This window comes from Pseudomonas sp. 29 (assembly GCF_002754355.1).
In the GTDB taxonomy this organism is placed as follows: Bacteria; Pseudomonadota; Gammaproteobacteria; order Pseudomonadales; family Pseudomonadaceae; genus Aquipseudomonas; species Aquipseudomonas neuropathica.
In genome coordinates this window covers 739,434-847,500 of sequence record NZ_PEEY01000001.1, presented here as the reverse complement: position 1 = coordinate 847,500, position 108,067 = coordinate 739,434, and the positions used below count along the sequence as shown (strand labels likewise).

The following is a 108,067-nucleotide window of genomic DNA, read 5'->3' as shown; positions in this document are numbered from 1 at the left end:
GGGCTCAAACCATACACCGAAGCTACGGGTATCATCTTCGGATGATGCGGTAGAGGAGCGTTCTGTAAGCCTGTGAAGGTGAGTTGAGAAGCTTGCTGGAGGTATCAGAAGTGCGAATGCTGACATGAGTAACGACAATGGGTGTGAAAAACACCCACGCCGAAAGACCAAGGTTTCCTGCGCAACGTTAATCGACGCAGGGTTAGTCGGTCCCTAAGGCGAGGCTGAAAAGCGTAGTCGATGGAAAACAGGTTAATATTCCTGTACTTCTGGTTATTGCGATGGAGGGACGGAGAAGGCTAGGCCAGCTTGGCGTTGGTTGTCCAAGTTTAAGGTGGTAGGCTGAGATCTTAGGTAAATCCGGGATCTTAAGGCCGAGAGCTGATGACGAGTGTTCTTTTAGAACACGAAGTGGTTGATGCCATGCTTCCAAGAAAAGCTTCTAAGCTTCAGGTAACCAGGAACCGTACCCCAAACCGACACAGGTGGTTGGGTAGAGAATACCAAGGCGCTTGAGAGAACTCGGGTGAAGGAACTAGGCAAAATGGCACCGTAACTTCGGGAGAAGGTGCGCCGGTGAGGGTGAAGGACTTGCTCCGTAAGCTCATGCCGGTCGAAGATACCAGGCCGCTGCGACTGTTTATTAAAAACACAGCACTCTGCAAACACGAAAGTGGACGTATAGGGTGTGACGCCTGCCCGGTGCCGGAAGGTTAATTGATGGGGTTAGCTAACGCGAAGCTCTTGATCGAAGCCCCGGTAAACGGCGGCCGTAACTATAACGGTCCTAAGGTAGCGAAATTCCTTGTCGGGTAAGTTCCGACCTGCACGAATGGCGTAACGATGGCGGCGCTGTCTCCACCCGAGACTCAGTGAAATTGAAATCGCTGTGAAGATGCAGTGTATCCGCGGCTAGACGGAAAGACCCCGTGAACCTTTACTATAGCTTTGCACTGGACTTTGAATTTGCTTGTGTAGGATAGGTGGGAGGCTTTGAAGCGTGGACGCCAGTTCGCGTGGAGCCATCCTTGAAATACCACCCTGGCAACTTTGAGGTTCTAACTCAGGTCCGTTATCCGGATCGAGGACAGTGTATGGTGGGTAGTTTGACTGGGGCGGTCTCCTCCTAAAGAGTAACGGAGGAGTACGAAGGTGCGCTCAGACCGGTCGGAAATCGGTCGTAGAGTATAAAGGCAAAAGCGCGCTTGACTGCGAGACAGACACGTCGAGCAGGTACGAAAGTAGGTCTTAGTGATCCGGTGGTTCTGTATGGAAGGGCCATCGCTCAACGGATAAAAGGTACTCCGGGGATAACAGGCTGATACCGCCCAAGAGTTCATATCGACGGCGGTGTTTGGCACCTCGATGTCGGCTCATCACATCCTGGGGCTGAAGCCGGTCCCAAGGGTATGGCTGTTCGCCATTTAAAGTGGTACGCGAGCTGGGTTTAGAACGTCGTGAGACAGTTCGGTCCCTATCTGCCGTGGACGTTTGAGATTTGAGAGGGGCTGCTCCTAGTACGAGAGGACCGGAGTGGACGAACCTCTGGTGTTCCGGTTGTCACGCCAGTGGCATTGCCGGGTAGCTATGTTCGGGAAAGATAACCGCTGAAAGCATCTAAGCGGGAAACTTGCCTCAAGATGAGATCTCACTGGAACCTTGAGTTCCCTGAAGGGCCGTCGAAGACTACGACGTTGATAGGTTGGGTGTGTAAGCGCTGTGAGGCGTTGAGCTAACCAATACTAATTGCCCGTGAGGCTTGACCATATAACACCCAAGCAATTTGCGTCGAAGAGACCAGATTGCGGTGTGTGAAGACGAAACGAACCGAAAGTTCGATGTTCACAAAACACCGAAAGCTGTCACATACCCAATTTGCTGAAGCGAGACCACAAGGTCACGAGTCAGTACCCGAATTTCTTGACGACCATAGAGCGTTGGAACCACCTGATCCCATCCCGAACTCAGCAGTGAAACGATGCATCGCCGATGGTAGTGTGGGGTTTCCCCATGTGAGAGTAGGTCATCGTCAAGATTAAATTCCGAAACCCCAATTGCGAAAGCAGTTGGGGTTTTGTTTTGCCCGCAGGAAAGTTTTCACAAGACAACGCTGTCCCAGCCGTCGCAAGAAATGGCCATTGGGGAAATTCCTTCTGAAATGACCGGGCAGTTTTTGGTATGGTGCAGCTCGTTTTTTTTAACGGACTGATGTCATGCCCACGGATCGGTACTCATTTATGTCGAAGAGTTGCTGTAGAAATGCCTGAACCGATCCCGATCAAAGACCACGAAAAAGAGACGCGCCTGGTCAACAAACGTTTGATCGCCTGCGCCTTGTTCGTTTTCGCCATCAGCTGCGCCCTTGTCGTGCGCCTGTACATCCTCCAGGTGGTGGAGTTCGACTACCACTCCACGATCTCCGAAAACAACCGCGTCCACGTATTGCCGATCCCGCCGACACGCGGCTTGATCTACGACCGCAACGGCGTCTTGCTCGCCGATAACCGCCCCAGTTTCAACCTGACTATCACCCGCGAGCGCGCCACCGACGTCAATCAAGAACTGGACGAGGTCATCAACCTCCTGCACTTGCCTGCAGAAGATCGTACAGTCTTCGATAAAGCCATGAAGCAGTCCCGTCACCCGTTTACGCCGGTCACGCTGTTCTATGAGCTGACGGAAGAGCAAATTGCTGTATTGGCCGTCAATGAGTTCCGCCTCCCGGGCCTCGATGTCGAACCCCAGTTCGTCCGGCATTACCCGCTCGGCGCGCATTTCGCCCACTCGATCGGCTATGTCGGGCGGATCAATGAAAAAGAGTCGAAGAGCCTCGACTCGGTCGAATATCGCGGTACGCAATCCATCGGCAAAACCGGCATCGAACGCTTCTACGAGGCGCAACTACACGGCCACGTCGGTTACGAAGAAGTGGAGACCAACGCTCAAGGTCGCGTACTGCGTGTGCTCAAACATACCGACCCGGTCCCGGGCCAGAACATCGTCCTGAGCCTCGACATCAAACTGCAGGAAGCCGCCGAAGCCGCGCTGGGTGATCGTCGTGGTTCAGTGGTAGCGCTCGATCCGTCGACGGGCGAGGTATTGGCCATGGTCAGCAATCCGAGCTTCGATCCGAATCTGTTCGTCACCGGTATCAGCTCCAAGGAATACTCGGCACTGCGAGATTCGATCGACAGGCCGCTGTTCAACCGTGTGCTGCGCGGGCTCTACGCTCCGGGCTCGACGATCAAGCCAGAAGTGGCAATCGCCGGCCTCGACGCCGGCGTCGTGACACCGCAGACGCGCGTCTTCGACCCCGGTTATTACCAACTCCCGGACTTCGATCACAAGTACCGCAACTGGAACCACAGTGGCGACGGCTGGGTGGACATGGACGCGGCGATCATGCGTTCCAATGACACCTATTTCTACGACCTTGCGCATAAGCTCGGCATCGATCGCCTGCACGATTACATGGCAATGTTCGGCTTGGGTGAGAAGGTCTCGCTGGACATGTTTGAAGAGTCGCCCGGCCTGATGCCATCGCAAGCGTGGAAGCGCGCGACCCGCCGTCAAGCCTGGTTCCCGGGCGAAACGGTCATCCTTGGCATCGGCCAGGGCTATATGCAGGTCACACCGCTGCAACTGGCTCAGGCCACGGCATTGATCGCCAACAAAGGTGTCTGGAACCGGCCGCACCTGGCCAAGACCGTCGACGGTGTCGCTCCTGTCGACGAACATCCGATGCCGAACATCCTGCTCAAGGATCCGCGAGACTGGGAGCAGGTCAATCACGGCATGCAGATGGTCATGCACGATGCGCGAGGCATTGCTCGTGCGGCCGCGGCCGGTGCGCAATATCGCATCGCTGGCAAGAGTGGTACCGCGCAAGTGGTGGCGATCAAGCAGGGCGAGCGCTACAACCGCGAGAAAACCCTGGAGCGCCACCGCGATAACGCCTTGTTCGTTGGCTTTGCGCCGGCCGAGCATCCGAAGATTGCGATTTCGGTGATGATCGAGAACGGCGAGGCCGGTGGTCGTGTTGCCGGCCCTGTGGTGCGGCAGATCATGGACGCCTGGCTGCTTGATCAGGACGGTCATCTCAAGCCGCAATACGCCGCGCCGACGAAAGCGCCGGGTGACCCGCACGTTTAACCTTCAACAGTTCACAATAGCGGCTCATGCAAGCTGAGCCGTTACTGTGATCTGTCTTGCAAAGCCTATTTGCAGCGGTAACCCTCGGGCATCGTGACGGTGTAGTTGCGCTGCACGCGATCCTCGAAGTTCAGGTTCTGCAAGCCCTGTTCTACCAGAAAGGCTTCAACCTTGGTGGATTGGCAGTCTTCGTTATAGGACGACGCGCGAAGCAGGTAGACCGGGCGCTTGCTGACTTCGTCGCGGGCAGTGGCAACGAAGGTGCTGAGCGTGGTGTAACCGGTGCGCTCCGAGGTCCCTACCGGTCCATAGGTGGTGTTCGGTTTACTTGTACAGGTCAGTCGGTCGTCTTTTTTCTTGCTGGTCTTGCACACGGTAGAGGTGCTGGTCGGCACTTGCCCATAGTCGGTGGCGGTATAGCGGTAAGTCACCTGTCGACTGCCAATATCGAGGCTGACAGTCATTTTTATCGGCGCGTGGTTCTTTGGCAGACTGGCGTCGGTATAGACCTCCTGGAAACCCCTGTCTTTCAGCGCGTTAACCATGTCGCGAAGATAATAGCGGGCATTAAGAGCGTTTTCGTCGCTGCCACTCGCAGACGTCACCAGCACAGTCGCCTTTCGGTCAAAATGATAGTCCGGATCGGGTGTGGCATTTAGCGCGACGTCCATTTGCGTGGCGCAGCCGCTGATCAACGCTGTCAGTAAAAACAGCGCGCAAAGTAAAAACCGGGTCATGAGAAAGCCGCCTTACAAACTAAGGATTGAATAAGAGTTAAACGGTGTGGACTGGCGACAATTAACTTGCACGCCTGCGCAAGGCTCAGTCTTTCTGGTATTCCAGCAAATCGCCTGGCTGGCAATCGAGTGCTGCGCAGAGCTTGTCCAGGGTGGCCATCTTCACGCCCTTGACCTTGCCATTCTTCAGTAATGACAGATTGGCCTCGGTGATGCCCAGCAGGCTGGCCAACTCTTTCGAGCGAATTTTTTGCGTGGCCATGACAACGTCAAGGCGGACGATAATGGTCATTGTATTGTTCTATATGTATTGGCTTTGCTCATCGCTGAGTACTTTTGCATCGCGCATGATAATTGAAAACAAACAGAGCAATACGCCTTTGACAATCTCGTAGGCAGAAGTGGAAGACAGGCCGATCGAGAACTGAAAAATACGATCCCCTGGCGGCAGATCAATAGACAGGGCCAAACCTTGCAAGGTCTCTATCAGGGGGTAGGCGGCCGGAGAAATGATGCACAGAATCCCCACTCGCCATAACACCTTGATGTTGCGCTCGGTCCAGGTTTCGCCGCGGGACAAGCGCAGGAAAAACAACCCTGTCAGCCAGAGCACGTAGGTCGAAAGCAGGACGGGCAGGAAATCCAAAACGACGAGCAGCGCAGTGACCAGTGGCGAGAGCCATGTATCGGGGGCAAGCAGGGCACCTTCGACAAACGGGTCAAGTAATTGCGGCGAGTTTTCGGCGAAGGCGTAGAGCAGAGCCGCGAGCATTTCATCCGTTTGGAAGAACCAGATCGAAGCGTTGCCACCGACCTCGGTCACCGCTAAGACCCAGACAAGAATCGCTGCCAGTAATCCCACCCAATGCATGCGCTGCAGTGCCAATCCGTTGTTACGAGTACTCATGAAAAATCCTTGCGGTGTCATTGGGAATGACTAATTCTCGATGTTAAATTATCGAATGGCAATAATAAATTGTTCTTGTTTTGTGAAGGGCGTTGTTGGCATCGGACGCAGTGGTCATAGAGTGAACCTCAGTTCAATCGATTTGCGGGGATTTCTATGTCGATAGATTTTCGAGTTCGAAGCAAGTCGAGAGCAGGGGAGGGCCGCGACCTACGCGGTGGCCGCTGATATCGATGACGGGTTCTGCGAATGATTGGAGCGGGGGGCATGCGCCACAAGCATGCTTCAGTCCCCGCTCTAACCGGTCTTACTTGATCTCGGTAATGAAGTTTTCCCGCGAGCGCCGAACCTTTTTCAAGTTGACCAACCACTCTCCCTCAGTGGCTCTATGCCCTAGCGGCAGAATCACTACACTGCACAAGTTGCGGGCCGTGAGTCCGAGGATTTCATCGATGGCTGCCGGGTCGAAACCTTAGGTCTGATCAGTGTGCTCGTCATCAAATTCCGTAAAGGTGAAAGATGTTCTCCGCCCCCACATTTGAAATGCATTCCAATGTGGGAGCGAGCCTGCTCGCGAAGGATCCTCAAAGCCGCCGCAAAAAAATCAGGCCCCAGGCACCGGGCAGCTCATGTCACCTTCTTCACACTTCAAATACTGTTTCAGCGACTCAACCCGCAGCTTGGTCACCCCCGTCAGACAACTGCTGTAAACCCACGGATAAACGCTCCCGCCAGTAACTCCCGACGATGAAAACTTGCACTCGGCATCCCGAAACCCGAGCCACGCCCGCTGCGCGCTGACCAACAGCTTCTTGCCATCCGGGTTGTCCTTCAATCGCCCGATGATCTGTTGATACACGGTGTTCAACTCTTTGTCCGCCGCTTTGAAATCCTGCCCGGCGCACTGATTCATCGTCGCCTGATCGCTGGCATTGGCGCAGTCGACGGCGGCGTGGGCGAGGGGAGTGAACAGAAAGGGGGTGAGGGCCAGAAGCAGGCGTGGGGACATGGTCAAGTCTCGCTGTATCGAAGATAAGTGCCGAGCAGTGTAGCGGCTGCTTCGCACTTATTCAGGCAGGCGCATTCGGGAGGCGTCGAGCAAACGGTCGGCGATGGCCGCAATCTCTTCACCATCGTGCAGCCTTTCCAGCCAATGTGCAGGAATGCCCCGCACGCCGTAATAGGCGCCGGCCAACTGACCGGTGATCGCGGCGGTGGTATCGGCGTCATCACCCAGGTTGGCCGCTCGCAAAATGGCCGCTTCGAAGCTGTCCGTCTGGTGAAAGCACCACAGCGCCGCTTCCAGGGACTGCACGCTGTAGCCATTGCCTTTGATATCCGTCTCGGACTGAACGAGGTATTCGCCACGCGCAATGGCGGCAACCTTGGATTGCGAGAAGCTGGCGGAAGGCAACTGACGCAGTTCTGCTTTGCTTGCGCCTTCAAGCGCTCTGGCAATCAACCCGGCCAACAATTGGCAGCATTCGATGGCTTCAGGTGCTGCGTGGGTGGTTCGCGAACTGTCGGCGGCAAAGCTCTGGATTTTCCGGGCATCGGGAAAGTAGAACAGCGCCACCGGCACCAGACGCATCAGCGAACCGTTGCCGGCGCTGTACGGGTCGGTCGAGCCGGCGAAGGGATCAGCGGTTTGTTGATACTGCGCGAGCGCCTGGCTGACGGTCATGCCGACATCGAAACATTCACCGGTCGAACTGAGGTAACCCCATTGCCACCAGTTGAGGTAGCGGCCCATCTGATCGGCAGCGTTGAATCCATTCTTGTTCAGCAGGCTTTCTGCCAGACAGAGGGCCATGGAAGTGTCATCGGTCCACTGCCCTGGCTTGAGGTGGAACGGGCCACCGCCGACCATATCGGTCAATTGTGGGAATGATCCCCGTGGTTTGAACTCAACCGTAGTACCGACAGCGTCGCCGCACGCAAGACCGAGCAGGGCTCCGCGGTAACGTTCAGCGAGGGATGGCGGCATGATTCGTCCTTGTAGATTCAAATTCGCTGGAGAAGGTAACAGTTTCGTTGGGCGGAGGGTGCCTGGATCCATCACAGCAACGGTCAAAAAGTGCAGCTTGATGTGTCTTTGCTGATGAATGACTGCACCGCCTTGATACAACTTCACATTGGACATGTGGTCATACAGGCCTAGTGTTCAAAACAGGAGGTGACGTATGAAACCAGTACCCAATAGTTTCGAACGCAAAATCACGCTCAAGGCGCCGCGTTCGCATGTCTGGCGTGCATTGGTCGATGCCGAGGCGTTTGGCCAGTGGTTTGGGGTGGCGCTGGAGGGCAGGCGTTTTATTGCCGGTGAATGGACGCAAGGGCAGGTCACGTATCCGGGTTATGAACACGTGTTGTGGAACGTGCTGATCGAGCGGGTCGAGCCGCAGCAGTTGTTTTCGTTTCGCTGGCATCCGTATGCGGTCAATCCGAAGATCGACTACTCCCAGGAGCCGACTACGTTGGTCAGGTTCGAGCTGGAAGACTTCGAGAGCGGTACGTTGCTGAAAGTGTCCGAATCCGGCTTCGCGCACATTCCTGACATTCGCCAGAAAGAGGCGTATTACATGGACAGCCGTGGCTGGGAGGAGCAGTTGAGCCGGCTCGAACAGTTTCTTGCCGAGAGCGCCAAGGCCCGCGAGCGTGACGGTGGCTGAGACCTTCGAATCTTGCCTGAACGACAGCGACAGCCGGCCATGTGCACGGTGGTGCTGGAAACAGGCCTAGGACAGCTGAACGTCGCGTAGATCGTGGCTTCCATGCTTGCTGCCTGACACGGCTAGGGGTTTTCGGAAGGGTTGCTATGGCGAATGTCCTACACGCGCTGGTAGCTTTTACGACTATTGGCGATTGGATCCACCGCGTAATCTACACACATCAACTGAGACACAGGGAGTGTTTCAGGATCAAGGATGATCGACCATTTGCAAGGATCGCTGCCGACAGGGAGTCGATAATGGTCTTGGGAAAAACCCGCTTCGGCGGGTTTTTTTTCGCCTGTATGTAGGAGCTCCGCAGGCTGCGATCTTTTGACTTTGGCTTTTAAAAGCAAGATCAAAAGATCGCAGCCTGCGGCAACTCCTACTTTGGTTTGTGCGTTACGAGGCGATCAATTGGCGCAGGACGTAATGCAGAATCCCGCCCGACTTGAAGTACTCCACCTCATTCAACGTATCGATCCGGCACAACACCTCGATCTTCTCCTGGCGCCCGTCCTCACGGGTGATCAGCAGCGGCAGATTCATTCGCGGTGTCAGCTCGACGTCGGTCAGACCCTGGATTTCAAAGGTTTCCTTGCCGGTCAGGTTGAGGCTCTTGCGGTTCTGATCAAGCTTGAACTGCAGCGGCAGCACACCCATGCCCACTAGATTGGAACGGTGAATTCGCTCGAAGCTTTCCGCGATCACCGCTTTGACCCCCAGCAGATTGGTGCCCTTGGCTGCCCAGTCACGGCTGGACCCGGTGCCATATTCTTGCCCGGCAACCACCACCAGCGGCGTGCCCGAAGCCTGATACTTCATCGCCGCGTCGTAGATCGCCAGTTTTTCGCCGGTCGGAATGTAGATCGTGTTGCCACCTTCTTCACCGCCGAGCATTTCGTTGCGAATACGGATGTTGGCGAAGGTGCCGCGCATCATCACTTCATGGTTGCCGCGCCGTGAACCGTAAGAATTGAAGTCCCGCGGCTCCACGCCTTTTTCGCGCAAATAATGCCCGGCCGGGCTGTCGGCCTTGATGTTGCCGGCGGGGGAGATATGGTCGGTGGTCACCGAATCACCCAGCAGGGCCAGCACTCGTGCACCTTTGACATCCTTGATTTCAGGCAACGGGCCGGAAATGTCGTCGAAAAATGGCGGATGCTGGATGTAAGTCGAATCGTCTTGCCACACATACGTCGCCGCTTGCGGCACCTCAATGGCTTGCCACTGTTCATCACCGGCGAACACTTCGGCGTATTCCTTATGGAACATTGCCGTACTGACCTGATTGACCGCGTCGGCGATCTCTTTGCTGGTCGGCCAGATATCGCGCAGGTACACCGGATTGCCTTGCTGATCTTCGCCCAGCGGTTCGCTGCTGATGTCGCTGCGCACGCTGCCGGCCAGGGCATAGGCGACCACCAGCGGCGGTGAGGCCAGCCAGTTGGTTTTCACCAATGGATGCACGCGGCCTTCGAAGTTGCGGTTGCCGGAGAGCACGGAGGCGACGGTGAGGTCAGCTTTCTGGATGGCTTTCTCGATCGGCTCCGGCAGTGGCCCGGAGTTGCCGATGCAAGTGGTGCAGCCATAGCCGACCAGGGAAAAGCCGAGCTGATCGAGGTATTGCGTCAACCCCGCAGCCTTGTAGTAGTCGGTGACCACTTTCGAACCCGGTGCCAGCGAACTCTTCACCCAAGGTTTGCGGGTCAGACCTTTTTCCACCGCTTTTTTCGCCAGCAGGCCGGCGGCCATCATCACGCTCGGGTTCGAGGTGTTGGTGCAGGACGTGATCGCGGCGATGACCACGGCGCCGTTTTTCAGGCGATAAGTGTGGCCTTCATATTCATATTCGGTTTCGCCGACCAGATCGGCATTGCCCACCGCGACACCGCCACCGCCTTCACTTTCCAGACGTCCTTCTTCTTTACTGGTGGGTTTGAATTGCAGATCCATGAAGTCGCTGAACGCTTGTGCGACATTCGGCAGCGAAACGCGATCCTGCGGGCGTTTTGGCCCTGCGAGGCTTGCTTCGACGCTGCCCATGTCCAACGCCAGGCTGTCGGTGAACACCGGCTCTTGACCGGGCAGACGCCACAGGCCTTGAGCCTTGGTGTACGCCTCGACCAGTTTCACCACTTCCGGTGGCCGCCCGGACAGGCGCAGGTATTCCAGCGTTACGTCGTCAACGGGGAAGAAACCGCACGTCGCGCCATATTCCGGGGCCATGTTGGCGATGGTCGCGCGGTCGGCCAGCGGCAGGTCGGCGAGGCCGTCACCGTAGAACTCGACGAACTTGCCGACCACACCTTTCTTGCGCAGCATTTGCGTGACGGTCAGCACCAGGTCGGTGGCCGTGATGCCTTCCTTGAGCTTGCCGGTCAGTTTGAAACCGATCACTTCCGGAATCAGCATCGACACCGGTTGCCCGAGCATCGCCGCTTCGGCTTCGATCCCGCCGACGCCCCAGCCGAGTACGCCGAGACCATTGATCATGGTGGTGTGCGAGTCGGTGCCGACCAACGTGTCGGGGAACGCGTAGGTGCGGCCGTCCTCATCCTTGGTCCACACGGTGCGGCCGAGGTATTCGAGGTTGACCTGGTGACAGATACCGGTACCCGGCGGCACCACGCTGAAATTGTCGAAAGCGCTCTGGCCCCAACGCAGGAAGGCGTAACGTTCGCCATTGCGCTGCATTTCGATGTCAACGTTCTGCTCGAACGCGCTGGCGGTGGCGAACTTGTCGACCATCACCGAGTGGTCGATCACCAGATCCACCGGCGACAACGGATTGATTCGCTGCGGATCGCCACCGGCCTTGGCCATCGCCGCACGCATGGCGGCAAGGTCGACCACGGCGGGCACGCCGGTAAAGTCCTGCATCAACACCCGGGCAGGGCGGTATTGAATCTCGCGGTCGGAGCGGCGCTCCTTGAGCCAGGCGGCAATCGCCTTGAGGTCGGCGCCGGTGACCGTTTTTTCATCTTCCCAGCGCAGCAGGTTTTCCAGCAGGACTTTCAGCGACATGGGCAGCTTGTCGAGGTCGCCCAGGCTTTTGGCGGCATCCGGCAAACTGAAATAGTGGTAGGTCTTGTCATCGATTTGCAGGGTTTTGAGCGTTTTCAGACTATCGAGGGACGGCATTACGATCACTCCTTTGAATCCGCACGGCTACGGATTGAGGGGACGAATAGAGCTTTAAACCTAGCCCTGTTTTAGGTAGCTGGCTAATAACTGGACTCTATGAGCGGAACCAAGGTTCCGACATCGGCTATCATGCGCCGGTTTTCGTGACAGGCTTTGCTTCAACGCAAGGCCTGAGCATCGCGCGGCGGCCGAATGATCGCCCGCTGCCCAGGAGTAAGAATGAACACCCTATTCATGCATTGCCGGCCAGGCTTCGAAGGCGAAGTCTGTTCGGAGATTTCCGACCTCGCCGCGCAACTCAACGTGGCCGGCTACGCCAAGGCCAAAGCGGCTACCGCCTGCGCCGAGTTTGTCTGCACCGAAGAAGACGGCGCCGAGCGCCTGATGCGCGGTCAGCGTTTCGCTGAATTGATCTTCCCGCGCCAGTGGGCGCGCGGGGTTTTCATCGATTTGCCGGAAACCGACCGCATCAGCGTGATCCTCGCGCACATGGCCGGATTCCCGGTGTGCGGCAGCCTGTGGCTGGAAGTCGTCGACACCAACGACGGCAAGGAACTGTCGAATTTCTGCAAGAAATTCGAAGGCCCGCTGCGCAAGGCCCTGACCGGCGCCGGCAAACTGGTGGATGACGCCAGCAAACCGCGTCTGCTGCTGACCTTCAAGAGCGGTCGTGAAGTGTTTCTCGGCATGGCCGATTCCGGCAATTCGGCGATGTGGCCGATGGGCATTCCGCGGCTGAAGTTCCCGCGTGAAGCACCGAGCCGTTCGACGCTGAAGCTGGAGGAGGCATGGCACCACTTTATCCCGCGTGATCAGTGGGAGGATCGTCTGCACAGCGACATGACCGGCGTTGACCTCGGCGCCGCGCCGGGCGGCTGGACCTGGCAACTGGTCAATCGCGGCATGCTGGTGACCGCGATCGACAACGGCCCGATGGCTGAAAGTCTGATGGATACCGGACTGGTTCAGCATTTGATGGCAGACGGTTTCACCTTCAAGCCCAAGCAACCGGTGGACTGGATGGTCTGCGACATCGTCGAGAAACCGGCGCGCAATGCCGCCATGCTGGAAGAGTGGATCGGCGAAGGGCATTGCCGCGAGGCAGTGGTCAACCTGAAGTTGCCGATGAAGCAGCGTTACGCCGAAGTGAAGCGCTTGCTCGAACGCATTGCCGATGGTTTCAAGGCACGCGGGATCAAGGTCGATATCGGCTGCAAACAGCTGTATCACGACCGCGAAGAAGTGACCTGCCATTTGCGCCGTCACGACACCAAGAAAGCCAAATCCCGCTGACACAACACATAACCCTGTAGGAGTGAGCCTGCTCGCGAAAGCGCTGGGTCATTCAGCATTGATGTTGGCTGACACTACGCCATCGCGAGCAGGCTCACTCCTACAGGGGTGTGGCGTAACGCCACAGATGACCGAATACCCGGCAATGCGCGACAATGCCGGCCAGTTTCAGGAGTGAATCATGAGTGAAATGATCGATACCCCGGTCGACGGCACCCTCGACGCCACCGGCCTCAATTGCCCGGAGCCGGTGATGATGCTGCATCAACACATTCGTGATCTGGCGCCCGGCGGCCTGCTCAAAGTGATCGCCACCGACCCGTCGACCAAACGCGATATCCCCAAGTTCTGCGTGTTTCTCGACCATGAACTGGTGAGCCAGCACGAAGAGGCCGGTACTTATCTGTACTGGATCCGCAAAAAGTCCTGATCAAAGGCAAAAAAAAGACCTGCATCTGCAGGTCTTTTTTTATGGGCGATCAACCCGCCGAGCGACTGATCCGAATACGCTTGCGCGCACTGCGCGTCAGGCGAATCGACAGCATCAACGCCGCACAGCTCAAGCCCACGATCAAACCCTGCCACAAACCACTCGGGCCGCGTGGCTCGCCGAGCCAGTCGGTCAGACCAAGGGCGTAACCCACCGGCAAACCAATGCCCCAGTAGGCGAACAGGGTCAGGATCATGGTCACGCGCGTGTCCTGATAGCCACGCAGCGCGCCGGCGGCGGTGACCTGGATCGCGTCGGAAAACTGGAACAGCGCCGAATACACAATCAGCATCGCCGCGATGTGAATCACCGTCGGGTCAGCGGTGTAGATTGCCGCAATCGGCTCGCGCAGCAACAGCATCATGCTCGCCGACAGGCAGGCGTAAGCCAGCGCGGTGCCCATGCCGACACCAGCGGCAAAACGCGCTTCGCGTGGCTCTTCGCGGCCCAGTGCCTGACCGACGCGCACGGTCACCGCCATGCCCAGCGAATACGGAATCATGAACACCAGCGAACTGACATTGAGGGCAATCTGGTGCCCGGCCACCACGGTGGCGCCAAGACTGCCGATCAGCAGGGCGATCACGGCAAAAATGCTCGACTCGGCAAACACGGCGATACCGATTGGCAGACCAATCGCCAGCAGACGCTTGATCACTGTCCATTGTGGCCAGTCGAAACGGCTGAAGATTTCGCTCGAACGATAGGCCGGTGCCCAGCGCTCATAACCGGCCAGCCCCAGCGCCATCACCCACATCACGATGGCCGTGGCCCAACCGCAACCGACGCCGCCCATCGCCGGCACACCGAAATGGCCATAGATGAAGATGTAGTTCAGCGGAATGTTCAGCGCCAGACCGCACAGGCCCAGCACCATGGCAGGACGCGTACGGCCGATGCCGTCACTGGTGCAGCGCAGTACGTGATAGAAAGCCACCGCCGGCAGACCACTGGCGATGCCGTGCAGGTATTGCATGCACGGGCCGATCAACTCGGGATCGACCTTCATCAGGTGCAGCACCGGCTCGGCGGCCACCAGCATGGCGGTGGCGATCAGTCCGACCACCAGCGCCAGCCACAACGCCTGACGGACGATAGGGCCGATTTCGCTGTGGGTACCGGCGCCGAAGCGCTGAGCGACTTTCGGCGTGGTTGCCAGCAGAGTGCCGGTCATCAGCAGAAACACCGGCACCCAGATCGAGTTGCCCAGCGCCACCGCTGCCAGATCCTTTGGCCCGACGCGGCCAGCCATCACCGCGTCGACGAAGCCCATGGCCGTAGTCGCCAGTTGCGCGATGATGATCGGCAATGCCAGGGCGAGCAGGTTCTTGAACTCCAGGCGAATCCGCGCGGGGCGAGTGAGGGAGACGGCGACAGGTTGATCAGTTACAGAATTCACGGGAAAAACGTCCACAGCTGTTGATGCGCAAGGCGCCGCATTCTACGCCGCTGACGCCTTGGTCAGGAAAAATCCTCTGTTGCGGATTTGTAAGCGCAAAGCCCGCTGGCCCGGCGAACGATCTGCACCTAAACTGCCGATCCGCCTAAGGAGCCCGCCATGCTGATTGTTGCCGACGAAAATATCCCGCTGCTCGATGCCTTTTTTGCCGGTTTCGGCGAGATCCGCCGGGTGCCGGGCCGTTCCATCGACCGTGCGACGGTCGCGCAGGCCGACGTGTTACTCGTGCGCTCGGTGACCAACGTCAACCGCACGTTGCTTGAGGGCAGCAAGGTGCGCTTTGTCGGCACCTGCACGATCGGCACCGATCATCTGGATCTCGACTACTTCAATGAGGCCGGCATCACCTGGTCGAGTGCACCCGGCTGCAATGCCCGAGGCGTGGTCGATTATGTGCTGGGCAGTCTGATGACCCTCGCCGAAATCGAAGGTGTCGATCTCACTCAGCGGACTTATGGTGTCGTCGGCGCCGGTGAGGTGGGAGGGCGCCTGATCAAGGTGCTGAAAGAGTTGGGCTGGAATGTCAAAGTCTGCGATCCGCCGCGCCAGTCTGCCGAGGGCGGCGATTACGTGAGCCTTGAGCAAATCATCGAGCAGTGTGACGTAATCAGTCTGCACACACCGCTGACACGCAGCGGCGTTGGTGCGACCTGGCATCTGTTCGATCAGCAGCGTCTGCAGCAGCTCAAACCCGGTACATGGCTGATCAACGCGGCGCGTGGTCCGGTGGTGGATAACGCCGCGCTGCGCGAAGTGCTGCTGGAGCGTGAAGACCTGCAAGCCGTTCTCGATGTCTGGGAGGCCGAGCCTGAGGTTGATGTTACATTGGCCGAGCTTTGCGTACTGGCCACTCCGCACATTGCCGGTTACAGCCTTGATGGCAAACAGCGCGGAACGGCGCAGATCTATCAGGCTTACTGCCAATTCATCGGCCAGCCAGCAAGCATTCAACTCAGTGAGCTGCTACCGGCGCCGTGGTTGTCGCAAGTGACCTTGCATGGCGACAGCGAGCCGGCCTGGGCGCTGGCGATGTTGTGCCGAGGCGTGTACGACCCGCGCCGTGATGATGCGGATTTTCGCCGCAGCCTTGTAGGTAATGTCGGCGAGCAGCGGGCGGCGTTCGATGTGTTGCGTAAACAGTATCCGGTGCGGCGCGAGATTGAAGGGCTGAAGGTGCGGATTGAAGGGGATTCGCCGGCGTTGGCGAAGATCGTCGCGGCGCTGGGGGCGGTGACGGTCTAGAAACCGGGTCGGCCCTTTCGCGAGCAGGCTCGCTCCCACATGGATCTCGCACTCACTGACGATCTCCTGTGGGAGCGAGCCTGCTCGCGAAGGTCGCGCCAAAAGTCCCCGGATCTGCAGGCAGAAAAAACCCGGCCAAAGGGGCCGGGTCAGGAAGACGGTGGCTATATCACTTTTGTTTGGCAGGCTTGACCAATCGCTTGTCCAGTTCGCGGCACGCGTCCTGGATCATGTCTTCGGTGATCGGTACTTCACGCCCATCCTTATCGATAATCGAGCAACCCAGAGGTTGGCCGGGCTTGGTGCGGATCACTTCAATCTTGTCATCGCTGCTGTGTTGCAAGGACATGGCCTGTCTCCTCATCAGGTTGTTTACCCAGATTAAAACCGCCACGTGACCAGGCTGTGACAGCGCCTTTCGATCCGTCATGAGCGGCCATTCCAGTCCAACAGAAATGACCGTTCGTCTCAACCTTGACGTTAGACCGATAGCAACTATGGCCTAGTCTTTGGGGGCATATTTAACCTGACTCATTGTGATTTACAGAGTTCCACCCCAAAGAAGGTTTACGCTAGCCCTTTCATCAACACGGATGTACACCTGAATGACCCCGAAGCTTTCTTCACGACACCGTCGCGCGCTGCGTCTGACCAGTCGATTTCTGGCCCCTTACCGCTGGCAGGTCATCGCTGCGCTGCTGGCGTTGATCGTTACGGCCGCCGTCACTTTGTCGATGGGGCAGGGGATCAAACTGTTGGTCGACCGGGGCTTCATGACTCAGTCGCCGCACCAGCTCAACCAGAGCATCGGCATCTTCATGTTGATGGTGCTGGGTCTGGCGGTGGGCACGTTTGCCCGGTTCTACTGGGTGTCGTGGATCGGCGAGCGCTGCGTGGCCGACATCCGCCGCGAGGTGTTCAACCATCTGGTCTATCTGCACCCCGGGTTCTACGAGAACAACCGCAGTTCCGAGATCCAGTCGCGGCTGACGGCCGACACGACGCTGTTGCAATCGGTGATCGGCTCGTCGTTGTCGATGTTCCTGCGCAACCTGTTGATGGTTATCGGTGGCGTCATCCTGCTGTTCGTGACCAATGCGAAACTCACCAGCATTGTGGTGATTGCCTTGCCGTTCGTGGTTGCGCCAATCCTGATTTTCGGCCGGCGCGTGCGCAATCTGTCGCGGCTGAGCCAGGACCGGGTCGCCGATATCGGCAGCTATGTGTCGGAAACCCTCGGCCAGATCAAAACCGTGCAGGCCTACAACCACCAGGTCCAGGATGAGCGGCGTTTCGCGACGACGGTCGAGGACGCATTTGACACCGCGCGAAAACGCATCTTTCAGCGTTCGTGGATGATCACCATGGTAATCGTGCTGGTGCTCGGCGCCGTGGCGGTGATGTTGTGGGTCGGAGGCATGGACGTGATCGCCGGGCGCATCACCGGGGGCGAACTGGCGGCGTTTGTCTTTTACAGCCTGATCGTCGGCAGTGCGATTGGCACGTTGAGTGAGGTGATCGGCGAACTGCAGCGCGCGGCGGGGGCCGCCGAACGTATCGCTGAACTGCTGGGTTCGGAAAACATAATCCAGCCGCCCGTCAGCGGGCTGGTGACCTTGCCGGAGCGCGTGCGGGGTGAATTGCAATTGCAGGACGTGCGTTTTTCCTACCCTTCGCGTCCGGAAAGCTACGCCGTCAACGGTTTGAATCTGACCATTCGCGCTGGCGAGACGTTGGCGCTGGTGGGGCCGTCTGGCGCTGGCAAGTCCACCGTGTACGACTTGCTGTTGCGTTTTTATGATCCGCTGGAAGGGCAGATCCTGATTGATGGCGTGCCGTTGACCAGCCTCGATCCGCTGGACCTGCGCCGTCACTTCGCTCTGGTATCACAATCGCCGGCGCTGTTTTTCGGCAGTGTTGAAGAGAATATTCGTTACGGCAATCCCGGGGCGACGCTGGAGCAGGTCAAGGACGCGGCAAAAATTGCTCACGCCCACGACTTTATCGAGAAAATGCCCAACGGTTACCAGACCCATCTCGGCGATGGTGGCCTCGGCCTGTCCGGCGGCCAACGTCAGCGCTTGGCGATCGCCCGGGCGTTGCTGGTCGACGCACCGATCCTGCTGCTGGACGAAGCCACCAGCGCCCTTGATGCGCAGAGCGAACACCTGATTCAGGAAGCCCTGCCGAGCCTGATGCAAAACCGCACCACGCTGGTGATCGCGCATCGACTGGCCACGGTGAAAAACGCTGACCGGATTGCGGTAATGGATCAGGGCAAGCTTGTGGCCATTGGCACCCATCAGGAACTGATTGCCAGCAATCCACTGTATGCGCGGTTGGCGGCTTTGCAGTTCAATGATGGCAAGAGTGCTTCAACGAATCCTGTCACCGATCCTGCCATTCACTAAATAGCCGCTCAGGTTGTGCCCATAAAAAATGCCCGTATCTCGCGATATGGGCATTTTTCTTTAGTCGGCGTCAGTCGGGTGATCACTGATCGTCGAAGTAGCGCTCATGCCAGTCCACCAGCGGCTGCGGCGAGTTGAGCTTCTGGCCGTAGATCACCGAGTACGACAGCACGTTCTGCACATACTGACGGGTTTCGTCGAACGGAATGCTTTCCACCCACACGTCGAAGCTCAGGTGATCGGCGCCGCGCAGCCATTGGCGTACGCGACCAGGACCTGCGTTGTAGGCGGCGGAGGCGAGGACGCGGTTGCCGTTGAACTGGCTGTGGACCTGACTCAGATACGCGGCGCCGAGCTGGATGTTCTTGTCCGGGTCCAGCACTTGCTGCGGCGAGGCCAGCGGAATGCTGAATTTGCGCGCGGTTTCTTTTGCAGTGCCGGGCATCAATTGCATCAGGCCACTGGCGCCGACGCCGGAGCGGGCGTCGTCCATGAAAGCGCTTTCCTGGCGGGTGATGGCAAACACCCAGCTCGAATGCAGGCCACGTGCCTTGGCTTCACGCACGAGCGTTTCGCGGTGGGCCATCGGGAAGCGGATATCCAGATCGTCCCAGTACTGCGCCTGACTGATGGTGCGGATCGCCGGGAAATACCATTTCAAGTCGTAAGCGAGTTTCGCCTGGGCAACCATTTCATCGCGATTGAAATGGCGGCTGACGTGATACCACTCGCGACGACCGTCGACGATTTGCCCACGGGCATGGAATTCCAGCGCGCGGCGTACACCCGGCGTGTTGCGCACCTTGTTGATCAGCGCCTGGCTGAGGACCAATGGCTTGTTGTTCAGCGAGTACGGCGATTGCGAGCGGTCGGCGGCGAGGAAACCGTAGAAGTCACGTTCGCGCGCAAGGTTTTTGTACAGGGTCTGCGCTTCCGGGTTTTGCGGCTGGGCCAGTTCCAGACTACGCGCCTGCCAGTAGCGCCAGCGGTTGGTGGTGGCCAGATCCTGCGGCAGACGGCGGGTCAACTGATAGGCGTCGTCCCAGCGGGCCAGACGCAGCAACAGGCGCAAGCGCCATTCCGAGACGGTGTTGTCGCGCAGCTCCGGGTCGTATTTGGTCATCACGTCCAGCGCGCGGCTGTCGAAACGCCGAGCGAGGGTCAGGCCGATCTCCCGGGCGATCGCAACTTTTTCATCGCGGGAGAAATGCATGCTGCTGGCGTAACCGTCGAGCAACGCCATGGCCTTGTCCGGATCCTGACGGGCCAGTCGGCGCAAGCCGAGGCTGACCACATCGGACATCGGTTCATCGGCCGGGGTAAAGCGCGAAGGCTGATTGAGCAGTTCGGGTTTCTGCGCAACATCGACCAGCAAGCGACCGCGCGGGGCGAGGGTGGTCAAGCCGTTGACCAGGCTGTTGGCCAATGGATAGTTGCGGGCCTGAGCGGCAAGTTTGGTGCGCTCCCAGCGTTTCTGTTCAGTGAGCTGGCCATCGGCTGCCCAGATGCCGAATAGAGCGTCACACGCGGCGGGTTGGGATTTACCGGTCAGCCAAAGCTTGTCGGCGTTGGCGTAACCTTCGGCCTTATGGTTGCTGCTGATCTGGTACTGCGCATTCAGGCAGTCCAGTTCAGTGAAGTTGAGTTTCGGGTCGTAATACTTGACGAAGGTCGCCCAGTCGCCACGGTCGGCGAGCCAGCGCAACCAGCGCAGTTTCATCCAGTTGGCCTGGGGCAGGTCACCGTGTTCGGCGAGGAACTTCTCGATTTCCGCGTTGCTCGCGGTTTTCAGCCGCGCGGTCAGTTCGTCGTAGGCCAGATACGGTTCCAGCGGGTAATCGGCCAGCGCCTGGCTGTAACGGAAATACGGGCCGGTATCACCCTTGGCCAGGGCGCGCTTGGCTTCATCGTAATACTGGCGTTGGGTGGACAGGTCCACCGCCTGGGCGGATTGAGCGGCAGCGGCGGTAAGTAGCAAACAGGACAAGACACTGAAAAGGCGACTGCGCATGAGACATCCGGGCAGAGAAATCATGACAAGTGCCGACCTCGGTCAGCACTGAATTGTCTGTAGCTTAGCCTTTTGCCAGCAAGCGGCGAAAGCTTTGCCGGCCTCGCAGCACAAGTTCGCAACAAATGTTGTGCAGAGTGCTTCGACAGACAAATTGCCGGCCTGTTGAAGCCCTAACTCAGGTAGAATGCGCGCCCGGTTTTTGGAGAAGCTCATGACCCTGCTCAAATTCAGCGATGTGTCCCTTGCGTTCGGCGCTATGCCGTTGTTGGACAAGGTGTCCTGGCAGATCGCCCGTGGTGAGCGGGTGTGCATCATCGGCCGCAACGGCACTGGCAAGTCCAGCATGATGAAACTGGTCAAGGGCGACCAGAAGCCCGATGAAGGCTCGGTGTGGCGTGCCCCCGGTCTGAAAATCGGCGAATTGCCGCAAGAATTGCCGGTGGCCGACGATCGGACGGTGTTCGACGTGGTCGCTGAAGGCCTTGATGGCGTGGGCGCGTTGCTCGCCGAATACCATCACCTTGCGCAGAACTGCGTTACTGAAGATGACCTGAACAAGCTGATGCACGTTCAGCAAGACCTCGAAGCCCGTGATGGCTGGCGCTTGCAGACTCTGGTCGAAAGCACTTTGAGCCGTCTGCAACTGCCGGCCGACAAGACCCTCGCCCAGTTGTCCGGCGGCTGGCGTCGTCGCGTGCTGCTGGCGCAGGCACTGGTGTCCGAGCCGGATCTGCTGCTGCTCGACGAACCGACCAACCACCTGGACATCGGCGCGATTGCCTGGCTCGAAGAAGCCCTGAAAGATTTCCAGGGCGCCGTGCTGTTCATCACGCACGACCGTTCCTTCCTGCAAAACCTTGCCACGCGCATCCTCGAACTGGATCGCGGCGGCCTGATCGACTGGAACGGCGACTACGCCAGTTTCCTTGTGCACAAAGAAGCCGCGCTGGCCGCCGAAGAGACCGCCAACGCGCTGTTCGACAAGAAACTGGCCCAGGAAGAAGTCTGGATCCGCCAGGGTATCAAGGCGCGCCGCACCCGTAACGAAGGCCGCGTCCGCGCCCTGAAAGCGTTGCGCGTGGAGCGTAGCGAGCGTCGTGAGCGCACCGGCAAGGCCAACATTCAGTTGGACACGGCCGACAAGTCCGGCAAGCAGGTGATGGTCCTCGAGAACGTGAGTTTCGCTCACCCGGGCGGCCCGTTCCTGATCAAGGATTTCTCGATGGTGCTCACGCGCGGCGACCGTATCGGTCTGCTCGGCGCCAACGGTACCGGCAAGACCACCCTGCTGAAACTGATGCTCAGCGGTCTGCAACCGACCAGCGGCAAAGTGGAAGAGGGCACGCGGATCGACGTGGCGTACTTCGACCAGTTGCGTCATCAACTGGATCTGGAAAAGACCGTGATTGACAACGTCGCCGAAGGTCGCGACTTTATCGATATCGATGGTCAGAGCCGTCATGTGCTGAGCTACCTCGGCGACTTCCTGTTCAGCCCGCAGCGTGCCCGCACGCCGGTCAAGGCGCTGTCGGGTGGTGAGCGTGCGCGTCTGTTGCTGGCCAAACTGTTCAGCAAACCGGCGAACCTGCTGGTACTCGACGAACCGACCAACGACCTCGACGTGGAAACCCTCGAGCTGCTCGAAGAAGTGCTGCTGACCTTTAATGGCACTGTGCTGATGGTCAGCCACGACCGGGCATTCCTCGACAACGTGGTCACCAGTACTCTGGTCTTCGAAGGTGAAGGCAAGGTGCGTGAATACGTCGGTGGTTATCAGGACTGGATCCGTCAGGGCGGTTCGCCGCGTCTGCTGGGCGTAACCGAAAGCAAATCCGGCAAGGCTGACCTGAATTCGGCGGTGGTCACCGCTGAGCCTGCTGTGGTTGCTGCGCCTGCCGCTGCTGCCCCGGTTTCCAAGAAAAAGCTGAGCTACAAGCTGCAGCGCGAGCTGGAAGCGCTGCCGGGCGATATCGACGCCAAGGAACAGCAGATTGCTGCCGTGGAAGCTGAAATGGCTGAAGCCGGTTTCTATCAGCGTCCTGCGGCTGAAACGGCCAAGGTCATTGCTTCGCTGGAGCAGTTGCAGGCTGAGCTGGATGCGTTGCTGGAGCGTTGGGCCGAGCTGGACGCCTGAATGATCCTGATGTGAAAAAGCCCGGCGCTCAGTGATGAACGCCGGGCTTTTCACATGTAAGCGCAGTCCCAATGTGGGAGCGAGCCTGCTCGCGAATGCGGTGTGTCAGGCGGCATTAATGCTGAATGTGCCGACGCCTTCGCGAGCAGGCTCGCTCCCACAATGATCAGTGTTTCAACGTTTGACCAGGTGGACGGCGAGGACGTCGCATGGTGCGCCGTGCAGCACGTCATTGGCGGTAGAGCCGAGCAACAGCGCCAGGCCGTGACGACCATGACTACCGACCACGATCAGATCGCACTGCTGTTCTTTGGCGAAATGATGGATTTCCTGACGTGGCTGGCCGTAGGTCAGGTGGCAGTTGGCGCCTTCGAGTTCGGAATACTTGAGTTTCAGACGCTCAAGACGCTCCTTGGCCTGATCGAACTGCTGTTGTTGCAGTTGTGACAGATCCATCGGCACGTCGCCGCCGAATGCCATCGCCATTGGTTCGACGATATGCACCAGCGACAGTTTGGCGCCATTGCTCACCGACAGCTCGCGGGCGCGGTGAATCACTGGGTCGCACTCTTCGGTCAGATCTACGGCGACCAGGATGTGGTGGTAGGGCATGAGGTGCTCCTCGTGAGGTTTCAATATTGTTAAGTATGGCTGGTTTCAAGCGCATTGGTTCCAAAGTGACACAATGCGCTCACCAAGAATTGGGAATAGAGATATGACGGTCTGGTTGGTGGTGTCAATCCTGCTGGTGGTTTTGAGTCCGTTGGCGTGGTTGCGCCCATCGCGCGCGCAAAGCGGTCGCATCGCCTTGCGCATGGAGGCGCGGCGCATGGGGCTGGCCATGCAACTGGCGCCTCAGGAGTGGCCGCACTGGCTGGCGCAAGAGCCGCCGAATCCGTGTGCGCAGTATCATCGGCCGCGCCGTGGCAAGTCGCCTGCCTGCTGGACTTACTGGCAAAAATCGCCGGGTGTGTGGGTCAATCAATGGCAGGAAGTCTGCGAAGATCGGGCGCTGCTCAATCATTTCGAAAAGTTGCCCGGCAACGTTTTCAAAGTCGAAGCAGACAAGCAGATGATCGCCTTGTACTGGGGCGAGAAGGGCGAAGCGTCGGTGTTGCAGGACATCGACACCACTCTGAAAGCACTGGCGTGACGCGCGGACTTTTCCCACTGCAACGGTGGGGAACGTCCGGCAGACGCGCAATAAAAAGCCCGACATGATTCATCGGGCGGGGTTGGCCAGGCAGGCCGGAAATCTTTTTTGATGCAGGTTCTGTCAACGCATTTCCCTGTCGTCCACCCAGCGTAGCCCTTTAAACAAGGGCTGCTGCGAATTAGGGCGACTTTTCTAACTATTGATTCTATGAATGGCTTCACATGCAGACGCGTGTTGCGGGTCTTCGTCTTACAGAAATGACCGCAAAGTCGCATTTCAACCCGTATTTTGGGCGATTGACAATTGTCGGAAATTCCGTGAAGGTGACGTACCCAAATCAAACGGGCGTATGAATTGAGCGTTTGTCTTACAGACTGCTCCTACAGAATCCCGACTATCGCGTTGGCGGGTGTGCCGGGTGGATTGGCGTTAGCATCGACGAAAAAGCGTCCTGCCGAGCCATTCGCCTGCGTCCGACGTGTACTGTTCAGCTTCCATATCGTGGAGATCAGTTGATGATTTACGAAGGTAAAGCCATCACGGTTAAAGCTCTTGAAAGTGGCATCGTCGAATTGAAATTCGACCTCAAGGGTGAGTCCGTCAACAAGTTCAACCGTCTAACCCTGAACGAACTGCGTCAGGCCGTAGACACCATCAAGGCAGATGCTTCGATCAAGGGCGTGATCGTCAGCAGTGGCAAGGACGTGTTCATCGTCGGCGCCGACATCACCGAATTTGTCGACAACTTCAAGCTGCCGGATGCCGAGCTGGTTGCTGGCAATCTCGAAGCCAACAAGATCTTCAGCGATTTCGAAGACCTCAACGTCCCAACCGTAGTGGCCATCAATGGAATCGCCCTGGGCGGCGGTCTGGAAATGTGCCTGGCGGCTGACTATCGCGTCATGTCGACCAAAGCCAAGATCGGCCTGCCGGAAGTCAAGCTGGGTATCTACCCAGGCTTCGGTGGCACCGTGCGTCTGCCGCGCTTGATCGGTGTCGATAACGCCATCGAGTGGATTGCCTCCGGTAAGGAAAACCGCCCTGAAGACGCCCTGAAAGTCAGCGCCGTCGACGCCGTGGTTGCTCCTGAAAAACTGCAGGAAGCTGCCCTTGAACTGATCAAGCGCGCCATCTCCGGCGAGTTCGATTTCAAGGCCAAGCGTCAGCCGAAACTTGAAAAACTCAAGCTGAACGCTATTGAACAGATGATGGCTTTCGAAACCGCCAAAGGTTTCGTCGCCGGCCAGGCTGGCCCGAACTACCCGGCGCCGGTTGAAGCGATCAAGACTATCCAGAAAGCCGCGAACTTCGGTCGTGACAAGGCGCTGGAAGTCGAAGCTGCCGGTTTCGTCAAACTGGCCAAGACCTCTGCCGCGCAGAGCTTGATCGGTCTGTTCCTGAACGATCAGGAGCTGAAGAAAAAGGCCAAGGCCTACGACGAAATCGCCAAAGACGTGAAGCAGGCCGCTGTACTCGGCGCCGGCATCATGGGTGGCGGTATCGCTTATCAGTCGGCCTCCAAAGGTACGCCGATCCTGATGAAGGACATCAACGAGCACGGCATCGAGCAGGGTCTGGCTGAAGCCGCCAAACTGCTGGTTGGCCGCGTTGATAAAGGTCGCATGACCGCTGCGAAAATGGCTGAAGTGCTCAACGCCATTCGTCCAACTCTGTCCTACGGCGATTTCGGTCACGTTGATCTGGTGGTCGAAGCTGTCGTCGAGAATCCTAAGGTCAAGCAAGCTGTGTTGGCTGAAGTGGAAGCTCAGGTTAAAGGGGACACCATCCTCGCGTCCAACACCTCGACCATTTCCATCAGCCTGCTGGCCAAGGCCCTCAAGCGTCCGGAAAACTTCGTCGGCATGCACTTCTTCAACCCGGTGCACATGATGCCGCTGGTGGAAGTGATCCGTGGCGAGAAGTCCAGCGAGCTGGCTGTTGCCACCACCGTTGCCTACGCCAAGAAAATGGGCAAGAACCCGATCGTCGTCAACGACTGCCCGGGCTTCCTCGTTAACCGCGTGCTGTTCCCGTACTTCGGCGGTTTCGCCAAGCTGGTCAGCGCCGGTGTCGACTTCGTCCGTATCGACAAAGTCATGGAAAAATTTGGCTGGCCGATGGGCCCGGCGTACCTGATGGACGTGGTCGGCATCGACACCGGTCACCATGGTCGTGACGTCATGGCTGAAGGTTTCCCGGATCGCATGAAGGATGACCGTCGTTCGGCCATCGACGTGCTGTACGAAGCCAAGCGCCTGGGCCAGAAGAACGGCAAGGGCTTCTACGCCTACGAGGCCGACAAGAAAGGCAAGCAGAAGAAAGTCGCCGACCCTTCGGTGCTGGAAGTGCTCAAGCCGATCGTTTACGAGCAGCGCGAAGTCACAGACGAAGACATCATCAACTGGATGATGATCCCGCTGTGCCTGGAAACCGTGCGTTGCCTGGAAGACGGCATCGTTGAAACTGCCGCCGAAGCCGACATGGGTCTGGTCTACGGTATCGGTTTCCCTCCATTCCGTGGCGGTGCGCTGCGCTACATCGATTCGATCGGTGTTGCCGAGTTCGTTGCCCTGGCTGACCAGTACGCTGATTTGGGCGCGCTGTACCACCCGACCGCGAAGCTGCGCGAAATGGCCAAAAACGGCCAGAGCTTCTTCGGTTAAGCGCCCCCAACTAGAGTGAGAGTGAACTTATGAGCTTGAATCCTAGAGACGTCGTGATTGTCGACTTCGGTCGTACTCCGATGGGCCGCTCCAAGGGCGGCATGCACCGCAACACCCGCGCCGAAGACATGTCGGCGCACCTGATCAGCAAGTTGCTGGAACGCAACGCCAAGGTCGATCCTGCAGAAGTCGAGGACGTGATCTGGGGCTGCGTCAACCAGACCCTGGAGCAGGGCTGGAACATCGCGCGCATGGCTTCGCTGATGACCCAGATCCCGCACACCTCGGCCGGTCAGACTGTCAGCCGTCTGTGCGGCTCGTCGATGAGTGCGCTGCACACCGCTGCGCAAGCAATCATGACCGGCAACGGTGACGTGTTCGTGGTTGGCGGCGTCGAGCATATGGGCCATGTGAGCATGATGCACGGTGTCGATCCGAACCCGCACATGTCGCTGTACGCGGCGAAAGCCTCGGGCATGATGGGCCTGACCGCTGAAATGCTCGGCAAAATGCACGGCATCACTCGCGAACAACAGGACGCTTTCGGCGTGCGTTCCCACCAGTTGGCCCACAAGGCCACCGTGGAAGGCAAGTTCAAGGATGAAATCATCCCGATGCAGGGCTATGACGAGAACGGTTTCCTGAAACTGTTCGACTACGACGAAACCATTCGTCCGGAAACCACCCTGGAAAGTCTGGCGGCCCTCAAGCCTGCCTTCAATCCAAAGGGCGGCACCGTGACTGCCGGTACTTCGTCGCAGATCACCGATGGTGCTTCGTGCATGATCGTGATGTCGGCGCAGCGTGCGCAGGACCTGGGTATCCAGCCAATGGCGGTGATCCGTTCGATGGCAGTGGCGGGTGTGGATCCGGCAATCATGGGCTATGGTCCAGTTCCGGCGACACAAAAAGCCCTGAAGCGTGCGGGCCTTGGCATCAACGATATCGACTTCTTCGAGCTCAACGAAGCTTTCGCCGCACAGGCCCTGCCAGTGCTGAAAGATCTGAAAGTACTCGACAAGATGAACGAGAAGGTTAACCTGCACGGCGGCGCGATCGCCCTGGGTCACCCGTTCGGTTGCTCCGGTGCCCGTATTTCCGGCACTTTGCTGAACGTGATGAAGCAGAATAGCGGTACCTTCGGGGTGGCCACTATGTGCATTGGTCTCGGCCAAGGCATCTCCACCGTCTTCGAACGCGTTTAAGCGTCTCGTCGATGGAAGCCGGGGCCAAGTGCCCCGGTTTTTGTTTTTGTGGATTTATTTTGTTTTTATTTTTGAAAAAATTTGAGTGAGGGCCGAAGCATGCCGATACAACCTGGGCTCTACCAACATTACAAAGGTCCGCAGTACCGCGTATTCAGTGTTGCGCGGCATTCCGAGACCGAAGAAGAAGTGGTCTTTTACCAAGCCCTGTATGGCGATTACGGCTTTTGGGTACGCCCTCTGAGCATGTTTCTCGAGTCAGTCGAGGTTGACGGCGAGCAGGTGCCACGCTTTGCTTTGGTGCAAGCCGAACCGAGCCTTTTTTCCAAGGCATAAGGCGAGTGCGCACAGAACCCTGTGCTTGACCTCACCTTGTATCAACTATATATAGCGGTGCCGCGTCAGGCGCCAACCGCCTTTCACTTCTAGAATTCAGGAATTTTCTGATCCATGGGCAAATCGCTGGTCATTGTGGAATCCCCGGCTAAGGCCAAGACCATCAACAAGTATCTGGGTAACCAATACGTGGTGAAGTCGAGTATCGGCCATATCCGAGACCTGCCCACCAGCGGTTCGGCTAGCGCCAGCAAAGAGCCAGCCGCCAAGCGCGGCAAGGCTGCTGCGGGCGAAGGTCCGGTGCTCTCGCCGAAAGAGAAAGCGCGCAAGCAGTTGGTCTCGCGTATGGGTGTCGATCCCGATCATGGCTGGAAAGCCCAGTACGAGATCCTTCCGGGTAAAGAGAAGGTCATCGAAGAGCTGCGCCGGCTCGCCAAAGATGCTGACACCATCTATCTCGCAACCGACTTGGATCGCGAGGGGGAAGCCATTGCCTGGCACCTGCGCGAAGCCATCGGTGGTGACGACAGCCGCTACAAGCGTGTGGTGTTCAACGAAATCACCAAGAAAGCGATTCAGGAAGCTTTCTCGGAACCGGGTGAGCTGGACATTGATCGTGTCAACGCTCAACAGGCGCGTCGCTTCCTCGACCGCGTTGTCGGTTACATGGTCTCGCCGCTGCTGTGGGCGAAGATCGCTCGTGGCTTGTCCGCCGGTCGCGTGCAATCGGTTGCCGTGAAGCTGGTGGTTGAGCGTGAACGTGAAATTCGCGCGTTCAACCCGGAAGAGTACTGGGAAGTGCATGCCGATCTCGGCACCACCAAAGGCTCCACCGTGCGTTTCGAAGTGGCTCGCGAAAAAGGCGAAGCGTTCAAGCCGCTAAACGAAGCTCAGGCCATGGCCGCGCTGGAGAAACTCAAATCTTCCAGCTACAGCATCGTCAAGCGCGAAGACAAACCGACCAGCAGCAAGCCGTCGGCGCCGTTCATCACATCGACCCTGCAACAGGCAGCGAGCAATCGCCTGGGCTTCGGCGTGAAGAAAACCATGATGATGGCCCAGCGTCTGTACGAAGCCGGCTATATCACCTACATGCGTACCGACTCGACCAACCTCTCGGCTGATGCCGTGACGATGGCGCGTACTTACATCGAAGACGAGTTCGGCAAGAAGTACCTGCCGGAAACGCCGAACGTCTACAGCAGCAAGGAAGGCGCACAAGAGGCTCACGAAGCGATTCGTCCTTCTGACGCCAACACCACGCCAAGCAAGCTGGCGGGTATGGAGCGTGACGCTGAGCGTCTCTACGAGCTGATCTGGCGCCAGTTCCTCGCTTGCCAGATGCTGCCGGCGCAATACCTGTCGACCACCGTCAGCGTAGGCGCTGGTGACTTCGAGCTGCGCGCCAAGGGCCGTATCCTCAAGTTTGACGGTTACACCCGTGTCATGCCGCAGATTGCCAAACCGGGTGATGACGACGTTCTGCCTGATATGGCGCAGGGCGACGTGATGAAGCTGATCAAGCTCGATCCATCGCAGCACTTCACCAAACCGCCGGCCCGCTACTCGGAAGCCAGTCTGGTGAAAGAAATGGAAAAGCGCGGTATCGGTCGTCCTTCGACTTACGCTGCGATCATTTCGACCATTCAGGATCGCGGTTACGTGACTCTGCACAACCGTCGTTTCTACTCGGAAAAGATGGGCGACATCGTCACCGAGCGTCTGTCGGAAAGCTTCTCGAACCTCATGGACTACGGCTTCACCGCAGGCATGGAAGAGAACCTCGATGACGTGGCGCAGGGCGAGCGCGACTGGAAAAACGTACTGGACGAGTTCTACGGCGACTTCAAAAAGAAACTCGAAGTAGCCGAAAACCCGGACAGCGGCATGCGTGCCAACCAGCCGGTCATGACCGATATTCCGTGCACGACTTGTGGTCGTCCGATGCAGATTCGTACCGCGTCGACAGGCGTTTTCCTCGGTTGTTCAGGCTACAGCCTGCCGCCGAAAGAACGCTGCAAGGCCACCGTCAACCTGGTGCCGGGCGATGAAATCGCTGCGGACGACGAGGGTGAGTCGGAATCGCTGGTACTGCGTGGCAAGCACCGCTGCCCGATCTGCAGCACGGCGATGGACGCGTACCTGCTCGACGAAAAACGCAAGCTGCACATCTGTGGTAACAACCCGGATTGCGCAGGCTACGAAATCGAAGAGGGCAGCTATCGCATCAAGGGCTACGAAGGTCCGAGCCTGGAATGCGACAAGTGCGGCAGCGAGATGCAACTCAAGACCGGGCGTTTCGGCAAGTTCTTCGGTTGCACCAACCCGACCTGCAAGAACACCCGTAAACTGCTCAAGAGCGGTGACGCGGCGCCGCCGAAAATGGATCCGGTGAAGATGCCTGAGCTGAAATGCGAAAAGGTCAACGACACCTACATCCTGCGTGACGGTGCGTCCGGTCTGTTCCTGGCTGCCAGTCAGTTCCCGAAAAACCGTGAGACCCGTGCTCCGCTGGTGATCGAGATTCTGCCGCACAAGGACGAGATCGATCCGAAGTACCACTTCCTCTGCGACGCTCCACAGAAAGATCCTGATGGTCTTCCGGCGGTGATTCGCTACAGCCGCAAGACCAAGGAGCAATACGTACAGACCGAAGTCGATGGCAAGCCTACCGGTTGGAAGGCGTACTTCGATGGCGGCAAGTGGACGGTTGAAGACAAACGTACGAAGGCCAAAGCTGAGTAAGCGTTAGCCTGATACTGAAAGGCCGCATGATGACCCCTCCGGGTTTTCATGCGGCCTTTTTGTTTTGTGCTTGCGGTGGGATCGGCTGATCCACGACACTGTCCGGCCTGTGTGAAGCAAATATTTCGTTGTGGAGAGCGCCGTCATGGCTCACGAACTCTATACCCGCACCAATCAGAAGATCTATTTCGCCGGACTGTCGCTCGAAGCTCTGGCTCGCGCCGAAGAGGGGCGAGCGATGAATTCGCTGGCGTTGATTCAGGCGGGGCGTGAATCGGCGTTGTTTCACCTTTACGGCGCTTTGCTCGGTCTTTGTCACGAGATCGCTGGTTTCTATCGTCTACCGCAGGCCAATGCACCACGCGCCGAGATGCTGCTGACACGTGAGGTGCTGGAGTCGATCGCGATTCCCGAGTTGGCCGAGATGGTCGAACTCGCGGGAAACTCTGAAACCTGGCTGGCAAAACTGCTGGCTGCGCATTCGGCGCTGTTCCAGCCGCCACGGGTGCCACACAAGCCCAAAGGGGACGTGACTCAGCCGCTGATTCAGGCGATTAATCTGGATGAAGAACAAGCGCCAGAAGAGTTGAGTCGAGAGGAGCTGGAGAGCTGGCGGCAAAATCTGAAAGGCTTGGCGATTCGCTTTCGCGAAGGCTTGAACGAGTGCTGAGGGTGATTGACACGGTGGCAATCTGAAACATGCTGCTGGTCAAGATCCCGAGCGAAGCCTGAATGATGTCTATATAATCCCTGCCTTTCGTGGAGAACAGACCTATATGCCAACGTCCTTTCTAGAAATTGTCGAGTTACCAGACGGCCGAATCGAACTGCGCAGGGCTGAGGACGAGGGTTCTCTGGTGACGCTGGATTTCTCCGACGATGCCAAGGCGTTCCTTCAAGGTCAGCATGTAGAAATCGCCAAGGCGATGCTAAGCGTCGGCGTGCAGATGGCCGGTCGTATGGTCGAAGGCGAGTTTGATAAGGAAGAGGGGCCGCGGGTTCTTCATTGATCCGCGCCTTTGCTTTTTAATGTTACCGCTTCAGATCGGCTTCTCTGTCCCTGGAGAAGCCCTGCGCTTCACACAGCGCGTAGTAGCAACCCTCAACCCAAGCGAATATTCAAGCTCTGAGCTTCGCCCGTGCGTGCGGCGCTGATCAGTTGTTGCCGCGAGTGGGTGTTTAGCGGGTTGAGCCAGGTGACCACAGTGTGGCTGCGCCCTAACCGCAGAGCTTCGCACGCCAGTTGCTGGGCGCTTTGAGCACCCCGTGGTTGCAGTAGCAGAATACGTTCGCGGTTCAGGCCGGCATCCCGCAGCCAGGTTTGAGTCAGGCTGGCAGGTGGTGCGATCAATGTCAGCCAGCGTGCGTCCTGATCTTCGCTGAGTTCGCGAAGAATCGGGGCGAGCAGGTTCAGGCAGTTCCCGGCCGCACCACGCAGTGACAGCTCACTGAATACTTCGGGTTCGGCATTCCAGGGGCGTTCGACCACGTCTTTCAGGATCGGCGCCATCGGTTGCGCCAGAAACGCTTCGAATAAAGGCAGTTGTGTTTGCTGAGGGGTGTGTGGGAACTGCATAAAGCCTCCTTTAGCGGCGGATTACGCCGACACTCAAGCCTTCGATCACCAGTTCCTGATCTTTCAGGTCGACTTCGATAGGGGCGAACTCGGGGTTTTCGGCAATCAGCCAGACCTTGCTACCTTCACGCTTGAAACGTTTGACCGTCACTTCGTCGCCGATACGGGCAACGACGACCTGGCCATTACGTGCTTCGCGGGTGGTGTGCACGGCAAGAAGGTCACCGTCGAAAATACCGATGTCCTTCATGCTCATGCCGTGTACGCGCAGCAGATAGTCGGCGCGCGGATGAAAGAAGGCCGGGTTGATGTTGCAGGATTCTTCGATGTGCTGCTGGGCGAGGATCGGCGCGCCGGCAGCGACCCGGCCTATGATTGGCAGGGTAGAGTCGTCGGCCTTGGCTTCAAAGCCGGGTATGCGAATACCGCGAGAAGCGCCCGGTGTCATCTCGATGGCGCCTTTTCGGGCCAGTGCCTTGAGATGTTCTTCAGCCGCGTTCGGCGACTTGAAGCCCAGTTCCTGAGCGATTTCCGCACGGGTCGGCGGATAGCCGTTGTCTTCGAGGCAGCGTTTGATAAAGGCCAGAATCTCGGCTTGGCGTGGCGTCAGCTTTAGCATATTGATCGCTCTGTCTTTTTATACAGTGACTGGGATTATATACAGTGAAGCGTCCTTGGCAATGCCCGTTTTTTTGCAGGCCGCCAGACGGTCGGCATTCGTGCTTATTAATGAGTTGGGCTTGTGTGGTTAAATAGCTGACTGATCATTCCCAAAACGAACCGGCAGGCTTGACAAGGCACAGGCTGAAACGTATGTTTCAAACAAGTGTTTGTCAGGCGGAGTAGCCATGGCCCAGTCGGAAACCGTTGAACGCATTCTTGATGCTGCCGAGCAGTTGTTCGCGGAGAAAGGTTTCGCCGAAACCTCATTGCGTTTGATCACCAGCAAGGCCGGCGTCAACCTGGCAGCGGTGAACTATCACTTCGGCTCGAAAAAAGCGCTGATTCAAGCGGTTTTCTCGCGCTTCCTCGGGCCGTTCTGCATCAGCCTCGATAAAGAGCTGGAGCGCCGTCAGGCCAAGCCTGAAAACAAGCCGACGCTTGAAGAGCTGCTGGAAATCCTCGTCGAGCAGGCCCTTGTGGTACAACCACGCAGCGGCAATGACCTGTCGATCTTCATGCGCCTGCTCGGCCTCGCGTTTAGCCAGAGCCAGGGCCACTTGCGCCGTTATCTGGAAGACATGTACGGCAAGGTATTCCGTCGCTACATGTTGCTGGTCAACGAAGCCGCACCACGCATTCCGCCGATCGAGCTGTTCTGGCGCGTGCACTTCATGCTCGGCGCCGCGGCGTTCAGCATGTCTGGCATCAAGGCGTTGCGCGCAATTGCCGAGACCGATTTCGGCGTCAACACCTCCATTGAGCAAGTGATGCGCCTGATGGTGCCGTTCCTCGCTGCGGGCATGCGTGCCGAAACCGGCGTCACTGACGCCGCGATGGCCACCGCGCAACTGCGTCCGCGCAGTAAATCAACGCCGGTCGCCGCCAAGGTTTAACCGCGCACGGGTGGGCGCGGCAGCTTGTATCCGCTAAGCTAGCCGCCCATGCCGACTCTCGTTCTGAACCCGAAATCCATAGAAATTGCCGACCTGCCGAGCATTGCTCAGGGTAGCGATTTGCTGCGGATCGGGTTTTTCGTTTTCAAGGAATCTCTATGACTGCTGGCCTGCAAGGCTCGTTGATGGTGGACGTCGCCGGTACCTGGCTGACGGCCGAAGATCGCCAATTGTTGCGTCAGCCCGAAGTGGGCGGCCTGATCATTTTCGCGCGCAACATCGAGCATCCGCGTCAGGTGCGCGAGCTCAGCGCGGCGATTCGGGCGATTCGTCCGGATCTGCTGCTGGCGGTGGATCAAGAGGGCGGTCGCGTGCAGCGCCTGCGTCAGGGCTTCGTGCGCCTGCCGGCCATGCGTGCCATCGCCGACAATCCGAACGCCGAATACCTCGCCGAGCAATGCGGCTGGATCATGGCCACTGAAGTGCTGGCGGTCGGTCTCGACCTGAGTTTCGCCCCGGTGCTGGATCTGGATTACCAGCGCAGCGCTGTTGTCGGCACCCGTTCATTTGAGGGCGATCCGGAGCGCGCCGCAGTGCTTGCCGGAGCGTTCATTCGCGGCATGAACAGCGCGGGCATGGCTGCTACTGGCAAGCATTTCCCTGGCCACGGCTGGGCCGAAGCTGATTCCCACGTGGCGATCCCGAACGACGAGCGCAGCCTGGACGAGATCCGCGCCAACGATCTCGTGCCCTTCGCCAGGCTCAGCAAACAACTGGCCGCTGTGATGCCGGCCCACGTTATCTACCCGCAAGTCGACTCGCAGCCTGCCGGCTTCTCCCGGCGCTGGTTGCAGGACATCCTGCGCGGCGAATTGCAGTTCGACGGTGTGATCTTCAGCGACGACCTGTCGATGGCCGGCGCCCACGTGGTTGGCGATGCCGCCAGTCGTATTGAGGCCGCACTCACGGCCGGTTGCGACATGGGCCTGGTATGCAACGATCGCGCCGCTGCCGAACTGGCCCTGAGCGCCGCGCAGCGCATGAAGGTCAAGCCTTCAGACCGCATCGCGCGCATGCGCGGTCAGGCATTCGCCAGCACCGATTACCGTCAGGATCCGCGCTGGCTCACCGCCGTTGGCGCCCTCAAAGATGCTCAACTGATCGATTAAGGATTTTCGCTATGACGGTTTACGCAATCATCGGTGGCACCGGCCTGACCCAGCTCGAAGGCTTGACCATTCGCCAGTCACTGGCGGTGGACACTCCCTACGGCGCGCCATCGGCCGACGTGCAGATCGGTGAATACGCCGGCAAGGAAGTGCTGTTCCTCGCCCGTCACGGCCATCCGCATCGTTTCCCGCCGCACAAGGTCAACTACCGCGCCAACCTGTGGGCGCTGAAGCAGGCCGGTGCCGAAGCAATCATTGCCGTTAACGCGGTGGGCGGTATTCATCCAGCGATGGGCACCGGTCATTTCTGCGTGCCGCACCAGATCGTCGACTACACCAGTGGGCGCGAGCACACTTTCTTCGCCGATGATCTGGAGCACGTCACCCATATCGACTTCAGCTTCCCCTACAGCGAGCCGCTGCGTCAGCAGTTGATTGCTGCGGTGGCTGCCGAAGGCTGCGAATACAGCGATCAAGGCGTGTATGCCTGCACTCAGGGCCCGCGTCTGGAAACCGTGGCGGAGATCGTGCGTCTGGAGCGCGATGGCTGTGACATCGTTGGCATGACCGGCATGCCGGAAGCGGCGCTGGCGCGTGAGCTGGATCTGGATTACGCCTGTCTGGCGCTGGTGGTGAACCCGGCGGCGGGCAAGACCACCGAAGTGATCACCATGGCCGAGATCGAGCAGGCGTTGCATGACGGCATGGGCAAGGTGAAATCGGCGTTGGCGCGGGTGTTGGCCGGCTAAGGACTGCCCATGAGCATTTTCATCGAAAGGCTAAAGTCGTTGGCCTGGACTCAGGCATTCAGTAGCAAGGCGCTGGCCAAGGCTCGGGCTTATGCCGCCGAAGATCGGGTAGAGATCATCGAGATCGATGACAGAAAGGTCGAGGCGTTCTGCGTCGGTTCGGAAGATCAGGCGTATGAACAAACCATTTACCTGTCCGAAGATCGGCTGGGTTCCGTCAACGTGCGTTGCCTGTGCAGCTGTCCTGTCACAATTGACTGCAAACACTGCGCTGCGGTGCTCTATCACCTGCAGGGCAGTGATCATAATGCGTCTGAAAGTGACGCACAGATCCCGTTGGGTCGGGCGCTGGAACATTGGCTTTCGACCATTCCCGTGCCGGCCAAGCCCACCGAAGAAGGCGCGCAAACCGCAGGCACGCGCCTGTTTTACAAGCTCAAGCCAACGTCAGTGAGCGGCAAGTGGCTGCTCGATATTTTCAAGGTCTCCCAGCTCAAGAGCGGCGAGTTGCGCGAAGTCAAACCGATGTATTCGCTGGCGGAAATGCTCATGCGTCAGCCCGGCTACCTGTCCGAGCTGGATCTGCGCGTCGCCAGGCTGCTGGTTGCCATGCACTCCCATCACGCCTATTACAGCGGCTATCCGCTGGAAGGCAGCAGCGGCGCCGAACTGCTGGAAATGCTCCTGCGCACCTCGCGGCTGTTCCTCGATTTCGAGGATCTGCAACCGTTGATGTCTGGCGCGAAACGCATCGGCCAGTTCGCCTGGGCCGAGCAGGCCGACGGCGGGTTCCGCGCGCAGTGGAGCAGTGCCGAGGCTGCGCAGGAAACCGTGCTGGCGCTGGAGCCGCTTTATTACCTGGATCGTGAACAGCGGCAGATTGGCCCTCTGTTCAATGAACTGGATGAAAAACTGGCCAGTCATTTGACTCTGGCGCCGGACATTCCGGCGCGTCAGGCCATGCAGTTCAGTCATCGCATGAGCGCCGCAACGAGAATCCCGCCGCCCCACCAACTGACCGAACGAATCATCGACGACGTACTACCGCAGCCGCAACTCACCCTCGTCAGCGGTCGGGAGCGCTCGCGCTGGGAATACGTTCTTGAGCACCGCGCCGCCCTGGTGTTTACCTACAACGGCCAGCCGACGGTGGATCGCAACCCGGAAGTAATGATCCTCAACGGCACCGAAACCCAGCGCATTCAACGCCAGCCTGCGGTGGAAAAGAAACTGCGTCAGATCCTGCAAAAGTTCGGCTTCAAGAAAGCCACGCGCAAGAGCTCGCTGGATCGTCCCGGCGAGATGTTCACGTTGCCGGATGATTCCGCCTGGCTCGGGTTTCTGCACGAAGGGCTTGCCACGTTGCGCGCCTCGAACTGGGAAGTCGAGATGAGTCCCGGCTTTCATTTCAATGTGCAGCCAGTCGAGCATTGGTATGCCGAGGTCGAAGAAGAGGCTGGGCATCAGTGGTTTGATTTGCAGTTGGGTATCGTCGTCAATGGCCAGCGCTACAGTTTGCTACCAATCCTTCTGCACTTGTTGCGCACCCAGCCGCGCTTGCTTGACCCGGTCAATCTGGCACAACGCAGCGATGACGAAAAACTCCTGATCGAACTGAAGCCCAGCGGTTTTGGCGACCCTTCGGGCGCCAAGGTCGCGCTGCCGCTGAGTCGGATCAAACCGCTGATGGCCACGCTGGGCGAGTTGTACCTGGGCGGTCATCAGGGCGATGCACTGCGCTTGAGTGTCCCGGATGCCGCGCGCTTGAGTATGCTCGATGGCGTGCCGCTGGATTGGCAGGGTGGCGAGCGGCTGCGCACCTTCGCCAAGCGCTTGCAGAATTCCAGTCACACCCAGGTCGCTGCGCCGGCCGGCCTTAACGCGCAACTGCGCCCCTATCAGCTCGAAGGCCTGAACTGGATGCAAACCCTGCGCGAGCTTGAAGTAGGCGGCATTCTGGGCGATGACATGGGGCTGGGCAAAACGCTGCAAACCTTGGCGCATCTGCTCACGGAAAAACACGCCGGACGCCTCGATTGCCCGGCTCTGGCGGTGATGCCGACCAGCCTGATTCCCAACTGGCTCGACGAGGCCGAGCGCTTCACCCCCCAGTTGAAAGTGTTGGCGCTGCACGGCTCGGGGCGGCAAAAGGATTTCGCTGATCTGGCTGAATACGATCTGGTACTGACCACTTACGCTTTGCTGCCGAGGGATCTCGAGGTTCTACAGCCGCAGTTGTGGAGCGTGCTGATTCTCGACGAAGCGCAGAACATCAAGAACCCGCTCAGCAAAGCCGCGCAGGCCGCACGCGATTTGCAGGCCCGCCAGCGCTTGTGCCTGAGCGGCACGCCATTGGAAAACCACTTGGGCGAGCTTTGGTCGCAGTTTCATTTCCTCATGCCCGGTTGGCTCGGCGACAGCAAGTCCTTCAATCGCGATTACCGCACGCCAATCGAGAAGCACGGCAATGTTCAGCGCATGCAGCACCTGACAGCGCGCATCAAGCCGTTTTTGCTGCGCCGCAAAAAGGATCAGGTGGCCACCGAGTTGCCGCCGAAAACCGAGATTGTCCATTGGGTTGATCTCAGCGACGGCCAACGTGATGTCTATGAAACCGTTCGCGTGGCGATGGACAAAAAAGTCCGCGACGAAATTGCCCGCAGTGGCGTGGCGCGCAGTCAGATCATCATTCTGGATGCCTTGCTCAAGCTGCGGCAGGTCTGTTGCGACCTGCGCCTGATCAACATGCCGCTGACAGCGAAGGCGCTGCGCTCCGGCAGTGGCAAGTTGCTCAGCCTGATGGAGATGCTCGAAGAGTTGCTCGGCGAAGGTCGAAGAATCCTGCTGTTTTCGCAGTTCACCTCGATGCTCGCCTTGATCGAGGAAGAATTGCAGCAACGTGACATTGCCTATTCGCTGCTGACCGGGGACACCACGGATCGACGCACACCGGTGAAGGATTTTCAGGGCGGCAAGGTGCCGCTGTTTCTCATCAGTCTCAAAGCGGGCGGTACCGGGTTGAACCTGACCGCTGCGGACACGGTGATTCACTTCGACCCTTGGTGGAACCCGGCGGTGGAGAATCAGGCCACCGATCGTGCGTATCGAATCGGGCAAAACAACCCGGTGTTCGTTTACAAGCTGATTGCTCGTGGCACGGTAGAGGAAAAAATACAGGCGCTGCAGCAGGAGAAAGCGGCGTTGGCCGGGGCGGTGCTTGAGGGCGGGACGACAGGTGGCTGGAAGCTGGAGCAGAGTGACATTGAGGCGCTGTTTGCACCGTTGCCGGTTTCCAAGGATTGAGCCTGGGTTTTAAACGTTATACCGAGGTGAGCCATTCGCGAGCAGGCTCGCTCCCACATTAGATTTGTGTGATTCACAAGATCCCTGTGAACACTGGATTGGTGAATGCCACCGATCCAGTGTGGGAGCGAGCCTGCTCGCGAAAGCTATCTAACAGGCGACGTAGATATCAACGCTTGTCGGACTTATCCGGCAACGGCGCAAACAACGCCTCGATATCATCACTCTGCAACTTCCAGTCCCCGGCCTTGCGCCCATCCAGCACGCCCGCTGCCAAGTCGGATTTCTCCTTTTGCAGGTGCTGAATCTTCTCTTCCACGGTGCCCCGGGCAATCATCTTGTAGACGAACACCGGTTTCTCCTGGCCGATCCGATAGGCGCGATCCGTCGCCTGATTCTCGGTGGCCGGGTTCCACCACGGGTCGTAATGAATCACCGTGTCGGCCTCGGTCAGGTTCAAACCGACGCCGCCGGCCTTCAGGCTGATCAGAAAGATCTGACGCTTGCCGCTCTGGAATTCCTTCACCGGCGTGCGCCGATCCCGGGTCTGGCCGGTCAGTAGCGCGTAGGACACGTTACGTTTTTTTAGCTCTTCCTCGATCAACGACAGCATCGAAGTGAACTGCGAAAACAGCAGAATCCGCCGGCCTTCCTCGAACAACTCCTCGAGCATTTCCATCAAACTGTCGAGCTTGCCTGACGTGCTGCCGCGAGCGGGCAGGGTGGCGTCATTGACCAGGCGCAGATCGCAGCAAACCTGACGCAACTTGAGCAGCGCCTCAAGAATGATGATCTGGCTGCGCGCCACGCCTTTGCGGGTGATCTCGTCGCGGACCTTCTTGTCCATCGCCAGGCGCATGGTTTCATATACATCGCGCTGCGCTTCGTTGAGATCGACCCAATGGATGATCTCGGTTTTCGGCGGCAACTCAGTCGCCACTTGTTCCTTGGTGCGGCGCAGCAAGAACGGTTTTATCCGACCGTTGAGGTGCTGAAGCCTGACTTCACTGCCGCGCTTTTCAATCGGCACGCGGTAATCGGCGTTGAAGCTTTTTACGTCGCCGAGCCAGCCGGGCAGCAGGAAGTGAAACAGCGACCACAGCTCGCCCAAGTGATTTTCCAGCGGCGTACCGCTGAGGCACAGGCGCTGACGCGCATTCAGCTCGCGCGCGGCTTGAGCGGCTTTGCTGTTCGGATTCTTGATGTACTGCGCTTCATCCAGCACCAGCACATGCAGCGGCTGTTTGGTCAGACGTTCGACGTCTTTCGGCAGCAGGGCGTAGGTGGTGAGGATCAGGTCGAAGTCGGCCAGGTTATCGAAATGCTTTTTGCGAGTGGCGCCATACAGGGCAACCACTTTCAGTTGCGGGGTAAAGTGCGCCGCCTCATCGAGCCAGTTCGGAATCAGGCTGGTCGGCATCACCACCATGCACGGGCGATTGAGGCGTCCGGCGTTTTTCTCGCTGAGAATATGCGCCAGGGTCTGTAGGGTTTTACCCAAGCCCATGTCATCCGCGAGAATCCCGCCGACTTCCAGTTGCCGTAGCGACTGCATCCAGCTTAAGCCTTCGAGCTGATAAGGCCGCAACGTCGCATTCAAGCCTTCAGGCGCCTCTGCGCTGAAATCACGAATATCGCGCAGGCGTTGGGCAAACGTGCGGATCTGCTCGCCGCCCTCCCACAGCAGCGGAAGGCCTTCCAGCGAATTCAGGCGGGTGGCGTCGGCCTTGCTCAGGCGCAGGGTGGTTTCGCCCGGCTCTTGCAAATAGAACTCGCCGAGCGTCATCAATACCGGCTTCAACCGGCCCAACGGCAAAGCCACTTGCAGCGGCCCATGCTCGCTGGTGCGTTGCGGGATGTTGACCAGAATCAGCTCGTCATCGCGACGGCGCGCCAGGCGTTCCGGATTGAGGATTTCCGCGTGCGAGCGCATCAGATTGAGCAAGATAGGCAACAGACTCAGGCGCTCACCATTGACGATGATCCCCAGTTCCAGATCAAACCAATCGCGTTCCGGCACCTGCTCGACGGTGGCGTACCAGTCATCCACAGCGGTCAGATCGAAGCCGAATTCCTCATCGATCTGCAATTCCCAGCCTTGGCTGCGCAGTTTCGGCAGGTCGTTGAGGGTGAACGTCAGCCAGGCGCTGTCATTGACCATCTCGTACAGTTCACCGGCGCTTTCCGGCAGGGCTTTGCTCTGGCGGGTGGCGATGCGAAAGCCGAGGATGCGCAACTGTTCGCGGTACGACTGCTCGACATCCGGATGGCGTTTGACGCGCAGCGTCTGGCTTTCCTGGCGAATCAGGATATCGCTGTTCTTCTGCCCGCTGACGTACTCGTCAAGGTAGCTGAACGAAAGCGCCGCGCGATGCTGAATGTAGCGCTGCATCTTGCCGTTGCGCGGTTCGAAGGCACTGAACTCGACACTGGCCAGCCATAGGCGTGGCAGTGGCTGCACATTGTCGACCAGCACTTGCGGTGGCGCCTTCGGGCTGCGATTTTCCAGCACGGCTTGCAGCTTTTCCAAGAGTTCGGCGTCTTTGGCGGCGGCCGGGTAATCGAGGGTTTCCTGCACTTTCAGCAGCACCGCTGCGCAGTGTTTGCAGTTGCTGCGAACCGGGCACGTGCAGCTGGCATCGACCAGCAGCAAGGTGTTTTTGGCGGATTCGCGCAGCTGGATGGTCTGGCGGTAAACGTTACCGCCAGAGCCTTCGCAACTGGCGGTGATGGTCGCATCGCCGACCTGGGCGATGCGTACCCGGTTTTCCAGGGCATAGCGGCGGCCACGCTCCAGGCTCTGTTCCTTGAATCGGCTGACCCAGGAGGGTGCCAACGGTTTACTCAGGGGCGGGGACATAAGGACTTCGATCAGTCCGGAATCGCTTCAGGCGCTTCCCGTGGCGCTGGCGCGGTCAGGGAAGTGATCTTGATCAGCAAGGCCAGATGGCCGTTGTCCAGGTAGTTGAGTTGGCCATTTTTGGTGTGGCTGTCCTGCTTCAGGCGCTCGCTGGCGGTGACCAGGCCATTGGCGTCGATCTGATTGACCCAGAAATCGGCGTTCACATCGGTGAAACGCCCCAGTTTCATTTCCAGCGTGCCCTCGATCGGGAATTGACCGAACTGCTCCTGACCGTCGCTGACCGCCACTTTTGCCGGTGCTTCGCCAAGGGTTTGCTGCCAGGCCTTGTGCATCAGCACGCTGTAGTCGCCGCTGGCGGTGAGTTTGCTGACAACGTCGTTCAACGCCGGTGTGCGTTTGCTGTCGTCGCTCAAACGCTGGGCCCCAGCGGCCCAGTCTTCCGGCGCGGCGCGGCTGACGATTGCCGGTACGGCGTTCTGGCGCACCAGAATCATTTCGACCTGATACAGGTCATCGGCGAAAGCCGAAGGGGCTACCAAAGCAAGTAGCAAAGTCACTGAGCGGAACAGGCGCATTGGGCGTCCTTCAAACAGATTTCGGGAGGAGGCGCTCAAACAGCGCCTCTACAGTATTAAAGCGCTCTTCCGGACGTTCCATCGGTACCTGGAATTTGAACATCGTCGCGCCTTCGAATTTGTAGCGTTTTGGCTGGCTCTGGATCAGCTTGATCAGCGTCATCGGGTCGACCGGCGTCTGCGCTTCGAACTCGATGCGCCCACCTTGCGGCCCGCCATCGACCTTCTTGATACCCAGTTGCTCAGCCTGCAATTTCAACGCCGTGATGCGCACCAGATTCTTCGTCGGTTCCGGCAACAAGCCGAAACGGTCGATCATCTCGACTTGCAGATCCTTGAGGCCTTCCTCGTCGGTGGCCGAAGCGATGCGTTTGTACAGAATCAGACGCGCGTGAACATCCGGCAGGTAGTCTTCCGGAATCAGCGCCGGCACTCGCAAGTTGACTTCCGGGCCACCGCCCAGCGGCTGATCGAGGTTCGGTTGTTCGCCCTTACGGATCGATTTCACCGCGCGTTCGAGCATCTCCATATACAGCGTGAAGCCCACGGCCTGAATCTGCCCGCTCTGGCCATCGCCGAGCAGTTCGCCGGCGCCACGGATTTCCAGGTCGTTGGTCGCCAGGACGAAACCGGCACCGAGATCCTGAGTATTGGCAATCGCTTCCAGACGCTTTTCCGCGTCCGAGGTAATTTGCTGGCGCGGCGGCGTCAGCAGGTAGGCGTAAGCCTGGTGGTGACTACGGCCGACACGACCACGCAACTGGTGCAGTTGTGCCAGGCCGAACTTGTCGGCGCGCTCGATGATGATGGTGTTGGCGCTCGGCACGTCGATGCCGGTCTCGATGATGGTCGAGGCGATCAGCACGTTGAAGCGCTTGTGATAGAAGTCGCTCATCACCTGTTCGAGTTCGCGCTCGCGCATTTGTCCGTGACCGATGCCGATGCGGGCTTCCGGCACCAGTTCGGCGAGATCGGCGGCGCACTTCTCGATGGTTTTCACATCGTTGTGCAGGTAGTAAACCTGGCCGCCGCGCAGCAGTTCACGGAGCAGGGCCTCTTTGACCGTGCTCTTGTTCTGCTCCATGACGAAAGTGCGCACCGACAGGCGTCGCGCTGGCGGCGTAGCGATGATCGACAGGTCGCGCATGCCCGACACCGCCATGTTCAGCGTGCGCGGAATCGGCGTGGCGGTCAGGGTAAGAATGTCGACTTCGCTGCGCAGGGCCTTGAGCTGTTCTTTCTGACGGACACCGAAACGGTGTTCTTCGTCGATGATCACCAGCCCGAGGTTTTTGATTTTTACATCGTCGGACAGCAGCTTGTGCGTGCCAATGACGATGTCGATTTTGCCTTCAGCCAGATCGGCGATCGCCGCGTTCACTTCCTTGGCCGATTTGAAGCGGCTCATTACTTCTACTGTCACGGGCCAGTCGGCGAAGCGGTCGCGGAAGCTGTTGTAGTGCTGCTGGGCGAGCAGGGTGGTCGGCACCAGAATCGCCACCTGACGACCGCCGTGCACGGCGATGAATGCCGCACGCATGGCCACTTCGGTCTTGCCGAAACCGACGTCGCCGCAGACCAGGCGATCCATTGGTTTCGGCGCGAGCATGTCTTCGCGCACGGCTTCGATGGTCGATTGCTGGTCAGGGGTTTCTTCGAACGGGAACCCGGCGCTGAACGTCGCATAATCGGCTTTCGGGTCGGCAAATGCGTAACCCTCGCGAGCGGCGCGACGGGCGTAAATATCGAGCAGTTCAGCGGCAACATCGCGCACCTGTTCGGCGGCTTTGCGCTTGGCCTTCTGCCAGGTTTCCGAGCCGAGGCGGTGCAGCGGGGCCAGCGCATCGTCGCTGCCGGTGTAACGCGCGATCAAGTGCAGGTTGGCTACGGGCACGTAAAGCTTGGCGTTCTCGGCGTATTCGAGGGTGAGGAATTCGGCGGCTTGATTGTCGATCTCCAGAATCGTCAGGCCCAGATAGCGGCCGACACCGTGATCGATGTGCACCACCGGCGCGCCTTCGCGCAGCTCGGTGAGGTTCTTGATCACCGCGTCATTGCTGACGTCGCTGCGTTTCTCGCGACGACGACGTTGCATAACGCGTTGGCCGAACAGCGGACTTTCCGCGACGAGTGCCAGCGCCGGCTCATCCAGCATCAGGCCTTCGTCGAGCGGGGCAATGGTGATCGCCAGACGATCCTTGCTCGCGACGAAATCAGGCCAGCTGTCGACATTTTTCGGTCGCAGCTTCAGGCGCTCAAGCAACTCCAGCAGGACTTCACGACGGCCCGCGGATTCGGCGGTGAACAGCACGCGACCGGGGAACTCATCGAGGAACGCCGACAGCGCCGCCAGCGGTTGCGTGGCTTTGGCCTCGATTGCCAGATTCGGCAGTGCTTGCGCGGGGAAGCGCTCGCGGCCGACGCCGGTTTCCACGTCTTGTTGACTGGCGACCACACGTGGCCAGCTCTTCAAACGGGCGAAACAGTCTTCCACCGGCAGGAACAATTCTGCCGGCGGCAATAAAGGACGCGAAGGGTCGACGCGGCGCTCTTCATAACGATTGCGCACGTCGTTCCAGAAATTCTCCGCAGCTTGTTCGATGCCGGGCAGCGAGAACACTTGCGTGTCTTGCGGCAGGTAATCGAACAGCGTCGAGGTTTCGTCGAAAAACAGCGGCAGGTAATACTCGATCCCGGCCGGGGTGATGCCGCTGCTCAGATCCTGAAAGATCGGGCAGCGACGGAAGTCGACGTCGAAACGCTCGCGGAAACGCGCCTTGAAGCGGGTGACCGCGTCTTTCTGCAGCGGAAACTCACGGGCCGGCAGCAGCTTGACCGAATCGACCTTGTCGATGGAGCGCTGGTTTTCCGGGTCGAAGGTACGCAGGGTTTCGATTTCGTCGTCGAACAGGTCGATGCGATAGGGCAGTTTGCTGCCCATCGGGAATAGATCGATCAGTGCGCCGCGAACGGTGAACTCGCCGTGCTCATAAACCGTGTCGACGTAGCGATAGCCACTGGCTTCGAGTCGCGCACGCATCTGTTCAACATCGAGCTTCTGGCCGACGTCCAGCACCAGGCTGCTGCCGAGCAGGAATTTGGTCGGCGCCAACCGGTGCAACGCTGTGGTGATCGGCACCACCAGCACGCCATGCGCCAGCTCTGGCAGCCTATACAAGCTGGCGATGCGCTGGGAAATGATGTCCTGGTGCGGCGAGAACAGGTCGTACGGCAGGGTTTCCCAGTCAGGGAAATGCAGAACGGGCAAATCCGGGGCGAAGAAACTCAGCTCCTGTTCCAGTCGTTCAGCACTCTGGCTGTCGGCGGTCAGTAGCAGGGTGAAGCGCTTGGCAGCGCTGGCAGCCTCGGCAATCGCCAGGCTGAGGGCAGCACCGGGCAGATTGCCCCAATGCTGTTTACCTGCCTCGGCAGGGAGTAGCGGTAGACGCAGAACGGGCACGGAAGGTTGAGCTCCAGGCTTTGCGACAAAGTCGGTAATTGTAGCGGCGTCCGGTGCCGCCTGTCAGTTGCAGACTACGTCTATCTTCGATGTTTGCGCGAAATGTAGTGGTAACCATAAAAACCAGCGGTTTTTTAGCGATTATGTAGTGCCGAAAGTGGCTGGTGTTACGGAGGGTTACAGACATCGTCTAACAGTCGTCGAAAAATTGACTGCGCTGAAAGCCCCGGTTTTACTGGGCTGGCGCGAGGCGTAATTTTTTTGAACGGGATTTTGTTACCGATTTCGCGACAAGCGCGCATTGCTGAATGAGGTTGTCGGCGGCATAATGTAGCCCCTTTTTTCTGCCCCTACATGTGGAAGGTTACCGTGACTCAGAAGCCCGACCAGTGTCTTGGTGAATGGATCGACCGTGAAGCACTCGCAGAAGCGATGATTCCGCTTATCGGTCAGCTCTACCGCAATAACAACGTGGTGAGCTCGATCTATGGCCGCAGCCTGATCAACCAGTCTGTCATCGCGATTCTCAAAGCTCACCGCTTTGCGCGCCACCGTTCTTCCGACGACAGCGAACTCTCCGTCCACGAAACATTCCCACTGCTCAAGGCCATGAGCGAGCTCAAGCTCGGCGCGGCTTCGGTAGACCTGGGCAAGTTGGCGTTCAAATTCCGTAACGAAGGCAATGGCCGCAGCGCCGAGCAATTCGTTCGTGAAGAAATGGCTGACGTGGTTGGCCAGCAAAACGCTTCCGCACGTAAAGGCACCGACGTTGTGCTGTACGGCTTCGGTCGTATCGGCCGTTTGCTGGCGCGCATCCTGATCGAGAAAACCGGTGGTGGCGACGGGCTGCGTCTGCGTGCCATCGTCGTGCGCAAAGGCGCCGACAACGATCTGACCAAGCGCGCCAGCCTGCTGCGTCGCGATTCGGTCCATGGTTCGTTCAACGGCACCATTACCATCGACGAAGAAAACAACACCATCACCGCCAACGGTAACCTGATCCAGGTGATCTACGCGAAGAACCCGACCGAGGTGGATTACACCCAGTACGGCATCAAAGACGCGCTGCTGGTGGATAACACCGGTGTATGGCGTGACGCCGATGGTCTGGGCCAGCACCTGCAATGCCCGGGTGTCGCCCGCGTTGTTCTGACCGCGCCTGGCAAAGGCAAGCTGAAGAACATCGTTCACGGCATCAACCACAACGAAATCACCGCTGACGACAAGATCGTGTCCGCCGCTTCCTGCACCACCAACGCCATCGTGCCGGTGCTGAAAGCTGTGAATGACAAGTTCGGCATCATCAACGGTCACGTCGAAACCGTTCACTCGTACACCAACGACCAGAACCTGATCGACAACTTCCACAAGGGCGATCGCCGTGGCCGTAGCGCCGCGCTGAACATGGTGATCACCGAGACCGGTGCTGCCACCGCTGCTGCCAAGGCCCTGCCTGAGCTGGCCGGCAAGCTGACCGGTAACGCGATCCGCGTTCCGACGCCAAACGTGTCGATGGCCATTCTCAACCTCAACCTTGAGAAAGCCGCTACCCGTGAAGAGATGAACGAGTACCTGCGCTACATGGCGCTGCACTCCGATCTGCACAAACAAATCGACTTCGTCAACTCGCAGGAAGTGGTTTCGACTGACTTCGTGGGCTCGCGCCACGCCGGTGTGGTCGACGCTGAAGCGACTATCGTTCAGGACAACCGCGTTGTTCTGTACGTCTGGTACGACAACGAGTTCGGCTACAGCTGCCAGGTGGTTCGCGTGATGGAAGACATGGCCGGTGTAAACCCGCCAGCGTTCCCGCGCTAAGCACTCGTTGCAAATGAAAACGCCCCGACTTAGGTCGGGGCGTTTTTGTTTGTGTGCCTTTTAGAGCTGTGTTGTCAGTAGCGGCCTCTTCGCGAGCAGGCTCGCTCCCACATGGGGATTTGTGAACGACACAGATCCAGTGTAGGAGCGAGCCTGCTCGCGAAAGCGTTCTATCGAGCGCCGCCGGGTATGGCCGCTTGCGCGGTGCGCAGTTCATGCTTATTGCCGCGGAACAACACCAGCGTTGCAATCAATCCCAACACCGCCGCACCACTGAGCCAGATCCCCGGCGCAGCCTTGTTATCCAGCACATGAATCAGATACGTACACGCCGCCGGGGTAAACCCGCCGAACGTCGCGGTTGCCAGGCTGTAAGCCAGCGAGAAACCGGTCGTGCGCACCTCCACCGGCATGATCTCGGTCAGCGCCACCACCATCGCGCCGTTGTACGAACCGTAGAGGAACGACAGCCACAACTCGACAATCAGCAAATGGCTGAAGCTCGGGTTCGCCACCAGCCACGACAGCGCCGGGTAGGCGGTCAGGATCGCCAGAATCGTCGCCGCCAGCAGTAAGGGTTTACGGCCGATCTTGTCAGACACCGAGCCCATCACCGGCAACCAGAAGAAGTTCGACAGGCCGATGCACACCGTCACCAGCAACGCGTCGAAATCCGACAGGTGCAGCTCAGCCTTGCCGAACGTCGGGGTGTAGGCGGTGATCAGGTAAAAAGAAACCGTGGTCATCACCACCAGCGCCATGCCGGCGATGACGATGCCGAAGTTCTGACCGATCGAGCGGACGATTTCCCGCAGGGTAGGGCGGTGTTTTCTGGCCTGGAACTCCGGCGTCTCCTCCAGCGAGCGGCGAATGACGAAGATTACCGGCACAATCATGCAGCCGATCAGGAACGGCACGCGCCAGCCCCAGTCGCCCATTTGTTCCGGGCTCAGCCAGTGATTGAGGCCGACCCCGAGCAGGCCGGCGAAAACCACTGCCGCTTGCTGACTGGCGGATTGCCAACTGACAAAGAAGCCCTTGCGGCCCGGGGTGGCGATCTCTGCCAGATAGACAGATACACCGCCCAGTTCTACGCCAGCGGAAAAGCCTTGCAGCAAGCGACCGAACAGCACGATCAGTGGCGCGGCAACGCCGAGGGTCGCGTAGCCTGGCACACAGGCAATCAGCACCGTACCGGCAGCCATCAACGCCAGCGTGATGATCAGCCCTTGGCGACGGCCATGGCGGTCGATATAGGCGCCGAGGAAAATCGCCCCGAGCGGTCGCATCAGGAAGCCGGCACCAAAGGTTGCCAGTGAAAGCATCAGCGAAGCGAAGGCGCTGTCGGTGGGGAAGAAGGTCTTGGCAATGGCTGTGGCGTAAAAGCCGTAGACCATGAAATCGAACATTTCGAGGAAGTTGCCGCTGACAACGCGAAAAATCGCTTTGCCTTTGCCCGTGGTGGAGGACATGTTCAGGTACTCACTATTGGATTTTGTATAAAGATGTTGCAGATCCTTTAATTCATAATGGCCGTCGCGGTTTTACGGAGAGATGAATAATTGTTCACTGGACGGTTGCTGGGGCTTGTGATTCTGGCTGGCTTATTGGCTGGCTGCGGCAATGGCGACTCCATGGAAGGCTTCGGTGGGCCGACCATGGGCAGCACATATTCGATCAAGTATGTGCGCCGCGCCGGCTTGCCCGAGCCGAAGCAAGTTCGCGGTGAAGTGGAGGGGATCCTCGGCGAAGTCGATCGGCAGCTATCCACCTATCGCAACGATTCGGACATCGAGCGCTTCAACGCTTTGCCCGCCAACAGCTGTCAGAAAATGCCTGCAGCGGTACTTGAACTGGTCCGCACAGGCGAACAACTGTCAGCGCAAAGCGAAGGCTCCTACGACCTGACTGTCGAACCGCTGATGAATCTCTGGGGATTCGGCCCGCAGGGGCGCGAAGAGAAAGTCCCTGGCGCCGCCGCACTCGCCGAGGTGATGTCGCGCGTCGGTTATCAGCACTTGCGCATCAATGGCGAGCAGTTGTGCAAGGACGCCGCCGTCGAAGTCGATTTCAACAGCATCGCCGCCGGTTATGCCGTCGACACCATCGCGGCACGGCTCGATGCCATGGGCATCCACGATTACCTCGCTGAAGCCACGGGTGAGCTAAAGGCAAAGGGTCGAAAGCTTGACGGCTCATCGTGGCGCATCGCGCTGGAAGAGCCTCGTGACGATCAACAGGTGACCGAGCACATTATCAATGTCGACGGCTACGGCGTTTCCACCTCCGGCGACTACCGCAACTATTTCCTGCAGAACGGCCGGCGTTATTCCCACACCTTTGATGCGCGCACCGGCGCACCGGTCCTACACGACCTGGCGTCCGTCACGGTGATTCATCCTTCAGCGCTGATGGCCGATGGCCTATCGACGCTGTTGCTGATTCTTGGCCCGGAAAGGGCGTGGGACTATGCGGAAAAACATGACATTGGTGCATTCTTTGTGATTCGTGCCGATACAGGTTTTGTCGTTCGTACCAATACGGCTTTCGAGCGCCTCACTGGCAAGAAAACTGACTGAGAACAATACGAAAGCTGGCGTTGTAGTGCAGGCAAAAGTAGCCTACGACGCGACCAAGGGTTAATGTGCGCGGCGTTGACGCTTCTATAGACTGTGTCCGGGTTCTTGATTGACCCCCAATTGTTCCTTCGCGCCGCCGTTCGGCGTGATTTAGCCGCCGGTGCTGCTGGCACCGCGGCCTGTTCTGAGGAGTACGCATGGCTGTCTACAACTACGACGTGGTGGTGCTGGGTTCCGGCCCGGCGGGAGAAGGCGCGGCAATGAACGCCGCCAAAGCAGGGCGCAAGGTCGCGATGGTCGACAGCCGTCGCCAGGTCGGCGGCAACTGCACCCACCTCGGCACCATCCCGTCCAAGGCACTGCGTCACTCGGTGCGGCAGATCATGCAGTTCAACACTAACCCGATGTTCCGGGCGATCGGCGAACCACGCTGGTTCTCCTTCCCGGACGTGTTGAAAAGCGCCGAGAAAGTCATTTCCAAACAAGTCGCTTCACGCACCGGCTACTACGCCCGTAACCGCGTCGACGTGTTCTTCGGCACCGGCAGCTTCGCCGATGAGCAAACCATCGAAGTGGTCTGCGCCAACGGCGTGGTCGAGAAACTGGTGGCCAAGCACATCATCATCGCCACCGGTTCGCGCCCGTATCGCCCGGCGGACATCGATTTCCACCACCCGCGTATCTACGATAGCGACACCATCCTCAGCCTCGGCCACACTCCGCGCAAACTGATCGTTTACGGCGCCGGCGTGATCGGTTGCGAATACGCGTCGATCTTCAGCGGTCTGGGTGTGTTGGTTGAACTGGTCGATAACCGTGGTCAGTTGCTGAGCTTCCTCGACTCGGAAATCTCCCAGGCGTTGAGCTATCACTTCAGCAACAACAACATCACCGTGCGCCACAACGAAGATTACGATCGCGTTGAAGGCGTCGACAACGGCGTGATCCTGCACCTCAAGTCCGGCAAGAAGATCAAGGCCGATGCCTTGCTCTGGTGCAACGGCCGGACCGGTAACACCGACCAGTTGGGCCTGGAAAACATCGGCGTCAAGGTCAATAGCCGTGGCCAGATCGAAGTCGACGAGGCTTACCGCACCTGCGTGCCGAACATCTACGGTGCCGGTGACGTGATCGGCTGGCCGAGCCTGGCCAGTGCCGCCCACGACCAGGGTCGTTCGGCTGCTGGCAGCATCGTCGATAACGGTAGCTGGCGCTTTGTGAATGACGTGCCGACCGGCATTTACACCATTCCGGAGATCAGCTCGATCGGCAAGAACGAGCAGGAACTGACTCAGGCCAAAGTGCCGTACGAAGTCGGCAAGGCGTTCTTCAAGAGCATGGCGCGTGCGCAGATCGCCGGCGAGCCGCAAGGCATGCTGAAGATCCTGTTCCACCGTGAAACCCTGGAAGTGCTGGGCGTTCACTGCTTCGGTTATCAGGCGTCGGAGATCGTTCACATCGGCCAAGCGATCATGAGCCAGCCGGGCGAGCTGAACACCCTGAAGTACTTCGTCAACACCACGTTCAACTACCCGACCATGGCCGAAGCCTATCGGGTAGCGGCGTACGATGGCCTCAACCGGCTTTTTTGACGGGCTCCGGCCGGTGGCCTGAGCCGGCCGGGGAGACCGATTTCAGCAATTCTCGAGGGTGGCAGTGGCCAAACCGGGAAAGTCTGTAATCAGGCTGTCAACGCCGAAGTCGGCGAGTCTGCGCATCAGCGCAGGCTCGTTGACGGTCCACACCGACACATGCAGCCCCTGACGCTGCGCCTTCTGCAGGCGTTCCGGCGTACACAGCGTCCAGTTCAACGCGAGAATCTCACAGCCATAGCTGGCCGCGACTTTCAATGGGTCGAGCCAGGCGTATTCGGCCACCAATCCGCGTGACACATCCGGCACCAGATCCAGCGCCGCTTTCAGCACTTCCCGCGAACTCGAGGTGATCGTCACCTTGTCGAGCAGGCCATGCCGTTGCGCCATTTCACGAATCGCCAGCACCGTGGTTGCGGCGCGAGTACGTGAAGCGCTTTTGACCTCCAGTTGCCAATGCTCGAAATCACACTTCTCGAACAACTCTTCCAGGGTCGGAATCGGGCACGGCTTGATCCAGCCCGGGCCACCCTTGCGCGCGTCGTAGGTCACCAGCTCGGCGGCGGTGTGTTCGACGACTTTGCCGCGCCGCTCCGTGGTGCGTTTGAGGGTCGGGTCGTGGATGACCATCAACTCGCCGTCCTTGGACAGGTGCAGATCGAGTTCGCAACGGCGCACGCCGTGCTTGAGACATTCCTGAAAGCTGCTCAGGGTGTTTTCCGGTGCTTCGCCCTTGGCGCCGCGGTGGCCGTAGATGAGGGTCACGGTGCTTCCTTAAATTAAATGCCTGATTCGTTCTGTTCGCGGGCCAGACGTCGTTCCTGGGCCTGCTTCTGCAAGATATAGCGGGCGAGCAACTGGCGCTGGGCATCGGTCAGGTGTTCGAACTCGGTACCGATGTCATAACCTTCGCCCTTGCGGTCGCAATGGGTGACGCGGGCACGCAGCAACAGGCCCAGCGCTTGCGGCATCAGCACCAGTTTCACTGACAGGTGAGCGCCGGTGGCAATCGGTGTCGGGTGCTGAAAGTCGATTCCGCCCTCGGAGATGATCACCGGTTGCGGCTCGCCGATATGGCCGAGCACGGTCAGGGCGACCACCTGGCTGAGCAGGTCGATGCGCTTGTTCTGGGATTTCAGGAACGCGGCAATGGCCCGGTCGCGCTCGCTGATCTGCCGCAACAGGTGTTGCGACTCGAATTCACTCAGGTGCAGTTCGCTGAGCAGGTTGAACAGTGGGGAAGCATCCTGCAACACTTCCTGGCCTGCAGCTTCGGGAGCAGACAGGGGCCGAATTTCCAGTGCGATCGTGTCCTCGATACGGTAGTATTCGCGGCGATCTTCTTCATCTAATGTCGACATGGCGAACCCATGGTAGCGGCGGTGGTCTGAGTGTAAAGCTGGTTATCGACCCCCGCCACAAGGACGTTCCTTTTCCCTCCGAACAAGCCCCGACATGTTCAGACCTCTCTTCGTATTTATCGGCACGCGTTATACCCGTGCAAAGCGTCGCAATCATTTTGTGTCATTCATTTCCCTGACTTCGATGATCGGGCTCGCCCTTGGCGTGGTCGTGATGATCGTCGTGTTGTCGGTGATGAACGGCTTCGATCATGAGATGCGCACCCGTGTGCTGGGCATGGTGCCCCACGCGACCATTGAATCCACTGAACCGATCAACGATTGGCAAAGCCTGGCCACCCAGGTCAAGCAGAACCCGCAGGTGACGGCGGTTGCGCCGTTTACGCAGATGCAGGGCCTGCTGACCAATAACGGTCAGGTGTCCAAGGTGTTGCTCAACGCCATCGACCCTGCGCTCGAGCGCAATGTGTCGATCATCGACAACTTCATGAAACAGGGCAAACTCGACGATCTGACGCCGGGCAGTTTCGGCATCGTCATCGGCGACAAGGCTGCGACCAAGCTCGGCGTCGGCATCGGTGACAAGGTCACCTTTGTCGCGCCGGAGGTCAGCGTGACCCCGGCCGGGATGTTCCCGCGCATGAAGCGCTTCACCGTGGTCGGCATTTTCCATGTCGGCGCTGGCGAACTCGATGGCTATCTGGGCGTGACCAACCTGCAGGATCTGGCGAAGATGCACCGCTGGAAACCGGATCAGGTGCAGGGCATTCGCCTGAAGTTCGACGACCTGTTCCAGGCGCCGCGTGTGGCATGGAACATCGCCCAGCAGCTTGGCGAAGACCATTACTACGCCCGCGACTGGACCCGCACCCACGGCAATCTGTATCAGGCGATCCGTATGGAAAAAGCCATGATCGGCCTGCTGTTGTTGCTGATCGTTGCCGTCGCTGCGTTCAACATCATTTCCACGCTGGTGATGGTGGTCAACGACAAGAAGGGCGACATCGCCATTCTGCGCACGTTGGGCGCGACGCCGGGCACGATCATGCGCACGTTCATGGTGCAGGGCACGGTGATCGGTGTGGTCGGCACGGCGATTGGCGCGGTGGTGGGTATTTTCGCCGCGCTTAATGTCAGCGCCGCGATCTCGGCACTGGAAGGCCTGATCGGCCACAAATTCCTTAATGCTGACGTGTATTTCATTGATTATCTTCCGTCGCAGGTGCAGAGCCAGGATGTGGTCATGGTCTGCGCCGCTGCGTTGGTCCTGAGTTTCCTCGCCACCCTGTATCCCGCCTGGCGTGCCGCGCGCACCCAGCCGGCGGAGGCGCTACGTTATGAGTGAGTCGGGCATGAGTGAACAAGCAATCCTGAGCTGCCGCAACCTGGGCAAATCTTACGAGGAAGGCCCGGAATCGGTAGAAGTACTGGCCGGCCTGCAACTGGAGTTACACCCGGGCGAGCGCGTCGCGATCGTCGGCACCTCGGGTTCGGGCAAAAGTACCTTGCTCAACCTGCTCGGCGGCCTCGATACGCCGACCAAGGGCAGCGTCTGGCTCGACGGTGAAGAACTGTCGGCGCTGAGCGAGAAGAAGCGTGGCCTGCTGCGTAACCGTGCGCTCGGTTTCGTTTACCAGTTCCACCACTTGCTGCCGGAATTCACCGCACTGGAAAACGTCTGCATGCCGCTGCTGATCGGCAAGACGCCGATCCCGGAAGCGCGTCAGCGCGCCACGGCGTTGCTGGAACGCGTCGGCCTCGGTCATCGCCTGGAGCACAAACCGGCGGAACTGTCCGGCGGTGAACGTCAGCGTGTGGCCATCGCCCGCGCCCTGGTGAACAAGCCGGGCCTGGTGATGCTCGACGAGCCAACCGGCAACCTCGACTCCCACACCGCCCAAGGCATTCAGGATTTGATGCTGGAACTCAGCACCTCCATGCGCACGGCGTTCCTGGTAGTGACTCACGACATGAACCTGGCCCGCCAGATGGACCGCGTACTGCACCTGCAAGAAGGTTGCCTCACGCCTATCTGACTGGCTGAAACCCGACGTCTGTAAAGGCGTCGGGTCTTTTATTTTTATACGGTGCCCCAGCGAATGTTCAGACCGTTATCGATCTTTATCGGCACGCGCTATACCCGCGCCAAGCGCCGCAATCGCTTTGTTTCGTTCATTTCGATGACCTCGATGATCGGCCTCGCCCTCGGCGTGCTGGCGATGATCGTGGTGTTGTCGGTGATGAACGGCTTCCAGCGCGAAATGAGCTCGCGCATCCTCGGCATGGTGCCCCACGCGACCATCGTTGGCGTCAAGCCGATCGATGACTGGCAGCCGGTGGCCGCCGCCGCGATGAAAAATCCTGAAGTGACTGCCGCCGTGCCGTTCACTGAGATGGAAGGCATGCTCTCCTACAAGGGCTTGATGCAGCCGATCCAGATCAGCGGCGTCGATCCTGCGCAGGAAGGCAAGGTGTCGATTGTTGCCCAGCACATTGTGCAGGGCCGTCTGGATGCCTTGAAGCCCGGCGAGTTCGGCGTGGTGATTGGCGAAATCACCGCCCGCCGTTTCCGTCTCAATGTTGGCGACAAGATCACTCTGATCGTCCCGGAAGTCAGCACTGCGCCGGGTGGCATCACCCCGCGCATGCAGCGTTTGAACGTTGTTGGCGTGTTCAAGGTTGGCGCCGAACTGGATGGCTCGATGGGCCTGATCCATGTGGCTGACGCCGCGACCATGCAGCATTGGCAGCCGAATCAGGTGCAGAGCGTGCGTCTGGCGGTGAAAGACCTCTACGCCGCGCCGAAAGTCTCTTCGGACATCGCCGCCGGCTTGGGCGCCGAGTTCAAGGCTGATGACTGGACTCACACCCAGGGCAGCCTGTTCAGCGCGATGAAAATGGAAAAAACCATGATCGGCCTGCTGTTGCTGATGATCGTCGCGGTGGCGGCGTTCAACATCATCGCAACGCTGATCATGGTGGTGAACGACAAAGGCGCGGACATCGCGATTTTGCGTACCATCGGCGCCACGCCACGGCAGATCATGGCGATCTTCATGGTGCAAGGCACGGTGATCGGTATTGTCGGCACCATTATTGGCGGCGTGTTGGGCGTGATCGCCGCGCTGAATGTCAGTCAGATCGTGGGCTGGATCGAGCGAGTCAGCGGGCAGCATATCTTCAGTTCGGATGTGTATTTCGTCAGCAATTTGCCGTCGGAATTGCAGGGTGGGGACGTGTTGTTGATCTGCTCGGCGGGCTTTATTCTGAGCTTTCTGGCTACGGTGTATCCGGCCTGGCGGGCGGCGAAGATCGAGCCGGCTCACGCCCTGAGATATTCGTAAGCAGACAGGCCGCTTTCGCGAGCAGGCTCGCTCCCACAGGGGATTTGTGAACGACGCAGATCCAATGTGGGAGCGAGCTTGCTCGCGAAGGGGCCGGAACTGCTGGCCTCAATCTCCCTTGGGCAACTCAATCACAAACCGCGTCCATCCTGCTTCAGATTCGCAATGAATCTGCCCACCATGGGCGCGGACGATCGACTGAGTAATCGCCAGCCCCAATCCCGCATGCTCACTGCTACCTTCCTGTCGCGCCGGATCGGCCCGATAAAATCGATCAAACAGGCGTGGCAACAACTCCGCAGAAATCCCTTCGCCACTGTTTTCGACTGAAATGCGTACCGCGTTCGGTTGATCAACGATCCGCAAGCTCACGTAGCCCTCGACCGGGGTAAACCGCAGCGCGTTATCGAGCAAATTCGACAAGGCACGGCGCAACATGCTGCGATCACCTTCGATCCGCGCATTGCCCTCGCGCGTCAGCTTGACCCCGGCGTCCTCCGCCAGCGGCGCAAAAAACTCCAAAAGCACATCCGTTTCATCCGCCAGTTCCAGCGCTTCGCGCTTGGGCATCAGCAAACCGTGATCAGCCTTGGCCAGGTACAACATGTCGTTGACCAGTTGCGCCATCCATTGCAGCTCTTCGAGGTTACTGTGCAGCGCTTCGCGGTAATCCTCGATCGGCCGGGGGCGGGTGAGGGTGACCTGGGTGTGGGTCAGCAGGTTCGACAGCGGTGTGCGCAGTTCATGGGCGATGTCGGCGGAAAACGCCGAGAGCCGCTGAAACGAGTCGTCGAGGCGTGCGAGCATGGCGTTGAAGCTGTGGGCCATTTCCGCAAGCTCGGGCGGTATTTGCGCTTCCGGCAGTCGGGCATTCAGCGATTGGGCGGAAATCCCACGGGCGACCGCGCTCATGCGCCGCAATGGACGCAAGCCGCTGCGGGCCGCCCAGGCGCCGAGCAAGGCAGTGGCCAGCGCCGAGAGACCGACGGTCAGCCAGATCAGGTGCTGCATGCGTTGCAGGAAGTGTTGGTGATGGGTGATGTCCAGCAACAAGGACAATTGCGGTGAATCGGCTTTGTCCGGGTAGAGCGGGGCGTTGAGCACGCGATAGTCGCTGCCGTCGTTGCTAACTGTCGACAGGCCGGATTGTTGCGGTAAATCCTCGGGGATTTGCGTCGAACTGTCGTACCAGCGTTGGCCGTCGCCGCCAGTGATGCGCAGCGACAGATCGGCCTGACGACTCAGCTCATCCGCCAGCCGTGCTTCACGTTGGCCGGGTTGAAGATCCTGCAAGGCGCGGCGCAGGCCGATCAGCTTGCCGTCCAGTTGTTGCTGGTCGAGTTCGATGAAGTGCGCTTCGCTGGCACGGTTGAACAACACCCCGGCGAACAGCGAAACCACCGCGGTGCAGGCGGCAAACAACAGGGCCAGGCGTGAACTCAGGGACAAACGACGCATCAGGCGCCACGCTCTTCGAGCACGTAACCCATGCCGCGCACGGTGTGGATCAGTTTGTTGGGGAATTCGTCATCGATTTTCAGACGCAAACGGCGGATCGCCACTTCGATGACATTGGTGTCGCTGTCGAAATTCATGTCCCAGACCTGTGAGGCGATCAGCGATTTCGGCAGCACCTCACCCTGACGACGCAGAAGCATTTCCAATAGCGCGAATTCCTTGGCGGTGAGATCAATGCGTTGGCCACTGCGTTCGACCCGACGGCGAATCAGGTCCAGACGCAGATCGGCCAATTGCAGGCTGGTTTCTTGCGGTGTAGCACTGCCGCGACGCAACAGGCTGCGCACCCGCGCCAGCAGTTCGGAGAAGGCGAACGGTTTGACCAGATAGTCGTCGGCGCCCAGTTCCAGGCCATGCACCCTGTCTTCCACGGCGTCTTTGGCCGTCAGAAAAAGTACCGGCGTATCCAGCCCGGCGCTGCGCACCGCTTGCAGAATCTGCCAGCCGTTGCGGCCCGGCAGCATCACGTCGAGGATCAGCAGCGCAAAATCACCGCTCAGTGCCAGTTGCTGACCGCTGTTGCCATCGGCCACCAGCTCCGTATTGAACCCGGCCTCGGTCAGGCCCTGGCGCAGGTATTGGCCGGTTTTCGCTTGGTCTTCGACGATCAACAGTTTCATGGGCAACTCGGTTTTGTTCGGGGTGTAGAAACGAAAGCTTTATACCTTGAGAGCAGGCGACAGGCGCCAACCTGACAAAGTTGTAATCTGCCTGTCAGGTAGATGCCAGCGCAGGCCGGCTAAAGTTTCCCACAGGCTGAACCTTATCTTGTTGGAGAACGACCATGTTTTTACGCCAATCCCTGACGTTGGCTGCCTGTCTGTTGGCGCTGAGTTCGCCAGTGTGGGCCGCGCCAGCTCACACCTACGATTTTGGCCAGCCAGCAGCTGCCGCCAACGCCACGCGTAGCATTGAAGTGGTGTTGAACGACATGTCGTTCGACCCCAAGGCGATTCAGATCAAGGCCGGTGAGACCGTTCGTTTTGTGCTGGTGAATAAAGGCCAGTTGTTGCACGAATTCAACCTCGGTGACGCAGCGATGCACGCCAAACACCAGCAGGAAATGTTGCAAATGCAGCAAAGCGGCATGCTTACGCCTACCGGTATGAAGGAAATGTCCCACGATATGGCTGGCATGGATCACGCAGCGATGGGCCACGGCATGAAGCACGATGACCCCAATAGCGTGTTGGTCGAGCCGGGCAAAACTGCCGAGCTGACCTGGACCTTCAGCAAGGCCACGAGCCTGGAATTCGCCTGCAATATTCCCGGGCATTATCAGGCGGGCATGGTCGGCAAACTGACGGTCAGTCAGTAAGCACTCAAAGGCGCGGGCAAAGACTGGTAGAATCCGCTGATTCTTCAGTCAGGTTTCCGCCATGCATCCCGCAGCCGAACATTCGCCGCTGGGCAAATCCAGCGAATACATCGCCACATACACGCCGTCCCTGCTGTTCCCGATTCCGCGCACCGCGAAATGGGCCGAACTGGGCCTGACCGCCGAAACCCTGCCGTATAAAGGTGTGGATTTCTGGAACTGCTTCGAGCTGTCGTGGCTGCTGCCGTCGGGCAAGCCGGTGGTGGCGATCGGCGAGTTCAGCATTCCGGCGGATTCGCCGAATATCATTGAGTCGAAGTCGTTCAAGTTGTACCTGAACTCGCTGAACCAGACGGCGTTTGCCGACGTTGCGAGCCTGGAGGCGACGCTGGTCAAGGATTTGTCGGCCGCGGCCGGTAAACCGGTGGGCGTGCGGGTCCGCAGCTTGAAGGACGTCGAAGCGGAAGGCGTCGTGGCGTTGCCGGGCGTATGCATCGACGATTTGGATATCAGCGTCAGCAACTATGAGCATCCGCGCCCGGAATTGCTGCGCTGCGATGATTCGCGGATTGTGGAAGAGAGCGTGCACAGCCATCTGCTCAAATCCAATTGCCCGGTGACCAGCCAGCCAGACTGGGGCACGGTGGTGGTGGAATATCGTGGCTCGGCACTGGATCATGCGAGTCTGCTGGAATACATCGTCAGCTTCCGCCAGCATTCGGACTTCCATGAGCAGTGTGTGGAGCGGATTTTCCTCGATCTGCAGCGCTTGTTGAAACCCGAGAAATTAACGGTATTTGCACGTTACGTGCGTCGTGGTGGTCTGGATATCAATCCGTATCGCAGCACCGAAAGCGTACAGCTGCCGAACCACCGGCTCGTACGTCAATAAAGATCCGGAATGTGCGATATCCCATGAGGGAGCGAGCTTGCTCGCGAAGGCGTCGTGTCAGTCGACATCATCGTTGAATGACTCACCGCATTCGCGAGCAAGCTCGCTCCCACAGGGAAGTGTGTTTCAAGTCCGGAAATGAAAAAGCCCTGCCAGTGATGGCAGGGCTTTTTGCGTTTCGGGGGGAATCAGATCCCCATGCTGCCCAGCGCGTTGACGATATTGCGCAAGGTGCCAGCTATGGTTGGATGGTCAACTTCAAAGCGTTCAACGGCGAGGTTCACGCCGTCGGCAATGTTCGAATCGTTGGTCTTGGTTTCGAGTTCAAGTTCCAGTTCAATCTGCTTCATCAGCGCATGCAAATCCTCACGCTCAACTTCCGACAGCGGCGGATTCTGCTCCAGCTGCTCGCGCAGGGTATCGAGCTGTTTTTGCAGTTCTTGGGCGGGCATGGTGTTTTCCTTTTATCAATAGGCACTGGCATTGACCGCAGCCGCGCGCCAAAGGTCTATGGCTGACCTTTAGATTAATCCACTCCCGGCAAACCTGCATGATCCCGGTCAGGGCTTTTCGCCTTTGAGGCGACGCAGGCGGATGTCCGCCAGGCAAGTGTCGAGTTCACCCAGGTGATCGATTACCGAATGCACGCCCAGCCCGAATAACTGCACGGTGGCCTTGCCACGCAAGTGTTCGCGTTCTTTCTGGCTCAAGGCTTGCCATTCCTGAGGTGCCAGGCCGCAGAGCGAGCCGCAGGAGGCGAGGCCGATGGTCCACAGGCCGGCATTCAGTCCAGCTTCCAGCAGGCGCGGTTCGCCACTGACCAGCACGCAACCGTCCAGGCTGCCGACGTTCAGCGTCATCAATGCTTGCCAACAGGCGTTCGGGGCGGGCCATGGATTGATTGTTGCCGAATGTTGCGCAGGTTTGATCCACGCTGGCAATGAGACCGACAACGCTTGCGCGAGGGGCGGGGGCAATTCATCTAGCCAGGCGCAGGGAATCTGCTGGCGCTGCAGGCTGTGCAGGCTGTCGAGTGCGCCGGGTGTGGGCTCGGCATGCTCGGGCAGGGCGATCGTCTGTTGCCGGGCGCGAGCACCGAAATCCACCAGACAACCGCTGAGTCCGAACAGTACGGCCGTCAGGCTGGCGGCGGCGACGGGCAAGGTTTCGGCGTGTGTCATGGCAACGTCCCTGAAATAACGATCAGGCTAGGGCGTCTCAGTGACAGTTGGATGACAGAGGTGTGAAGGCGACGCGCGAAGCGTCCTACAGACTGCTTCATTGCGCAGACTGTCCAAACGGGCTTTTGCGCTTATACTAGCGACCTGAATACCCGGACCCAGAGGTCCGCGACAGTACCATTCCAAGGAGTTTTTCTATGCGCTGGAGCAATCCGCTCGCTCAGCTTTGTGTATGTGCCGGCCTGTTGCTGGCCCCGTTTGCCTCTCAGGCGGCAACGGAAGAAGACCCTTGGGAAAGCGTCAACCGTCCGATCTTCCAGTTCAACGACTTCGTTGACACCTACGCGCTGAAGCCATTGGCGCAGGGCTATGAGTTCGTTACACCGCAGTTTCTCGAAGACGGCATTCACAACATGTTCCGCAACGTCGGTGACGTCACCAACCTTGCCAACAACATTCTGCAGGCCAAACCGGCTGCCGCTGGCGTCGACACCGCGCGCCTGATCTTCAACACTACCTTTGGTCTGCTCGGCTTCTTTGATGTCGGCACCAAAATGGGCCTGAACCGCAGCGATGAAGACTTTGGTCAGACCCTCGGTTACTGGGGCGTCGGCAGCGGTCCGTACGTAATGCTGCCATTGCTCGGCCCAAGCACCCTGCGTGATGCACCGTCGAAATACGTCGACAGCTACACCGGTATGTACCGCTACATCGACGACGTGCCGGCGCGTAATTCGATCTTCGGCCTGAACATCGTCGACACCCGCGCGAGCCTGCTGTCGAGCGAGAAGCTGATCAGCGGCGACAAGTACACCTTCATCCGCAACGCTTACTTGCAGAACCGCGAGTTCAAAGTGAAGGATGGCCAGGTCGAAGACGATTTTTAATCTCGACCGGTAAAAAGAAAGGCGACCTCAGGGTCGCCTTTTTTGTGTGTAGCTATTTCATCTTCAGGATGGTCAGACCGAGTTTCTGGCCGCCGCCGTCCTGTGGCCTGATCCACACCACTTCGGTCTCGGCTTCAAGCCCACTTAACGCTGCGTGTTCAGAGTCGATCCGCACGCTCAAACGGTCACCGACCGCGAACTGGCGCGGTGCTTCGACCTGCATGCCACTGCTGGAGAGGTCGATGCACACCCCTGAAACCTCATCCCCTTCATGAATCAACACGACATCGGCATCGACCCGCATGCGGATGAAATCGCGCTTTTCGCTGTAGTCCCGACTGGTTTGACTCATAGGTTCGTCCTTCCATTGGGTTACGGTTTGAGCTGTTCTTATAACTCTCGGTGATTTGACAAGTAAAGTCGTCAAGCGACCATCGGCGCATGCTTGAAACGCTCTGCGGATGGGAGTACCGTCTGCGCCTTAGAAGGGCACCTCTGGTGCAACCGCGTTTGCAGTCAATGCTCGAAAGCGGTGCAGCAGAGAGGCTAGAAAGCGAATCCAGTAGTCTGCGCAGGGCCAGATGCCCCGCCAACTACGCCAACCTAATTCTGGCGCCGTTTGCCCACATGCCAAAAACCAGTGCCACGCTGCTGATAATCGATGATGACGAAGTAGTGCGCGCGAGCCTCGCGGCCTATTTGGAAGACAGTGGTTTCAGCGTCCTGCAGGCCAGCAACGGCCAACAGGGTCTTCAGGTATTCGAGCAAGACACGCCCGACCTGGTCATCTGCGATCTGCGCATGCCGCAGATGGGCGGTCTCGAACTGATCCGTCAGGTCACCGAGCGATCGCCGCAAACGCCGGTGATCGTGGTGTCGGGTGCCGGCGTGATGAACGACGCGGTCGAGGCCCTGCGCCTGGGCGCGGCGGATTACCTGATCAAGCCTCTCGAAGATCTGGCTGTGCTCGAGCACTCTGTGCGCCGGGCCCTCGATCGTGCGCGCCTGCTGCTGGAAAACCAGCGGTACCGCGAGAAGCTGGAAAAGGCCAACCGCGAGCTCGAGGCCAGTCTGAACCTGCTCCAGGAAGACCAGAACGCCGGTCGCCAGGTGCAGATGAACATGCTGCCGGAAAGCCCGTGGAGCATCGACGAGTTCAAGTTCGCGCACCAGATCATCCCGTCGTTGTACCTGTCGGGTGATTTTGTCGACTATTTCCGTGTCGACGAGCGCCGGGTCGCGTTTTACCTGGCCGATGTATCCGGGCATGGCGCTTCTTCAGCCTTCGTCACCGTGCTGCTGAAGTTCATGACCACGCGCTTGTTGTTCGAATCCAAGCGCAACGGCACATTGCCGGAATTCAAACCTTCTGAAGTCCTTGGTCATATCAACCGGGGGCTGATCAGTTGTAAGCTGGGTAAACACGTCACAATGGTCGGTGGAGTCATCGACGAGGAGACCGGTTTGTTGACCTATAGCATCGGCGGCCATCTGCCGTTGCCTGTGTTGTACACGCCTGACAGTGTTCGTTATCTCGAAGGGCGTGGTCTGCCGGTGGGCCTCTTCAATGAAGCCACCTACGAAGACCACGTGCTTGAGCTGCCGCCGACATTCAGCCTGACGCTGATGTCCGATGGCATTCTGGATCTTTTGCCAGAACCTACGCTCAAAGAAAAAGAAGCCGCTTTGCCTCAACGGGTGAAGTCGGCGGGCGGCAGCCTGGATGGTCTGCGGCAAGTGTTTGGATTGGCCACGCTAGGGGAGATGCCGGATGATATCGCCCTGTTGGTGTTGAGCAGGAATCTTTAATGAGTACCGGTAGAATCCAGTTCGCCGAGCAGGACGGCACCTTCGTCCTGAAGTTCGTCGGTGAAGTTCGCCTGACCCTGTGTTCGGCGTTGGATGCGACTATTGAGAAAATCTTCACCGCGCTGAATTTCAACGCGATCGTGATCGATTTGACCGAAACCCGCAGCATCGACAGCACGACGTTGGGCCTGTTGGCCAAACTGTCGATCCTGTCGCGGCAGAAGGTCGGCCTGTTGCCGACCGTCGTCACCACCCACGAAGACATCACCCGTCTGCTGCAATCGATGGGTTTCGAGCAGGTGTTCAACATCGTCAACCACCCGGTGCCATGCCCGGAGTGCCTGGACGACCTGCCTGATCAGGACCAGTCGGAAGAAGTGGTGCGGATCAAGGTGCTTGAAGCGCACAAGATCCTCATGGGCCTGAACGATTCCAACCGGGAAGCGTTCCATGACCTGGTGAATGCCCTCGAGCGGCATTGATCTCATGACGTGATGTTGTCCCGGCCGGCCTCTTCGCGAGCAAGCTCGCTCCCACACTGGATCAGTGTCGATCACCAATCCCCTTGTGGGAGCGAGCTTGCTCGCGAAGGCTTAAGTTCAGTCAACGCGGCTCCCAATGCAGAATAAAAAAGGGCGAACCTGTGAAGGTTCGCCCTTTTGCATTTCAACCGCTCAAATCACAGCTTGGCCTGCAACAGCGCCTCAAGCTTCTCCTGGTCGCGAGCAAACTGACGGATGCCCTCAGCCAGTTTCTCGGTAGCCATCGCGTCTTCGTTGGACAACCAGCGGAACTGCGCTTCATTGAGGCTCAGACGGGCTTCACCGGCGTTGCCCGGTGCCAGTTTGCGCTCCAGCTTGCCGGTATCGGCCGCCAGCTTGTCGATCAGGTCCGGGCTGATGGTCAGGCGGTCGCAGCCGGCCAGTTGCTCGATCTGATTGAGGTTGCGGAAGCTCGCGCCCATGACCACGGTCTTGTAGTCATTGGCCTTGTAGTAGTTGTAGATGCGGGTGACCGACTGCACGCCCGGATCATCAGCGCCGGTGTAGTCGTTACCGTTGGCCTTCTTGTACCAGTCGTAGATGCGGCCCACGAATGGCGAAATCAGGAACACGCCAGCGTCGGCGCAAGCGGCGGCCTGGGCGAAGGAGAACAGCAGGGTCAGGTTGGTCTGGATGCCTTCCTTCTCCAGCACTTCGGCGGCGCGGATGCCTTCCCAGGTCGAGGCGATCTTGATCAGTACGCGATCGCGGCCAATGCCGGCCTTGTCGTACAGCTCGATCAAGCGATGCGCGCGTTTGAGCACGGCATCCTTGTCGAACGACAGACGCGCATCCACTTCAGTGGAGATACGGCCCGGGATCACTTTGAGAATTTCCTGACCCACCGCGACGCCGAAACGGTCGCTGGCCAGGCCGACATCGCCCTTGCAGTCGCTGACGCAGGCGTTCAGCAGCTCGGCGTAGGCCGGAATGGCTGCCGCTTTGAGCAGCAGGGACGGGTTGGTGGTGGCGTCGACCGGTTTGACTCGGGCGATCGCTTCGAAGTCGCCGGTGTCGGCAACAACGGTGGTGAATTGTTTGAGTTGTTCCAGCTTGGAAGTCATGGGCGTGCTCTGTCCTATGGGTCTGATGACATTACCCGAGCGCTGACGGCCACTCAAGGGTAGGTGCGTGTATCGATGGCCCCTGCAGCAACAACCTGAAAACGATTGTTTGAAAGGCGGGGCGCGGTATCGATGAATACGATGCCAAAACCGCCAACAGGTTCAAAGCAACCGACCTGCGTACAGGCCGGTTGTGCATGCGCTACTGGGCGTTCAATAGGGCTTCGACGGACATACGTGCCGGTTTCGGCTGACCGTCAGAGGTCAGCAGGCCAAAGTTCTTCTCGCGATCGTTGCTGCCCGAATCACTGTTCTTCCATTCATAAATGGACGTCAGCGGAATATTGAGTTTTTTAACATCGCCAATAAACGTGTTGATCTTGCTTGCTTGTCCTTCAGGCCCACCATTGGAGGCGAGTGCCGAGATCCCCCATTCACTGATGACTCCCGGCAGATGGAAGTTTTGCTGAATGAAGTTTTGCGCGTTGCTGATCTGCGTGGCGGTCATGCCGTAGGGGTGGTAGGACACGGCGCTCAGGCATTTGGGGTATTCGCTGACGATGCGGTTCAGCGCCACGGTTGCAGCCGAGCCTGCGCTAGGCGGGCGGGCGAAGCCGTAACCGATCACGGGTGTCGATAGCGGTTGCTCCTGCAGCGCCTTGCACACGCCGCTCATGAACGGCACAAACGTGGTGTCGAAATTGCGCGTCGGCCAGTAGGTTTCCAGGTCCGGCTCATTCCATAACTCGATCGCCACCAGTTGCGCGCTGTACGACTGTTGCAGCCCCGTCACGGCTTTGGCGAAGCCTTCACCGGCAGTGCTCAGCTCGGCGCTCGAGGTGGCGGGCAACGCCTTGATCGCGCGGACCGTCAGCAACACCGGCAAGCCCGCAGACTGTGCTGCGGCAAAGGCATCGCTGACCTGTTTCTGATAAGCCTTGGCTGTCAGGCTGTCGCTCCACACACCGAAGCGGACAAAACCGAAGCCTGCCGACTTGATCTGCGGGGCGTCGGCGGCCGTGAAGTTCTGGATCTTCACCTGCACGCCGATGTTCTTGGCTGGAAGGCTGGGAAACACTTCGCTAGCGTGAACCTGAGTCGTAGCCCCTGCCACCATCAATGCCAACGCGCCGAGTTTTTTGAGATGTGTTGTTTTCATGTCTGCTCTCCCGAAGAGAAGTGACAACTGCGAATAAATGATCTCGTTTCTCAATTTTCGAGTGAGGTGATGGCACTTAGTGCGCGAATGTTAGTTTTTGTCGGAAAACAATCACTCGAAAATCACAGTTATTTTTAGTCCGTTAATAGTGGTTGGGGGGCTTTTAAACGCTGTGGTACTTAATGCTTCGGTACTAACAGGGCGAATCTATTTCTGAGTGCAGGAAGATCTTGAGGGTTCATTCAATTGCTCTCGGATGTTGGCCGTTTGACATTACACAGGAAAGTAAAACCTTGTTCAGAAAGATCCTTGTCGTTTGCGTGGGCAATATATGCCGTAGTCCGACGGCAGAGCTGATGTTGCGTAACGCGCTGGCCCCCTCAGCGATCACCGTTTCCTCCGCAGGCCTGTCGGCGCGGGTGGGCGAGGGTGTAGAAGCGTCCGCGCGGCAAGTGCTCGAAGACCATGGCCATAACGCCGAAGGCTTCATGGCACGGCAACTGACCGCAGACATCGTCAATGAATCAGACCTGATTCTGGTCATGGAAAAACAGCATGTTAATCAAGTACTGAAGATTGCCTCTCATGCGAGGGGTAAAGTATTCCTGCTCGGCAAGTGGCAGAGCGAGCGTGAAATACAAGATCCGTATCGTCAAGGCAAGGCCGCTTTTATTCATGCCCATGCATTGATTGAAGATGCTGTTAGCTCATGGGCACAACGCCTCGCGCGTTGATGAATATTCTTCAGATCAATGAATGGTAAGAACAGACTTATGCAGTTACCGTCCGTCATCGGCACCCGCGACAATGATCAAGACAGTATTGATCTTCTCGGCATATTCGGCAGTTTGATCGACCAGAAATGGTTGATCGGCGCGCTCACCGGCGCCTTCATGGTCACCGGTGTCGCGTACGCGGTTTTGGCCACGCCCGTGTACCTGGCCAATGCGCTGGTGCAGGTCGAGCCGAAGAAGAACGACATGCTCGGGTTTTCCGACCTCAACAGCATGCTCGGTGGGCAATCGCCGTCGGTGACCGAAATCGGCATCATCAAATCCCGCGCGGTGATCGGCAAAACCGTCGACGACCTGCGGCTGGACATCGATGTCACCCCCAACACCTTCCCGATGATTGGCGGCTTTCTCGCCCGGCGTTATCGCGGCGAGACCGAAACCAGCGTTGCTGCGCCGCGTTTCGGTCTGAACAGTTATGCCTGGGGCGGTGAGCGCCTGGAGTTTGCCCGGCTCAATCTGCCCAAAGAGTTGTTGGGCAAGAAACTCACCCTGATCGCCGGCGAACAGAAGCACTTCCAGTTGCTCGATGACAACGACAATCTGCTGGTCGAAGGCGTCGCCAGCGAAGCGTTCGCGCAGGACGGCGTAGAAGGGCAGATCACTCAGTTGTTGGCCAATCCCGGTACGCGTTTCGAAGTGGTGCGCAATCCGCGAATCGTGACCATTCAGGGTTATCAGGACGCGCTGGATATCTCCGAGCAGGGCAAGGAATCGGGAATTATCAAACTGGCGCTGGCCAGCAGCGACGCCGCTGAAGCGGTGAAGATCCTCAACAAGATCGCCGCGCTGTACGTCGATCAGAACGTGCGCCGCACCTCGGCCGAAGCAGCGCAGAGTCTGGCTTTCCTGCAAAGCCAGTTGCCGCAGGTCAAGCGTGATCTGGCCAAGGCCAGCGATGCGCTGAACGCCTATCAGACCCACGGCAAGACCGTGAACATCTCGCTGGAAACCCAGTCGGTGCTCGGTCAGTCGGTAGCGCTGGAAACGCGGATCTCCGAGCTGAAAATGCAGCAGGCGGAGATGGATCGCAAGTTCACCAAACAGCACCCGGCCTATCGCGCGTTGATGAGCCAGATCGGCGAACTGACCCAGCAACAGAAGTCGCTGGAAGGCAAGGTTGGTGATCTGCCTGCCACGCAACAAGAGCTGCTCAACCTGACCCGCGATGTCGAAGTGGCCTCGCAGATCTACACGCAGTTGCTGAACAAATCCCAAGAGCTGGACATCGTCCGCGCCGGTGCCGTGGGTAACGTGCGTCTGGTCGACGCAGCGGATGTCGACCTGACCAGTCCGGTCAAACCGAAAAAAGCCCTGATCGTGCTGATCGCCACCTTCCTCGGCGCTTTTGTCGGCGTGGCGCTGGTGCTGCTGCGCAAATCCCTGAGCCGTGGTCTGGAAGGCCCGGAAGCCATCGAGCAACTCGGTTTGCCGGTGTACGCGTCGATTCCGTACAGCGCCTTGCAGGATGAAGAAGACAACAAAAAAGGCCGCGCCCGCGACGGTGTCGACAAACCGGCGTACCTGCTGGCCCTGCGTAATCCCACGGATCTGTCGATTGAATCGATCCGCAGCCTGCGCACCTGCCTGCATTTCGCCGGGCTCGATTCGACCAACAACCGCATCATGATTTCCGGGCCGAGCCCACAGGTCGGCAAGACCTTCGTCTCGTCCAACCTCGCCGCGGTCATGGCGTTGAGCGGTCAGCGCGTGGTGCTGATCGATGCCGACATGCGCAAAGGTCACCTGCACAAAACCCTCAACACGCCGATCACCAACGGCTTGTCCGACCTGCTGGTCAAGCGCTGCAGCATCGATCAGGCAATCAACAAGGTCGAAATCGACAACCTGCACTTCATCAGCCGTGGCCAGGTACCGCCGAATCCTTCCGAGCTGTTGATGCACGCCAACTTCCGCGAGCTGCTGGCGGAACTGAGCGAGCGCTACGACCTGGTGATCATCGATACGCCGCCGCTGCTGGCGGTGACCGATGCGGCCATCGTCGGCCGTGAAGCCGGGATCAGCCTGATCGTCACGCGCTTCGGGGTGAACCCGGCCAAAGAGATCGAACTGACCATTCGCCGCTTCGCGCAAAACGGCATCGAGCTCAAAGGCGCGGTGTTCAACGGCGTCGAGAAGCGCGCCGCCAGCTACTACGGCAATGGCGGTTACGGCTATTACAACTACGAATACGCGTCCGACAAATCCTGACTGTCAGCGACTGTTTTTTCCTGTTTGAAGTGGGTGATTTGTGAAGAAAATACTGCACGTGGCAGAGACGATCAAAGGTGGCGTCGCGACGGTGATCCGGACGATTTCGGCTTCGCCTGAAGGTGATGCGGCGAACTACGAGCTGGTGTACCTGGTGCCGGACGATCAGGCCAAAGAGTTGCACGGCATCGGCGCGCAGCAGATCCGCACCTTTCCCCGCACTGGACGCAATGTGCCGTCGTTGCTGCGTTTCGCCTGGCGTTTGACCCAGGTGATGCTCAAGGAAAAACCCGACGTGGTGCATTTGCACAGCACCTTTTCCGGCGTGATCGGACGATGCGTATGTGTGCTGTTGCGACCGTGGCGCAAGCCGAAAATCGTCTACTGCCCGCACGCGTTTTCGTTCCTGATGGAAAGCTCACCGACCAAGCAGAAAGTCTATGCGTGGATCGAGCGGGTGCTGCAGAAGGTCACCGACGTGATCATTTGCGTCAGCCAGTACGAACTCGACAAAGCCGCGCGCTTCGGTATCGAGCGCAAGCGCATGAAGCTGATCTACAACGGCATTCACCACAAGGATGAAGCGCCGAAAGCGGCCAGTCCCGAGCCGATTCATCTGCTCTTCGTCGGTCGCCTCGATTATCAGAAAGGCTTCGACGTGTTGCTCAAGGCCTTCGCCAACGTGCAGCGCAAAGACTTGAAGCTGACCGTGGTCGGCAGCGCGGTGAACGAGGACGCGGTGGAGTGCCCGCCGATGGACTCTGTTGAATACCTGCCATGGGTCACGCCGAGCGAAGTGCAGGCGCTGTATCAGAAAGCCGATGCGCTGATCGTGCCGAGTCGCTGGGAAGGTTTCGCCATGGTGCCGCTGGAAGGCATGGCCATGGGTTTGCCGGTGATTGCCAGCAACTGCACCTCGCTGCCGGAACTGGTCACCAATGAAGTCTCCGGTTATGTCTTCCCGTCCGGTGATCACCAGGCATTGGCCGACGTGCTGACGATCATCCAGAAGCCACGCTTGCTCGACCTCGGCAACGAAGGCCGGAGCATTGTCCGCGAGCGTTTCAGTGCCGCGTTGATGATTCGCCAGACCTACGACCTGTATCGCGCTCCCACTTTTTAAGTAGAACTCAAGCATATGAACGTAACGATTTTGCATGGCTACAGTGCGTCCAACTCCGGTGACGGCTTGCTCGTCGATCTGGCCATTGCCCTGGTGCAGCGCAACTTTGGCGAAGACACGGCGATTAGCGTGGTAGCTTCCGACCCGGATTCTTTCAGCTACTTGCCGCACCCGCGTTTCGACGCGCCGGTGATGGCGGCCAAGGGTTTGGGCCGGGTCAAGCAAGCGGTGTTTCTCAATCAGTCCTACGCCGGGCTGGCGGATCTGCTGAAGAAAACCGACCTGATCGTCGGCGTCGGCGGCGGCTACATGCGCTCGAAAAGTGCTTTCGAACACATCAAGCTGAAACTCGGCCACGCCAAGCAACTGGAAACCGCGATCCTCAGCAAAGTGCCGTCGGTGTACCTGCCGCAAAGCATCGGCCCGTTCCACGGCGAGAGCAGCAAGATCGTCGAGCATTACGCCAGCGCCGACGCGGTATTCGTCCGTGACAACCGCTCTTCGGCCATTTTTGATGCCTGCTCAAACGTCTACCGTGCGCCGGATCTGGCCGTGCAGTCGCTGGCGAGCAAAATCCTCCAGCAAGCGAAATTCACCCGTTGCGCGTCGTCGCCAGCCACGGTCTGCGTGGTGCTGCGCAAGCCGCCGGAGTGGAGCAAGGAAAAGAAAGTCGCTTACGTCGCCAATCTCAAATTGCTGCTGCAGCGCTTGAAGAACAAAAGCAAAGTGGTTTGCGCCGTACAGAGCGCGGTGCGTGGCAACGATGACGGTGCGTTCTATCGCGAGCTGGGCATTAGCGAAGACTTGCTGTCGTTGAAGGCGACGATTGCCAAGTATCAGCCGGACCTGGTGATTTCCGTACGCCTGCACGGCGCCATCGAATCGCTGCTTTCCGGCGTGCCGGCGTACCACATCAGCTACGAACGCAAAGGCTTCGGCGCCTATCAGGACATGGGCGTGGAAGACTGGGTGATCAACGGCGGCGACATCAATGTCGACACCATCATCGACACGGTTTACGCGCCGAATGCGTTGTCGAATTTCGGCAAGCGCCTCACCGACACCTGCCGTGAAATCGAGGCAAAAACCGTGGCGATGGACGAGATCATCAAAGGTGTCGTTCGATGATATTTCGGCTACTGCTTCGCGGCGGTGCATTGGGCGCGAAGTTTTTGCTGGTGTTGGCGATCACCCATTACCTCGGGTATGAAGCGCTGGGTTTTTACGGTGTGGTGGTCGCGGCGTCGCTGATTGCGTCGAAGTTCTACAGCGTCGGTTTCAGTTCCGAGATCAATCGGTTGATCAGCGTCGGCGGCAGTTCGCGCCGCGTGGTCGACAAGGTTTTGCTGCTGTATCTGGCGGTGGGGCTGGTGCTGTCGGTGGTGACGGTGCTGATTTATTCACTGTTCCAGACAGTTGAAGCGAGCGCCGCGCTGATCCTTTGTGTGACGCTGGTGTTGCTCACTGAGCACCTGTCGTTCGAGATCAACTCGTTCGTGTTTTCCGCGCAGAAAGCCACGGCGGGCGCGCTGCTGTTTTTCATCAAGACCGGCCTGTGGGCGGTGTTGGCGGTGGGCGGGATGATGCTCGACTGGGTCTCGGGAATTGCCAGCGTGTTGTGGCTGTGGGTCGCCGCCAACGTGCTGGTGATCATCGCCGGTTACCTGATCGTGGTGAACGTTCATCACGGCCGGGAAACCGGGACACTGGCCACTGCTACTGTATGGAAAGCGGGATTACCGTTTTATCTCGGCACCGGGTTGATCGCGTTGAGTCAATACGCCGAACGGTTTCTGATCGCCGACCTCGAACCGTACGCCAAACTGGGTCAATACGTGTACGCGTGGTCAGCGGCCAACACCTTGCAGGCGCTGTCGTATGCGGTAGTGGCGGTGGTCGGAATTCCGCTGTTGGCCAAGCGTTTTCAGGCTGATCAGCAGGCGTTCACGGTCAAGCAGTTGTTCATCAACAAGTGGGTGATGCGCTCGCTTGTAGTGTCGGCGGCGGTGGCGGTGGCGATCTATGTGTTCTTCAACGTGGTGCTCGATTACGTCGCCACCAGCGTGCCGCGTCCGGACAATGCGATCCTCGGCGTGCTGATTTTTTCTTTCGCGTTGCGCGCGATTGGCGACATCGTCTGGGGCGGTTTGATTGCTTCGAAAAACAGCCGCGTATCGCTCGCCAGCGCGGCGATCTGTCTGCTGGTTTCGGTGCCGGTCAGCTATGTATTGATCAAGCACTATTCGATTTACGGCGCCGCTTGGGGCAATGTCTTCGCGATCATCGTGCAACTGCTGGTGATTGCCGTGCTGACCCGCGCAACGGCCGGGAAAAAGGCTGCGTTGTCATGGGCCTGAAACTGCCGTGCATCGAGTTTCGCGGCAAGCGACTCGATTCGTATGTGTCGTTCCTGATCCTCTTCACCGGGCTGTTTCTGTCGGTGGCGATGCCGCTGTTGATTCCCCGTGATCCGGGGCCGGATGCGATGACGTTGTGGTCGTCCTACGCCCGCGCCGACAACTGCAATTTCTGGAACCCGTTCTCGCCGGATCGCTCGTCCTATGAGTGTTCGGCGTTCCTGCTGCGGCCCACCGGGATCAACCTGACCAATGCCTGGGCCTACGGCATGTTCTGCAATTTTTTCCTCACCGCGATTCCGGTGGTGGTTTTTCGGCGCATGCCGTTGGCGATCTTCGGCACCCTGTGCCTGTGGGGCATCGTGCGTTCGTTCTTCCTTGAGAACCTGACCAAGGAAATCATTGTGTCGGTGGCGGTGTTGAGCATTTTGCTCAGCTCGCTGACGCGAAAATATCGCGGCGGATTTTTCCTCTCGGCAGTGATCTACGGCGTGCTGATTCGGCCCTACTGGATTTTGTTTTCGCTGTCGTGGGTCGGCGTCTGTGTGATGAAAAAGTACGTGTCGCGCACGACGTTCTTTCTGATGCTGTTCCTGTTTTATCTGGCGGTGGCGATGTCGATCCAGCTCGCCCTGGGCTTTCCGGTGTCGTCGATCCGCGCCAGTAACAACGAGTTGCGCACGGCGGGCGAGGAGGGCTCGAAATCGTTGATCGTGTCGTGGCTCAGCGGCAGCGACTTCGTTTCGCAGGCGCTGGACTCGATGATCATCTTCTTCCGCCTGTCGTTCCCGGTGGAGCTGATTCTGCTGTCGGGGCCGGGGCAGGTGATCTTCGTCGCGTTGATGATCATGACCGCGTTGCTGCTGTTCAAAGTCATCACCTCGACCGATTACAAAGGCGCGCCGATCCAGACCAAACCCAAGGAACTGATCGCGATTCCGCTGGCGTTTCTACTGGTGCAAGGCCTGTTCGAGCCGGACTTCGGCTCCTTCGCCCGGCACTTCTCGATGTTGGTGCCGGTGTTGTTTGTCGGTCTGGGCTTGATGCTGCGGGCGAACAAACCGGTGCAGGTTGAATCAAGAATTCTGAATTGAGGCAGGTGCTTTATGTCGAGCAAGAAAAAGTCCCTGGAGATTGAAACCCTGCGTGGCCTGGCGTGCCTGTTGCTGGTGCTCTATCACGTCATTGGCCCGCTGGGCGGCGGGTTGAAGATCGATGTCGGCTCGCCGTTCCGGGTGCTCGCCGATTCGATGGTGTACGTGCGCATGCCGTTGTTCACCTTCATCTCCGGGTACATCTATTCGATTTACAAAATTCGCGGCAATGACTTTTCCGCGTTTTTCAGCGGCAAGGTGCGCCGCTTGATCGTGCCGCTGTTTTGCGTCGGTGTGCCGTTCTCGGTGTTGCAGGCAGTCGGGCCGGGGGTGAACAAGGATGTCGGGGTGATCGACGCGCTGTTGTCGTTCTGGGTGCCGATCAACCACTTCTGGTTCCTGCAGGCGGTGTTCATCATTTTCATGTTCGTCGGGCTGCTGGAGTGGCGCGGGATGTTGCGTTCGGCGACGCGCTTGTATGGGCTGTTTGCGTTTGCGGCAGTGTTGTTTCTGCTGCCGCCGTTCAAGTTCGACGCGTTCGGGATCAACGGTGCGATTTATCTGCTGCCGTTTTTTGTCGCGGGGATGATTGGCCAGGAAAGCGTCGACGTGTTGAAGCAGCGCTTCAAGGTGATCGGGCCGCTGGTGTTTGTGCTGATTTCGCTGACGCTGTTGTATGTGGCGGCGATTGATCGCGAGCTGATTGTTGATCGTCGCAGTCTGATCGGTTTGACCGTGGGTTGCGTGTCCTGTATTGCGCTGCTGTCGAGTGATATGCGCTCGAAAGCGCTGACCTGGCTGGGTGGCTATTCCTATGCGATCTTCCTGTTCCATGTGCTGTTCGCGGCGACGTCGCGGTTGGTGCTGGGGCGGTTGGGGGTGAAGGATGAAAGTTTGCTGGTGCTCGGTGGTTTGACCTTTGGTTTGCTCGGGCCGGTGCTGTTGTCGATGATTTTCAGCCGGTTCAATTTCACCTCGGTGTCGTTCCTTGGGGAGCGGGCGGCGAAGAAGAAAGCGGCGGCGCCTGTCACCCCGGTGGTGCAACCGCAAAACAGCTAAGAGCTTCGCGAGCAAGTCGAATCGTCGCACCGTCGCTCCCACAGGTTTTTTTGGTGTACACAGATTTAGTGGATGACCGCGACAAATGTAGGAGTGAGCCTGCTCGCGATAGCGGTCCGTCAGTCAGCATTTCAATACCTGACCCACCGCTATCGCGAGCAGGCTCACTCCTACAGTTGATCTCTGTACATCCCGGCATTCAGTGGGCCATTTCAGACTGAAGGAAATTTTGCATGTTGGCAGTAGATGACGCGCAACCCGTCGCAGCGTCGGTGGTTCAGGTGGGCGATGCCCGCGAGCGTTTCGCGCAGTGGCGTGAAGGCAAGGCCGGTAAGGTTTTGTCGGTCTCGGTGATCGGCGACAGCTACAGCGCCGGGCAGGATTTCTACCTGAACAAACTGGTGCAGCGCGTGGCCGGGGAGGTGGGGTTTGCCGGGCCGGGTTACGTCGGTTTCAATCACGGCGCGGCGCTTGGCGGCACGCACTTCAAATACACCCGCAGCAGTGACAAGTACTTTGGCGGCGACTGGAAGGTTTCAGAGTTGGGGCAAGCAAGCCCGGACAGCCGCACAGTGACGGGCCGGCCCGGTGCGTGGTTGCAGGTGGATGCCAATCCTTCGCCGCGCATCAATACGGCGGTCACTCAGGCGAAACTGCTTTACCTCGGCACTGGCAAATCCTCTGAGATCCGTTACCGCTGGTCACCTTCAGAAGATTGGCAGCCGATGACGCTGACAGGAGACGGGGTTCAGGAAGTGCCATTGGCAGGCCTGTCTGCAGCGAAAGACTGGTCCTTCAAACTGGAAGTGGTGAAAGGCGCGCCGACGTTGTTCGGGCTGTGGATGAGCAACGATCAGAACGGCGTGCGCGTATCGAAACTGGCGGCCTCCGGTGCGGCGTCTGCGGATTTCTATCACCAGGATCCGCAATGGCAGGTGCAGTGGAAAGCTGCCGTGTCGAAGATCCCCGCTGATGTTTACCTGATCATGCTCGGTGGCAACGATCAGGGCTTCGGCGTGAAGCCCGCGCAGTATCTGCAGAACGTTCAGGGATTGGTCGGCATGCTGCGTGAGATTCAGCCGCAGGCGAGCATCAACCTGATCATGCGTCAGGACACCACGCGTTCCAGCGCTTATCCGATGTCGGCGTACGCGCAGGTGCTGGAACCTTGGGCGCGTGAGCAGCATTTGGGGTATGCCAATCTGCAATGTGCGTTCGGGCCGGACGTCAAACGCTACGCGGCGGCGATGATCGGCCCGGACAAGATTCATCCGGTGCCGGCCACGGGCGGGAAGGTGATTGCTGATTACTTCTATGGCTGGATCACCGGCGCCAAGGATCGTTGCGACGCCTCCCCTAAATAACACGCAAACCCCAGAGCGGTGATCGTTCCCACGCTCCGCGTGGGAATGCCGCCCGGGACGCTCCGCGTCCCTTCGCTGGGTGACGCAGAGCGTCACTGGATGCATTCCCACGCAGAGCGTGGGAACGATCAGGTGAGGGGAGTTATTCGAAGGCGTCGACCTGCTCGAGCAACTCCGCAATCTTCTGCGGCATCAACCGCGTATCGCACCGTGTCTCAACGTTGATGATGATCGCCGGGTCGTTGCAGCAAATCCGCACGCGAAAGCGCCAGTCGCTGAAGATCACTTTCAGGCCATCCTGGTCATCCATCTCCAATGCCTGCTCGCCATACAGTTTTTTCAAATGCGCGAGCAGCGGATACGGATCACGCAGCGGCCGGCGGATATCACCGGACGCCGGAAATACGCCAATCCGCTCCACCAGCAGAATCGTGCCCAGCCAGGACTCGTTGGCGCTGGGCAACGGTTGATGGCGCGACAGCCAGCTCATCACCCCGAGGTTACCCACCTCGCGTTCAATCTCTACGGAATGTTGTGCAATGTTCATGGTGGCCTCGTTGGGTGAAGGGAGCCGTCTCAGCGGCCCTTGAGATAGACGTTTTCGTAGCAGAAATTGGTCGCCTGCAAGTAACCCTCGGCGTCACCGCAGTCAAAGCGCAGGCCTTTGAATTGGTAGGCCAGCACGCAACCGTTCTGCGCCTGTTTCATCAGTGCGTCGGTGATCTGGATTTCACCGGCCTTGCCCGGTTGGGTGTCGGCGATCAGGTCGAAAATGTCCGGGGTGAGGATGTAGCGGCCGATGATTGCCAGGTTCGACGGCGCGTCTTGCGGGGCCGGTTTTTCCACCATGTTGTTGACGCGGTAGATGCCGTCGGACATCAGCTCGCCGGCGATCACCCCGTACTTGTGGGTCTGGTCGGCCGGGACTTCCTGGATGGCGACGATCGAGCAGCGGAATTTCTTGTACAGCTGGATCATCTGCGTAAGCACGCCGTCACCTTCCAGGTTCAGGCACAGGTCATCGGCCAGCACCACGGCAAACGGCTCATCGCCGATCAGCGGACGACCGCTGAGAATCGCGTGGCCCAGACCTTTCATTTCCACCTGCCGGGTGTAGGAGAAGGTGCAGGTGTCGATCAGCTCGCGGGTGCCTGCGAGGAATTTCTCTTTCTCGGTGCCGCGAATCTGGTGTTCAAGTTCGTAGCTGATGTCGAAATGGTCTTCCAGCGCACGCTTGCCGCGACCGGTGACGATGGCCATGTGTTGCAGGCCGGCGTCCCGCGCTTCTTCAACGGCGTACTCGATCAACGGCTTGTTGACGATCGGCAGCATCTCTTTCGGCATGGCTTTGGTGGCCGGCAAGAAACGCGTGCCATAGCCGGCAGCGGGGAACAAACATTTACGAATCATAAAAGTATCCTGGACAGTCATGGAACACAGGCGACGGGTGCGAGCCATAAACAATGGCTGCAAGTTTCAATGTTGATTGAAGGCCTACTTTAATACCTGAGTCAGGTTGTTAATGGCAATTAGTTGGGCCGGTAAAACATGACAATGTTATGAGATGTCGGCGAATGCTTTATTAGTTATTTTTAGTCGGTATCGGTTGATAGTGATGAGCGCACAGGGAGTGCTAATAAGTAGCGGGCAATACAGTGTGACCTGCAAAAATATTTATTGCCAGTCATTGAACTAGTTTTGTTTTCGGTTGTTGTCGCCTGTTTGTGTGAGTTGTGACACATCTTCAATAAAACAGGCTTGACACGCTACTTGTCACTCATCCAAAGACGGATAGCACTATGAAGATTCTGGTAACGGGTGGCGCCGGCTATATCGGCTCGCACACCACACTTGCTCTACTTGAAGCAGGTTATGAAGTTGTCGTACTGGATAACCTTTGTAACAGCAGCGAAGCCGCGTTGCACGCCGTTGAGGGCATTTGCGGCAAGAGTGCCTGGATGATCCGCGGCGATGTCTGTGACCGGGCATTGCTTGACCGGATTTTCCGCGAGCACAACATCGAAGCGGTGCTGCATTTTGCCGGCCTGAAAGCGGTCGGCGAGAGCGTGCGCAAACCGCTCGAGTACTACGAGACCAACGTCAGCGGCAGTATCAATTTGTGTCAGGCGATGGCGGCGGCGGGGGTGTTCCGGCTGGTGTTCAGCTCGTCGGCCACGGTGTATGGCGAGCCCGAGCAGATGCCGATCCGCGAGGACTTTCCCACCGGCAATCCGACCAATCCCTACGGCCAGTCCAAGTTGATCGTCGAAAATGTCCTGCGTGACTTGAGCCTGGCCGAGCCACGCTGGAGCATTGCCTTGCTGCGCTACTTCAACCCGATCGGCGCGCACCATAGCGGTCATATGGGCGAAGACCCCAACGGCATCCCGAATAATCTGGTGCCGTACATCAGTCAGGTGGCGGTCGGCAGCCTGCAAGAGTTGTCGATCTTCGGCAACGATTACCCGACGGTCGACGGCACTGGCGTGCGCGATTACATCCACGTCGTCGATCTGGCCGACGGCCACCTGAAGGCGTTGCAGTCGATCTCCGGGCGCACCGGCATTCACACCTGGAACCTCGGCACCGGCGATGGTTACAGTGTGCTGCAAGTGCTCCACGCCTTCGAACACGCCTGCGGGCAACCGGTGCCGTATCGGATGATGCCACGTCGTTCCGGGGATATCGCCGAGAGCTGGGCCGACGCCTCCAAGGCGGCAAAAGAGCTGGGCTGGAAAGCTACGCGCAACTTGCAGGACATGGTCACTGATACTTGGCGCTGGCAATCGAACCATCCCCAAGGCTACTCGCGATGATGGCCATTTAGTCCAATGTTATTTTCAGTCAGGTTGTTAGATAACGTCGGGAAATTACACTGGCAATGCCTTTTGCAAATCCGTAGATATAAACCTGCCGTTCGACTTTTATCAGTTGGGTAAGACTGTGAAAGAACGACGGATCATGTTCGCGCTTTTTGCGGACTTGAACTCACCACCGCTAACTCAGGCCGGTTTTTTAACAGGTCGAATGTTAGAAAGGAGTTGATATGAAAAAAGTGATGGCAGTTGCCCTGTTGACGATGTTGAGCAACTGGGCTGCCGCCGCTGAAGCACCGTTGACAGCGGTAACCAATGTAGGTGGCAACGTGGCGGCTTCTCAAGCGCCCGCAGCCAGTACTGCAATGGTTGCCAGTGCTGTAGCGGCGTCTAACAGCGGTGGCAGTGCCAACGGCGGTACCACCGGTACGACGGGTACCACCGGTACAACCGGCACGCATAACTAACAGGAAGTTCTGTTAGTGCAGTACAGGGTCGCCCGACGCAAGTCGGGTGACTTTGTTTTTGGATTCGCCCTTGAATAGCGTAGTGCCATTATGACTCGTAGTGTTTATCTTTTAATGTTGGCAAGTCTCGCTTTGCAAGGTTGCATGTTTTCCCCCGGTCAATACCTCAGCACCAGTGACATCACCCGCCAGGGTGCCAGCGAAAGCAGCCGGGTCGAGCTGATTCCGATCACGCCGAAGCTGATTGCCATGAACCGCGCCACGCAAAAGCGTGAGTCGCTGCCGCCGGAGCTGTTGGCGACGCCGGCCGAATACCGCATCGGCAACAATGATGTTCTGTACATCACCGTGTGGGATCACCCTGAGCTGACGGCCCCGTCCGGCGCGCAACAACAGATCGATGCCAACGGCCGTCTGGTGCGCTCCGATGGCACGCTCTATTACCCGTTCATCAAGGAAGTCCAGGCCACTGGCCGGACCATCCAGCAACTGCGCTCGGACATTGAACAACGGCTGTCGGCATTCATCGCCGAGCCGCAGGTAGATGTCGCGGTGTTGCGTTTCGCCAGCCAGAAGGTCGTGGTCACCGGCGCGGTGGCCAAGGCCGGCCCGCAAGCGATTTCCACCAATCCGCTGAGCGTGGTCGAAGCCCTCGGCTCGGCCGGCATCGACACCAACAACGCTGATCTGTCCGGGTTGTTGCTGACGCGCAAGGGGCGTACTTATCCGCTCAATCTCGACTCGCTCAATCAGGCGGATTCCGAGTTGCAGAACGTTTACCTCAAGGGCGGCGATCAGCTGTATCTGCCGTACAACGACAACAAGCGCATCTACGTGATGGGCGAGGTCAACCAGCCGCGTGCGCTGAGTTTCAAGACCGCGACGATGAACCTCACAGACGTGCTCGGTTCGGTCGGCGGCCTGGCCCAGACCACCTCCAATGGCAACGCGGTCTATGTCATTCGTGGCGTGGAAAACCTTGATGTCGAACCGGCCAAGATCTACCAGCTGGAAGCCGAATCGCCGACCGCCATGGCGCTCGCTTCACACTTCGAAGTTCGCCCGCAGGACGTGGTGTATGTCGGGCCTGCCAACGTGACTCGCTGGAACCGTCTGATCAGTCAGTTGGTGCCGTCGGCATCGATTGTCGGCACCGGCGCTTCCGCTGCGAAGAACTGGAGCGAATACAGCAACAACAACGCCAAATAAGGTCCGACTTTGAACATTTTGAAAGTTGGCCTGTGCCTGATGGCGGCCTCGTTGCTGTGCGGCTGTAACCCGCTGATGAGCGCTTCGTTAAATAACCTCAAGGCCGCAGTCGTCGGCCCGGATGAGGTCGATGTGTCGGCGGCCGAAGTGGCGGGGGTCAACTATCCGCAAATGAAACTGACCACGCCTTCCGGCTCCGGGGTGCTGGCGCTGGTGCGCGAGCGTGAAGACCTGCAGTTCTGGGTCGCCTCGGGCAAACAGGTTCTGCTGCTGCGCAATGGCCTTGCCGTGCGCTCCATTGGTCTGGGCCTGGAAGGCGATCTCGATGGCACGCGGTTGGCCGACGACTCGCCGTTCAAACAGGGCCTGCATCACGTCGCCGACGGGTTCACCACGCGGCGCTGGATCGACCTCTACAAAGGTCAGGAAGTCGGGGTGATCGTCAACAGCCGCTTCTCCCGCCGCTCGGAACAGACCCTGAAGATTCTCGAAAAGGAATACACCGTGCTGCGTGTCGATGAACACATTGACGCCCCGGCCATTGGCCTGAGCGCGACCAATCGTTACTGGGTCGACCCGCGCGACGGGTTCATTTTGCAGAGCGAGCAGCAACTGACGTCGCAGTTGCGCGTCAAGGTTGTGCAACTGACCCCTGATCGCAGGCACCTGCCGTGATGCGCCTGAAAATGTTGTCGGCGAGCTTGATGCTGGTCGCGAGTGTGAGTCAGGCGGCTGTCACGGTGTCGGGCGATGTCGCCAATCCCGGGCCGGTCGCGTTGCCACCGGGTGGGCGCTTGCTCGATGTGATCAGCGAAGCCGTGCCGAATGCCGAAGGCTATTGGCTGGCGGGCGGGTTGCTGCGGCAGTCGCTGATTGAGGCGCAGACACGACTCAAGGTCGGTGTGTTGTTTGATCTGGATGTACTGCAACGCATGTCAATGTTGTTCGACCGGCCGAGTCGGGCGGCGCTGGCGCAGCGCATTGCCGAAGAAGTGCGGCAGATGCCGGTAACGGGGCGGCAGATCGCCGATCTTGATCCGGTTGCATTGGAAGTCGGCTTCGCGCGCAACATTCGCCTCGATGACGGCGATCGTCTGGTTTATCCGAAGCGCGTCGATGAGGTGCAAGTGCTCGGCGCGGTCGCCGAGCCGTGCCACTTGCCGTATCAGCCGTTGCAGGAAGCCCGTGAATACCTGCAAGGCTGTTCGATTCTGGCCGATGCCGAAGCCGATTACCTGTGGCTGATCCAGCCCAACGGCGTCTCGCGGCGTGTCGGCATCGCCCACTGGAATCGTGAGTCCGGACACTTTCCCGTGGCCGGCAGCAAGATTCTGGTGCCGGTGAAAAATGATGATCTTGATCCGCCTCTTCCTGAACTGAATCAGCAGTTGGCCGAATTCATTGCCACGCAGCTGGCCGAGGTGGTTCGTTGAAGTTACGTTTTGCAGCTGTGTTGTTATTGCCCTGCGGTCTGGCTCATGCCGAGCCGCGCATTACCCAGAATGATTTCGGCGGCACCGGTCTGCTGCAGACGCCGACCGCGCGCATGGCCCCGGCCGGCGAGCTGAGCGTCAACGCCAACCGCACCGATCCGTACAGTCGCTACAGCGTGTCGTTGCAGCCGCTGGACTGGCTCGAAGGCTCGTTTCGCTACACCGCGATCACCAACCGGCCGTACGGCTCGGAGGCCCTCAGCGGCAGCCAAAGCTATAAGGACAAGGCGGTCGACGTCAAAGTCCGGCTGTGGCAGGAAAGTCACTGGCTGCCTGACGTGGCCCTGGGCTTCCGAGACGTCGGCGGTACCGGTTTGTTCTCCAGTGAATTTTTCGTCGCCAACAAGCGTTATGACAACTTCGATTTCAGCGCCGGGATTGCCTGGGGTTACCTGGGTAATCGCGGCGATATCGACAACCCGTTGGGCTACGTCAGCGATCGCTTCGATACCCGGCCGGCCCTGGAAGGCACCGGTGACGTCAACTCGGGTTCGTACTTTCGTGGCCGGCCGTCGTTTTTCGGCGGCGTGAGCTATCAGACGCCGTGGGATCGCCTCAGCCTGAAACTCGAATTCGAAGGCAACGACTACAAGCACGAGCCGAAGGACAACGAGATCAAACAGGACTCGCCGATCAACCTTGGCGCGGTGTTCAAAGTCACCGATTCGGTCGATGTCAGCGCAGCGTGGGAACGCGGTAATACGGCGATGTTCGGCGTGACTTTCCACACCAATTTCGTCAGCCGCAAAGCACCGGCGAAGACCTACGATCCGACCCCGGAACCGCTGCCGGCGAAGGCACCGACCACGGCGATGGATCAGGTCAACTGGGCCAACGTCTCGCAACGCTTGCAGCAGAATGCCGGTTACAAGGTCGAGCGCATTGCGCAGCGTGATTCCGAGCTGATCGTCTATGGCGAGCAGCAGCGCTACTTCCATTCGTCCAAGGCTGTCGGGCGGGCGAGCCGGATTCTCGACAACAGCGTCAACGACGACATCGACTGGTTCACCGTGGTCAACAAGCGCTACGACTTGCCGCTGGAAGAAACCAGCGTGCCGCGTCAGACCTTCCGCGAAGTGATCAACAACGAGGAGCCACTGGAGTCGCTGCACCGCACCACCGAGATCAACCCGGCGATGCCACACAACGAGAAGACCCTCTACACCGAAGCGCCGCAGCATTTCAGCTATGGCGTGGGGTTGGGCTTCAAACAGAACGTTGGTGGTCCGGATGGCTTGCTCTATCAATTGAGTGCCGATGCCGACGCCGAATACCGCTTCAACCGCAACACCTGGTGGAGCGGGTTGCTCAGTGCCAACCTGGCCAACAACTTCGACAAATTCACCTACGACGCGCCGAGCGGTTTGCCGCGTGTGCGCACGGATTTGCGTCAGTACCTGACCACGTCCAACACGACCATGCCGTTGTTCCAGGTCAGCCATGCCGAGCAGTTGGATAAAGACTGGTACGGCATGGTCTATGGCGGTTATCTGGAGTCGATGTTTGCCGGTGTCGGCGGTGAGGTGTTGTTCCGCCCGACCGGTGAGCGCTGGTCGGTGGGCGCGGATCTGAACTGGGTGCGGCAGCGCGATTTCGATCAGGGTTTTGCCCTGCGTGATTACTCGGTGGTGACCGGGCATGTCACGGCGTATACCGATTTGCCGTTCGATACGCTGGCGGCGGTGAGCGTCGGGCGTTATCTGGCCGGGGACTGGGGCGGTACGCTGGACATCTCGCGCGAGTTTTTCAATGGCGTGCGCTTTGGTGCGTGGGCGACGATCACCACGGCGGGCAGTGCCGAGTATGGCGAAGGTAGTTTCGACAAAGGCATCTACCTGTCGATCCCGTTCGACGAAATGATGAGCATGTCGACCATGCGCCGCGCCAACCTGGTCTGGGCCCCGCTGACCCGTGACGGTGGTGCGCGACTCAGCCGCAGCTACCAGCTGCACTCGATGACCGATAGCCGGGAAGGGGACATGTTTTATCGGAATTTCGAGAAGATCACAGAGTAAAAACGCGGATCTCCGAAGCACCGCATAAACCTGTGGGAGCGAGCCTGCTCGCGAATGCGTCAGATCAGCCAGCATCATCGTTGCCTGACCCACCGCTTTCGCGAGCAAGCTCGCTCCCACATTGGTTATTTGTCACGCCACAAATCCCAAGCCAACCACAAACCCCCTGTGGGAGCGAGCTTGCTCGCGAAGACGTCAGCACATCCAGCATCAATGTTGCCTGACCCGCCGCTTTCGCGAGCAAGCTCGCTCCCACATTGGATTTTCATCACGCCACAAATTCCGATGTCATCCCAGATCCCTGTGGGAGCGAGCCTGCTCGCGAAGGCGTCAGCACATCCAACATCAATGTTGCCTGACCCACCGCTTTCGCGAGCAGGCTCACTCCCACATTGGCTATCTGTCTCACCCAAAATCCCGATGCCATCCCAGATCCCTGTGGGAGCGAGCTTGCTCGCGAAGGCGTCAGTACATCCAGCATCAATGTTGCCTGACCCACCGCTTTCGCGAGCAAGCTCGCTCCCACATTGGATTTTCATCACGCCACAAATCCCAAGCCAACCACAAATGCCCTGTAGGAGTGAGCCTGCTCGCGATAGCGTTCGTTCAGTCGACATCCCCGTTGCCTGACCCACCGCCATCGCGAGCAGGCTCACTCCTACATTGGCTATTTGTCACACCACAAATCCCGAGCCAACCACAAATCCCCTGTGGGAGCGAGCTTGCTCGCGAAGGCGTCAGCACAGTCAGCATCCCCGTTACCTGACCCACCGCCATCGCGAGCAGGCTCACTCCTACATTGGTTATCTGTCACGCCCAAAATCCCGATGTCATCCCAGATCCCTGTGGGAGCGAGCTTGCTCGCGAAGGCGTCAGTACATCCAACATCAATGTTGCCTGACCCTCCGCTTTCGCGAGCAGGCTCACTCCCACAGGTTTTTGCATCCCTCCACAATCCACTCTCGCTCCCAAATCCCACGCACAAAAAAGGGGACTTTCGTCCCCTTGCGATATCCAGCTTCGAACCTCAGTAAATATCCTTCGACAGCAACGTAAACGGTGTTTTCACCAGGATCTTCAGATCCAGCCACAACGACCAGCTGTTGATGTACTGCAGGTCAATCTCGACACGCTTCTGCATCTTGTCGATGGTGTCCGTCTCACCCCGGCAGCCGCTGATCTGGGCCAGCCCGGTGATCCCCGGTTTAATCCGGTGGCGCGCCATGTACGCGAGGATTTTCCCCGAGTAGTAGTTGTTGTGCGCGACGGCGTGAGGGCGTGGGCCGACCAGGGCCATGTGCCCCTGCAACACGTTGAACAGTTGCGGCAGTTCGTCCAGCGAAGTGCGGCGAATAAAGCGGCCGACTGCGGTAATGCGCGAGTCATTACGGCTGGCCTGCTTCACGTCACGGTCATCGTGAACACGCATCGAGCGGAACTTCCAGACTTTGATCACCTTGCCGTTCCAGCCATGGCGATCCTGTTTGAAAAACACCGGACCTGGCGAGTTGATCTTCACCGCCAGCGCAATGATCAGCAGGATCGGGCTCAGCGCGATGATCGCCAGAAACGCCACGGTTTTTTCTACCAGACTCTTGCTCAAGGCAGCGGTAGGGCGACTGGTCAGCGGGCTTTCGTTCAAGTAGATCGCCGGCAGGCCGTCCACGACCTTCACCGAGTGATTGAGCAGGGTCAGACTGTTCAAGTCCGGCACCCACACCACGTCGACGTTGGCACCCAGCAAGTCACCATAAATCGCTTCGATTTTCGCTGCTTCACACAGCGGCAGGGTGATGTACAAGCGGCGGATGTCATGCGCCTCGATCAGCTCCAACAACTGTTCCTGATCGCCGACCACACGCGGTGCATCCGAACCCAGTGCAGACACATCGCCATTGCTGACCAAACCTACCAGCGGCAGGTTTTCCAGTTGGCTGAGCTTCTTCGCCAGACCCAACGCCAGTTCGCCGGTGCCGACGATCAGCGTCTTGTGTTCGCTTTTACGCGACCGTTGGTAGTACTTGGAAAACGCATGCAGCGGCGCGTAGAGAAACGCCTGACCGAGGAAGCCATACACCGCCCAGCTCAGAATCACCTGCCGCGAAAACAGCTCATCGGCCTGGCAGACAAAAGCGATGCACGCCAGCGCCGCCATGGTCATCGACCAACCCATGAACAGGCGACCGAGACCGGTCAGGTAGTTGTCGCGCTTGCGATAAACACCGCTAAACGTATACGCCGGCACCGACGCCAGTACCGCCAGGGTTGCACACATCCGGTAGTAGAACGCGACCGTCCCGGTGTGCTGCTCGGCGAGTATGAACAGCAGCGTCACCACAAAGCCTTGTGCCAGCGCCCATTGGCCCCAAAAGGTCAGTCCCTTGAGGCCTGTGCTTCGATTGATACTTAAAGAAAGATCCATACGGTATCCCCAAAAGACGTCCATTCAGGTTTCAACAGTTGAAAACCGAGTTGTTATGCAGACTTATTGTTTTTGTTTTAACGAGTGTCCTGAGGTAACAACATCGATATGCCGAACTGTCGTCAGTCAATAGACTAAGTTATTGGCTGGAATGGTGTCTGACGAGTTTTAACAAGATGGCACAGTGCCAACTTTTTAATAATTAAATAGAAGGGTGTTAGAAAAGGTCGTGGAGCGAGGGGTGAATAAAGTGTGTTGTATTTGTTACTGTTGGAGGGTGGAGGCAGGGAATATTTACTTCAGGGAGGAAGATCAAGCCAAACAGAGTGCTCTTGTTGTTTTTGTAATCGCACTTTTTCTGTTTGTTCTGTTCGTGGAGGTCTTGCGGGTTACGCGACGACTTCCTGAATCAGGCAATAACCGCGGTTTCTGACAGCACGAAACAGTCGCTCACCATTACTGGCGCTTTTGAATTTGTCTTGCAGGCGACTCAAGCACATTTCCAGGCCGCGATATTGTTCCGGTTCTCGACCGATGCTGAGAATCAGCTCGTCACGACTGACAACACGCTCTTCATGGCTGAGCATTTTTCTGACCAGTGCTGTTTCCAGGCCAGTCAGGCTGATTTCGACATCTTCTTTGACCAGTGCACCCTGAGCCGGGTCGAGATGCCAGGTTTCATTGCCGGGCATGTCACCTTCAACGGCAGGTGGCATGTTGCGGGATTCCCCGGTAATGACCGGGACATTCTGGAAAGGATTAGCCGATTGCGCGGCGCGCCATTCGGACTCGAGCGTGGCCACTATTCGCTGAGTATCGTGTTCGATACTGCGCGGGATATTTTTTCGACTGATGCCTGGATATGTGAACTCCATCACCATTGGAGCGGAAGAGGGCGAATCAACCCCTTCAAACGAATTGAAACGTTCACTGGACAGCATGCTCTCCAGTTCGCGTTGCGACGTTGTACTGTGAGTCACGACAACAAAATATTTCCTTGGGAGGGTTGTACTAGTTTCCATGTCTCTCTCCTGAATACATACCAAAATTGGCTAAAAGATAAATCGGCAGGCGAGCAATGACTTCCTCGGAAGTAATCGATAGGCAGGGTCTGGGCCCAAGATTGGCCCTCGATAAATTCCACTCGATCTGCTGCTATGTTATGGAGTTTTATTGTTATGGGGCGTGTTGTCGCGCTCATTCAATCGCTTGATTTCAAACAGGCGTGAAGCAGAACGGAAGCTATATGGTTGCATTAGACGATCCTTCGTACGTATGCAAATGGGATGGCTGCCCGAGAGTCAGGCAGTCGATATCAGACCCCGCAGCAGGCGATAGCCATAGCCGCGAATGCTCTGAATCGCGTTTGTACCATACATGTCCTTGATTTTTCCACGCAAGCGACTGATTGACTTCTCCAGCGCTCGAGGGTCGTAGAAATTGGTGTTGAGGCCCATGATGCTGGCGATTTCATCATGGCTCAGAATGTGATTACTGGTTTGCGCGAAGGCTTCGAGGATCTTCATTTCGGCAAACGAGATATCGAGTTTCTTGCTGGTGCCCATCAGGCAGATACGCGTCGGATCAAGCGTCAGATCGATATCGCGTTGCCATTCTTCGCTGTTGAAGAACTCGCCCAGCAACTCGGCGCCATCGTCGGAAAGGGTATTGAGCTTGATACAAACATCCGCGCCAGCTAGATAATATTTGATCTTGTTGAAGGCGCCGCGACCGGTGATGACCGCGCAAATGATCGGTTTCAAGTTGTCGCTGCGCAGGTTCTCGACCAAGGCAAGATTGTCTTCGAGGGCCTGAGGGCTGTCGATAACCAGGAAGATCGCTCGATACGAACCAGACTGTTCATTCAACTGATATGAACTAGTGTACGCGCTGGCGTCGAGCGCCATATCGGTACGTATATGCTGGGCGACTAGCGCTTTGAAATGTTCAGCCACGCCACGGGTACGACCCAGAGTAAGAACACCAGGTTCGTCGTTTGTCGGGCGCGGGCTTCTAGTCGCTAAGTTCGCTGAGAGCATCATGCATTGACTCGAATTAAGTGCTGACATCGGGATGTTAAAGCACCGGTTCTCATCTGTGACTGACAATTGGTAACATTCACGCGATTTTTAGACGTGGCTCGCGAGTTTTCTAACAATAATTAAGCTTTTCAAGCTTTTAGTTGATTTTCTTGGAGGGGTGAACTACTACTTAGATGGTGGCGATATGCAATGATGCCACTATTTTGAGCTTATTGCGATAGCCTTATCCATGTCCAATTGCCACTGTCTGGCCATCGTTGAATAATGTGATATTGATCACACTTTGTTGTCAGAGCAACTTTTTTCTGCAAAAAGGCCTAAATATTTTCTGCGTAGTTCGTCGGCCGACGATTACTAACATGGCTTGAGTGTGTCTTTTAATAAGACGTAATCTTTGTGGCTGATGAACTTTTGCGTTTATGTATGTCAATGGTCTCACTGCAGATACTCAACCCCTGAGTGTTATTACCCGGTCGCTCGCCACGAGCGCTCTGACGGAGGATTAATGGATTTCTGGACCCTTTTCCAGGTGTTGATATTAGGTGCGGTAGAAGGCCTGACCGAGTTCCTGCCGATCTCGAGTACCGGCCACCAGATCATCGTTGCCGACTTGCTGGAATTCGGCGGTGAACGCGCCATGGCCTTCAACATCATTATTCAACTGGGTGCCATTCTTGCCGTCGTCTGGGAGTTTCGACCGAAGATATTCGACATCATCAAAGGCCTGCCCACCGAACGTAATGCACAACGCTTCACTCTCAACTTGCTAATCGCCTTTCTGCCCGCCGTGGTCTTGGGCGTGTTGTTCGCCGACGCGATCCACGAATACCTGTTTAACCCGATCACCGTCGCCGTGGCACTGGTCGTCGGCGGCATCATCATGTTGTGGGCCGAACAGCGCAGCCATGTGATCAGCGTCGAACACGTCGACGACATGCGCTGGTCCCACGCATTGAAAGTCGGTTTCGTACAATGCCTGGCGATGATTCCCGGCACTTCGCGCTCCGGCTCGACCATCATCGGCGGTCTGCTCTTCGGCCTGTCGCGCAAAGCCGCCACCGAATTCTCGTTCTTCCTCGCCATGCCGACCATGGTCGGTGCCGCCGTGTACTCCGGCTACAAATACCGCGACCTGTTCCAGCCCAACGACCTGCCAGTCTTCGCCCTCGGCTTCGTCACTGCATTCATCTTCGCGATGATCGCCGTGCGCGGCTTGCTCAAGTTTATTGCCAACCACAGCTACGCCGCGTTTGCTTGGTATCGGATCGCGTTTGGTTTGTTGATTCTGGCGACGTGGCTGTTTGGCTGGGTCAACTGGACCGCCGCAGCGGCGGCCTGATCACTGGGCGCTGATCAACGCCGCAATGGCGAGATCGTTTAACGCCGAATCCGGCGACTCCTGGCGAAAGCGCTGCAAGGCCGAGGTGAAGTACGCGGCCTGCAGCATGCCGTCGCTGGCCAGATAGAGTCGCGCGTCTTCTTGCTCCTCGGCGGAGTAAACACGCTTGTGACTGTCGGTCGTTTCCTGGCTAGCCGAAAAAGGTGCGAGAAATAAAGACACCAAGGTGAGCCCGGAAATCTGCGTCACCTCCCACGGCGTATCGGTACGGCCCATGCAAAAGCCATCGCAGTGCGCATAAACGTCGGAAGTGAAGCTGAAAAAGGCGAGGAGGGTGAAGCGCTTGAAAGCAGAAAAAGTAAACGCGGGCATAAACAAAAGACATCCTGTCAGTACAACAAAACAACGGGCAACGCTCAGGCGTCACCCGCACACTCAACACTTCAATCAACGACCTTCAAGCAACTCAGCCGCCTGATCCAGCAACGCCAGCGGATCCTTGGCCTTGTGAATATCCACCGACAACAACTGACGGAATTTCCGCGCCCCCGGAAACCCCGTGCCCAACCCCAGCACATGCCGGGTGATGTGATGCATCGCACCACCGGCCAGCAAATGCTCAGCTATATAAGGACGCAACTGCGCCAACGCCTCAGCCCGACTGATCACCGGCGCCGAACTGCCGAACAACTGCTGATCCACCTCCGCCAGCAAATACGGATTGTGATAAGCCTCACGCCCCAACATCACACCGTCAAACGTCTGCAAATGCTCATGGCAAGCCTCCATCGTCTTGATCCCGCCATTCAGCACAATCTCCAACGCCGGAAAATCCGCCTTCAACTGCGCCGCCACGTCATAGCGCAATGGCGGAATGTCGCGATTCTCCTTCGGCGACAACCCCTCCAGAATCGCAATCCGCGCATGCACGGTAAAACTGGTGCACCCGGCATCGCGAACGGTGCCGACGAAATCACACAGTTCCGCGTAACTATCCCGACCGTTGATGCCGATGCGATGCTTTACCGTTACTGGAATCGAAACCGCGTCTTGCATCGCCTTCACACAATCCGCCACCAGTTGCGGGTGACCCATTAGGCACGCGCCGATCATGTTGTTCTGCACACGATCGCTTGGGCAGCCGACGTTTAGGTTCACCTCGTCGTAGCCGTGCTCCTGAGCCATGCGGGCGCAGGCGGCCAGATCCAACGGAACGCTACCGCCCAACTGCAACGCGAGCGGGTGCTCGGCTTCGTTGTGACGGAGGAAGCGTTCGTGATCGCCGTTGAGGAGAGCGCCGGTGGTGACCATTTCGGTGTAGAGGAGGGCGTTCTTCGATAAGAGGCGTAGGAAGAAACGGCAATGGCGGTCCGTCCAATCCATCATGGGTGCAACACTAAAGCGCCGAGACAGCGTAGGCATTGGTTTTACTGGGCTAAAGCTCTGATTCTGTACCATTTTACTCAACGTGTTTTCGGCGTGTTTTAGGGCGTTTTCAGGCGTTTTTTAGGTCTCGGTGGTACGATGTACCACTTCAAAACTGACGCGTACCACTTTCGATATGGCAGCTATCAGGGCAAGAAAACTGGCGGATGGGTCTGTGAGCTACACCGCTCAGATCCGCATCAAGCGTGATGGAGTGCAAGTCTACCAAGAGAGCCAGACCTTCGCCCGGAAACAGGTTGCATAGGTGTGGAAGCGGCGACTTGGGGAGCCGAATTAGCGTGGGTCGTTTGAGCGAGCGAACAACGAGAACTTCACTATATACCGCTCGGCTTGACCAATTGTGGTGTGTGCCAAACGCATAAATGGAAAATGCGTTGTCTGAGGGTCGCATACCTTGATAGGTTTGTCATAGGCTCAGCTTCCATGAATTTGCTGTATTGCGCGTTTTATGCGGGGGCGTGTAACATCAGATGAAGTCTAATAAATCACTGATGAGCTTATTTTTTTGGGGAAAAGCCTTGAATTCCACGCTCCGTTTCCGCAAGGCACGGAACTATGCCGATCACCAAGGTCAGGTTTTCACCCCTCCCGCCATTGCATCTCTTCTCGCAGAGTCACTACCGACACACTGTGATTCAATTATCGATGTAGGAGCTGGGACGGGTGCACTCGCGTCTGCAGCACTCAAGCGGTGTCCTGAAGCTAACGTTTATCTCATTGAGAAAGATGCCCTGTATGCTGAGCAACTCGCGACCAACTTTGAAAGAACAAGGGTAGTTACTCGCGATGCGCTTATTCCCGGCTTACTAGAGGGTTTACTGAAAACTGGGCATAAAAATGTAATCCTGTCTAATCCTCCATATGGTATGGAAAAGTTAAGAAACCTGCCAGAGTCCGAGAGTAGTCATAATTCGATAATTCCTTCTATTCACGGAGGTTGGGTTCGGCGCGACGCTGCTTTTGTCTGCCGAATTTGGAACTCGAGCACGAAGGGTGACACAATAGGTCTTATTGTAACTTTGCCTATTATCAGCAGTGCTGACTATTCAGAGTTGAGGCGAAGACTGGTTCAGGAGTTAAGCGGGTTAGTTGTAACGGAACTCCATCCTAAAACGTTCAATAATGCTGAGGTTCAAGCGTACTTAATTACTGGATATAGGAGCTTGAAGCGATCAAGAAATGTCTTACTTCGTCAAGCTAATATTGATGGTGAAATAAGTCGAGAATTGGTTGTCTCTAATGAGCAGGCTCTACAGAGATTGGATTTTACCTATCACTCTAATGTGAATGACTTGAAGTTGAAGCCTGAACAAGTTTTAGGTGGTTTAGCAGAAGTTGGTGCAGTGATTAGGCGGGGTAGTAGATCGCAGAACAAATATAGGGAGCTTGGTTTTCAGGCATTCCATACTACGGATTTTGCCTTAAATACTAAGGATCTAACTCTTGATGGAGCGGTAGAAGGTTATAACTCTGCGAGGTCTGGTGATATTCTTATACCTAGAGTAGGGACTAGATGTTTGATTCGTGAGGCGAAAGTGGTAAGAGGGGTCGGGTTAATTACAGATTGTATCTATAGGATTCGTGCCCCCTTACAAGTGCAACAAAAAATCTGGAATACATTAAATAGCGACTTTGGTCGTGAATGGCGCAGGCTTGCTGCAAAAGGATCTTGTGCAAAGTATATAACAATATCATCTTTAGAAGCTATGCCGGTATTAATCTAGTGTCGTGGTACAGGGAAAATTCAAGGAGAATTTTATGTATGACGAGGTTTCCCAGTATGACCAGATATCAACAGAGCGGACGGTAAGGGCACTGAGTAGTCTGGGAATCAGGCAGTCTCCACTCACGTGGGAAAGAGCAAGGCGTTGGGCGAAACAGTTTGAAGATGGTCCAGAAAAAAAACTCGCATGGTTAATCCTGCGATATTTGGTTTTTCGAACGACGGACCAAATCGAGTCATCCATTAGGCAAGCCTTAAAAAAAACGGCTCAGCACTTTAGTAGTAGCGTCGGAATGCCGGAAGAAACGGAATGGCGAGATGTATTTAACTATAACGTTTGCGGGTTGAAATTCTATTGTAGTCCACCAGTGGGATCAGCACTAACAACTCCCGGAAAAAGTGGTGAGTTGATCGCTAGGTTAATTAATCGTACATACAAGATCGATAAATTCTACACTTATAACTTCACAACGTTTGATTCGAACGATAGGTTGTTGATAGTCGATGATGGTTCATTTACTGGTGAGCAGCTAGATGGTTTTTTGAGTACTTATCAGCCAGCGAAAAATTACCCGTCGCAAATAGCTATAGTGCTCGCAATTGCTCATGAAAAGGCGATCTCTTTTTTGAAAGAGCGTCATCCATTGATACCAATTTTTAGCGGTGAAATACTTCTAAAAAGCCACTGTTTTAAAGTCATGGCTGACTCATGGGTCGAAAAAAAGATTTGGACATACGAACACTGTACTCCGCTGGAAGTTTATGAAAATATATGCGTCAAACATAATCTCGGAGAGATTGGCGATGCAGGCTTGGGCTTCGGTGGTTTAGGGGTGATGCTAGGATACGAGCATGGTATTCCAGATGACTCTCTTAGAATCCTTTGGGATCGTTCAGATACTTGGATCCCCTTAATTGAAAGGTAAGACTATGGACGGCTCTATCCCTTCCAAAACTCGTGCGGAAGAACATGATGCAGATATTTGGGGTGAGTTTTTTATTCCTCCTTACTTTGAAAGGCTTGGATTAAAAACCGCTACTAAGTCAACGTATATAATAGGGAAGCGTGGATGTGGTAAAACCATGCTCCTTAAGTATTTCGATTATCACACAGCATTTTCTGCTCGGCGACACGAAATATCGCAGGATGAAATAAGCCATGTTGGAATTTATTGGCGTGTTGATACCCAATTTTGCAGCTCTCTCCAACATCGTGGAATTGCGACGGACCATTGGCAAGCAATTTTCGAAAGCTACTTTTCTTTATATATAGCGATTGAAATTATTCGGTCTCTCAGAACGATCGCAAAAAGTGCTTATCGGGATTTTAATGTTGACGATTTTGAAGGATTGAAGTTCGAGTCAATTCCTGATTTTCACCCGGACTTTCCTTCGGGTGCCCTAGAGCTGGAAAATTTTCTAGCAAAAGTTAGGCGTTCTTTCTCGACGTGGATATCAAATGTTGCGGTAACCCCGCAGCCGTTGTTGCCTCCTGGGAAAATTTTTTTAGAAGCGTTGATCGAAGATATTAAGGCGTTGCCCTCATTATCGGGTGCTTCCTTCTACATCTATGTAGATGAAGTAGAAAATTTGGTTCCTTATCAACGTCGCGTGCTGAATACTTTGCTTAAGCATAGTCAGAGGCCGTTGATCGTCAATTTTACATCTAAGGAGCAATCCAGTGAGAATCAAACTACTGGGCCAGAGTGGGTCAATGCGACACATGATTATAGATTGCTCGATTTAGATAAACTTTTGGTAGAGGATGAACGCCCGTTATTCTTTTCAGAGGTTTTTCTAGCGAATCTTAGCCTAGCATCTGGAAATAACAATGAAGAGTTTGTAACGAGGCTTCAATCTATTGAATATATTGCAGATCGGAGAGGCAGCGAATATCGTGATCAAATTTTAACTCAAATGAAGCAGCGCTTTCCGAGTAAAGCGTACAAAGATTTTGCTGCCGATGCCCTGAACGATTCTGCTTTATATCGCACTCTAGAACAGAAAATTACACGATCGCTGCAAGCTCAAAAAACCGAAGTTAAAGCTGAAGACTTTTTTAAGTATTTAATGGTTCCTGATGCATTAGTTGTCGTTCCTGCTCTGTTGAATCGAAGTAGTCTCACGCCTAGTAAGATTATAAGCGAGCTAGATGAGTATGCAATCAGCGGCACAGGTAGCTTTCGCACTTCTTGGGTTCAGAATAATCTCGTGGGAGCATTGCTAGAGTTGTATCGTCCTTATGGACGTGAATGCCCACTTTATAGTGGGTTTGATACCCTCTGTACAATGTCTAACAATAACTTGAGAAATTTTTTGATCTTATGCTACAAGGCTTTGGAGATTGCAGAACTTAAAGATGAAGATGTTTCCGTAATTTCCATAGCGACTCAATGCAGAGCTTCGTATGATGCGGCTGATCAACTGATTCGTGAAATTAAAACGTTCGGACAGTATGGTGAACAACTCAGGATTTTCGTCCTCAGACTAGGTAGTATCTTTCGCGCTTTGCAAGCGTCTCCTGCTATGAGTGAACCGGAGCAGAACCAATTTACTATAAATTCTGGTCACAGAGCATTAGATGCTCGCGAACTTAATTTTTTAAGTGAGGCAATTAAATACGCAATATTGGTGGAGCAAATCGAAACCAAGACTAAAGGGACTGTTGGTACCGATATAATTGATTATCAACTTAATCCAATTTATTCGCCATATTTTCAGATTAGTTATCGAAGGAAGCGAAAGCTAGAAATTTCAACTAAAGATTTTGAAGTGCTTTATTCAGGGAATGAAGATGAGTTTCGAACTTTGGCGCGATCTGTGGCGAAGGTCCCAAAGGAAACGGATGATCGTCAGTTGGGGCTAATATAATGACAGCCCGAGTCTCTTTTTATTCGCGTTCATCACTAACGGCGTCTGGCCTAGATCTTGGGGAGAGTTATACACTGCTTCATGGAGAGCATTTGGATGATCGAGGTGCTTTAGCCGTGTCGCTGGGTAGTTCTGATGTTGATAGAGCGTTAGTTAGCTATAATAATGACGATATGACATTGGCGCTAAACGGGTTGTCCGTAAGTGCGGACATTAGTATTGAACTTTTTGATGGGTTGTGCAAAGAGAAGCCTATAGTTTTAGAAGCAACTACTCTGGGCTTTTCAGAACTATTCCTCTCAATACGTGCTTTGATTGACCTAGGGGCGGACAGAATTGAAATAATTTATGTTGAACCTTTGGATTACACTAGACGCCAAGGTGGTGATCAGTACGCTCTTTCAGAGTTGATAAAGGGGTATAAGCCAATACCTAATTCAATCGTCGATTTGAACTCCGACGATCTAGAGGCTGGCGTTTTTTTCCTAGGGTTTGAGTCTGAAAGACTTGATCGAGCCCTAGAGGAACATCAGATGATCGCTAATAAAAATATCAAGGTAGTATTTGGTATACCCGCTTTCCAGCCAGGATGGGAGTTAAATTCAATTGTTCCGCACCTAACTCGACTTGGAGAACAGGGAGGTGGCGTGGAAATTGCCTATTGCGCGGCAAATGACCCAGAAGCGGCATATGAGTCACTGGAAGCAACTCGCGACTCATTAGGAGATGGGAAGAGCATGTTTGTTGCACCTATTGGTACGAAGCCTTGTGGTATAGCTAGCGCTGTTTTCGCTAGCTTGTATCCGCATCAGACAGGTGTTCTGTTCGATCATCCAAAAAAGAAGGACAAACGATCTGAAGGTTCAGGGTTGTGGCATCGATATACTGTAGTTTTGAATCCTACTAACTAGATTCCCTGCACTATTCCGGAGATAAAGATGGATATTTCCCAAGAAGCGCGTTTCATGGCCATGCTTAAACTTCAGAGTGAGTTAAATTCACTTATTAATCCTGAGTGGTTAAAGGCTGGCTACCCCTACCTTCGGGCAGCTTTTGTAGAGGCAGGTGAGGCCCTCGATCATTATGGTTGGAAATGGTGGAAAAGCCAAAGTCCTAATATTGTTCAGTTGCAGATCGAACTCATTGATATTCTGCATTTTTATTTGTCTGATGTTTTGGTCGAGTCTAATGGTGACTATGTCACGTCGATTTCTAATATCGAGCGTGAGCTGAATGAGTCTCAGATTAATTTTGATAGTGCTGTGTTTGTTTTTAAGGATCTAGATGTATTAGGTCTGATAGAGTTGATCGGTGGCTTAGCTGTCGTTAAGAGACGTAGTTTCGGGTTGTTGGAAGAGTTGATGCGTAGATGCGATCTGGCTTGGGAAGTAGCTTACGCTCAATATATCTCCAAGAATATACTGAATATCTTTCGTCAAAGAAATGGTTATAAGCAAGGTACTTATGTAAAGGTGTGGGAAGGACTAGAAGATAATGTTTGGTTGGAGAGATTCTTAGATACTCTTGATTTGGAGTCAGCTTCTTTTTCAGAAGATCTTATGTCCGAGCTAACTGCGAAGTACCTCGGTGTATTGAAGGGAGCTAGTTCCTGAGGCAGGAAAAACTTTTAAAGGGTTTTTGATGCTTTCTTTAGTTTAATGGTTTTGCTCTAAGTTAATCGTGAGTCACTCTCGAGGTGACTTGCGTTGACTGCGCTGGTGAATTGCCTGGTTTAATTGAGGAGTGAAAAGCTCATAGATTGTTATGAAATGTGTTAGTTGAGGTGAAAGATGCATCGCGATATTGATTTATAGTTGTCAGCTCTCTAATATGCTGGCGAGTAGACATCTCATAAGGTTTTTAATTTGATTAGTCTCCAGTTTTGCTTCGAATCCGTTTCTGTCTAGAAAATAAAACCCCTCGCACGGCCGGTGGTCATTTGGAAAAGGGGTGACTTTGCAGTGTGCCACAGAGTTTCTCAATCTTCTTATCAATTCTCTAAGATTTATATCATCAGGAGCCCTGTTTTTCCCGGCATTGATTATGCAGTTTCGGTCGATGCCCCAGTGCTCTATTTCCTGAAGAGTTTTTTCAGGGATCAATTCTGGCATCCGTTCGTTTGGAAAAAATAGTAGCCCAATAAGAGAGTTAAGCAGGTGTGTGGTTTTATATTCGCCTTGGTATAAATCAACAAGCTCCAGGCTTCGCTGCATGAAAAGTCGCTCAAAATCGTTTAAGTAACTCATTCTATTTTTTCTCCGTCTATTTTTTAAATTAGTAGTGACTTTTCTTAGTTGGGGGGGGGCAAGTGCTAATAAAAAATTTAGCTAAGCGCTTATAGCTGTTTTTTGCTGTTTGCTTACTATGCTTCCTACATCTACTTATTTACTATCGTAATAGGTTTTGTTTCTTTGGATTTCAATTGAATTGATTTAAATACTATCGCTAAACTTGGCTGAACCTCTTTACTCTATACAGCATAAGAACTAAGAATAGTATCGCTCCCAATTCGATTTTTTATCGACTTTTTGGAGCCTGGATGGGGTCGGAGCAAAGTCGAATCTATCGATCCCTTTAATAAGAAAGCATAGCAGTTAATCAAAATACTAAAGTTGATACGTGTTTAAGCACGATGCGCTGGCGCTTGTTAAGGCCTACAACACCTTGCGCCTCCCCCTACACCTAAGACAGAATCCCCCGGCTTGTGCCTCTAGCCGGGAGGTTCTATCGTCCATACGTCACTGAAAACCAGTGATCGGGTTTGGTAGCCCGTCTCCGTCAGAAGCACAAGACTACTGTCTTGCGACGACGTTTTTCGTCTTCGTTTTATGGTGGTCATGCGCGGGGCGTCTTCGGATGCGCCGGGGTTCCTGACGACCGGTCTACCAACCTGCGTATGGCCTCCACCCTTCGTTTGGTAGCGAGAGTGATGGCTCCTTTTCGTTAATCCGTCAGGAGTTACACCATGTTCAAACCTACACCGAATCCACCAGAAACCGATCCCGCATCTCCCTACGAATCCCTCAACTCCAAAAAACTCCACGAAGCCGCCGAGCGCGCGCTCGATCACTACCTCCTTCCCGCCGGCCACATCATGTCCAGCGTCAACGAGCCCGAGCGCATGTACCTCGCCAACCCCAAATACGACTCGGAATCCCTATTGGCCAATGCCAGTGAAACGCTGAGTTCCGCCTCGGAAATGCTCAACAACTTCGCCGCAGCACTCGACCCCTCGCACCGCAAAACCGCGCTGGGCATTGCGCAGGTGGTGATGTTGGGGGAGTTGGCGGTGAATCAGGCGTTGGATAACGTTGAGGTGAAGGCGTAAATCAGCTCCCTTTGTGGCAAACGGCTTAGCCGTTGCCACGGAGGGGCTGTTCGCGCTGGGCAAAGCAGCCGGGAGGAGGGCGTGGAAATGGACAGGGTGATGGCCATTTAGTAGCATTTCGCGCCTTTACTCAGGAGTCGCCGCACCATGGAAGCTACATCGTCCCAAGCTTGGTACAACACACGTCCCGCCGTTGTCTTCATGGCCGTTTTTTATTGCTTTGTCGTGTTGATTCAGGCCGGTCTGTGGGTGGCTCATGACGGGTTTCAACAAGCGCGGGAAGGGGATATTTCGTTTCTGATGCTGCTGAACGTCTGCGTGGTGGCATTGTTGATGTTTGTCGGCGGCTTGCTGTTGTTGGCGAGAAAGAAGATCAGTTCTTTTTGCTTTGTTCTGGCGTTGATTCTGGGGATTGCCTTCTCTCTGTCGCAAATGAACAGCGGTTCGGTTGTGCATCTGCTCACTCTGCCGATGTTCAAAGAATATGCGCTGGTTTTTGGTATCTGGGTGTACAGCCTGCAATTGCGCACGACCGGTTATTTTTCCGCTAAATAACCCCCTCTGCATTGCCCGTAGCGCCCTATTGGCTGAATAGGCCGGGCGGTTGATTGTTAGCTATTTACGTGAAGAGAATTTATGTCTACTCCTGATAAGCCGAAGTTGCCGCTGCAAGCATTTGTGATGTCGTGCCTGGTGGCCGGCTGGGGTCTGGTGTACGCCGGTCAGGTGAAGTGGGCGGTGCGTGTTGCCGCTTTGCTTTATCTGGGTGTGATTTTACTCGGTGTCTGCGGGGTGCCTGCCACGCCAGTGGGCCTGTATGTCTTCGCTACGTTTATCGTTCTGGTGAAACTCGGCTCGGCCACGGCAGCTGCGATATCGGTGCGTAGAAACGACCATCCGGTGAACAGCCCCAGCACCCGTTTCCATGTGCTTTACGTGGTGGCGCTGGTCATTCTCACGCTGATTCTTTTGGGGCCATTAAGAGGCCCGACGCTGGGGTTCAAGACTTACTTCATCCCCTCTGGCTCGATGGTTCCGACCCTTTCGATCGGTGACTATATCGTCACCAAAATGCGCATCGACGCGCCGCAGGTGGGCGACATTGTGACTTATCGCTACAACGGCACGGAGGCGGTCAAACGTGTGGCGGCAGTGGGTGGCGATACCTTGTCGATTGTTGATGGTAAGGTCATTCGCAACGGCGAAAACATGGGGCTGTTCTTTGCACCGCCAGAGCGCGTGAAGAATCCTCGTTATCTGCAAACGCCGCCGACGGTGGTCGAGAAAGATCATGTTTATCTGCTCGGTGATAACCGCGACAGCAGTAACGACAGCCGCTTCATGGGCCAGGTCGCACTCGAAGACATTACCGGTAAAGTCACCGGAATCTGGTACTCATCCGATCGGTCGAGGATTGGCACAGCCTTTCAGTGAAAACAAAAGCCGTCACCTTAAGGTGACGGCTTTCGCTTGCAGATCTAGCCAAACTGACTCGCCGACTCAACCGCAGATTTCGGCTTCCTCAACCGCGTCAACTGGTAAGCAATCGCCAACCAGACAAACCACCCCGGCATGACCATCAGCGCAATCCGCGTATCAGGCCTCAACGCCAGCAACCCCAGCACAAACCCCAAAAACGCCAACGAAAACCAAGCCATCGGCACGCCGCCGGGCATCTTGTAAGCCGACTTCGCATGCAGATCCGGACGTTTTTTGCGGTAGGCGATGTAAGACGCAAGGATGGTCGACCAGGTGAAGATCACCAGAATCGCCGACACGGTGGAGACGATGGTGAATGCGGTCATGACTTCCGGCACGATGAACAGCACCAGTACGCCGACCAGCATCAACAGCGTGGTAAACGCCAGACTCAGCAGCGGCACGCTGTTGCTAGACAGTCGGCGGAATAGGCCGGGCGCGTTGTCTTGGTTGGCCAGCCCGAACAGCATGCGGCTTGAGGAGAACACGCCGCTGTTGGCCGAGGAGGCCGCCGAGGTCAGGACCACGAAGTTGACGATACCGGCCGCTGCGGGAAATCCGGCGACGAGGAACAGTTCGACGAAGGGGCTTTTGACCGGGGAGACTTGCTGCCACGAGGTCACGGCGATAATGCAGGTCAGTGCCAGCACGTAGAACAGGATGATCCGCAGCGGAATCGAGTTGATTGCTTTCGGCAAGGTCTTCTCCGGCGAGCGGGTTTCGGCGGCGGCGGTGCCGATCAGCTCGGTGCCGGCGAAGGAGAAGATCGCCATTTGAAATCCGGCGAAGAAACCGAACAAGCCGTTAGGGAACGCTGCCTGTTTGTCCACCAGATGGCTCAGGGACGCGGTGACGCCACTGGGTGAGACGAAGGAGCTGGCGATCAGCACGGTGCTGACGCCGATCAGGGTCACGACGGCAATGATCTTGATAATCGCGAACCAGAATTCCACCTCACCGAACAGCCTGACGGTCAGTACGTTTAGCGCAAACAGGGTCGCCAGCATGCCGACGGCGGGTATCCACGCCGGTATGTCGGGGAACCAGTACTGGAAGAATCCGCCGACCACGACGGCGTCGCCGATCACCGCGACGCTCCAGCTCAGCCAGTACGACCAGCCGAGAAAGAACGCTGCGCGTGGGCCGAGGTAGGCACCGGCGAAGTCGGCAAAAGTTTTGAAGTTGAGGTTGGACAGGAGCATTTCGCCCATGGCGCGCATGACGAAAAACACGAACAGACCGATGATCATGTAGATGAGGATGATCGACGTCCCGGAGAGGGCGATGATCTTCCCGGAACCCATGAACAGGCCGGTACCGATGGCACCGCCCATGGCCATTAACTGGATGTGACGATTGCTGAGCGTGCGCTGCAGCGCGGGCTGTTCGAGCAGCCCGGAAGGGGTCGATTTCATTGCAAAACCTCTTGATTTTATGTTTTTGAGTTTTGGCAGAAAGTGGGTGTTGAGCGTTCTTGTTATAGGTGCAGCGGCTAAGCACAAGGTGAATCGCCCCCTGTGGCTTGGGGGCGGCGGTTAGCGATTAACTGACGGTACGCAGACGCGAGGCTTTGGCCGGTTGCGGATCCAGCAGTTGGAAGAGGTTTTTGATGTTGGCCGGCGTCGGCACTAGGTGGATGCGCTGGCCGATTTGCTGTGCCTGCGCCAGGTCGTTGAGGTAGCGCAGTGAGGAAAAGTCTTCCAGGGCAAAACCCACGGAATCGAAGACCGTCACCTGCGTATCGTTTTCGCGTCCGGCGACTTCGCCCTGCACAATGCGGAAAAACTCGATCACCGGGGAGTCGGCTGCCAGTTGCTGAATGTCGCCCTCAATGCGCGTTTGCGGCTCGAACTCGACGATGACCCGGGCGTTGCGCAGGATGTCGGCGTGCAGTTCGGTTTTACCCGGGCAGTCACCGCCGACCGCGTTGATGTGCATGCCGGGCTCGATCATTTCGGGGGTCAGAATCGTTGCGTAGGCTTTATCGGCGGTGACCGTGGTGACGATGTCCGCACCCTTGACCGCGTCCTTCACCGAGCTGGCCAGAATCACGTCGATGTCCGGGTACGCCGCGAGGTTGTGCTTCAACTTGAGTGAAGCGTCGTGATCGATATCGAAGATGCGGATTTCAGTGATGCCCAACATTTCATGAAAGGCCAGTGCCTGGAATTCACTTTGCGCACCGTTACCGATCAAGGCCATCGAGGTCGCACCCGGGCGAGCCAGCGACTTCGCGATCAGTGCCGAGGTGGCTGCGGTGCGCACGGCGGTGGTTAAGGTCAGTTCGCTGAGCAGCGTGGGATAGCCACTCTGCACATCAGCCAGAAGCCCGAAGGCCATGACCGTCAGCAAGTTCTGCTGGCCGTTGTTCGGGTGGCCATTCACGTATTTGAAAGAGTACTGCTGGCCGTCGTCGGTGGGCATCAACTCGATCACGCCGTCTGCCGAGTGATTGGCCGTGCGCGGCGATTTATCAAACTGCGCCCAGCGTGCGTAGTCCGCTTCGATGTAGCCGGCCATTTCGCGGATGGCGCGGCGGATGCCGACTTGGGTGAACAGGCGTGCAGCATCATCGACATCTATAAAAAGCGTCATGTTTTTATTCTCCGATCCAGTCATTGAAAGGTTGTAGAGCGGCGGGCGGCTCAGCTGCGTTTGCTCTCGAAGCCGTGCAGCACGTTGACGGCATTGATGCCGATTTCATCGACCATGTAGCCGCCCTCCATGACGAACAGGGTCGGGCAGCCGACGCTGGCGATCAGTTCACCGATGCCGATGAAGTCCTCGCTTTCCAGCAGAAAGTGGCTGATGGGGTCGTCCTTGAAGGTGTCGACACCGAGGGAAATCACCAGCACTTCAGGGACGAACTGCTGGAGCTTTTTGCAGGCGTGGAGCAGGGCGTTGCGGTAGCTCTCCCACGTGGTGTTTTTCGGCAGGGGATAGTTGAGGTTGTAACCCTCGCCGACACCCGCGCCGACTTCGTGGCTGTACCCCGAGAAGTACGGATAGGACACCGCCGGTTCGCCGTGCAACGAGACGAACATGACGTCGCTGCGCTGGTAAAAAATGTTCTGGGTGCCGTTGCCGTGGTGGAAGTCGACGTCGAGCACCGCGACGCGTTTGGCGCCTTGGGTGATGGCTTGTTGCGCGGCAATGGCGGCGTTGTTGAGGTAGCAATAACCGCCCATGTATTCGCGCGCGGCGTGATGGCCGGGCGGACGGCACAGGGCGAAGGCACTGTCGTGGCCTTCATCAAGCAGGGCCAGGCCAGTGAGGGCAATATCGGCGCTGGTTTTCACCGCTCGCCAAGTCGTCGCGGTAATCGGTGAGCCGGCATCCATGGCAAAGAAACCCAGCTTGCCATCGATGAACGTCGGCACCTCTTCGCCGGCCAGATCGCGCACTGGCCATACCAGCGGCAAGGCATCGTGAGTGCGACCGGTTGCGCACCATTCGCTCCAGGCATTTTCCAGAAAACTGACGTAGCGCTCGCTGTGCGCGTTGACGTAGCACGAGCGATCAAACGCGCGCGGCTCGACGATCTGCCCGAGGCCGACCTGTTTGACTCGGTTATGCACGGTGTCGGCGCGACTCGGTTGCTCGAACGACGGTTTGAGCACGCCGTCTTTCAATTCGGTGCCGTGGTGCAACCGGTGGGAATCACTGAAAACTGTAAACATTCTGCGCATCCGTTATTGTTGGCCAGTGCAAATATTCTGTTCCGGCTTGGCTGCGCTTTCTTTGCTTTGTTTTCGTGGTTTGGTCGATTATTCGGGCGTTTTTACTCAGGAATGGCGGTATGCAGAAAAAAATATCCAAACGCATCAGCCTCGACGAGACCGACCTGGCGATTCTTGAGTTATTGCAGGAAGACGCCAGCATTTCCAACGCTGAACTCAGTGAGCGGCTGTCGCTGAGCCTTACGCCGTGCTGGCGGCGGCGCAAGCGCATGGAGGAGGCCGGGGTCATCAAGGGCTATCAGGCCAACCTTGATCGGCGAATGCTCGGGCTGGATATCATGGCGTTCGTGCACATTCGTTTTTCCACCCACGCCGACCACGCGCCGGACGCCTTCGAGGCGGTGATTGCGCAATTGCCGCAGGTGGTGGCCTGTCACAAAATTACTGGCGATGCCGATTATGTGTTGCAGGTGTTGGCCGAGGATCTTGATAGCTACAGCGATTTCATTGAGCAGGTGCTCAGGCGTCAGGTGGGGATTGCCTCGATTCAGTCGAGTCTGGCGTTGCGCGAGGTCAAGACTGGGAGCCGGATTGCGATTCCTAAATCGGGAAAGGACTGAGCGGGCAGAGGGGCAATCATCTTTTCAGTTTAAACGCGTTGTATGTCGTTGATGCGCCATTGCCACGCAGGGCTGTATTAATTCCAGCCTTTGCAGTGAGCGGTAATCTCTGCCCAGACTTCCCGATAGCTGAATCGCAACCACGCGGTGTGCAGGTTATGCAGTTGCCGCCGAATCCAGCTGTTCGTGTTTGCGAGCAGCATTTGCTCGATGTCCCTGTTCAACGCATCGGGTTCGAAACCTGTCCAGATCGGCGGGAGTACACATTCCAGGTTCCAGGCGCAGACGACGGCAACTTCGGCATACAGAATGTCTTTAACCTGTTCCGGATCATAGCCTTCGATTTGCTGGGCGATGTAGGGGTAATCGACGCCGGTGTCGACGAAAATATCGGAGAGGGCTGCGCGGATTTTGTATAGATCGGCGTGGCTCAGTTCTCGTCTCAAGCTTGGGCCTCCTGGCGTTGAATTGCGCTGATCCGATTGCACGTGGCGGTTCTTGTCTGGTGGTTAGTCGATTCTGAACGCGCGCTGTCGCTCAGCAAAGTTTCATCTTGCCGCGTGCAAAGCAGGCCTAGTCTGCTGAGACAAGATCGTCGCTGTTCATCCCGAGGGGAATCGTGCCATGCGCCTGAATGTCGTCAAAGTGCTGTTGATTGCTGCTGCAGTATCGGTGTTGAGTGCCTGTTCCGGCGCGGGTGGTTTGACCACCACCCGTTGTTTCTCCAGCGACTGTCAGTCGCCGGAGGGGCGCAACGCCAATACGTTGAAGTTCGGTGGCAACAGTATCGGCAGCAGTCTCAATCAGTACAGCTCCGGCATGCTGCATGACGATTAAGGATTACTGCGCGGCCGGTACGGCAATCCATTCGCTTAGCGTTTGCTGATATTTGCCGGTGACTTTGCTCAAGTGCAGCCACTGATCGACATACAGTTTCCAGCTGATGTCATCGCGCGGCAGCAAGTAAGCCTTCTCGCCATATTGCATGTACTGATGCGGATTCACCGCGCACAAGCCCGGTTTGAGTTTCTGCTGATACAGCGCTTCCGAGGCGTCGGTGATCATCACGTCGGCCTGGTTGTCGAGCAGTTGCTGGAAGATCGTCACGTTGTCGTGCAGGGCCAGTTGCGCCTGGGGCAGGAAGGCGTGGACGAAGGCTTCGTTGGTGCCGCCGGCGGGTTCGACCAGTCTTACGCCGGACTGGTTGATCTGTTCCACCGTCTGGTACTTGCTGACATCGTCGCAGCGCACCAGCGGGATCTTGCCGTCGGTGTCGAGGGTGTTGCTGAAGTAGGCTTTTTTCTGCCGTTCGAGCGTCACCGAGATGCCGCCCATGCCGATGTCGCATTTACCGGCCTGCATGTCCGGCATCAGGGTTTTCCAGGTGGTTTGCACCCATTGAACTTTGACGCCGAGGCTGTCGGCCAGCGAGCGGGCCATGGCGATGTCGATGCCTTCGAAATCGCCGTCGGGGCGTTTGAAAGTGTAGGGCTTGTAGTCGCCGGTGGTGCAGACGCGCAACTGGCCTTGTTGCTGGATGCTGTCGAGGTGCGAAGCGCTTGGTTCGGCGTGGGCGCCGGCGGCCACGGTCAGCAGGCCGCAGAGGATCATAGTGCTTTTTAGGGTTGTCATTGCGATCGGGGCTTCTGAGAAGGACGGTGGCCCAGTGTAGTGAAAGGCTTTCCCGGGTGTCACCCTGCTTCCGGGCTTAACGTGCCTAGCCACGCCACCAGCGCCACGATCAGCAATGCGATTGCCAGTTCAACGACAACGCTGCGTTTTAGCGCATTTGCCGCGATGACATATTGTCCATTGCGCAACGCTTGCGCCAACGCCGGACCAAGATGAAAGCGGTTCAACGCCGCCAACACCAACATCCCGGCAAACAGTAAAACCTTGATCGCGAGCAGCATCCCGTAAGTGCCGAGCAAGATTTCGTCCAGTCTCGCACCGACGATGAACAGGTAATTCACCACGCCGGTAATCGACAGCGTCAGCACA

The 108,067-nt window shown here is 57.2% G+C and carries 93 protein-coding genes, 2 rRNA genes and 1 pseudogene (2 of these 96 only partly in view); 57 read left to right on the top strand and 39 right to left on the bottom strand.

Annotated elements, in window-relative coordinates; translation table 11 throughout:
• The 3 genes from CLU80_RS03920 to mrdA all read left to right on the top strand — a co-directional run.
• Positions 1-1,767 (top strand): 23S ribosomal RNA (locus tag CLU80_RS03920); it begins 1,127 nt to the left of the window's first position.
• Positions 1,768-1,919: 152 nt separating this feature from the next.
• Positions 1,920-2,035: ribosomal RNA gene (rrf, locus tag CLU80_RS03915) — 5S ribosomal RNA — on the top strand.
• A gap of 224 nt (positions 2,036-2,259) precedes the next feature.
• Complete coding sequence (gene mrdA, locus CLU80_RS03910) at positions 2,260-4,152, top strand: penicillin-binding protein 2 (protein WP_034156458.1); 1,893 nt, start codon at positions 2,260-2,262, stop codon at positions 4,150-4,152.
• Positions 4,153-4,217: 65 nt separating this feature from the next.
• Here the strand turns inward: mrdA and CLU80_RS03905 are convergent, their stop codons facing one another.
• From CLU80_RS03905 to CLU80_RS03880, 5 genes are all read right to left on the bottom strand, one after another.
• The gene (locus tag CLU80_RS03905; protein ID WP_099756803.1) at positions 4,218-4,889 is read right to left on the bottom strand and encodes a hypothetical protein; all 672 of its coding nucleotides are present in this window, start codon (positions 4,887-4,889) and stop codon (positions 4,218-4,220) included.
• Between the two features lie 85 nt (positions 4,890-4,974).
• The gene (locus CLU80_RS03900) at positions 4,975-5,181 is read right to left on the bottom strand and encodes a helix-turn-helix domain-containing protein (RefSeq protein WP_007910409.1); all 207 of its coding nucleotides are present in this window, start codon (positions 5,179-5,181) and stop codon (positions 4,975-4,977) included.
• A 9-nt stretch (positions 5,182-5,190) separates the two neighbouring features.
• Positions 5,191-5,796 carry a hypothetical protein gene (locus tag CLU80_RS03895; protein ID WP_093433623.1) on the bottom strand — a complete coding sequence of 202 codons (606 nt, stop codon included), beginning with the start codon at positions 5,794-5,796 and terminating at the stop codon, positions 5,191-5,193.
• 604 nt (positions 5,797-6,400) lie between these two features.
• Complete coding sequence (locus tag CLU80_RS03885; RefSeq protein WP_093433626.1) at positions 6,401-6,805, bottom strand: lysozyme inhibitor LprI family protein; 405 nt, start codon at positions 6,803-6,805, stop codon at positions 6,401-6,403.
• A 57-nt stretch (positions 6,806-6,862) separates the two neighbouring features.
• Complete coding sequence (locus CLU80_RS03880) at positions 6,863-7,783, bottom strand: ADP-ribosylglycohydrolase family protein (RefSeq protein WP_099756802.1); 921 nt, start codon at positions 7,781-7,783, stop codon at positions 6,863-6,865.
• Positions 7,784-7,979: 196 nt separating this feature from the next.
• Here CLU80_RS03880 and CLU80_RS03875 point away from each other — a divergent pair, with 196 nt between their 5' ends.
• A complete protein-coding gene (locus tag CLU80_RS03875; RefSeq protein ID WP_093433632.1) occupies positions 7,980-8,468 on the top strand; it encodes an SRPBCC family protein in 489 nt (162 codons plus the stop codon).
• 441 nt (positions 8,469-8,909) lie between these two features.
• On the opposite strand, the gene acnA is transcribed toward CLU80_RS03875, so the two are convergent.
• A complete protein-coding gene (gene acnA, locus CLU80_RS03865; RefSeq protein WP_099756801.1) occupies positions 8,910-11,651 on the bottom strand; it encodes an aconitate hydratase AcnA in 2,742 nt (913 codons plus the stop codon).
• Between the two features lie 222 nt (positions 11,652-11,873).
• Between acnA and rlmM the strand changes: the two genes are divergently transcribed.
• Both rlmM and tusA read left to right on the top strand, forming a co-directional pair.
• A complete protein-coding gene (gene rlmM, locus CLU80_RS03860; protein ID WP_099756800.1) occupies positions 11,874-12,947 on the top strand; it encodes a 23S rRNA (cytidine(2498)-2'-O)-methyltransferase RlmM in 1,074 nt (357 codons plus the stop codon).
• 181 nt (positions 12,948-13,128) lie between these two features.
• Positions 13,129-13,377, top strand: coding sequence for a sulfurtransferase TusA (tusA, locus tag CLU80_RS03855; RefSeq protein WP_093433644.1), 249 nt, complete (start codon positions 13,129-13,131; stop codon positions 13,375-13,377).
• Between the two features lie 49 nt (positions 13,378-13,426).
• Here the strand turns inward: tusA and CLU80_RS03850 are convergent, their stop codons facing one another.
• Positions 13,427-14,836, bottom strand: coding sequence for an MATE family efflux transporter (locus CLU80_RS03850; RefSeq protein ID WP_099756799.1), 1,410 nt, complete (start codon positions 14,834-14,836; stop codon positions 13,427-13,429).
• 159 nt (positions 14,837-14,995) lie between these two features.
• On the opposite strand from CLU80_RS03850, the gene pdxB reads away from it, so the two are divergent.
• Positions 14,996-16,138: a 4-phosphoerythronate dehydrogenase PdxB gene (gene pdxB / locus CLU80_RS03845; RefSeq protein ID WP_099756798.1), complete on the top strand. Its 1,143-nt coding sequence runs from the start codon at positions 14,996-14,998 to the stop codon at positions 16,136-16,138.
• Between the two features lie 169 nt (positions 16,139-16,307).
• On the opposite strand, the gene CLU80_RS03840 is transcribed toward pdxB, so the two are convergent.
• Positions 16,308-16,487, bottom strand: a complete 180-nt coding sequence (locus CLU80_RS03840) for a PA1571 family protein (RefSeq protein WP_093433652.1) — start codon at positions 16,485-16,487, stop codon at positions 16,308-16,310.
• Positions 16,488-16,743: 256 nt separating this feature from the next.
• Here CLU80_RS03840 and CLU80_RS03835 point away from each other — a divergent pair, with 256 nt between their 5' ends.
• A complete protein-coding gene (locus CLU80_RS03835) occupies positions 16,744-18,549 on the top strand; it encodes an ABC transporter transmembrane domain-containing protein (RefSeq protein WP_093433655.1) in 1,806 nt (601 codons plus the stop codon).
• 82 nt (positions 18,550-18,631) lie between these two features.
• Here CLU80_RS03835 and CLU80_RS03830 read toward each other — a convergent pair whose 3' ends face one another.
• Positions 18,632-20,560, bottom strand: a complete 1,929-nt coding sequence (locus CLU80_RS03830; protein WP_099756797.1) for a transglycosylase SLT domain-containing protein — start codon at positions 20,558-20,560, stop codon at positions 18,632-18,634.
• A gap of 214 nt (positions 20,561-20,774) precedes the next feature.
• Here CLU80_RS03830 and CLU80_RS03825 point away from each other — a divergent pair, with 214 nt between their 5' ends.
• Positions 20,775-22,697 carry an ATP-binding cassette domain-containing protein gene (locus CLU80_RS03825; RefSeq protein WP_099756796.1) on the top strand — a complete coding sequence of 641 codons (1,923 nt, stop codon included), beginning with the start codon at positions 20,775-20,777 and terminating at the stop codon, positions 22,695-22,697.
• A gap of 174 nt (positions 22,698-22,871) precedes the next feature.
• On the opposite strand, the gene CLU80_RS03820 is transcribed toward CLU80_RS03825, so the two are convergent.
• Complete coding sequence (locus CLU80_RS03820; protein ID WP_093433662.1) at positions 22,872-23,309, bottom strand: universal stress protein; 438 nt, start codon at positions 23,307-23,309, stop codon at positions 22,872-22,874.
• A 103-nt stretch (positions 23,310-23,412) separates the two neighbouring features.
• Between CLU80_RS03820 and CLU80_RS03815 the strand changes: the two genes are divergently transcribed.
• From CLU80_RS03815 to CLU80_RS03780, 7 genes are all read left to right on the top strand, one after another.
• A complete protein-coding gene (locus tag CLU80_RS03815) occupies positions 23,413-23,850 on the top strand; it encodes a hypothetical protein (RefSeq protein WP_095050464.1) in 438 nt (145 codons plus the stop codon).
• Positions 23,851-24,368: 518 nt separating this feature from the next.
• Positions 24,369-26,516: a fatty acid oxidation complex subunit alpha FadB gene (fadB, locus tag CLU80_RS03805; RefSeq protein ID WP_099756795.1), complete on the top strand. Its 2,148-nt coding sequence runs from the start codon at positions 24,369-24,371 to the stop codon at positions 26,514-26,516.
• Between the two features lie 29 nt (positions 26,517-26,545).
• The gene (gene fadA / locus CLU80_RS03800) at positions 26,546-27,721 is read left to right on the top strand and encodes an acetyl-CoA C-acyltransferase FadA (RefSeq protein WP_007910465.1); all 1,176 of its coding nucleotides are present in this window, start codon (positions 26,546-26,548) and stop codon (positions 27,719-27,721) included.
• A 99-nt stretch (positions 27,722-27,820) separates the two neighbouring features.
• On the top strand, positions 27,821-28,057 hold the full coding sequence (locus CLU80_RS03795) for a DUF1653 domain-containing protein (RefSeq protein ID WP_007910467.1): 237 nt from the start codon (positions 27,821-27,823) through the stop codon (positions 28,055-28,057).
• 114 nt (positions 28,058-28,171) lie between these two features.
• Complete coding sequence (gene topA, locus CLU80_RS03790) at positions 28,172-30,802, top strand: type I DNA topoisomerase (protein ID WP_093433668.1); 2,631 nt, start codon at positions 28,172-28,174, stop codon at positions 30,800-30,802.
• A 145-nt stretch (positions 30,803-30,947) separates the two neighbouring features.
• On the top strand, positions 30,948-31,472 hold the full coding sequence (locus CLU80_RS03785) for a DUF6586 family protein (RefSeq protein WP_099756794.1): 525 nt from the start codon (positions 30,948-30,950) through the stop codon (positions 31,470-31,472).
• A 106-nt stretch (positions 31,473-31,578) separates the two neighbouring features.
• Complete coding sequence (locus CLU80_RS03780; protein ID WP_007910471.1) at positions 31,579-31,812, top strand: hypothetical protein; 234 nt, start codon at positions 31,579-31,581, stop codon at positions 31,810-31,812.
• 92 nt (positions 31,813-31,904) lie between these two features.
• Here the strand turns inward: CLU80_RS03780 and sulA are convergent, their stop codons facing one another.
• Entirely contained in the window at positions 31,905-32,378 is a 474-nt protein-coding gene (sulA, locus tag CLU80_RS03775) for an SOS-induced cell division inhibitor SulA (RefSeq protein ID WP_095050467.1), read from the bottom strand.
• A gap of 10 nt (positions 32,379-32,388) precedes the next feature.
• The gene (gene lexA, locus CLU80_RS03770; protein ID WP_003226590.1) at positions 32,389-32,997 is read right to left on the bottom strand and encodes a transcriptional repressor LexA; all 609 of its coding nucleotides are present in this window, start codon (positions 32,995-32,997) and stop codon (positions 32,389-32,391) included.
• Between the two features lie 229 nt (positions 32,998-33,226).
• Here lexA and CLU80_RS03765 point away from each other — a divergent pair, with 229 nt between their 5' ends.
• The 4 genes from CLU80_RS03765 (at position 33,227) to CLU80_RS03750 (ending at position 39,155) form a co-directional block, all read left to right on the top strand.
• Entirely contained in the window at positions 33,227-33,934 is a 708-nt protein-coding gene (locus tag CLU80_RS03765; RefSeq protein ID WP_007910473.1) for a TetR/AcrR family transcriptional regulator, read from the top strand.
• 158 nt (positions 33,935-34,092) lie between these two features.
• Positions 34,093-35,103: a beta-N-acetylhexosaminidase gene (nagZ, locus tag CLU80_RS03760; protein ID WP_093433674.1), complete on the top strand. Its 1,011-nt coding sequence runs from the start codon at positions 34,093-34,095 to the stop codon at positions 35,101-35,103.
• Positions 35,104-35,114: 11 nt separating this feature from the next.
• The gene (locus tag CLU80_RS03755) at positions 35,115-35,852 is read left to right on the top strand and encodes an S-methyl-5'-thioinosine phosphorylase (protein ID WP_016986745.1); all 738 of its coding nucleotides are present in this window, start codon (positions 35,115-35,117) and stop codon (positions 35,850-35,852) included.
• Between the two features lie 9 nt (positions 35,853-35,861).
• Entirely contained in the window at positions 35,862-39,155 is a 3,294-nt protein-coding gene (locus tag CLU80_RS03750; RefSeq protein ID WP_099756793.1) for a DEAD/DEAH box helicase, read from the top strand.
• Between the two features lie 169 nt (positions 39,156-39,324).
• On the opposite strand, the gene CLU80_RS03745 is transcribed toward CLU80_RS03750, so the two are convergent.
• Genes CLU80_RS03745 through mfd form a run of 3 tightly spaced genes read right to left on the bottom strand, consistent with a single transcriptional unit; the run spans position 39,325 to position 46,053 of the window.
• Entirely contained in the window at positions 39,325-42,015 is a 2,691-nt protein-coding gene (locus CLU80_RS03745) for a DEAD/DEAH box helicase (RefSeq protein WP_099756792.1), read from the bottom strand.
• An 11-nt stretch (positions 42,016-42,026) separates the two neighbouring features.
• Complete coding sequence (locus CLU80_RS03740; RefSeq protein ID WP_093433687.1) at positions 42,027-42,593, bottom strand: CsiV family protein; 567 nt, start codon at positions 42,591-42,593, stop codon at positions 42,027-42,029.
• Positions 42,594-42,603: 10 nt separating this feature from the next.
• Complete coding sequence (gene mfd / locus CLU80_RS03735; protein WP_093433689.1) at positions 42,604-46,053, bottom strand: transcription-repair coupling factor; 3,450 nt, start codon at positions 46,051-46,053, stop codon at positions 42,604-42,606.
• Positions 46,054-46,407: 354 nt separating this feature from the next.
• Between mfd and CLU80_RS03730 the strand changes: the two genes are divergently transcribed.
• Positions 46,408-47,871, top strand: a complete 1,464-nt coding sequence (locus tag CLU80_RS03730) for a glyceraldehyde-3-phosphate dehydrogenase (protein ID WP_093433692.1) — start codon at positions 46,408-46,410, stop codon at positions 47,869-47,871.
• Positions 47,872-48,041: 170 nt separating this feature from the next.
• On the opposite strand, the gene CLU80_RS03725 is transcribed toward CLU80_RS03730, so the two are convergent.
• Positions 48,042-49,343, bottom strand: coding sequence for an MFS transporter (locus tag CLU80_RS03725; RefSeq protein ID WP_016986740.1), 1,302 nt, complete (start codon positions 49,341-49,343; stop codon positions 48,042-48,044).
• 162 nt (positions 49,344-49,505) lie between these two features.
• On the opposite strand from CLU80_RS03725, the gene CLU80_RS03720 reads away from it, so the two are divergent.
• Positions 49,506-50,450 carry an FAD:protein FMN transferase gene (locus tag CLU80_RS03720; protein WP_460092246.1) on the top strand — a complete coding sequence of 315 codons (945 nt, stop codon included), beginning with the start codon at positions 49,506-49,508 and terminating at the stop codon, positions 50,448-50,450.
• A gap of 197 nt (positions 50,451-50,647) precedes the next feature.
• A complete protein-coding gene (sthA, locus tag CLU80_RS03715) occupies positions 50,648-52,042 on the top strand; it encodes a Si-specific NAD(P)(+) transhydrogenase (protein ID WP_064117858.1) in 1,395 nt (464 codons plus the stop codon).
• Between the two features lie 42 nt (positions 52,043-52,084).
• On the opposite strand, the gene CLU80_RS03710 is transcribed toward sthA, so the two are convergent.
• Both CLU80_RS03710 and CLU80_RS03705 read right to left on the bottom strand, forming a co-directional pair.
• Positions 52,085-52,807: a glycerophosphodiester phosphodiesterase gene (locus CLU80_RS03710; protein ID WP_007910500.1), complete on the bottom strand. Its 723-nt coding sequence runs from the start codon at positions 52,805-52,807 to the stop codon at positions 52,085-52,087.
• Between the two features lie 14 nt (positions 52,808-52,821).
• Positions 52,822-53,403, bottom strand: coding sequence for a PilZ domain-containing protein (locus CLU80_RS03705; protein ID WP_007910502.1), 582 nt, complete (start codon positions 53,401-53,403; stop codon positions 52,822-52,824).
• A gap of 94 nt (positions 53,404-53,497) precedes the next feature.
• On the opposite strand from CLU80_RS03705, the gene CLU80_RS03700 reads away from it, so the two are divergent.
• From CLU80_RS03700 to CLU80_RS03690, 3 genes are all read left to right on the top strand, one after another.
• On the top strand, positions 53,498-54,748 hold the full coding sequence (locus CLU80_RS03700) for a lipoprotein-releasing ABC transporter permease subunit (RefSeq protein WP_034156426.1): 1,251 nt from the start codon (positions 53,498-53,500) through the stop codon (positions 54,746-54,748).
• Positions 54,741-55,439: a lipoprotein-releasing ABC transporter ATP-binding protein LolD gene (lolD, locus tag CLU80_RS03695; RefSeq protein ID WP_007910506.1), complete on the top strand. Its 699-nt coding sequence runs from the start codon at positions 54,741-54,743 to the stop codon at positions 55,437-55,439. The genes CLU80_RS03700 and lolD overlap by 8 nt, the downstream gene beginning before the upstream one ends.
• 63 nt (positions 55,440-55,502) lie before the next feature.
• Positions 55,503-56,747 carry a lipoprotein-releasing ABC transporter permease subunit gene (locus tag CLU80_RS03690; RefSeq protein WP_093433700.1) on the top strand — a complete coding sequence of 415 codons (1,245 nt, stop codon included), beginning with the start codon at positions 55,503-55,505 and terminating at the stop codon, positions 56,745-56,747.
• Between the two features lie 108 nt (positions 56,748-56,855).
• Here CLU80_RS03690 and CLU80_RS03685 read toward each other — a convergent pair whose 3' ends face one another.
• A complete protein-coding gene (locus CLU80_RS03685; RefSeq protein WP_099756790.1) occupies positions 56,856-58,205 on the bottom strand; it encodes a heavy metal sensor histidine kinase in 1,350 nt (449 codons plus the stop codon).
• On the bottom strand, positions 58,205-58,885 hold the full coding sequence (locus tag CLU80_RS03680) for a heavy metal response regulator transcription factor (protein ID WP_093433705.1): 681 nt from the start codon (positions 58,883-58,885) through the stop codon (positions 58,205-58,207). Before CLU80_RS03680 ends, CLU80_RS03685 begins: the two co-directional genes overlap by 1 nt.
• 164 nt (positions 58,886-59,049) lie before the next feature.
• Between CLU80_RS03680 and copI the strand changes: the two genes are divergently transcribed.
• Entirely contained in the window at positions 59,050-59,583 is a 534-nt protein-coding gene (gene copI, locus CLU80_RS03675) for a copper-resistant cuproprotein CopI (protein ID WP_093433708.1), read from the top strand.
• A 61-nt stretch (positions 59,584-59,644) separates the two neighbouring features.
• Entirely contained in the window at positions 59,645-60,475 is an 831-nt protein-coding gene (queF, locus tag CLU80_RS03670) for an NADPH-dependent 7-cyano-7-deazaguanine reductase QueF (protein ID WP_099756789.1), read from the top strand.
• 188 nt (positions 60,476-60,663) lie between these two features.
• Here queF and CLU80_RS03660 read toward each other — a convergent pair whose 3' ends face one another.
• The gene (locus tag CLU80_RS03660; protein WP_099756787.1) at positions 60,664-60,927 is read right to left on the bottom strand and encodes a DUF4404 family protein; all 264 of its coding nucleotides are present in this window, start codon (positions 60,925-60,927) and stop codon (positions 60,664-60,666) included.
• A 108-nt stretch (positions 60,928-61,035) separates the two neighbouring features.
• Positions 61,036-61,656 carry an HAD superfamily inactivated hydrolase PcrP gene (pcrP, locus tag CLU80_RS03655; protein WP_099756786.1) on the bottom strand — a complete coding sequence of 207 codons (621 nt, stop codon included), beginning with the start codon at positions 61,654-61,656 and terminating at the stop codon, positions 61,036-61,038.
• 197 nt (positions 61,657-61,853) lie between these two features.
• On the opposite strand from pcrP, the gene CLU80_RS03650 reads away from it, so the two are divergent.
• Positions 61,854-62,543 (top strand): MlaA family lipoprotein, encoded by a 690-nt coding sequence (locus CLU80_RS03650; protein WP_093433716.1) that lies wholly within the window; start codon positions 61,854-61,856, stop codon positions 62,541-62,543.
• A 52-nt stretch (positions 62,544-62,595) separates the two neighbouring features.
• Here CLU80_RS03650 and CLU80_RS03645 read toward each other — a convergent pair whose 3' ends face one another.
• A complete protein-coding gene (locus CLU80_RS03645) occupies positions 62,596-62,895 on the bottom strand; it encodes a PilZ domain-containing protein (protein WP_095050480.1) in 300 nt (99 codons plus the stop codon).
• Positions 62,896-63,170: 275 nt separating this feature from the next.
• Here CLU80_RS03645 and rssB point away from each other — a divergent pair, with 275 nt between their 5' ends.
• Both rssB and rssC read left to right on the top strand, forming a co-directional pair.
• Entirely contained in the window at positions 63,171-64,352 is a 1,182-nt protein-coding gene (rssB, locus tag CLU80_RS03640) for a two-component system response regulator RssB (RefSeq protein WP_016986724.1), read from the top strand.
• Positions 64,352-64,834: an anti-sigma factor antagonist RssC gene (rssC, locus tag CLU80_RS03635; RefSeq protein WP_003226553.1), complete on the top strand. Its 483-nt coding sequence runs from the start codon at positions 64,352-64,354 to the stop codon at positions 64,832-64,834. Before rssB ends, rssC begins: the two co-directional genes overlap by 1 nt.
• Before the next feature lie 197 nt (positions 64,835-65,031).
• Here rssC and tal read toward each other — a convergent pair whose 3' ends face one another.
• A complete protein-coding gene (gene tal / locus CLU80_RS03630; RefSeq protein WP_016986723.1) occupies positions 65,032-65,958 on the bottom strand; it encodes a transaldolase in 927 nt (308 codons plus the stop codon).
• Between the two features lie 202 nt (positions 65,959-66,160).
• On the bottom strand, positions 66,161-67,117 hold the full coding sequence (locus tag CLU80_RS03625; protein WP_099756785.1) for a cellulase family glycosylhydrolase: 957 nt from the start codon (positions 67,115-67,117) through the stop codon (positions 66,161-66,163).
• A gap of 293 nt (positions 67,118-67,410) precedes the next feature.
• Here CLU80_RS03625 and CLU80_RS03620 point away from each other — a divergent pair, with 293 nt between their 5' ends.
• From CLU80_RS03620 to CLU80_RS03580, 8 genes are all read left to right on the top strand, one after another.
• Positions 67,411-67,851, top strand: coding sequence for a low molecular weight protein-tyrosine-phosphatase (locus CLU80_RS03620; protein ID WP_038362273.1), 441 nt, complete (start codon positions 67,411-67,413; stop codon positions 67,849-67,851).
• A 39-nt stretch (positions 67,852-67,890) separates the two neighbouring features.
• Complete coding sequence (locus tag CLU80_RS03615; protein WP_093433728.1) at positions 67,891-70,119, top strand: polysaccharide biosynthesis tyrosine autokinase; 2,229 nt, start codon at positions 67,891-67,893, stop codon at positions 70,117-70,119.
• 40 nt (positions 70,120-70,159) lie between these two features.
• Positions 70,160-71,242: a glycosyltransferase gene (locus tag CLU80_RS03610; protein WP_099756784.1), complete on the top strand. Its 1,083-nt coding sequence runs from the start codon at positions 70,160-70,162 to the stop codon at positions 71,240-71,242.
• Positions 71,243-71,257: 15 nt separating this feature from the next.
• Complete coding sequence (locus tag CLU80_RS03605; protein ID WP_099756783.1) at positions 71,258-72,370, top strand: polysaccharide pyruvyl transferase family protein; 1,113 nt, start codon at positions 71,258-71,260, stop codon at positions 72,368-72,370.
• Positions 72,367-73,599 (top strand): MATE family efflux transporter, encoded by a 1,233-nt coding sequence (locus CLU80_RS03600; protein ID WP_099756782.1) that lies wholly within the window; start codon positions 72,367-72,369, stop codon positions 73,597-73,599. Before CLU80_RS03605 ends, CLU80_RS03600 begins: the two co-directional genes overlap by 4 nt.
• Complete coding sequence (locus CLU80_RS03595; protein WP_099756781.1) at positions 73,590-74,693, top strand: hypothetical protein; 1,104 nt, start codon at positions 73,590-73,592, stop codon at positions 74,691-74,693. Before CLU80_RS03600 ends, CLU80_RS03595 begins: the two co-directional genes overlap by 10 nt.
• Positions 74,694-74,705: 12 nt before the next feature.
• Positions 74,706-75,752, top strand: coding sequence for an acyltransferase family protein (locus CLU80_RS03590; RefSeq protein WP_099756780.1), 1,047 nt, complete (start codon positions 74,706-74,708; stop codon positions 75,750-75,752).
• A 233-nt stretch (positions 75,753-75,985) separates the two neighbouring features.
• Entirely contained in the window at positions 75,986-77,116 is a 1,131-nt protein-coding gene (locus tag CLU80_RS03580) for an SGNH/GDSL hydrolase family protein (RefSeq protein ID WP_099756779.1), read from the top strand.
• A gap of 142 nt (positions 77,117-77,258) precedes the next feature.
• Here the strand turns inward: CLU80_RS03580 and CLU80_RS03570 are convergent, their stop codons facing one another.
• The gene (locus CLU80_RS03570) at positions 77,259-77,663 is read right to left on the bottom strand and encodes a phosphohexomutase domain-containing protein (protein WP_093433750.1); all 405 of its coding nucleotides are present in this window, start codon (positions 77,661-77,663) and stop codon (positions 77,259-77,261) included.
• Positions 77,664-77,692: 29 nt separating this feature from the next.
• Complete coding sequence (gene galU, locus CLU80_RS03565) at positions 77,693-78,526, bottom strand: UTP--glucose-1-phosphate uridylyltransferase GalU (RefSeq protein WP_099756777.1); 834 nt, start codon at positions 78,524-78,526, stop codon at positions 77,693-77,695.
• A gap of 389 nt (positions 78,527-78,915) precedes the next feature.
• On the opposite strand from galU, the gene galE reads away from it, so the two are divergent.
• The 6 genes from galE to CLU80_RS03535 all read left to right on the top strand — a co-directional run bounded on the left by galE (position 78,916) and on the right by CLU80_RS03535 (position 85,116).
• Positions 78,916-79,932 carry a UDP-glucose 4-epimerase GalE gene (gene galE / locus CLU80_RS03560; RefSeq protein ID WP_099756776.1) on the top strand — a complete coding sequence of 339 codons (1,017 nt, stop codon included), beginning with the start codon at positions 78,916-78,918 and terminating at the stop codon, positions 79,930-79,932.
• 230 nt (positions 79,933-80,162) lie between these two features.
• Complete coding sequence (locus CLU80_RS03555) at positions 80,163-80,399, top strand: hypothetical protein (RefSeq protein ID WP_007910552.1); 237 nt, start codon at positions 80,163-80,165, stop codon at positions 80,397-80,399.
• Between the two features lie 90 nt (positions 80,400-80,489).
• Positions 80,490-81,608 carry a polysaccharide biosynthesis/export family protein gene (locus tag CLU80_RS03550; protein WP_175559610.1) on the top strand — a complete coding sequence of 373 codons (1,119 nt, stop codon included), beginning with the start codon at positions 80,490-80,492 and terminating at the stop codon, positions 81,606-81,608.
• A 9-nt stretch (positions 81,609-81,617) separates the two neighbouring features.
• A complete protein-coding gene (locus tag CLU80_RS03545) occupies positions 81,618-82,283 on the top strand; it encodes a YjbF family lipoprotein (RefSeq protein WP_099756775.1) in 666 nt (221 codons plus the stop codon).
• On the top strand, positions 82,283-83,041 hold the full coding sequence (locus CLU80_RS03540) for a capsule biosynthesis GfcC family protein (RefSeq protein ID WP_099756774.1): 759 nt from the start codon (positions 82,283-82,285) through the stop codon (positions 83,039-83,041). The genes CLU80_RS03545 and CLU80_RS03540 overlap by 1 nt, the downstream gene beginning before the upstream one ends.
• The gene (locus CLU80_RS03535; RefSeq protein WP_099756773.1) at positions 83,038-85,116 is read left to right on the top strand and encodes a YjbH domain-containing protein; all 2,079 of its coding nucleotides are present in this window, start codon (positions 83,038-83,040) and stop codon (positions 85,114-85,116) included. The genes CLU80_RS03540 and CLU80_RS03535 overlap by 4 nt, the downstream gene beginning before the upstream one ends.
• Before the next feature lie 1,027 nt (positions 85,117-86,143).
• Here the strand turns inward: CLU80_RS03535 and CLU80_RS03510 are convergent.
• The 3 genes from CLU80_RS03510 to CLU80_RS03500 all read right to left on the bottom strand — a co-directional run bounded on the left by CLU80_RS03510 (position 86,144) and on the right by CLU80_RS03500 (position 89,580).
• The gene (locus tag CLU80_RS03510; RefSeq protein WP_007950006.1) at positions 86,144-87,538 is read right to left on the bottom strand and encodes an undecaprenyl-phosphate glucose phosphotransferase; all 1,395 of its coding nucleotides are present in this window, start codon (positions 87,536-87,538) and stop codon (positions 86,144-86,146) included.
• A gap of 389 nt (positions 87,539-87,927) precedes the next feature.
• The gene (locus CLU80_RS03505; protein ID WP_093433774.1) at positions 87,928-88,560 is read right to left on the bottom strand and encodes a winged helix-turn-helix domain-containing protein; all 633 of its coding nucleotides are present in this window, start codon (positions 88,558-88,560) and stop codon (positions 87,928-87,930) included.
• A 279-nt stretch (positions 88,561-88,839) separates the two neighbouring features.
• Positions 88,840-89,580 carry a winged helix-turn-helix domain-containing protein gene (locus tag CLU80_RS03500; protein WP_099756771.1) on the bottom strand — a complete coding sequence of 247 codons (741 nt, stop codon included), beginning with the start codon at positions 89,578-89,580 and terminating at the stop codon, positions 88,840-88,842.
• 505 nt (positions 89,581-90,085) lie between these two features.
• Between CLU80_RS03500 and CLU80_RS03495 the strand changes: the two genes are divergently transcribed.
• Positions 90,086-90,919: an undecaprenyl-diphosphate phosphatase gene (locus tag CLU80_RS03495; RefSeq protein WP_099756770.1), complete on the top strand. Its 834-nt coding sequence runs from the start codon at positions 90,086-90,088 to the stop codon at positions 90,917-90,919.
• Here CLU80_RS03495 and CLU80_RS03490 read toward each other — a convergent pair whose 3' ends face one another.
• Together CLU80_RS03490 and dusA are read right to left on the bottom strand one after the other, a co-directional pair.
• Complete coding sequence (locus CLU80_RS03490) at positions 90,920-91,291, bottom strand: DUF2388 domain-containing protein (RefSeq protein WP_099756769.1); 372 nt, start codon at positions 91,289-91,291, stop codon at positions 90,920-90,922.
• A 75-nt stretch (positions 91,292-91,366) separates the two neighbouring features.
• On the bottom strand, positions 91,367-92,341 hold the full coding sequence (gene dusA / locus CLU80_RS03485; RefSeq protein WP_099756768.1) for a tRNA dihydrouridine(20/20a) synthase DusA: 975 nt from the start codon (positions 92,339-92,341) through the stop codon (positions 91,367-91,369).
• A 139-nt stretch (positions 92,342-92,480) separates the two neighbouring features.
• Here dusA and CLU80_RS03480 point away from each other — a divergent pair.
• The 6 genes and pseudogenes from CLU80_RS03480 to CLU80_RS03455 form a co-directional block, all read left to right on the top strand.
• A pseudogene (locus CLU80_RS03480) lies at positions 92,481-92,606 on the top strand (site-specific integrase); the annotation flags it as partial.
• Positions 92,607-92,835: 229 nt separating this feature from the next.
• Complete coding sequence (locus CLU80_RS03475; protein ID WP_099756767.1) at positions 92,836-94,089, top strand: methyltransferase; 1,254 nt, start codon at positions 92,836-92,838, stop codon at positions 94,087-94,089.
• A 34-nt stretch (positions 94,090-94,123) separates the two neighbouring features.
• The gene (locus CLU80_RS03470) at positions 94,124-95,014 is read left to right on the top strand and encodes a phosphoribosyltransferase-like protein (RefSeq protein WP_099756766.1); all 891 of its coding nucleotides are present in this window, start codon (positions 94,124-94,126) and stop codon (positions 95,012-95,014) included.
• Positions 95,015-95,018: 4 nt separating this feature from the next.
• Positions 95,019-96,959: an ORC-CDC6 family AAA ATPase gene (locus CLU80_RS03465; RefSeq protein ID WP_099756765.1), complete on the top strand. Its 1,941-nt coding sequence runs from the start codon at positions 95,019-95,021 to the stop codon at positions 96,957-96,959.
• Positions 96,960-97,051: 92 nt separating this feature from the next.
• Positions 97,052-97,870 (top strand): hypothetical protein, encoded by an 819-nt coding sequence (locus CLU80_RS03460; RefSeq protein WP_286079697.1) that lies wholly within the window; start codon positions 97,052-97,054, stop codon positions 97,868-97,870.
• A gap of 27 nt (positions 97,871-97,897) precedes the next feature.
• Positions 97,898-98,572: a dUTP diphosphatase gene (locus CLU80_RS03455; RefSeq protein WP_099756763.1), complete on the top strand. Its 675-nt coding sequence runs from the start codon at positions 97,898-97,900 to the stop codon at positions 98,570-98,572.
• Positions 98,573-98,776: 204 nt separating this feature from the next.
• Here the strand turns inward: CLU80_RS03455 and CLU80_RS03450 are convergent, their stop codons facing one another.
• The gene (locus CLU80_RS03450) at positions 98,777-99,205 is read right to left on the bottom strand and encodes a HEPN family nuclease (RefSeq protein ID WP_099756762.1); all 429 of its coding nucleotides are present in this window, start codon (positions 99,203-99,205) and stop codon (positions 98,777-98,779) included.
• A 719-nt stretch (positions 99,206-99,924) separates the two neighbouring features.
• Here CLU80_RS03450 and CLU80_RS03445 point away from each other — a divergent pair.
• The 3 genes from CLU80_RS03445 (at position 99,925) to lepB (ending at position 101,721) form a co-directional block, all read left to right on the top strand.
• On the top strand, positions 99,925-100,287 hold the full coding sequence (locus tag CLU80_RS03445) for a DUF6124 family protein (protein WP_099756761.1): 363 nt from the start codon (positions 99,925-99,927) through the stop codon (positions 100,285-100,287).
• 147 nt (positions 100,288-100,434) lie between these two features.
• Positions 100,435-100,842: a hypothetical protein gene (locus CLU80_RS03440; RefSeq protein WP_099756760.1), complete on the top strand. Its 408-nt coding sequence runs from the start codon at positions 100,435-100,437 to the stop codon at positions 100,840-100,842.
• An 81-nt stretch (positions 100,843-100,923) separates the two neighbouring features.
• Positions 100,924-101,721 (top strand): signal peptidase I, encoded by a 798-nt coding sequence (gene lepB / locus CLU80_RS03435; RefSeq protein WP_099756759.1) that lies wholly within the window; start codon positions 100,924-100,926, stop codon positions 101,719-101,721.
• A 44-nt stretch (positions 101,722-101,765) separates the two neighbouring features.
• Here lepB and CLU80_RS03430 read toward each other — a convergent pair whose 3' ends face one another.
• The 3 genes from CLU80_RS03430 to CLU80_RS03420 form a co-directional block, all read right to left on the bottom strand.
• Positions 101,766-103,181: an amino acid permease gene (locus tag CLU80_RS03430; protein WP_099756758.1), complete on the bottom strand. Its 1,416-nt coding sequence runs from the start codon at positions 103,179-103,181 to the stop codon at positions 101,766-101,768.
• 127 nt (positions 103,182-103,308) lie between these two features.
• Positions 103,309-104,361 (bottom strand): ornithine cyclodeaminase, encoded by a 1,053-nt coding sequence (ocd, locus tag CLU80_RS03425; protein WP_099756757.1) that lies wholly within the window; start codon positions 104,359-104,361, stop codon positions 103,309-103,311.
• Between the two features lie 50 nt (positions 104,362-104,411).
• Entirely contained in the window at positions 104,412-105,446 is a 1,035-nt protein-coding gene (locus CLU80_RS03420; protein ID WP_099756756.1) for a histone deacetylase family protein, read from the bottom strand.
• A 119-nt stretch (positions 105,447-105,565) separates the two neighbouring features.
• Between CLU80_RS03420 and CLU80_RS03415 the strand changes: the two genes are divergently transcribed.
• Complete coding sequence (locus CLU80_RS03415; RefSeq protein WP_099756755.1) at positions 105,566-106,066, top strand: Lrp/AsnC family transcriptional regulator; 501 nt, start codon at positions 105,566-105,568, stop codon at positions 106,064-106,066.
• Between the two features lie 77 nt (positions 106,067-106,143).
• On the opposite strand, the gene CLU80_RS03410 is transcribed toward CLU80_RS03415, so the two are convergent.
• Positions 106,144-106,512, bottom strand: a complete 369-nt coding sequence (locus CLU80_RS03410; RefSeq protein WP_286079696.1) for a DUF7079 family protein — start codon at positions 106,510-106,512, stop codon at positions 106,144-106,146.
• 178 nt (positions 106,513-106,690) lie between these two features.
• Here CLU80_RS03410 and CLU80_RS03405 point away from each other — a divergent pair, with 178 nt between their 5' ends.
• On the top strand, positions 106,691-106,903 hold the full coding sequence (locus CLU80_RS03405) for a hypothetical protein (protein ID WP_038362448.1): 213 nt from the start codon (positions 106,691-106,693) through the stop codon (positions 106,901-106,903).
• Positions 106,904-106,906: 3 nt separating this feature from the next.
• On the opposite strand, the gene CLU80_RS03400 is transcribed toward CLU80_RS03405, so the two are convergent.
• Together CLU80_RS03400 and copD are read right to left on the bottom strand one after the other, a co-directional pair.
• On the bottom strand, positions 106,907-107,698 hold the full coding sequence (locus tag CLU80_RS03400) for a transporter substrate-binding domain-containing protein (protein ID WP_286079695.1): 792 nt from the start codon (positions 107,696-107,698) through the stop codon (positions 106,907-106,909).
• A gap of 59 nt (positions 107,699-107,757) precedes the next feature.
• Positions 107,758-108,067: the 3' end of a copper homeostasis membrane protein CopD gene (gene copD / locus CLU80_RS03395; protein ID WP_095050548.1), read on the bottom strand. 560 nt of this gene lie beyond the right edge of the window; 310 of the gene's 870 nt are visible here — the last part of the coding sequence; the start codon falls outside the window, past its right edge — the gene reads right to left on this strand; it ends in the stop codon at positions 107,758-107,760.

Excerpts from the sequence above, each read along its gene's own strand:
- CLU80_RS03550 (WP_175559610.1), top strand. The coding sequence starts at position 80,490 with ATGACTCGTAGTGTTTATCTTTTAATGTTGGCAAGTCTCGCTTTGCAA.
- CLU80_RS03475 (WP_099756767.1), top strand. The coding sequence starts at position 92,836 with ATGAAGTCTAATAAATCACTGATGAGCTTATTTTTTTGGGGAAAAGCC.
- sthA (WP_064117858.1), top strand. The coding sequence starts at position 50,648 with ATGGCTGTCTACAACTACGACGTGGTGGTGCTGGGTTCCGGCCCGGCG.
- CLU80_RS03755 (WP_016986745.1), top strand. The coding sequence starts at position 35,115 with ATGACGGTTTACGCAATCATCGGTGGCACCGGCCTGACCCAGCTCGAA.
- CLU80_RS03740 (WP_093433687.1), bottom strand. The coding sequence starts at position 42,593 with ATGCGCCTGTTCCGCTCAGTGACTTTGCTACTTGCTTTGGTAGCCCCT.
- galU (WP_099756777.1), bottom strand. The coding sequence starts at position 78,526 with ATGATTCGTAAATGTTTGTTCCCCGCTGCCGGCTATGGCACGCGTTTC.
- CLU80_RS03450 (WP_099756762.1), bottom strand. The coding sequence starts at position 99,205 with ATGAGTTACTTAAACGATTTTGAGCGACTTTTCATGCAGCGAAGCCTG.
- CLU80_RS03780 (WP_007910471.1), top strand. The coding sequence starts at position 31,579 with ATGCCAACGTCCTTTCTAGAAATTGTCGAGTTACCAGACGGCCGAATC.
- CLU80_RS03570 (WP_093433750.1), bottom strand. The coding sequence starts at position 77,663 with ATGAACATTGCACAACATTCCGTAGAGATTGAACGCGAGGTGGGTAAC.
- CLU80_RS03400 (WP_286079695.1), bottom strand. The coding sequence starts at position 107,698 with ATGACAACCCTAAAAAGCACTATGATCCTCTGCGGCCTGCTGACCGTG.
- CLU80_RS03840 (WP_093433652.1), bottom strand. The coding sequence starts at position 16,487 with ATGTCCTTGCAACACAGCAGCGATGACAAGATTGAAGTGATCCGCACC.
- CLU80_RS03820 (WP_093433662.1), bottom strand. The coding sequence starts at position 23,309 with ATGCCCTACCACCACATCCTGGTCGCCGTAGATCTGACCGAAGAGTGC.
- CLU80_RS03600 (WP_099756782.1), top strand. The coding sequence starts at position 72,367 with ATGATATTTCGGCTACTGCTTCGCGGCGGTGCATTGGGCGCGAAGTTT.
- CLU80_RS03835 (WP_093433655.1), top strand. The coding sequence starts at position 16,744 with ATGACCCCGAAGCTTTCTTCACGACACCGTCGCGCGCTGCGTCTGACC.
- CLU80_RS03680 (WP_093433705.1), bottom strand. The coding sequence starts at position 58,885 with ATGAAACTGTTGATCGTCGAAGACCAAGCGAAAACCGGCCAATACCTG.
- pcrP (WP_099756786.1), bottom strand. The coding sequence starts at position 61,656 with ATGACACACGCCGAAACCTTGCCCGTCGCCGCCGCCAGCCTGACGGCC.
- CLU80_RS03605 (WP_099756783.1), top strand. The coding sequence starts at position 71,258 with ATGAACGTAACGATTTTGCATGGCTACAGTGCGTCCAACTCCGGTGAC.
- CLU80_RS03730 (WP_093433692.1), top strand. The coding sequence starts at position 46,408 with ATGTGGAAGGTTACCGTGACTCAGAAGCCCGACCAGTGTCTTGGTGAA.
- tal (WP_016986723.1), bottom strand. The coding sequence starts at position 65,958 with ATGACTTCCAAGCTGGAACAACTCAAACAATTCACCACCGTTGTTGCC.
- CLU80_RS03465 (WP_099756765.1), top strand. The coding sequence starts at position 95,019 with ATGGACGGCTCTATCCCTTCCAAAACTCGTGCGGAAGAACATGATGCA.
- CLU80_RS03700 (WP_034156426.1), top strand. The coding sequence starts at position 53,498 with ATGTTCAGACCTCTCTTCGTATTTATCGGCACGCGTTATACCCGTGCA.
- galE (WP_099756776.1), top strand. The coding sequence starts at position 78,916 with ATGAAGATTCTGGTAACGGGTGGCGCCGGCTATATCGGCTCGCACACC.
- sulA (WP_095050467.1), bottom strand. The coding sequence starts at position 32,378 with ATGCAGTTCCCACACACCCCTCAGCAAACACAACTGCCTTTATTCGAA.
- topA (WP_093433668.1), top strand. The coding sequence starts at position 28,172 with ATGGGCAAATCGCTGGTCATTGTGGAATCCCCGGCTAAGGCCAAGACC.
- CLU80_RS03615 (WP_093433728.1), top strand. The coding sequence starts at position 67,891 with ATGCAGTTACCGTCCGTCATCGGCACCCGCGACAATGATCAAGACAGT.
- CLU80_RS03405 (WP_038362448.1), top strand. The coding sequence starts at position 106,691 with ATGCGCCTGAATGTCGTCAAAGTGCTGTTGATTGCTGCTGCAGTATCG.
- CLU80_RS03880 (WP_099756802.1), bottom strand. The coding sequence starts at position 7,783 with ATGCCGCCATCCCTCGCTGAACGTTACCGCGGAGCCCTGCTCGGTCTT.
- CLU80_RS03765 (WP_007910473.1), top strand. The coding sequence starts at position 33,227 with ATGGCCCAGTCGGAAACCGTTGAACGCATTCTTGATGCTGCCGAGCAG.
- CLU80_RS03490 (WP_099756769.1), bottom strand. The coding sequence starts at position 91,291 with ATGCCCGCGTTTACTTTTTCTGCTTTCAAGCGCTTCACCCTCCTCGCC.
- CLU80_RS03825 (WP_099756796.1), top strand. The coding sequence starts at position 20,775 with ATGACCCTGCTCAAATTCAGCGATGTGTCCCTTGCGTTCGGCGCTATG.
- CLU80_RS03895 (WP_093433623.1), bottom strand. The coding sequence starts at position 5,796 with ATGAGTACTCGTAACAACGGATTGGCACTGCAGCGCATGCATTGGGTG.
- rlmM (WP_099756800.1), top strand. The coding sequence starts at position 11,874 with ATGAACACCCTATTCATGCATTGCCGGCCAGGCTTCGAAGGCGAAGTC.
- CLU80_RS03645 (WP_095050480.1), bottom strand. The coding sequence starts at position 62,895 with ATGAGTCAAACCAGTCGGGACTACAGCGAAAAGCGCGATTTCATCCGC.
- CLU80_RS03595 (WP_099756781.1), top strand. The coding sequence starts at position 73,590 with ATGGGCCTGAAACTGCCGTGCATCGAGTTTCGCGGCAAGCGACTCGAT.
- CLU80_RS03690 (WP_093433700.1), top strand. The coding sequence starts at position 55,503 with ATGTTCAGACCGTTATCGATCTTTATCGGCACGCGCTATACCCGCGCC.
- CLU80_RS03555 (WP_007910552.1), top strand. The coding sequence starts at position 80,163 with ATGAAAAAAGTGATGGCAGTTGCCCTGTTGACGATGTTGAGCAACTGG.
- pdxB (WP_099756798.1), top strand. The coding sequence starts at position 14,996 with ATGCTGATTGTTGCCGACGAAAATATCCCGCTGCTCGATGCCTTTTTT.
- dusA (WP_099756768.1), bottom strand. The coding sequence starts at position 92,341 with ATGCCTACGCTGTCTCGGCGCTTTAGTGTTGCACCCATGATGGATTGG.
- CLU80_RS03580 (WP_099756779.1), top strand. The coding sequence starts at position 75,986 with ATGTTGGCAGTAGATGACGCGCAACCCGTCGCAGCGTCGGTGGTTCAG.
- queF (WP_099756789.1), top strand. The coding sequence starts at position 59,645 with ATGCATCCCGCAGCCGAACATTCGCCGCTGGGCAAATCCAGCGAATAC.
- fadB (WP_099756795.1), top strand. The coding sequence starts at position 24,369 with ATGATTTACGAAGGTAAAGCCATCACGGTTAAAGCTCTTGAAAGTGGC.
- CLU80_RS03495 (WP_099756770.1), top strand. The coding sequence starts at position 90,086 with ATGGATTTCTGGACCCTTTTCCAGGTGTTGATATTAGGTGCGGTAGAA.
- CLU80_RS03900 (WP_007910409.1), bottom strand. The coding sequence starts at position 5,181 with ATGACCATTATCGTCCGCCTTGACGTTGTCATGGCCACGCAAAAAATT.
- lolD (WP_007910506.1), top strand. The coding sequence starts at position 54,741 with ATGAGTGAGTCGGGCATGAGTGAACAAGCAATCCTGAGCTGCCGCAAC.
- CLU80_RS03795 (WP_007910467.1), top strand. The coding sequence starts at position 27,821 with ATGCCGATACAACCTGGGCTCTACCAACATTACAAAGGTCCGCAGTAC.
- CLU80_RS03510 (WP_007950006.1), bottom strand. The coding sequence starts at position 87,538 with ATGGATCTTTCTTTAAGTATCAATCGAAGCACAGGCCTCAAGGGACTG.
- lepB (WP_099756759.1), top strand. The coding sequence starts at position 100,924 with ATGTCTACTCCTGATAAGCCGAAGTTGCCGCTGCAAGCATTTGTGATG.
- CLU80_RS03685 (WP_099756790.1), bottom strand. The coding sequence starts at position 58,205 with ATGCGTCGTTTGTCCCTGAGTTCACGCCTGGCCCTGTTGTTTGCCGCC.
- CLU80_RS03625 (WP_099756785.1), bottom strand. The coding sequence starts at position 67,117 with ATGAAAACAACACATCTCAAAAAACTCGGCGCGTTGGCATTGATGGTG.
- nagZ (WP_093433674.1), top strand. The coding sequence starts at position 34,093 with ATGACTGCTGGCCTGCAAGGCTCGTTGATGGTGGACGTCGCCGGTACC.
- acnA (WP_099756801.1), bottom strand. The coding sequence starts at position 11,651 with ATGCCGTCCCTCGATAGTCTGAAAACGCTCAAAACCCTGCAAATCGAT.
- CLU80_RS03540 (WP_099756774.1), top strand. The coding sequence starts at position 82,283 with ATGCGCCTGAAAATGTTGTCGGCGAGCTTGATGCTGGTCGCGAGTGTG.
- CLU80_RS03815 (WP_095050464.1), top strand. The coding sequence starts at position 23,413 with ATGACGGTCTGGTTGGTGGTGTCAATCCTGCTGGTGGTTTTGAGTCCG.
- CLU80_RS03440 (WP_099756760.1), top strand. The coding sequence starts at position 100,435 with ATGGAAGCTACATCGTCCCAAGCTTGGTACAACACACGTCCCGCCGTT.
- CLU80_RS03885 (WP_093433626.1), bottom strand. The coding sequence starts at position 6,805 with ATGTCCCCACGCCTGCTTCTGGCCCTCACCCCCTTTCTGTTCACTCCC.
- fadA (WP_007910465.1), top strand. The coding sequence starts at position 26,546 with ATGAGCTTGAATCCTAGAGACGTCGTGATTGTCGACTTCGGTCGTACT.
- lexA (WP_003226590.1), bottom strand. The coding sequence starts at position 32,997 with ATGCTAAAGCTGACGCCACGCCAAGCCGAGATTCTGGCCTTTATCAAA.
- CLU80_RS03650 (WP_093433716.1), top strand. The coding sequence starts at position 61,854 with ATGCGCTGGAGCAATCCGCTCGCTCAGCTTTGTGTATGTGCCGGCCTG.
- CLU80_RS03415 (WP_099756755.1), top strand. The coding sequence starts at position 105,566 with ATGCAGAAAAAAATATCCAAACGCATCAGCCTCGACGAGACCGACCTG.
- copI (WP_093433708.1), top strand. The coding sequence starts at position 59,050 with ATGTTTTTACGCCAATCCCTGACGTTGGCTGCCTGTCTGTTGGCGCTG.
- ocd (WP_099756757.1), bottom strand. The coding sequence starts at position 104,361 with ATGACGCTTTTTATAGATGTCGATGATGCTGCACGCCTGTTCACCCAA.
- CLU80_RS03705 (WP_007910502.1), bottom strand. The coding sequence starts at position 53,403 with ATGTCGACATTAGATGAAGAAGATCGCCGCGAATACTACCGTATCGAG.
- CLU80_RS03905 (WP_099756803.1), bottom strand. The coding sequence starts at position 4,889 with ATGACCCGGTTTTTACTTTGCGCGCTGTTTTTACTGACAGCGTTGATC.
- mrdA (WP_034156458.1), top strand. The coding sequence starts at position 2,260 with ATGCCTGAACCGATCCCGATCAAAGACCACGAAAAAGAGACGCGCCTG.
- CLU80_RS03660 (WP_099756787.1), bottom strand. The coding sequence starts at position 60,927 with ATGCCCGCCCAAGAACTGCAAAAACAGCTCGATACCCTGCGCGAGCAG.
- tusA (WP_093433644.1), top strand. The coding sequence starts at position 13,129 with ATGAGTGAAATGATCGATACCCCGGTCGACGGCACCCTCGACGCCACC.
- CLU80_RS03720 (WP_460092246.1), top strand. The coding sequence starts at position 49,506 with ATGGAAGGCTTCGGTGGGCCGACCATGGGCAGCACATATTCGATCAAG.
- CLU80_RS03745 (WP_099756792.1), bottom strand. The coding sequence starts at position 42,015 with ATGTCCCCGCCCCTGAGTAAACCGTTGGCACCCTCCTGGGTCAGCCGA.
- CLU80_RS03590 (WP_099756780.1), top strand. The coding sequence starts at position 74,706 with ATGTCGAGCAAGAAAAAGTCCCTGGAGATTGAAACCCTGCGTGGCCTG.
- CLU80_RS03750 (WP_099756793.1), top strand. The coding sequence starts at position 35,862 with ATGAGCATTTTCATCGAAAGGCTAAAGTCGTTGGCCTGGACTCAGGCA.
- CLU80_RS03430 (WP_099756758.1), bottom strand. The coding sequence starts at position 103,181 with ATGAAATCGACCCCTTCCGGGCTGCTCGAACAGCCCGCGCTGCAGCGC.
- rssC (WP_003226553.1), top strand. The coding sequence starts at position 64,352 with ATGAGTACCGGTAGAATCCAGTTCGCCGAGCAGGACGGCACCTTCGTC.
- CLU80_RS03445 (WP_099756761.1), top strand. The coding sequence starts at position 99,925 with ATGTTCAAACCTACACCGAATCCACCAGAAACCGATCCCGCATCTCCC.
- CLU80_RS03875 (WP_093433632.1), top strand. The coding sequence starts at position 7,980 with ATGAAACCAGTACCCAATAGTTTCGAACGCAAAATCACGCTCAAGGCG.
- CLU80_RS03420 (WP_099756756.1), bottom strand. The coding sequence starts at position 105,446 with ATGTTTACAGTTTTCAGTGATTCCCACCGGTTGCACCACGGCACCGAA.
- CLU80_RS03505 (WP_093433774.1), bottom strand. The coding sequence starts at position 88,560 with ATGGAAACTAGTACAACCCTCCCAAGGAAATATTTTGTTGTCGTGACT.
- CLU80_RS03830 (WP_099756797.1), bottom strand. The coding sequence starts at position 20,560 with ATGCGCAGTCGCCTTTTCAGTGTCTTGTCCTGTTTGCTACTTACCGCC.
- rssB (WP_016986724.1), top strand. The coding sequence starts at position 63,171 with ATGCCAAAAACCAGTGCCACGCTGCTGATAATCGATGATGACGAAGTA.
- CLU80_RS03470 (WP_099756766.1), top strand. The coding sequence starts at position 94,124 with ATGTATGACGAGGTTTCCCAGTATGACCAGATATCAACAGAGCGGACG.
- CLU80_RS03455 (WP_099756763.1), top strand. The coding sequence starts at position 97,898 with ATGGATATTTCCCAAGAAGCGCGTTTCATGGCCATGCTTAAACTTCAG.
- CLU80_RS03725 (WP_016986740.1), bottom strand. The coding sequence starts at position 49,343 with ATGTCCTCCACCACGGGCAAAGGCAAAGCGATTTTTCGCGTTGTCAGC.
- CLU80_RS03500 (WP_099756771.1), bottom strand. The coding sequence starts at position 89,580 with ATGATGCTCTCAGCGAACTTAGCGACTAGAAGCCCGCGCCCGACAAAC.
- CLU80_RS03785 (WP_099756794.1), top strand. The coding sequence starts at position 30,948 with ATGGCTCACGAACTCTATACCCGCACCAATCAGAAGATCTATTTCGCC.